At 67.4% G+C, this 114,349-nt stretch carries 101 protein-coding genes, 1 tRNA gene and 1 pseudogene (1 of these 103 cut by a window edge); 44 read left to right on the top strand and 59 right to left on the bottom strand.

Annotated features, from left to right (window positions below; translation table 11 throughout):
* The 4 genes in view from J7528_RS15510 to J7528_RS15495 are tightly spaced (at most 19 nt apart) and all read left to right on the top strand, a layout consistent with a single transcriptional unit that may run on beyond the window.
* Window positions 1–45, top strand: the end of a protein-coding gene (locus J7528_RS15510; RefSeq protein WP_291876109.1) for a peptidase domain-containing ABC transporter. 2,097 nt of this gene lie to the left of the window's left edge; 45 of the gene's 2,142 nt are visible here — the last part of the coding sequence; its start codon lies beyond the left edge, outside the window; the stop codon is at window positions 43–45.
* Window positions 42–857 (top strand): hypothetical protein, encoded by an 816-nt coding sequence (locus tag J7528_RS15505; RefSeq protein ID WP_291876107.1) that lies wholly within the window; start codon window positions 42–44, stop codon window positions 855–857. Before J7528_RS15510 ends, J7528_RS15505 begins: the two co-directional genes overlap by 4 nt.
* 19 nt (window positions 858–876) lie before the next feature.
* Window positions 877–1,434, top strand: a complete 558-nt coding sequence (locus J7528_RS15500; RefSeq protein ID WP_291876106.1) for a hypothetical protein — start codon at window positions 877–879, stop codon at window positions 1,432–1,434.
* Window positions 1,435–1,448: 14 nt separating this feature from the next.
* Entirely contained in the window at window positions 1,449–2,453 is a 1,005-nt protein-coding gene (locus J7528_RS15495) for an aminoglycoside phosphotransferase family protein (RefSeq protein WP_291876102.1), read from the top strand.
* 54 nt (window positions 2,454–2,507) lie between these two features.
* Here the strand turns inward: J7528_RS15495 and J7528_RS15490 are convergent.
* Window positions 2,508–2,584: transfer RNA gene (locus tag J7528_RS15490), tRNA-Arg, on the bottom strand.
* A gap of 99 nt (window positions 2,585–2,683) precedes the next feature.
* Between J7528_RS15490 and J7528_RS15485 the strand changes: the two genes are divergently transcribed.
* From J7528_RS15485 to J7528_RS15475, 3 genes are all read left to right on the top strand, one after another.
* Window positions 2,684–3,952: a dicarboxylate/amino acid:cation symporter gene (locus J7528_RS15485; RefSeq protein ID WP_291876390.1), complete on the top strand. Its 1,269-nt coding sequence runs from the start codon at window positions 2,684–2,686 to the stop codon at window positions 3,950–3,952.
* Window positions 3,953–4,173: 221 nt separating this feature from the next.
* Window positions 4,174–5,319 carry an HWE histidine kinase domain-containing protein gene (locus J7528_RS15480; RefSeq protein ID WP_291876100.1) on the top strand — a complete coding sequence of 382 codons (1,146 nt, stop codon included), beginning with the start codon at window positions 4,174–4,176 and terminating at the stop codon, window positions 5,317–5,319.
* On the top strand, window positions 5,316–5,672 hold the full coding sequence (locus J7528_RS15475) for a response regulator (protein WP_291876097.1): 357 nt from the start codon (window positions 5,316–5,318) through the stop codon (window positions 5,670–5,672). Before J7528_RS15480 ends, J7528_RS15475 begins: the two co-directional genes overlap by 4 nt.
* Window positions 5,673–5,677: 5 nt before the next feature.
* On the opposite strand, the gene J7528_RS15470 is transcribed toward J7528_RS15475, so the two are convergent.
* A complete protein-coding gene (locus J7528_RS15470; RefSeq protein ID WP_291876094.1) occupies window positions 5,678–6,568 on the bottom strand; it encodes a LysR family transcriptional regulator in 891 nt (296 codons plus the stop codon).
* A 121-nt stretch (window positions 6,569–6,689) separates the two neighbouring features.
* Between J7528_RS15470 and J7528_RS15465 the strand changes: the two genes are divergently transcribed.
* Window positions 6,690–7,535 (top strand): oxidoreductase, encoded by an 846-nt coding sequence (locus tag J7528_RS15465; RefSeq protein WP_291876092.1) that lies wholly within the window; start codon window positions 6,690–6,692, stop codon window positions 7,533–7,535.
* On the opposite strand, the gene J7528_RS15460 is transcribed toward J7528_RS15465, so the two are convergent.
* The 14 genes from J7528_RS15460 to J7528_RS15395 form a co-directional block, all read right to left on the bottom strand.
* On the bottom strand, window positions 7,532–8,614 hold the full coding sequence (locus J7528_RS15460; RefSeq protein WP_291876091.1) for an esterase-like activity of phytase family protein: 1,083 nt from the start codon (window positions 8,612–8,614) through the stop codon (window positions 7,532–7,534). The two genes, J7528_RS15465 and J7528_RS15460, sit on opposite strands and share 4 nt — an antisense overlap.
* Window positions 8,611–9,780, bottom strand: a complete 1,170-nt coding sequence (locus tag J7528_RS15455) for a glycosyltransferase 61 family protein (RefSeq protein WP_291876088.1) — start codon at window positions 9,778–9,780, stop codon at window positions 8,611–8,613. The genes J7528_RS15460 and J7528_RS15455 overlap by 4 nt, the downstream gene beginning before the upstream one ends.
* Window positions 9,780–10,805, bottom strand: coding sequence for a glycosyltransferase 61 family protein (locus J7528_RS15450; protein ID WP_291876086.1), 1,026 nt, complete (start codon window positions 10,803–10,805; stop codon window positions 9,780–9,782). Before J7528_RS15450 ends, J7528_RS15455 begins: the two co-directional genes overlap by 1 nt.
* A gap of 8 nt (window positions 10,806–10,813) precedes the next feature.
* Window positions 10,814–13,258 (bottom strand): glycoside hydrolase family 99-like domain-containing protein, encoded by a 2,445-nt coding sequence (locus tag J7528_RS15445; RefSeq protein WP_291876083.1) that lies wholly within the window; start codon window positions 13,256–13,258, stop codon window positions 10,814–10,816.
* A complete protein-coding gene (locus J7528_RS15440) occupies window positions 13,255–14,175 on the bottom strand; it encodes a class I SAM-dependent methyltransferase (RefSeq protein WP_291876082.1) in 921 nt (306 codons plus the stop codon). Before J7528_RS15440 ends, J7528_RS15445 begins: the two co-directional genes overlap by 4 nt.
* A complete protein-coding gene (locus J7528_RS15435; protein ID WP_291876079.1) occupies window positions 14,172–14,924 on the bottom strand; it encodes an ABC transporter ATP-binding protein in 753 nt (250 codons plus the stop codon). Before J7528_RS15435 ends, J7528_RS15440 begins: the two co-directional genes overlap by 4 nt.
* Before the next feature lie 9 nt (window positions 14,925–14,933).
* The gene (locus tag J7528_RS15430) at window positions 14,934–15,725 is read right to left on the bottom strand and encodes an ABC transporter permease (RefSeq protein ID WP_291876078.1); all 792 of its coding nucleotides are present in this window, start codon (window positions 15,723–15,725) and stop codon (window positions 14,934–14,936) included.
* Window positions 15,726–15,854: 129 nt separating this feature from the next.
* Window positions 15,855–17,873, bottom strand: coding sequence for a glycoside hydrolase family 97 protein (locus J7528_RS15425; protein WP_291876075.1), 2,019 nt, complete (start codon window positions 17,871–17,873; stop codon window positions 15,855–15,857).
* Window positions 17,874–18,038: 165 nt separating this feature from the next.
* A complete protein-coding gene (locus tag J7528_RS15420) occupies window positions 18,039–18,755 on the bottom strand; it encodes a DUF6445 family protein (protein ID WP_291876072.1) in 717 nt (238 codons plus the stop codon).
* Entirely contained in the window at window positions 18,752–19,792 is a 1,041-nt protein-coding gene (locus tag J7528_RS15415; protein ID WP_291876070.1) for a cupin-like domain-containing protein, read from the bottom strand. Before J7528_RS15415 ends, J7528_RS15420 begins: the two co-directional genes overlap by 4 nt.
* A complete protein-coding gene (locus tag J7528_RS15410) occupies window positions 19,785–21,260 on the bottom strand; it encodes a tryptophan 7-halogenase (protein WP_291876068.1) in 1,476 nt (491 codons plus the stop codon). Before J7528_RS15410 ends, J7528_RS15415 begins: the two co-directional genes overlap by 8 nt.
* On the bottom strand, window positions 21,257–22,798 hold the full coding sequence (locus J7528_RS15405; protein WP_291876066.1) for a tryptophan halogenase family protein: 1,542 nt from the start codon (window positions 22,796–22,798) through the stop codon (window positions 21,257–21,259). The genes J7528_RS15410 and J7528_RS15405 overlap by 4 nt, the downstream gene beginning before the upstream one ends.
* Before the next feature lie 58 nt (window positions 22,799–22,856).
* Window positions 22,857–26,222 carry a TonB-dependent receptor gene (locus J7528_RS15400; RefSeq protein ID WP_291876064.1) on the bottom strand — a complete coding sequence of 1,122 codons (3,366 nt, stop codon included), beginning with the start codon at window positions 26,220–26,222 and terminating at the stop codon, window positions 22,857–22,859.
* A 449-nt stretch (window positions 26,223–26,671) separates the two neighbouring features.
* On the bottom strand, window positions 26,672–28,180 hold the full coding sequence (locus tag J7528_RS15395; protein ID WP_363269958.1) for an MFS transporter: 1,509 nt from the start codon (window positions 28,178–28,180) through the stop codon (window positions 26,672–26,674).
* An 81-nt stretch (window positions 28,181–28,261) separates the two neighbouring features.
* Here J7528_RS15395 and J7528_RS15390 point away from each other — a divergent pair, with 81 nt between their 5' ends.
* Window positions 28,262–29,275, top strand: coding sequence for a substrate-binding domain-containing protein (locus J7528_RS15390; RefSeq protein WP_291876062.1), 1,014 nt, complete (start codon window positions 28,262–28,264; stop codon window positions 29,273–29,275).
* Here J7528_RS15390 and J7528_RS15385 read toward each other — a convergent pair.
* Window positions 29,272–30,030 carry a LytTR family DNA-binding domain-containing protein gene (locus tag J7528_RS15385; protein ID WP_291876060.1) on the bottom strand — a complete coding sequence of 253 codons (759 nt, stop codon included), beginning with the start codon at window positions 30,028–30,030 and terminating at the stop codon, window positions 29,272–29,274. The genes J7528_RS15390 and J7528_RS15385 overlap by 4 nt on opposite strands.
* A gap of 105 nt (window positions 30,031–30,135) precedes the next feature.
* Between J7528_RS15385 and J7528_RS15380 the strand changes: the two genes are divergently transcribed.
* Entirely contained in the window at window positions 30,136–30,741 is a 606-nt protein-coding gene (locus J7528_RS15380) for a DUF2306 domain-containing protein (protein ID WP_291876058.1), read from the top strand.
* Here J7528_RS15380 and J7528_RS15375 read toward each other — a convergent pair.
* A complete protein-coding gene (locus J7528_RS15375) occupies window positions 30,723–32,057 on the bottom strand; it encodes a glycoside hydrolase family 27 protein (RefSeq protein ID WP_291876057.1) in 1,335 nt (444 codons plus the stop codon). The genes J7528_RS15380 and J7528_RS15375 overlap by 19 nt on opposite strands.
* On the bottom strand, window positions 32,057–32,359 hold the full coding sequence (locus J7528_RS15370; protein ID WP_291876055.1) for a DUF1244 domain-containing protein: 303 nt from the start codon (window positions 32,357–32,359) through the stop codon (window positions 32,057–32,059). Before J7528_RS15370 ends, J7528_RS15375 begins: the two co-directional genes overlap by 1 nt.
* A gap of 119 nt (window positions 32,360–32,478) precedes the next feature.
* Between J7528_RS15370 and J7528_RS15365 the strand changes: the two genes are divergently transcribed.
* Complete coding sequence (locus J7528_RS15365; protein ID WP_291876052.1) at window positions 32,479–34,416, top strand: ATP-binding protein; 1,938 nt, start codon at window positions 32,479–32,481, stop codon at window positions 34,414–34,416.
* A 94-nt stretch (window positions 34,417–34,510) separates the two neighbouring features.
* Window positions 34,511–36,271 carry a hypothetical protein gene (locus J7528_RS15360; protein WP_291876050.1) on the top strand — a complete coding sequence of 587 codons (1,761 nt, stop codon included), beginning with the start codon at window positions 34,511–34,513 and terminating at the stop codon, window positions 36,269–36,271.
* Between the two features lie 186 nt (window positions 36,272–36,457).
* On the opposite strand, the gene J7528_RS15355 is transcribed toward J7528_RS15360, so the two are convergent.
* The 10 genes from J7528_RS15355 to J7528_RS15310 form a co-directional block, all read right to left on the bottom strand.
* Window positions 36,458–37,558, bottom strand: coding sequence for a chemotaxis response regulator protein-glutamate methylesterase (locus tag J7528_RS15355; RefSeq protein WP_291876049.1), 1,101 nt, complete (start codon window positions 37,556–37,558; stop codon window positions 36,458–36,460).
* An 8-nt stretch (window positions 37,559–37,566) separates the two neighbouring features.
* Window positions 37,567–38,427, bottom strand: coding sequence for a CheR family methyltransferase (locus tag J7528_RS15350; protein ID WP_291876047.1), 861 nt, complete (start codon window positions 38,425–38,427; stop codon window positions 37,567–37,569).
* A 71-nt stretch (window positions 38,428–38,498) separates the two neighbouring features.
* Window positions 38,499–38,972, bottom strand: a complete 474-nt coding sequence (locus J7528_RS15345) for a chemotaxis protein CheW (protein ID WP_291876045.1) — start codon at window positions 38,970–38,972, stop codon at window positions 38,499–38,501.
* On the bottom strand, window positions 38,972–40,660 hold the full coding sequence (locus J7528_RS15340) for a methyl-accepting chemotaxis protein (protein ID WP_291876042.1): 1,689 nt from the start codon (window positions 40,658–40,660) through the stop codon (window positions 38,972–38,974). The genes J7528_RS15345 and J7528_RS15340 overlap by 1 nt, the downstream gene beginning before the upstream one ends.
* A gap of 49 nt (window positions 40,661–40,709) precedes the next feature.
* The gene (locus J7528_RS15335; RefSeq protein WP_291876039.1) at window positions 40,710–42,524 is read right to left on the bottom strand and encodes a methyl-accepting chemotaxis protein; all 1,815 of its coding nucleotides are present in this window, start codon (window positions 42,522–42,524) and stop codon (window positions 40,710–40,712) included.
* Between the two features lie 14 nt (window positions 42,525–42,538).
* Window positions 42,539–43,036 (bottom strand): chemotaxis protein CheW, encoded by a 498-nt coding sequence (locus tag J7528_RS15330; protein WP_291876036.1) that lies wholly within the window; start codon window positions 43,034–43,036, stop codon window positions 42,539–42,541.
* 14 nt (window positions 43,037–43,050) lie between these two features.
* Window positions 43,051–45,054, bottom strand: a complete 2,004-nt coding sequence (locus J7528_RS15325; protein WP_291876033.1) for a chemotaxis protein CheA — start codon at window positions 45,052–45,054, stop codon at window positions 43,051–43,053.
* A complete protein-coding gene (locus J7528_RS15320; RefSeq protein WP_291876031.1) occupies window positions 45,051–45,416 on the bottom strand; it encodes a response regulator in 366 nt (121 codons plus the stop codon). Before J7528_RS15320 ends, J7528_RS15325 begins: the two co-directional genes overlap by 4 nt.
* Window positions 45,413–45,733 (bottom strand): STAS domain-containing protein, encoded by a 321-nt coding sequence (locus J7528_RS15315; RefSeq protein ID WP_291876028.1) that lies wholly within the window; start codon window positions 45,731–45,733, stop codon window positions 45,413–45,415. The genes J7528_RS15320 and J7528_RS15315 overlap by 4 nt, the downstream gene beginning before the upstream one ends.
* Before the next feature lie 306 nt (window positions 45,734–46,039).
* Window positions 46,040–53,614: a cadherin domain-containing protein gene (locus J7528_RS15310; RefSeq protein ID WP_291876026.1), complete on the bottom strand. Its 7,575-nt coding sequence runs from the start codon at window positions 53,612–53,614 to the stop codon at window positions 46,040–46,042.
* Between the two features lie 220 nt (window positions 53,615–53,834).
* Here J7528_RS15310 and J7528_RS15305 point away from each other — a divergent pair, with 220 nt between their 5' ends.
* The gene (locus J7528_RS15305; RefSeq protein WP_291876023.1) at window positions 53,835–54,443 is read left to right on the top strand and encodes a hypothetical protein; all 609 of its coding nucleotides are present in this window, start codon (window positions 53,835–53,837) and stop codon (window positions 54,441–54,443) included.
* Between the two features lie 177 nt (window positions 54,444–54,620).
* On the opposite strand, the gene J7528_RS15300 is transcribed toward J7528_RS15305, so the two are convergent.
* On the bottom strand, window positions 54,621–55,307 hold the full coding sequence (locus tag J7528_RS15300; RefSeq protein WP_291876021.1) for a toll/interleukin-1 receptor domain-containing protein: 687 nt from the start codon (window positions 55,305–55,307) through the stop codon (window positions 54,621–54,623).
* A gap of 156 nt (window positions 55,308–55,463) precedes the next feature.
* Here J7528_RS15300 and J7528_RS15295 point away from each other — a divergent pair, with 156 nt between their 5' ends.
* Window positions 55,464–55,976: a DUF5961 family protein gene (locus tag J7528_RS15295; RefSeq protein WP_291876019.1), complete on the top strand. Its 513-nt coding sequence runs from the start codon at window positions 55,464–55,466 to the stop codon at window positions 55,974–55,976.
* A 61-nt stretch (window positions 55,977–56,037) separates the two neighbouring features.
* Window positions 56,038–56,940, top strand: a complete 903-nt coding sequence (locus tag J7528_RS15290) for a Ku protein (protein ID WP_291876018.1) — start codon at window positions 56,038–56,040, stop codon at window positions 56,938–56,940.
* Here J7528_RS15290 and J7528_RS15285 read toward each other — a convergent pair.
* The 3 genes and pseudogenes from J7528_RS15285 to J7528_RS15275 form a co-directional block, all read right to left on the bottom strand.
* Window positions 56,937–57,488 (bottom strand): hypothetical protein, encoded by a 552-nt coding sequence (locus tag J7528_RS15285; protein ID WP_291876016.1) that lies wholly within the window; start codon window positions 57,486–57,488, stop codon window positions 56,937–56,939. The genes J7528_RS15290 and J7528_RS15285 overlap by 4 nt on opposite strands.
* Before the next feature lie 3 nt (window positions 57,489–57,491).
* Window positions 57,492–60,116 carry a DNA ligase D gene (gene ligD, locus J7528_RS15280; protein WP_291876013.1) on the bottom strand — a complete coding sequence of 875 codons (2,625 nt, stop codon included), beginning with the start codon at window positions 60,114–60,116 and terminating at the stop codon, window positions 57,492–57,494.
* A 133-nt stretch (window positions 60,117–60,249) separates the two neighbouring features.
* A pseudogene (locus J7528_RS15275) lies at window positions 60,250–60,549 on the bottom strand (DUF3597 family protein); the annotation flags it as partial.
* A gap of 102 nt (window positions 60,550–60,651) precedes the next feature.
* On the opposite strand from J7528_RS15275, the gene J7528_RS15270 reads away from it, so the two are divergent.
* The 4 genes from J7528_RS15270 to J7528_RS15255 all read left to right on the top strand — a co-directional run bounded on the left by J7528_RS15270 (window position 60,652) and on the right by J7528_RS15255 (window position 64,934).
* Window positions 60,652–61,593, top strand: a complete 942-nt coding sequence (locus J7528_RS15270) for an NAD(P)/FAD-dependent oxidoreductase (RefSeq protein WP_291876012.1) — start codon at window positions 60,652–60,654, stop codon at window positions 61,591–61,593.
* 788 nt (window positions 61,594–62,381) lie between these two features.
* Window positions 62,382–62,660: a hypothetical protein gene (locus tag J7528_RS15265; RefSeq protein ID WP_291876010.1), complete on the top strand. Its 279-nt coding sequence runs from the start codon at window positions 62,382–62,384 to the stop codon at window positions 62,658–62,660.
* Between the two features lie 14 nt (window positions 62,661–62,674).
* Window positions 62,675–63,949 (top strand): DUF6880 family protein, encoded by a 1,275-nt coding sequence (locus J7528_RS15260; protein WP_291876008.1) that lies wholly within the window; start codon window positions 62,675–62,677, stop codon window positions 63,947–63,949.
* A 226-nt stretch (window positions 63,950–64,175) separates the two neighbouring features.
* Entirely contained in the window at window positions 64,176–64,934 is a 759-nt protein-coding gene (locus J7528_RS15255; protein WP_291876006.1) for a Crp/Fnr family transcriptional regulator, read from the top strand.
* An 88-nt stretch (window positions 64,935–65,022) separates the two neighbouring features.
* Here J7528_RS15255 and J7528_RS15250 read toward each other — a convergent pair whose 3' ends face one another.
* The 8 genes from J7528_RS15250 to glgA form a co-directional block, all read right to left on the bottom strand.
* Entirely contained in the window at window positions 65,023–65,250 is a 228-nt protein-coding gene (locus J7528_RS15250; protein ID WP_291876004.1) for a hypothetical protein, read from the bottom strand.
* A gap of 119 nt (window positions 65,251–65,369) precedes the next feature.
* Complete coding sequence (locus J7528_RS15245) at window positions 65,370–65,525, bottom strand: hypothetical protein (protein ID WP_291876003.1); 156 nt, start codon at window positions 65,523–65,525, stop codon at window positions 65,370–65,372.
* Complete coding sequence (locus tag J7528_RS15240; protein WP_291876001.1) at window positions 65,526–65,711, bottom strand: DUF3606 domain-containing protein; 186 nt, start codon at window positions 65,709–65,711, stop codon at window positions 65,526–65,528.
* Window positions 65,712–65,764: 53 nt separating this feature from the next.
* Window positions 65,765–66,136, bottom strand: a complete 372-nt coding sequence (locus tag J7528_RS15235; RefSeq protein ID WP_291875999.1) for a hypothetical protein — start codon at window positions 66,134–66,136, stop codon at window positions 65,765–65,767.
* Window positions 66,137–66,361: 225 nt separating this feature from the next.
* Entirely contained in the window at window positions 66,362–66,613 is a 252-nt protein-coding gene (locus J7528_RS15230) for a hypothetical protein (RefSeq protein WP_291875997.1), read from the bottom strand.
* 212 nt (window positions 66,614–66,825) lie between these two features.
* Window positions 66,826–67,065 carry a hypothetical protein gene (locus J7528_RS15225; RefSeq protein ID WP_291875995.1) on the bottom strand — a complete coding sequence of 80 codons (240 nt, stop codon included), beginning with the start codon at window positions 67,063–67,065 and terminating at the stop codon, window positions 66,826–66,828.
* Window positions 67,066–67,621: 556 nt separating this feature from the next.
* Complete coding sequence (locus J7528_RS15220) at window positions 67,622–67,855, bottom strand: hypothetical protein (RefSeq protein WP_291875993.1); 234 nt, start codon at window positions 67,853–67,855, stop codon at window positions 67,622–67,624.
* Window positions 67,852–69,519, bottom strand: a complete 1,668-nt coding sequence (gene glgA, locus J7528_RS15215) for a glycogen synthase GlgA (RefSeq protein ID WP_291875991.1) — start codon at window positions 69,517–69,519, stop codon at window positions 67,852–67,854. The genes J7528_RS15220 and glgA overlap by 4 nt, the downstream gene beginning before the upstream one ends.
* Window positions 69,520–69,726: 207 nt before the next feature.
* Between glgA and glgB the strand changes: the two genes are divergently transcribed.
* The 8 genes from glgB (at window position 69,727) to J7528_RS15175 (ending at window position 82,960) form a co-directional block, all read left to right on the top strand.
* Window positions 69,727–71,871, top strand: a complete 2,145-nt coding sequence (gene glgB, locus J7528_RS15210; RefSeq protein ID WP_291875989.1) for a 1,4-alpha-glucan branching protein GlgB — start codon at window positions 69,727–69,729, stop codon at window positions 71,869–71,871.
* Complete coding sequence (gene glgX / locus J7528_RS15205) at window positions 71,868–73,970, top strand: glycogen debranching protein GlgX (protein WP_291875987.1); 2,103 nt, start codon at window positions 71,868–71,870, stop codon at window positions 73,968–73,970. The genes glgB and glgX overlap by 4 nt, the downstream gene beginning before the upstream one ends.
* The gene (treZ, locus tag J7528_RS15200) at window positions 73,967–75,700 is read left to right on the top strand and encodes a malto-oligosyltrehalose trehalohydrolase (protein WP_291875986.1); all 1,734 of its coding nucleotides are present in this window, start codon (window positions 73,967–73,969) and stop codon (window positions 75,698–75,700) included. The genes glgX and treZ overlap by 4 nt, the downstream gene beginning before the upstream one ends.
* Window positions 75,697–77,655 carry a 4-alpha-glucanotransferase gene (locus J7528_RS15195; RefSeq protein ID WP_291875984.1) on the top strand — a complete coding sequence of 653 codons (1,959 nt, stop codon included), beginning with the start codon at window positions 75,697–75,699 and terminating at the stop codon, window positions 77,653–77,655. Before treZ ends, J7528_RS15195 begins: the two co-directional genes overlap by 4 nt.
* Entirely contained in the window at window positions 77,652–80,141 is a 2,490-nt protein-coding gene (gene treY, locus J7528_RS15190; RefSeq protein WP_291875982.1) for a malto-oligosyltrehalose synthase, read from the top strand. Before J7528_RS15195 ends, treY begins: the two co-directional genes overlap by 4 nt.
* Window positions 80,142–80,220: 79 nt before the next feature.
* On the top strand, window positions 80,221–80,574 hold the full coding sequence (locus J7528_RS15185; RefSeq protein ID WP_291875980.1) for a hypothetical protein: 354 nt from the start codon (window positions 80,221–80,223) through the stop codon (window positions 80,572–80,574).
* 1,267 nt (window positions 80,575–81,841) lie between these two features.
* Entirely contained in the window at window positions 81,842–82,741 is a 900-nt protein-coding gene (locus J7528_RS15180; RefSeq protein WP_291875978.1) for an SDR family oxidoreductase, read from the top strand.
* A gap of 75 nt (window positions 82,742–82,816) precedes the next feature.
* A complete protein-coding gene (locus J7528_RS15175) occupies window positions 82,817–82,960 on the top strand; it encodes a hypothetical protein (protein ID WP_291875976.1) in 144 nt (47 codons plus the stop codon).
* Window positions 82,961–83,343: 383 nt separating this feature from the next.
* On the opposite strand, the gene J7528_RS15170 is transcribed toward J7528_RS15175, so the two are convergent.
* Window positions 83,344–83,535 carry a hypothetical protein gene (locus tag J7528_RS15170; RefSeq protein WP_291875975.1) on the bottom strand — a complete coding sequence of 64 codons (192 nt, stop codon included), beginning with the start codon at window positions 83,533–83,535 and terminating at the stop codon, window positions 83,344–83,346.
* A gap of 190 nt (window positions 83,536–83,725) precedes the next feature.
* The gene (locus tag J7528_RS15165) at window positions 83,726–84,091 is read right to left on the bottom strand and encodes a GFA family protein (RefSeq protein ID WP_291875973.1); all 366 of its coding nucleotides are present in this window, start codon (window positions 84,089–84,091) and stop codon (window positions 83,726–83,728) included.
* Between the two features lie 136 nt (window positions 84,092–84,227).
* Here J7528_RS15165 and J7528_RS15160 point away from each other — a divergent pair, with 136 nt between their 5' ends.
* Window positions 84,228–84,413, top strand: coding sequence for a helix-hairpin-helix domain-containing protein (locus tag J7528_RS15160; protein WP_291875971.1), 186 nt, complete (start codon window positions 84,228–84,230; stop codon window positions 84,411–84,413).
* A 396-nt stretch (window positions 84,414–84,809) separates the two neighbouring features.
* On the opposite strand, the gene J7528_RS15155 is transcribed toward J7528_RS15160, so the two are convergent.
* Window positions 84,810–85,127: a plasmid stabilization protein gene (locus J7528_RS15155; RefSeq protein WP_291875969.1), complete on the bottom strand. Its 318-nt coding sequence runs from the start codon at window positions 85,125–85,127 to the stop codon at window positions 84,810–84,812.
* Between the two features lie 191 nt (window positions 85,128–85,318).
* Here J7528_RS15155 and J7528_RS15150 point away from each other — a divergent pair, with 191 nt between their 5' ends.
* Together J7528_RS15150 and J7528_RS15145 are read left to right on the top strand one after the other, a co-directional pair.
* On the top strand, window positions 85,319–85,612 hold the full coding sequence (locus J7528_RS15150) for a hypothetical protein (RefSeq protein WP_291875967.1): 294 nt from the start codon (window positions 85,319–85,321) through the stop codon (window positions 85,610–85,612).
* Window positions 85,613–85,662: 50 nt separating this feature from the next.
* On the top strand, window positions 85,663–86,646 hold the full coding sequence (locus J7528_RS15145) for an SDR family oxidoreductase (RefSeq protein ID WP_291875965.1): 984 nt from the start codon (window positions 85,663–85,665) through the stop codon (window positions 86,644–86,646).
* 40 nt (window positions 86,647–86,686) lie between these two features.
* Here the strand turns inward: J7528_RS15145 and J7528_RS15140 are convergent, their stop codons facing one another.
* A complete protein-coding gene (locus tag J7528_RS15140) occupies window positions 86,687–86,905 on the bottom strand; it encodes a hypothetical protein (protein WP_291875962.1) in 219 nt (72 codons plus the stop codon).
* A gap of 53 nt (window positions 86,906–86,958) precedes the next feature.
* Entirely contained in the window at window positions 86,959–87,840 is an 882-nt protein-coding gene (locus J7528_RS15135) for a LysR family transcriptional regulator (protein WP_291875959.1), read from the bottom strand.
* A gap of 104 nt (window positions 87,841–87,944) precedes the next feature.
* Here J7528_RS15135 and J7528_RS15130 point away from each other — a divergent pair, with 104 nt between their 5' ends.
* The 3 genes from J7528_RS15130 to J7528_RS15120 all read left to right on the top strand — a co-directional run bounded on the left by J7528_RS15130 (window position 87,945) and on the right by J7528_RS15120 (window position 91,781).
* Window positions 87,945–88,823, top strand: a complete 879-nt coding sequence (locus tag J7528_RS15130) for an NmrA family NAD(P)-binding protein (RefSeq protein WP_291875957.1) — start codon at window positions 87,945–87,947, stop codon at window positions 88,821–88,823.
* Window positions 88,824–89,438: 615 nt separating this feature from the next.
* Window positions 89,439–91,568: an FG-GAP-like repeat-containing protein gene (locus J7528_RS15125; RefSeq protein ID WP_291875955.1), complete on the top strand. Its 2,130-nt coding sequence runs from the start codon at window positions 89,439–89,441 to the stop codon at window positions 91,566–91,568.
* A 60-nt stretch (window positions 91,569–91,628) separates the two neighbouring features.
* Entirely contained in the window at window positions 91,629–91,781 is a 153-nt protein-coding gene (locus J7528_RS15120; RefSeq protein ID WP_291875953.1) for a hypothetical protein, read from the top strand.
* Window positions 91,782–91,862: 81 nt separating this feature from the next.
* Here J7528_RS15120 and J7528_RS15115 read toward each other — a convergent pair whose 3' ends face one another.
* Window positions 91,863–92,201, bottom strand: coding sequence for a metalloregulator ArsR/SmtB family transcription factor (locus J7528_RS15115; RefSeq protein WP_291875950.1), 339 nt, complete (start codon window positions 92,199–92,201; stop codon window positions 91,863–91,865).
* Between the two features lie 2 nt (window positions 92,202–92,203).
* Window positions 92,204–92,677 (bottom strand): SRPBCC domain-containing protein, encoded by a 474-nt coding sequence (locus tag J7528_RS15110; protein WP_291875947.1) that lies wholly within the window; start codon window positions 92,675–92,677, stop codon window positions 92,204–92,206.
* Between the two features lie 176 nt (window positions 92,678–92,853).
* Here J7528_RS15110 and J7528_RS15105 point away from each other — a divergent pair, with 176 nt between their 5' ends.
* Window positions 92,854–93,063 carry a KGG domain-containing protein gene (locus tag J7528_RS15105; protein ID WP_291875944.1) on the top strand — a complete coding sequence of 70 codons (210 nt, stop codon included), beginning with the start codon at window positions 92,854–92,856 and terminating at the stop codon, window positions 93,061–93,063.
* Window positions 93,064–93,650: 587 nt separating this feature from the next.
* Here J7528_RS15105 and J7528_RS15100 read toward each other — a convergent pair.
* On the bottom strand, window positions 93,651–94,226 hold the full coding sequence (locus tag J7528_RS15100) for an isochorismatase family protein (RefSeq protein WP_291875942.1): 576 nt from the start codon (window positions 94,224–94,226) through the stop codon (window positions 93,651–93,653).
* A gap of 139 nt (window positions 94,227–94,365) precedes the next feature.
* Between J7528_RS15100 and J7528_RS15095 the strand changes: the two genes are divergently transcribed.
* Window positions 94,366–95,277: a LysR family transcriptional regulator gene (locus tag J7528_RS15095; RefSeq protein ID WP_291875939.1), complete on the top strand. Its 912-nt coding sequence runs from the start codon at window positions 94,366–94,368 to the stop codon at window positions 95,275–95,277.
* A gap of 220 nt (window positions 95,278–95,497) precedes the next feature.
* Window positions 95,498–95,860 carry a CZB domain-containing protein gene (locus J7528_RS15090; RefSeq protein ID WP_291875937.1) on the top strand — a complete coding sequence of 121 codons (363 nt, stop codon included), beginning with the start codon at window positions 95,498–95,500 and terminating at the stop codon, window positions 95,858–95,860.
* Between the two features lie 320 nt (window positions 95,861–96,180).
* Here J7528_RS15090 and J7528_RS15085 read toward each other — a convergent pair whose 3' ends face one another.
* The 8 genes from J7528_RS15085 to J7528_RS15050 all read right to left on the bottom strand — a co-directional run bounded on the left by J7528_RS15085 (window position 96,181) and on the right by J7528_RS15050 (window position 104,301).
* Window positions 96,181–96,444 carry a hypothetical protein gene (locus tag J7528_RS15085; protein WP_291875934.1) on the bottom strand — a complete coding sequence of 88 codons (264 nt, stop codon included), beginning with the start codon at window positions 96,442–96,444 and terminating at the stop codon, window positions 96,181–96,183.
* An 11-nt stretch (window positions 96,445–96,455) separates the two neighbouring features.
* Window positions 96,456–96,938, bottom strand: coding sequence for an Hsp20 family protein (locus J7528_RS15080; protein WP_291875932.1), 483 nt, complete (start codon window positions 96,936–96,938; stop codon window positions 96,456–96,458).
* A gap of 244 nt (window positions 96,939–97,182) precedes the next feature.
* Window positions 97,183–98,295 carry a pectinesterase family protein gene (locus tag J7528_RS15075; protein ID WP_291875927.1) on the bottom strand — a complete coding sequence of 371 codons (1,113 nt, stop codon included), beginning with the start codon at window positions 98,293–98,295 and terminating at the stop codon, window positions 97,183–97,185.
* An 84-nt stretch (window positions 98,296–98,379) separates the two neighbouring features.
* Complete coding sequence (locus tag J7528_RS15070; protein ID WP_291875924.1) at window positions 98,380–101,448, bottom strand: TonB-dependent receptor; 3,069 nt, start codon at window positions 101,446–101,448, stop codon at window positions 98,380–98,382.
* Window positions 101,449–101,561: 113 nt separating this feature from the next.
* Window positions 101,562–102,497, bottom strand: coding sequence for a FecR domain-containing protein (locus J7528_RS15065; protein ID WP_291875921.1), 936 nt, complete (start codon window positions 102,495–102,497; stop codon window positions 101,562–101,564).
* Entirely contained in the window at window positions 102,472–103,050 is a 579-nt protein-coding gene (locus J7528_RS15060; protein ID WP_291875919.1) for an RNA polymerase sigma factor, read from the bottom strand. Before J7528_RS15060 ends, J7528_RS15065 begins: the two co-directional genes overlap by 26 nt.
* Window positions 103,051–103,136: 86 nt before the next feature.
* Window positions 103,137–103,361, bottom strand: coding sequence for a hypothetical protein (locus J7528_RS15055; RefSeq protein WP_291875917.1), 225 nt, complete (start codon window positions 103,359–103,361; stop codon window positions 103,137–103,139).
* Window positions 103,362–103,413: 52 nt separating this feature from the next.
* Complete coding sequence (locus J7528_RS15050) at window positions 103,414–104,301, bottom strand: LysR family transcriptional regulator (protein WP_291875914.1); 888 nt, start codon at window positions 104,299–104,301, stop codon at window positions 103,414–103,416.
* Between the two features lie 99 nt (window positions 104,302–104,400).
* Here J7528_RS15050 and J7528_RS15045 point away from each other — a divergent pair, with 99 nt between their 5' ends.
* The 8 genes from J7528_RS15045 (at window position 104,401) to J7528_RS15010 (ending at window position 112,200) form a co-directional block, all read left to right on the top strand.
* Window positions 104,401–105,816 (top strand): aldehyde dehydrogenase family protein, encoded by a 1,416-nt coding sequence (locus J7528_RS15045; RefSeq protein WP_291875912.1) that lies wholly within the window; start codon window positions 104,401–104,403, stop codon window positions 105,814–105,816.
* Window positions 105,817–106,316: 500 nt separating this feature from the next.
* Window positions 106,317–107,417 carry a hypothetical protein gene (locus tag J7528_RS15040; RefSeq protein ID WP_291875909.1) on the top strand — a complete coding sequence of 367 codons (1,101 nt, stop codon included), beginning with the start codon at window positions 106,317–106,319 and terminating at the stop codon, window positions 107,415–107,417.
* 53 nt (window positions 107,418–107,470) lie between these two features.
* The gene (locus J7528_RS15035) at window positions 107,471–107,899 is read left to right on the top strand and encodes a hypothetical protein (RefSeq protein WP_291875906.1); all 429 of its coding nucleotides are present in this window, start codon (window positions 107,471–107,473) and stop codon (window positions 107,897–107,899) included.
* A 575-nt stretch (window positions 107,900–108,474) separates the two neighbouring features.
* Window positions 108,475–108,906: an antitoxin Xre/MbcA/ParS toxin-binding domain-containing protein gene (locus J7528_RS15030; RefSeq protein ID WP_291875904.1), complete on the top strand. Its 432-nt coding sequence runs from the start codon at window positions 108,475–108,477 to the stop codon at window positions 108,904–108,906.
* Complete coding sequence (locus J7528_RS15025; protein WP_291875901.1) at window positions 108,903–109,346, top strand: RES family NAD+ phosphorylase; 444 nt, start codon at window positions 108,903–108,905, stop codon at window positions 109,344–109,346. Before J7528_RS15030 ends, J7528_RS15025 begins: the two co-directional genes overlap by 4 nt.
* Window positions 109,347–109,748: 402 nt before the next feature.
* Complete coding sequence (locus J7528_RS15020) at window positions 109,749–110,096, top strand: transposase (protein WP_291875899.1); 348 nt, start codon at window positions 109,749–109,751, stop codon at window positions 110,094–110,096.
* A complete protein-coding gene (gene tnpB, locus J7528_RS15015; RefSeq protein WP_252630377.1) occupies window positions 110,093–110,440 on the top strand; it encodes an IS66 family insertion sequence element accessory protein TnpB in 348 nt (115 codons plus the stop codon). Before J7528_RS15020 ends, tnpB begins: the two co-directional genes overlap by 4 nt.
* Window positions 110,441–110,521: 81 nt before the next feature.
* A protein-coding gene (locus J7528_RS15010; RefSeq protein WP_291876386.1) for an IS66 family transposase occupies window positions 110,522–112,200 on the top strand; the annotation gives its coding sequence in 2 pieces (ribosomal slippage) (window positions 110,522–111,140 and window positions 111,140–112,200; 1,680 coding nt in all).
* 13 nt (window positions 112,201–112,213) lie between these two features.
* On the opposite strand, the gene J7528_RS15005 is transcribed toward J7528_RS15010, so the two are convergent.
* Both J7528_RS15005 and J7528_RS15000 read right to left on the bottom strand, forming a co-directional pair.
* Window positions 112,214–112,537: a hypothetical protein gene (locus J7528_RS15005; RefSeq protein ID WP_291875892.1), complete on the bottom strand. Its 324-nt coding sequence runs from the start codon at window positions 112,535–112,537 to the stop codon at window positions 112,214–112,216.
* Between the two features lie 736 nt (window positions 112,538–113,273).
* Window positions 113,274–114,089 (bottom strand): RHS repeat-associated core domain-containing protein, encoded by an 816-nt coding sequence (locus tag J7528_RS15000; protein ID WP_291875889.1) that lies wholly within the window; start codon window positions 114,087–114,089, stop codon window positions 113,274–113,276.
* Window positions 114,090–114,349: the final 260 nt, after the last annotated feature.

Here is a 114,349-nt window from a genome sequence, read left to right as displayed (position 1 = left end):
GCAGACGACCATGACCTTATCGAACAGCAAAAAGGCGCGGCATGAACGGTTTCGACATCCAGGTCGCCTCGCCTCATCTCGATCCGGCCGCCTTGCGTGCGCGCGTCATGGTATCGCGCCTGGTGACGGCCCCGCGCGAGGTCGACGACGACGGGGCCGCCTACGAGGACGAGGCGATGACGCCGTCGCCCGCGTGGCGCGCGCTCGAGGACGAGGAGGCCCAGGCGCTGCTGACACCGGCCGCCGCCGAGCCCCGCTTTTTTGGACAGGTTGGCCTGGTGAACGCGCCGGGCGCGGCGGTCGAGGCCTTGACGAGGCTCGCCGACGAGCAGGCCTCGCGTCTCCAGGAGCGGTCGCTACGCAGCTCGGTGTCCGATATCCGCGATCGCCTGCATGCCGTGGTGGCGGCGATTCCTGGCGTTCGGCCGGTGGGTCCGATGCTCAGCGTTTCCCATGGCCGGGGGACGGGAGGCCTGCTGACCGTGACCCGCGGCAAGGATGGCCGCCGGATCGGGCTGCATGTCGACAGCTGGGATGGCGTCGATCTCAAGGGGCGCCGGCGGGCCAGCAATCGCCTGGCGGTCAATACCGGCCAGGCCCCGCGCTACTTCCTGTTCCTGCCCAGGCAGGTGGCCAACATGCCGGACAAAACCGGCGCGGACTCCAAGGAGGCCCTGGATCTCGTGCGGGCCTATGTGAGACTGTTCGAGGATGATCGCGTCTTCCGATTGGAGGTTCGCCCCGGGGAAGCCTACGTCGCGCCGACGGAGAACATCATCCACGACGGGTCGTCGGACGGCGCCGTGGGCCAGGACCGGACGGCGATGGTGCGGGGCTATATCCATCTGGATCGTTGAGAGCGTGGAAGGAGCAAACATGCGGTTCTTCGTGCTTGCGGGATTGGTGGCCGTCACGGCGGCGGCCGCGTCGACGCCGGCCCTGGCCCAGGCCCGGGACGATTGGAGCCTGGGACTGAGCGGCGGCTACGCCTCGGTCGGCGACCTCAAGGTTCGGCCCAGTGGCTCACGGCCCCTCGTGGCGCGCGGCCTGCGCGGCGCCTCGGTGAGCCTCGGCCTGGATCGCGTCCTTCTGGAGGGCCAGTCCTGGCGCGTGTCCGGCGGCGGCGAACTTGGCTATCTCCACGCGGACAGCGACAGCGTGTCGGACGCCTCGGGCAGCGCCGAGCTTTCCCGAACCTCGGGGTTCGCGGTGGTTTCGGTCCAAAGGACGGCGGCGTTCACCCAGCCGTTCGCCGGTGTCGGCCTGGGCGTGATCCATGATCGCCTGCATCTCCGGACCGAGGGCCAGGATATCGTCATTGGTCGCACGATCCCCGCGGCGAAGGCGTTCGCCGGCGTCGAATGGGACACCAAGCCCGTGGCGATCGGTTTCAGCGTCGGGGCGACCGGCGCCTTTGGAAAGGGTCCCCGATAGGCGCGACGGCCTCGATGTCATCGGCGCCCGGCGACGCCTTCGGCGAAAGCTTGGCGCGGGCCGGCGCGGTGCTGGGCCATCCACCGGGCGCCTTGCGCGTCCTGCGCGCGGGCGGGGGCGGCGGCGCCGATGTCGCGAAGATCGAGGTCGCGGGGCTGCCGGGCGCCTATGCCTTCCGGCGACGCAAGCCGATCACGGCCGACGAGCCGGAGCGGTGGATACCCAAGGACGCCGTGTGCGCGTTCCTGACGCACCGGTTCTCGCACGCCCCTGTCGACGCCGCGGCCCTGGCGGGCTTTCTCGCCGCTCCCACTGGGCGCGACCTTCCATTCCGGCTCGGCGCGGATCTCCTCGGCTATGGACTAGGATCGGCGCTGACCGGGCGGTCGCCCTGGTCGATCGCGACATGGTTGGACGCGCCGCGTCTGCTCGATCGCCCGGATGTCGCCGCCTATGCTGATCTAGGACGATGTCTGAAGGCCGTCCACGATGTCCGCTTCGAAGGCCTTTGGCCCGAACTCGACCGCCCTGGGGAAGGTGTTTGTTGGGACCAGTGGATCGGCTTCATGTTCCGTCATTTCGCGACGCCGAGCCTCGCGGCCCAGATCGGCCAGGACGCCGTCGAGACGATCCTGCGTTTGAGGCCGTCGCCGCCGAGCGCGCTGGTGCTCGTGCACGGCGACGTCCATCCCGCCAACGCCCTGGTGTGCGAACAGGGTATTCGCATGATTGACTGGGACGAGGCCGGGGTCGGAGCTCCGGAACGCGATTTCGCGGTCCTGCGCTATCGCACGCGACAGTTCGAAAGCGGGCTGATCGGACCTGATCGGCCGCTGTTCGACGCGGCGATCGATGGCTATCGACGCGCCGGCGGCCAGCTCGACGAACGACAAATGCGCGTTCACCAACTGCTGTTCTTGCTAAAGCAACTGGCCCTTCCGCGACAGCCGCGCCACGTGACCATGACCGCCGCGGATCTCGCGGCCGAAGCGCTTCGCCTCGTTCGCCAACTGGGCTGAAGCCTCGCCGCTCAGCGATCGTGAAGCGCTCTCTTCGTCGCGCCTCAAACAGCCTGGCGGCCCAGGAGGGACTCGAACCCCCGACCTTCGCTTTAGGAAAGCGCTGCTCTATCCTGCTGAGCTACTGGGCCTCGCTTCGCGCGGGCCAGGGTCAATAGCGCAAGATGGCGGGCGTGCGAACCCCGCTGCAAAGGCTTTAGGGGCAGGTGGGGGCGAACGCGGTGCGGCATCTGAAATCGATCTATGTCCAGGTCCTGATCGCCATCGCGCTGGGGATTCTGGTCGGGGCGCTGTGGCCCAAGATCGGGGTTGCGGTTAAGCCCCTGGGCGACGCCTTCATCAAGCTGATCAAGCTAGTCATCGCGCCGGTGATCTTCTGCACCGTGGCCGGCGGCATCGCCCGGATGGGCGACATCAAGGCGTTCGGCCGGGTGGGGGTCAAGGCCCTGCTCTATTTCGAGGTGGTCTCGACCCTGGCCCTGATCCTGGGCTTGGTGGTGGGCCGCACGCTGCGGCCCGGCGACGGCTTCAACATCGATCCGGCCACGCTGGATCCGTCGATCGCCGCCGGCTATGTCGAGAAGGCCAAGCACGGCGAGGGGCTGATCCCCTACCTGCTGCACCTGATCCCCGACACCTTCTTCAGCGCCTTCGCCGAGGGCAACCTGCTGCAGGTGCTGGTCATCGCCATCCTGACGGGCTTTGCCTGCACGCGGCTGGGCGACTTTGGCGACAAGGTCGCCAATGTGCTGGAGGACGCGGCCAAGCTGTTCTTCGGCGTCATCCACATCGTGGTCCGCCTAGCGCCGCTGGGCGCGTTCGGGGCCATGGGCTTCACGATCGGCAAGTACGGGATCGGGGCGCTGATGCAGCTGGGGGCGCTGGTGGCGACCTTCTACATCACCTCACTGCTGTTCGTGCTGGTGGTGCTGGGCGCGATCGCCTGGGCCAGCGGCTTCTCGATCCTCCGGTTCCTGGCCTATATCCGCGAGGAGCTCTTGATCGTGCTGGGCACCAGCTCGTCCGAAAGCGTGCTGCCCCAGATGATGGAGAAGCTGGAGAACGCCGGCGCCCGGCGCTCGGTCGTCGGCCTGGTCATTCCCACCGGCTACAGCTTCAACCTGGACGGCACCAACATCTACATGACCCTGGCCACGCTTTTCCTGGCCCAGGCGACCAACACCCACATCACGCTCGGCCAAGAGCTGGCCCTGCTGGGCGTGGCCATGCTGACCTCGAAGGGCGCCTCGGGCGTCACCGGCGCGGGCTTCATCACCCTGGCCGCGACCCTGGCGGTCGTGCCCGACATCCCGATCGCGGCCCTGGCCGTGCTGGTCGGCGTCGACCGTTTCATGAGCGAATGCCGGGCCCTGACCAACCTGGTCGGCAACGGCGTGGCGACGCTGGTCGTGGCCCGGTGGGAAGGCGCCCTCGACCGCGACAGGTTGTCGCGCGTCCTGCGGGGTGAAAAGGGTCCCGTCGAGCCTGCCGCGGCGTGAGCACGGCCAGCGAGCGCATGCGCGAAACCTCGCCAGAACGTTGATCTATCAACGTTATTGCATGGATCGCGCCATATTCGTCGCCTACCCGACGGACAGGCATAACGAAACTCAACCCTGACGCATGTGCAAACGATCACACAGGCTGTTGGCGGCCCCGCTTGCCCGGCGCCGTCTGCATGTTAGGGTTTCAAACACAACCGCCGTGCGATCTTCAATTCATGCTGGATTTGGCCACGAGAGACGACGTCGCAACGCCCGAAACGGACCTGCTGACGCTCATCGAAACGATTGAGGCCCTGTCGGCGACCCGCACCATCAGCGAAGTGGCCGAGGTCGTCCGCAAGGCGGCCCGCCGCGTTTCCGGCGCCGACGGTGTCGCCTTCGTCCTGCGCGACAATGACAAGTGCTGGTACTTCGACGAGGACGCCATCGGCCCTCTGTGGAAGGGCAAGCGCTTCCCGCTGACGGCCTGCATCTCGGGCTGGGCGATGCTGAACCGCCAGACCGTGATCATCCCTGACATCTATCTGGACGATCGCATCCCGCACGACGCCTATCGTCCGACCTTCGTCAAAAGCTTGGTGATGACGCCGGTGCGCATGGAAGACCCGTTGGCGGCCATCGGCGCCTATTGGTCGCACGAGCACGTCCCAGCCCCCGAGATCGTCAAGAAGCTGCAGGTGATTGCCCGCGCCACGGCCTCGGCCCTGGAAAGCGGCCGGCTGCACGACAGCCTGGTCGACGCTCGCCACCACGGCACCTTCCTGCTGCAGGAGCTGGACCACCGGGTGAAGAACACCCTGGCCATCGTCCAGTCGATCTCGCGCCAGACCCTGCGCTCGACGCCGACGCCGGAGGCCTTCGCCGAGACCTTCGAGAACCGCATCCTGGCCCTGTCGCAAGCCCACGAGTTGCTGACCCGCCGCGCCTGGGGCCGCGCCGAGCTGCACGAGATCCTGGACAAGGCGCTCGCCCCCTTCAGCCCCGACCTGGCCGAACGCTTCGACATCATCGGCCCGGCCCTGACCTTCAGCGCCGAGACCTCGGTGTCGGTGCACATGACCCTGCACGAGCTGGCGGTGAACGCGGCCAAGCACGGCGCCCTGTCGACGCCCGAAGGCCGGGTCGTGATCCGCTGGAGCGTCGAGGAAACCGCCACGCCGCCGATGCTGACCCTAACCTGGCGCGAGGTCGGCGGCCCGGCTGTGACCAGCAAGCCCGAGCACAAGGGTTTCGGCGTCCAGATGATCGAGCGCGGCCTGGCCCGCGACCTGGGCGGCAAGGCCAGTCTCGACTTCACGACGCAGGGCGTGATCTACACCCTGCGCGCGCCGCTGTCGCAAAGGATGAGTCTCGCCGCATGAAGCCCAGCAAGGTGATGATCGTCGAGGACGAGGCCCTGGTGGCCATGATGGTCGAGGACATGCTGGGCGACCTGGGCTGCGAGATCGCCGGCTCGTTCGGCGCGGTGGGCGACGCCCTGGAATGGCTGGGCAGCGGGCAGCCGGCGCCCGACGGCGCGGTGCTGGACGTCAATATCGGCGGCGAGATGGTGTTCCCAGTCGCCGAGGAACTGCGGGAACGCGGCGTGCCGTTCGTGTTCGCCACCGGCTATGGCGACCTGCCCCGCAAGGGCTTCGAGAGCATCGAGGTGCTGGCCAAGCCGATCAATGCCGGCGCCCTGCGCAAGGCCGTCGACAAGTTCCAGCCGGAATAACCGCCTCAACCGCCCTCGCGGATGAAGTCGATGAAGGCCCGCAGCGGCGCGGGCGCGCGGCGACGGCTGGGATAGTAGAGATAGAAGCCGCCGTAGTACGGGCACCAGTCCTCCAGCACCCGCACCAGCTTGCCGGCCGCGATCAGGTCGGTGACCTGCTCCTCGAAAGCGAAGGTCGCGCCGATGCCGTCCAGGGCCGCCTGGATGGTCAGCTGCTGGTCGTTGAGAGCCAGCGGGCCATCGACCTCGATATTCAGCTCGACCCCGCCCCGCTCGAACTCCCAGGCGTAGAACCGGCCGCTGGCGAAGCGGTAGCGGATGCAAGGGATTTCCTTCAGCTGTTCGGGCGTGGTCGGCTTGGGGTATTTCTCGAAGAAGGCCGGTGAGGCGACAATGGCGGTGCGCTGGCGGCCGCCGATCGGCACGGCGACCATGTCCTGGGCGATGGTTTCGCCGAAACGGATGCCGGCGTCGCAGCCCTCGGCCACCATGTCGACCAGGGCGGAGTCAGCGATGATCTCGACCTTCACGCCGGGCTGCTGGGCCAGGAAGCGGGTCACCATCGGCAGCAGGACCATTTCGGCCGCCCCGCGCGCGGCGTTGAAACGCAAAGCGCCCATCGGCTGACCACGGAAGTTGTTGAGGTCATCCAGGGCGTCGTCGATGTCGCGGAAGGCCGGCGACACGAGCTCGAACAGCTGCTCGCCGGCCTCGGTCAGGGCGACGCTGCGGGTGGTGCGGTTGACCAGGCGCAGGTCCAGCCGCTCCTCGATGCTGCGCAGGGCATGGCTCAGCGCCGACGGCGTGCAGCCCAGTTCATCCGCCGCGCGGCGAAAGCTCTTGTGGCGGGCGATGGCCAGGAAGCTGGCCAGGTCGGCAGGTGCTACGGGACGCATTGATGAGGTTTACTCACTGACTTGTAGATAAATGCCATGATTATCTCATCTAAGCATGAGGTCTAGATGTTCCTCCGTCGCCGCGACGCTCCCGGACGCGGCCGAACGGAAGGAACGAGACATGCGCACCTGGTTCATCACCGGCGCCTCGCGCGGCTTCGGCGCGCTGATCGCCCAACACGCCCTGGCCGCCGGCGACGCCGTCGTCGCCACCGCCCGCAACCCCGCCTCGATCACGCAGCGCCTGGGCCAGCATCCCAATCTCCTGGCCGTGGCGCTGGACGTCACCGACGAGGCGCAAGCCCACGCCGCCGCCAAGGCCGCCGTCGAGCGCTTCGGCCGCATCGACGTGCTGATCAACAACGCCGGCTATGGCCTGCTGGGCGCGGTCGAGGAAGCCACGGGCGCCGAGATCGAAGCCCTGTACCGCACCAACGTCTTCGGCCTGCTGGCCGTGACCCGCGCGGTGCTGCCGCACATGCGCCGCCAGCGCTCGGGCCGGATCCTGAACCTGTCGTCGGTGGGCGGCATCCGTTCGGGCGCGGGTTTCGGGGTCTACTGCTCGACCAAGTTCGCGGTCGAGGGCCTGACCGAGGCCCTGGCCGCAGAGCTGGCCCCGCTGGGCGTCTTCGCCACCGCCGTCGAGCCGGGCTATTTCCGCACCGACTTCCTGGACTCGACCTCGCTGAGCATCAGCCCGGCCAGCATCGCCGACTATAACGAGACGGCCGGCGCCATGCGCGCTCACGCCGCCGTGGTCAGCCACAACCAGCCCGGCGATCCCAACCGCCTGGCCAAGGTGCTGGTCGAGTTCGTCAGCGCCCCCAACCCGCCCGTCCGCCTGCCCCTGGGCAGCGACACGGCCGCGGCGACCGAAGCCGTAGCGACCGCCCACCTGGCGGTACTCGAGGACTGGCGCGCGGTCGCGGTCTCGACCGACTTCCCGGCCGAGGAAGTCGCCGCCTAAGGCCCGACCCGCAGGACCAGGATCTGGTTGACCTGGTTGGCGTCGTAATTGTCGTCCGAAGCCAGAACCAGCGTGCGGGCCCCGTCTTCCAGGCGCGGGCCCCACGCCATGGCTTCCAGATTGTCGATCCGGACGCCCAGGCTGTCGAAGTTCAGCAGCAGGCGCTTGTCGGCGGCCCGCACCAGCGTCGCCGACAGGCTCTGAACCTTCGAGACATCCTGAGCCTTGGCCAGGTCGGCCACATACAGGCGGACGTGGTAGCTGTAGCGCCCGTCCGCGCCCTTGATCCCCGAGCGCTCCAGCACCAGCAGACGATGGGCGTCCAGGGCTAGGATCTCGCTGATGCCGTTGTCGCCGACGCCCACCGGCGAAGCCACTTGCACCGGATCGATGCGATAGGCGTACTGGGCTAGCACCTGGCCCGAACGGTCCAGCTTGGTCAGGCGCGTGAGGCCGCCCTCGGCGACCGAGGGGATCGGACCGTCCTGGGCTAGCGGCCATTCCATCGACAGCCACAGGGATCGTCCGTCGCCGGACCAGCTCATGCCTTCGGTGGTGGCGTTCTTGCGCGCGCCGGTCCGGCCGCCGCCGTGGAAGGTCAGGGCCTCGGGAACCACATGCCGGTCGACTGGCGTCCCGTCGGCCTTCATGCGCCGCACCGACGGCGGATAGCCGTGGTCGAAGTCGCCCTCGGTGGCCCAGACCAGGTCATAGTTCCGAGGATCGAAGCGGATGGACTCGCCGTCGGCGGCCTCGGTCCCGGCCTTGCGGTCGGGGAAGGTCGAGCCGTCCTCGCGGCGCAGCGGGATCATCGCCTCAAGGATCGGACCACAGGGCTTGCCCGGCCGCACATCCAGACGCCCCAGAAACGCATGCGACGGCCCGTGCTCGGACTTGTCGTCGCTGATGAAGGCCCACAGGCCCGTGCGCGGATCATGGTCGACGCCCGAGATCCCGCCATAGCCGCCGCCCTGGAATTCGATGCCCTTGGGCGTCTGGCAGGCCTTGAGCAGCGAGGCCCGCTCGGCCGAGATCGCCGGGGTCGCCAACAGCAGGGCGGTCAGAGCCAGCGCCTTCATAGAGTCAGCTCCGGTAGGGTCACGGGACCATCCTCCCAGCCGGCCAGCATGGCCTTCGCCTCGGCGCGCTCGACGGCGATCGCCAGCTTGGCGCGGAACTCAACGGGGTCGATCGTGAACGGCTGGCTCTGCTGCTCTTCGGCGTGCAAGCGCGCGCGGCCGTCGGCGGGCAGGATGTAGCCGACGTCCTGACGGCGGAAGTTGGCGATCCGCGACTGCACGTCGACCAGCCAGTTCAGCGACACCACCTGGCAGCCCGCTGGCGACAGCAAGGCGTTGTGCAGGCCCGAGCCGAACTCGCCGGCCACCACGCTGGCGCCGGAGAAGATCCTGGCCTGCTCGCTCCACGGCAAGGCTTCCGGCCGCACCAGGGTCAGGCCCAGTTCTTCGGCGACGCCCTCGATCTCGGCCTCGTTGGTCAGCTCGCGGAAGGTGGCGCCAACCCCGGCCCGGCTGACAAAGACCTTGTCCGGCTTTCCGCCGCGCGGCCAGGCCAGGGCCTCGTGCTCCAGGCTCCAGCGCAGGAAATCATGGAAATAGTAGTCCTGGCTCAGCATGTGCGGCAGCAGGACGGTCCCGATCTCCACCGCCTCGTCACGCGGGTAGTAGGTGACGATCTCGAGGCTAGGAACCAGCGCCTGGGCGATCCGGCTGACATAGGCCGGCGCGGTGACCGGCAGCAGCAACGGCGCGACGACGCCGGCCGCCAGCAACGCCCGGATCAGGAACAGCTTGGGATACATCTCGGTCAGCCAGTGACCCCAGACGTAGTTGTAGTGGGTGATCACGAACGCCCGGTCCAAACGCTTGCGGGCCGGGACATCGAAACGCCAGGCGTCGGCGGCGATATCGTGCGCGTAGCGGTAGCGGATGTAGCTGGGATAGGCCTCATCGGCATGGACATAGGCTTCGTCCAGCTTCAGCTGCGCGCCCGAGCCGCCCGCCACGGCGCGATGGACGACCACGAGGTCGATCTCCGGCGCGACCACGTCGGGCAGGTCGTGCATGCCGTTCAGCATCTCGCCGGCGCACGGCCACAACATCGGGCGCGGCGCGATCGGCCCGCTGGAGCCCATCAGCTTGACCCGCGCGACCCGCTGGGCGCCGTTCAGGGCCTTGCCCATCGAGAGCCGCTCGGCGCCGGAGATATCGACGAACGCGACCACTAGGGCACCTCGTCCAAGAAGGGCAGGAACGCGTCCAGGTCCAACCGCCAGGTGAACGCCGAGGCCGGGGGCGCCAGGCCTTCGATCAGGATCTCGGTCTCATCGGGCATAGCGGGCGCCACGAAGGTCCGCGCCTGGGCGCCAATCCGCCGGGCGAGGTCGCGCACCCAGTCTCCCGTGAGGCTGTCGGGCTGGATCTCGACTACCTTCGTTCCCGGCCGACAGAAGAGAACATTGGCCATGGCCACGCCGGTCGCGCCGACCACGAGCTCGGCGCGGTGGAACAGGATGATCTGGTCGCGGATAGACCACTCCTGGGGGCGCACGACCAGGAAGCCACGCGCCTCCAGGGCCATTTCCAGTTCGGCCTCGTTGAGCAGCTCGCCCTTCAGGGCGCCCCGGCGGCTGACATAGATGCGTTTGGGGGCGCTGGGGTCATCGGGGACCGCCACTCTGGCGAGGATATGTTCGCGCGCCGCGCCCAGGGATGGCTCCGGCGCAGGGAACATCGCCTCGCCCAGCCGGACGATCGGCGCCTCGACGACCACGGGCTTCATCGCCCCGCCCAGGGTCAGGTCCAGCAGCTGCGCCTGCCAGGGCAGCAGCGGCGGTGTGATCGGCGGGTGGGTGGCCAGCGCGCCCGCCTGCTCGGCCGCGACCAGGGCCGGCAGGTCGCCCAGCAGGAAGCTGGCATAGCTGTGCAGTCCGCCCCAGCTCATGAACACCGTCGCGCGCGGGATCTGGATCGCCTCGCCGGGCAGCTCGAACTGCGTCGTCTCGCCCTCGCGCCAGGCATTCGGCAGGGCCGCCAGGGTCGGCGTGTAGCTCAGCGCGGAGCGGATCGTGGGTTCGAGCACCCGCCCCTCGTCGTCGAACACCGCCCCGAAGGCCGGCGCATGCCAAGCGTCGCGCACCACGGGATCGGTCTGCGCGACGATCATCAGAGGCACGGATGGCGGGCGAGGAAGCGGAGCCTTGGGGATCAGGGTCTTCAGCCTGCGCGCCGTTCGCCGGGCCAGGCTCATCACCTGTTTCACAGTTCGAAGCTCGCGCGATAGCCGGCGCGGGCGACGATCGCGGCGGTCAGGCGCTCGATCGCATGGGCCGTCGTGCCGTCGACCCGACCCAGCTCCGGCTCGAAGCCGATCTCGGCGTCGGCCAGATCCGACAGCGGCGCGAAAGCTTCCGTCCGCCCCCAAAACATCGAGCCGGCCGCGAACGGCGTTTCGGGCGTCGGCTTCAGGCCCATGCGGGCCGACAGGCGGTTCACGGCCTCGCCGTTGTTGGCCATGACGTCCGGGTCGCCGATCCGCATGCGCGCCTCCGACGAGGCCAGCAGGCCCAGCTTCGGATCCTGGGCAAAAGCGCGCAGGGCCAGGCTGGCCGCCTCCCCGCCCAGCAGGCCGTCGAACAGCTCGGCCCGCCACTCGTCGCCCTTGGCCCGGTGCGGCGAACGCTTGGAGTGCAGCTTGCAGAACACCGAATAGCCCAGAGCGCGGGCGCGGCGCAGGGTCTCGACGAACGGCCGAATGTCGCGCCCCCGGTTCTCGGCGATGGCCAGATGGGCGCCCGGGAAGGCGGCGCGGACGCGGGCCAGGTCGGCCTCGTCCCAGCTCTCCGGTACGGTGATCATCATGTCCAGGCCGCCGGCCGTCGCGGCCAGGCGTTCCGCGAACCAGTCGATCAGTTCCGGGTAGAAGAGGTGCAGCAGAACCACGGCGTCGGCGCGCTTCTGGAACTGGCCTTGCGCCTGCGCCACCAGCGGATGGGCGTCGGTCAAGCGCGGCACATAGGCCCCCAGGGCCGTGCGAGTGGCATGCAGATAGCCGTGACCGAACCAGCGGTCGGGCTCCAGGTAAGCCCCCTCGCCCCACTCGTTCCAGGCGTTGACGAAGACCAGTCCCTGGCCGTTCGGGTGCTTGGCCTCGGCGTGCTTGAGCGCCCCCGACAGCCACGTCAGATAGCTTTCCGGATCGGCATTGTGGAAGGCATGGCCGGCCCACGGCTTGCGGGCCTGGTTGTCCCAGCCCGGCATGACGCCCGGCACGAAGGCGGCGGGCGCGCCCTCCAGCTCGTCCAGCTTGTGCCGCACGACGGTGGGATAGTCGTAGACCTTGCCGGTGAAGTTGGCATGCAGCGGTGTCACCGAGCGGGTGATCTCACCCTCGACGATGGCGTGCGGCGGGAAGTCGATGATCCCGTCGAAGCCGTGACTGGCATAGTCCTGGAAGCCGAAGGCCGTGGTGCAGAGCAGGTGCAGCTCACCCAGCCCCATCGCCCGCGCCTGCGCGCGCCAGCGGTCGGTGGTGGCCTTGGGCTCCGGCAGGATTTCGGGGCGATACAACACCAGCACCGGCTTGCCGCCGACCCTCAGGTAGCGCGGATCGCGGATGTAGCGGGCCATGTCCTCGAACACGGCGCGATCGTCTTCCGGCGAGTGATCCTGGCCCATCAGGACGTCGCTCTCGTCGCCGTCCCAGCGCCGCGTCCAGTTCTCGTTGGCCCAGCACAGGGCGAACGGGAAATCCAGCGTCGAGTCGGCCAAGACGAGCTCGATCGGCCGCTCCAGCAGCCGCTTTCCGGCGAACCAATAGTAGTGGAAGCAGAAGGCCGAAACGCCCGCGCCCTTGGCCAGCGCGATCTGCTGGGCGATCACCTCGCGCTGGCGCAGGTCGTAGAACCCTAGGTCCGCCGGCAAGCGCGGCTGGTAGTGGTTCAGGAACTGCGGCTGGGCCTTGGAGACGTTGGTCCACTCGGTAAAGCCCTTGCCCCACCACAGGTCGTTCTCCGGGAACGGATGGAACTGCGGCAGGTAGAAGGCCACCACCCTGGGCGCGTCGGCGGGCAGCACGATCGGCGCGGCGATCGGGGCGGCGAAGTGCGGGCTGCGCAGGTTCTTCGAGACCGCGATCGCGTGCTGGTAGGTCGCACGGACCGGACCGGCGTCTCCCGCCACCGCGCGGGTCCCGCGCGAGCGTTGCAGCATCGCCCGGCCGCGTCGCCACACCGCGCCCACGGGCTTGCCCAGCGGGCCCAGGGCCGGCTTCAGGGCCTGGATCACCGCGCCGCGCAGACCGCGCGGATCCGCGCCCAGATCGCCGACGCGCGTGACCTTGAAGTCACTGACCGTGAAGGCGCATTCGCCCTCGGACGGATCCAGGCGCACGGCGTTCAGCTGCCAGCTGCGGGCCGGCAGCGAGGCGAACCAGCCGTCGGGACCGGCCTTCAGCCGCGTGTAGGAGTCCTCGGAAAAGCCGTCGCCCCAGTCGGCATAGAGGGCCGGACCGACCAACTGGCCCTCGACGGCCTCCAGCTTCAGGTCGATGCGCACGGACTTGGCCGCTTTCAGTCCCGCCCGCTCGGCGCGGGTGGGGCTCCACAGCATCTGCGGGTCACCGCCGGCCGCGACCAGGACGGTTCGGCCCTGGGCGTCCTTGCCCTGGACCGTGACGTCGCGGCCGGGCTTCAGGCTGCTCATGCCTTGCCCGAAAGACGGGCCAGCAGCCGCGCGAAGAAGCCTTGCCGGCGGTTGGGATCACGCTTGCGGATGACCACCGCCGCCTGGAAGAAGCGGGCGGGATCGTCGATATAGCGCACCACCTCGCCGCCGTGCGGCGCGGCTTCCTTGGCCACGTACTTGGCGGTCACGGTCGTGTCGCCATAGACATCGGACTCGCGATAGGCGCCCCCGCCCGAGGGCAGGTAGGCGATGCCGTCCTGGGCCAGCTCGGCCCGCATGCGCGGCAGCTGGTCCTTGTAGGCCGACAGGGCCACGTGCCAGCCGTTCTCGGAATTGGGGTCGGCGGCCTCGATGAAGTCCAGGAAGCGCGGCGGCTCGACGGTGAAGACCAGCAGGCCGCCCGGGGCGAGCACGCGCATCAGCTCGGCCAGCCAAGCGCGAAACAGATGCGGTGGCAGGTGGGTGAAGACCGAATAGGCCGTCACCAGCCGGAAGTGGCCGTCGGCGAACGGCAGCGGCTGGCCATTGACGATGGTGTCGAACACGCCGGGCAGATTGGCCCCGGCGCAGAAGGCGACCATGTCCGGATCGATGTCGACCCCGACGATGTCGTCGGCCTGGAAGTCGCGCAGGAAGAACCGGCCGATGCGGCCCCAGCCGCAGCCGAAGTCCAGATAGCCCTTGCCGCTGGACTGCTTGTAGCCGCGATCGCCCATGCTCTCCTGGGCGAAACGATAGAAGCGGCCGGCCTCGTCCAGGGCGTCCTCATAGGCCGAGCCGACGAACTGGCGCTGGATCTCGGCCGACGGGAAGTCGGGATAGAGCACGCCACCCTGGACCCGCTCGGCGACCGAACGCTTCAGGCGCGCCAGCCACACGTCGGCGGCCACGCCCTTGAGGTCTTCGTGCGCGATACGGCGAACGGTGTCGGTCATGCGGCCTGGGATTCCTTGTAAGCCAACCATTCCTCGGTGGTGCCCAGGAAGGCGATACGGCCGCCCTGCAGTTCGCAGACGCGGTTACAGACCCGGCGCACCAGGTCGTGGTCGTGGGTGGCCAGGACCACGATCTTGGCGTCCTCGACCATCTGGTGCATGCGGTCGGCGGCCTTCTGCACGAAGGCGGCGTCGCCGGCGCTGAGCCACTCGTCCAGCACCAGGATGTCGGCCTCGAACTCGGTGGCCACGGCGAACATCAGGCGCGCCTGCATGCCGGCCGAATAGGTGCGCACCGGCAAATGGAGAAAGTCGCCCAGGCCCGAGAACTCGGCGATCGCCTCGACGCGGCTGTCGATCGTCTTGCGCGACAGCCGGCGCATCATGCCCAGCTTGTGGATGTTGCGAAGACCGGTGGCCTCCATGTCGAGGCCCGCATTGATGGCGATCATCGAGGTGATGTCGCCGTCGATCTTCAGGTCGCCGCGCGTGGGGTGATAGATGCCGGCGATGACCTTGAGCAGGGTCGTCTTGCCCGAGCCGTTGTGGCCCACCAAGGCGATGCGGTCGCCCTCGACGATGTCCAGGCTGATGTCGTGCAGCGCCTTGACCGCGGCGACGTCGCCGGCGGCCTTGTACATCTTGCCGCCCACCGCGAGATTGAACACGGCGCTGCGCAGCGACTGCGAGCGCAGGCTGTAGACGAAGTAGTCGAGGTCGACGTTGTTCAGCGTGATCCGGTGCGTCATCGCCTGCTCCTACAGCCAGAAGACCACGCGTTTGCGGAACAAGGCCAGCAGCGTGAAGGCGATGACGGCGAGAACACCGACGGCGCCCAGGGTCCAGTACCAGTCGATGAGGGCTGGCGCATGGCCGGTCAGCGGAGCGCGGAGCAGTTCCACCTGGTGGGTGAACGGGTTCAGCTCGACCACCCAGCGATGCTTGGCGCTGACATTGGTCGCCAGCCAGAACACAGGCGTCACGTAGAACAACAGCTGGACGACGTAGCTCATCATGTAGGCCACGTCGCGGAAGCGGGTCGACGGGATGGCGATGACGAAGCCCTGCAGGCCCACGATCAGCAACATCACTACGACCGCCGGGATCAGCGTCCAGTGCGGCATGACGAACCGCCCCATGATCAGCATCATCGCCCAGAAGGCGATGGCCTGGAAAAGGAAGTTCGTCGCGGCCTTCTGCACGTGCAGGAAGACGTAGAAGCTGAGCGGCAGGCGCTGGTTCTGCATCAGGCCGGCATTGTAGAGGAAGATCGCCTGGGACTCGGCCATGGCCGTGCCGACCAGCGACCAGGCCAGAAGGCCCGCCACCACCTGCGGATAGCTGCCCATGATGTCCGCGCCCATCATGGCGCTGACCAGGAAGGCCAGGGCGAAGGCGACGACCAGCAGGTTGCAGGCCATCCAGAACGGACCCAGGATCGAGCGCTGGAAGCGCGAGGCCGTCTGGTCCAGGCCGAGCCGCCACCACAGGGGCGCGAGACGGATCCCGTCTCCCACATCCTTGAGCGCCGCCATCACGGGACTCGGCATTCGAAACCTTCCAAAACGCCTCGTCGGGCGACCAACAAGGCGCCTGCTTACAGAGCCCCGAGCCGCCCGACAATTGCTTTGGAGGATCGATGAACGACGTGTTGCGTAAAAACTATAGTTCCAAGCCGGTCAGTCCAGGATTTTGAACCGGATCGCCGCGCCGCCGCCGGGGGCCATGTCCAGGTCCAGGCTGTCCTTTGCGGTGACAATCTTCTTTTCGACCGTCAGGGCGCCAGGATTGGTGCGGAAGTCGGCCCAGGGCCCGTCACGATAGATCTGGGCCTCATAGCGCTTGCCGGCGGTCAGGAAGTCCAGCTTCTGGCTCAGCCTGCGGGGCTGTTCGTCGGTCAGGGCGCCCAGGAACCAGTCCTTGGCTCCGCGCTGCTGGCGAGCAACCACGACATAGTCGCCGACCTGGCCCTGCAGGGTCTTCGACGTCTCCCAGTCGGTCGGCACGTCGCGGATGAACTGGAAGGCGTCCGGACGGGTCTCATAGTTCTCCGGCAGGTCGGCGGCCATGTGGATCGGGCTGTAGAGCACGACGTACAGGGCCAGCTGGGTGGCGATGGTCGACTGGCCGCGGCGGGTCAGCTCGGTCTTGCCGTGGACCACGTCAAAGACGCCCGGCGTGAAGTCCATCGGCCCGGCCAGCATGCGGGTGAACGGGATGATCACCGTGTGCTCGGGCGGGTTAGTCGGATCGCCCCAAGCGTTGAATTCCTGGCCGCGCGCGCCTTCGCGGCTTAGCATGTTGGGCCAGGTGCGGCGCAGACCGGTGTCCTTGACCGGCTCGTGGGCGTCGATCGAGATCTTGTGGCGAGCGGCCACCTCGGCGACGTGCAGGTTGTGGCGCACCATGTACTGGCCGGCGAACCACTGCTGCTGGCCGTCCTGGTCGACGATGGTGCCGCTGTGGCGGACATAGCCGGTCTTGACCTGGCTGACGCCGACGCTCTCGTAGAGCTTCATGGCGTCTTCCAGCTGGGCCTCGTAGTTGGGCACCGCGCCAGCGGTCTCGTTGTGACCGATCAGCTTGACGCCCTTGGAGCGGCTGTAGTCGGTGACCGCCTTGATGTCGAAGTCCGGATAGCTCTGGGTGAAGCTGAACTTCTCGCCGTTGCTGATCCAGTCACCGTCCCAGCCCTTGTTCCAGCCCTCGACCAGCACGCCGTCGAAGCCGTACTTGGCGGCGAAGTCGATATAGCGCTTGGTGTTGTCGGTGGTCGCGCCGTGGATCGGACCGCTGCCCCAGGTCGACCGCTGCAGGTGCATCTCCCACCAGATGCCGACATATTTGCCCGGCTTGATCCACGAGGTGTCGGCGAGCTTGCTGGGCTCGTTGAGGTTCAGTTCGATACGGCTGTCGGCAAGGGCGCCGGCGTTGTCGCCGATCAGCACGGTGCGCCAAGGCGTGGTGAAGGCGCCGGTCTTCCTGGCCAGGGTCCCGTCCTGCCACGGCATCAGCTTGGCCTTGTAGGTTCCGGCCCCATTGCCAGCCAACAGCATCGACGGGAAGTCGATCAGCGCCGCCTCGTGGATGGAGAGGTGCAAGCCACCCTTTTCGCGCATGGTCAGCGGCGTCTCCGCCAGGGTGACGCGGCGAGCGTCGGTCTGCTTGTAGAGGTACTCGTCGCGCTCCTGGCCCAAGGCCTCGTACCACCAAGCGTCATAGGCGCCGACCGGCTTGAACTCGGTGCGGTCGTCGGTGACCGCCACGGCTTGGCCGGCCGGGATGGCGGTGTAGGCGTAGCGGAAGCCCAGGCCGTCATCGAACAGGCGGAAGGTGACGTCGACGCTGCGGTTCAGCGGCGTGTCGCCGGCCAGCGAGACGGTCAGCTCGGAATGGTTGTCGCGGATGACCCGCTGTTCGCCCCAGGGCTGCTCCCAGGTCGTGTCGCTGGCCGAGCGCTTGGCGGCGGTGATCGCCGAAAAGCGCGCCTGCGCCTCGCCGGCGAAGGTCAGGCCCATCGCCGCCGGAGCCAGCACCACCTTGCCGCCCTTGCTCACCTCGTAGAAGGCCTGGCCGTCCCGGGTGAAGACGCACACCTCGATCACCTTGCCCGGCGACTGGGCGCACTCGCGTTCCGCGGCCTGAGCGATCGCCGGCGAGGCCAGGGCGGCCAGCAGGGCCAGGGTTCGGAAGCTCATCGAACGGTCTTTCTTCGAAAAGGGCGCCCCGGCTCCGCAGGATCGGAGCCGGAGGCGCAGGGGGAGGACTGGGGCTGGACGGATCCAGCCGAACGCAAGGTTGGCGCGCGCCGGATTGCCCGCGCCGGACGAAGATCGGATAGAGGTCGGGTGAGGAGGCGGGCGCTATCCGGTGTCGACCGCCTCGATGAAGCCGTTGGCCGTAAGCCGCCCCGTGGCGGGATCAGCCGCCCCGCCGCCCCGGCCCAAGAGGCCCGCGTGCAGGACATGGCCGCGATAGACGATCAGCCGGTTGAAGACGGGCTCGGCCTGGTCGATCAGGTCGTAGCCGGGGGTGTCGGCGCCGGCGAAGCTCGTCCGCTCTTGCGCCAACTCGGCCTCGAGCGCAGTGGCGTAGGCGTCGATGCGAGACCCATCGACGGACTCGAAGCCGGTGGCCGCATGGCGGAAGAAGCCCGTGCCGCCGAAGTCGCCCTGGCAGAAGTAGTGGACCATGGCTAGGCGGTTGGGATCGGGGCCGTCCAGGTGCGGGAGGGTCTGCACCGGCTTGGCGCGCTCGACCGGCGTGGTGGCCAGGGCGAAGAAGCCGAAGAACTTCAGCACCGCGCTGGCCTTCACCCCGAACGCCGCCTCGATGGGGCCGCGCAGGGCCGTGACCACGGTGCGGTAGTAGGCCTCGGGCAGGTTAGCGTTCAGGCCAGGGTAGTTCGTGTGCGACGGCCGATAGAAGTCGGCGGCGCGGGCGGCGTCGACCATCGCCCACGGATCGGCCAGCACATCGTCGACGATCAGCAACGGCTGCTGCTCCTGGCCAACCTTGCGCAGGCGGACGCTAATATTGGGCCCCAGCAGCAGGGGCCTAACAGCGGTGGCCAGGGTCATGTCGGCGACCTCAGCACGGCCATCTTCAGTTGCTGCTTCAGCGCCGTGCGCTGGGCGTGACTCAGGGCCCCGAGCGCCCCACGCAGGGCCTCGGGGATATGCGCCGTCGCCTCGCCCCGATCGCCGAAGACATAGGTCGCGAACATCTCGCGCCAGTAGGCCTTCTCGCCTTCGGGCAGATCCTTCAGAGCCAGCAAGGCGATCTGGAAGACGTCGACCGGCCGCTCCAGCCCCACGGCCGTATCGCCCCACCAGTAGTTGACCATGGCGTTGTAGGGCTCGAGCGAGGTGACGTGGTGCCACCAGTGCTTGGGCATGAAGAGCGCGTCGCCCGGCTCCAGCCACGCCACCCGGGCGGCGGCATAGGCGTCGCGATAGCGGGGGAAGCGGACCAGGTCCGGGACCTCCGGGTCGACCAGCGATAGCGGCGGCGGGTTCTCCAGCGGGCCGACATAGAGGTTCGACACCTGCTCGGGCGGATAGAGCACGAAGCGGCGGCGGCCGGCGAGCACGCAGGCCAGGTTGTGGTCGCGGTCGTTGTGGGTCTGGGTCCGCAGCGGCCCGCCGACCCACAGGCGCGGCATGACCTTGGGCGACACCAGTGGCATTGGGTTCTGGCGCACGAACTCGGGCATGTGCGTGGCCAGCGGCAGCATCTGGATGGCGACGAACGGCGCGTCCTTCTGACCCAGCAGCGCCTCGATGCGGTCAAGCGTCTGGCTGATGCCGGCGTTGCGTTTGGAGAAGCTGAACTCGCGCATGTCCGGGCCGTAGGCGTACCAGCCGTTGGTCGAGGCCGGGGCCTCCATGACCGGGCCGGGCAGGCCGCTGTCCATGGCCTTGAGATAGGCGTTCATCGTCCCCGGCGAGCGCCCGGCGGCCAGGGCCGGCCAGGCCTCGACCAGGCCCTTGATCACCACCGGAGCCTCGGCCGCGACGATGCGCTCGAAGCCTTCCGGCGTCGGCGCCGCGACAGCGGCCACGCGCGGCAGGGCTTCCGGGCTCAGCGCTGGGTCGATCGAGAGACCACTATCCATGGACGGGCTCCCGGCCGCAGAAGCTTTCGAGATAGAGGTCGTGGGTCGGCTGGCGTTCGACCTGGTCCTTGATGAAGGTCAGGATCCGCCGGAACTCGTGCTTCATCAGCTCGGGCGAGGTCGCGTCGATCATCGGGGCGTGGCTGTCAGGCGTCACGCCATGGCCAACAAATACCGCCCGCCAGCTGTCGTTGGAGAAGCTGTCGTGCTCGAACGGCGCGATCTCGCCACGCGCACGGAACAGGACGATGCGCTGGGCCAGTTCCGGCGAGACCGGCGCCTGGCGGGCGCGGGTCCAGAAGTCCGAGGCGCCGTAGCCGTTGACCGCATAGTGCAGTTGCTGGAAGTCGCGCACCCGCTCGAACTGCTCGGCCATGGCCTTGTTGTAGGCGCCCTGCTCCCAGGTCCAGTCGCCCGAGACCGGGAACAGGGCCAGGAGCTGCACCAGACCCATCTGCACCGCGTGCAGGTCGACCCCGTGCAGTGGATCAAATACGCAGGCCGCCTCGCCGATGGCGACGACGTTGCGGTCCCAGGCCGCGAGACGTCGGCCAGGCGCGAAGGCGCGCACCGAGATGTCCCGGACCGGCAGGCCCGAAGCGGCGCTGGCGGCCTGCAACGCCTCCTCATCGGTACACAGATCGGATGCATAGACTTGAACGATATGCGTCGCGGTCTGGGCCGGATGCAGGGCCGTCCAGCCGCGCGCCCACGCGCGGGTCTCGGCATAGGCCGGGATCGACGGGAAGGCCGGCGCCAGGGCGGTCAGGATCCGGTCGGCCGGGAAGCTCCAGGCCTCGCGCGGACTGTCGACCAGGCCTTCGAGGTCGACAAAGAGGTCCCCCGCGATGCGCCGGCCTTCGCCGATGCCAATGGCGGTGACGTCGCCAGCCGCAGTGCGCTCGACCGTGACCTCCAGCGCCTGGTGCGCCTCGACGCCGCGCCGGACAGCCAGGCTCTTCAGCGCGCCGGCATAGGCCAGGGCCGGCAGGTGGTAGCCGTAGTCGGCGCGGCCGAAGATTTCCGTCTCCTCGTCCGGCATCACGAACCGGCCGTGCTTGGCGGCGGCGGCCATCAGCGAGAAATCGGCGAACTCGGCATTGAGGCCCAGGCCTCGCGCCTTCAGCCAGAACGGGAAGAAGTCGCGGCCGTCGATCGGCGCGCCGTGTGCGCCGTGAGCGTGGAAGAAGGCCGGTGCCTGCCCCGTCAGATCGGTGAAATTGCCGCCCAGCGAGAAGGTCCCGCCGACGCTCCGCATCAACGCGGACTCGTCCAGGCCCAGCAGGTTGTGAAGGGCCTCCAGCGCCGGCAGAGTCGCGTGGACGCTGGCGGCGGTCAGGCGGCTTGGCAGCTCCACCGCCGTGACCGCCACGCCGCCCGGCTCCAGCGCCGCGCGCAGGACGGCGGCGGACAGCCACAGCGGGGCGTCGCGGCCCACAACCACGACCTTGTTCGGCGCGGCGCTCACTGGCCCACCGCCTTCAGCGGCGCCGGAACCGCGCCCGGCGCATACCGCGCGATGAAGTCGGCGTGCGAGCTCATTGCCCCCACGTTCGTGTCGATCCGCGTCTTCAGGTCCGCCAGCTTCGCGCCCAGCACGTCCAGCGGCATGGTTTCGGCCAGGCGGTCATAGGCGCGCGGCGTCAGCCCCTGCCCTTCCAGCACCGACAGCCAGCTGTCACGCGAGAACAGGCCGTACTTGTAGTCCGGAAGGCCGGCGCGGCCCTCCCACAGGGCCAGTTTCTCCTCCAGGCTGGCGGGGATCTCCATGGTCCGCACGTGATCCCACAGCGGCTGGCCGTGATGCTGGTTCAGCCGGTAGTGCAGGATCAGGAAATCGCGGATCCGGTCGTACTGGATCTCGAACAGCCGGTTGAACTCGGAGGCCAGGCGCGGATCCATGCCCGTCCGCCTGGTCGGCATCAGGTTGATCAGGTCGACCACCGCCGCCTGGATCAGGAAGATGCTGGTGCTCTCAAGCGGCTCCAGGAAGCCGCTCGCCAAGCCCATGGCCACGACGTTGCGGGTCCAGCCCGACTTGCGGCGACCGGCGGCGAACCGCAGCAGCTTGGGCTCGGCCTGGGCAGGCGCATCCAGCTGAGCCAACAGGGTCTCGCGCGCCTTCTCCTCGTCCATGAAGGCGCTGGAGAAGACATAGCCGTTGCCGGTGCGGTGCTGCAGTGGGATGCGCCAGATCCAGCCGCCCTCCTGGGCGGTGGAGCGGGTGTAGGGGGTGAACTCGCCGGCCCGGCCGCAGGGCACGGCCAGGGCGCGGTCGCACGGCAGCCACTGTGTCCAGTCCTCCCACGCGGCGCCCATCTTCCCGCCCAGCAGCAGCGAGCAGAAACCCGAGCAGTCGATGAAGAGATCGCCCTCGATCCGCTGGCCGGACTTCAAGGTGATGGCGGTGATGTCGCCGCGCTCGCCGTCCTGAGCGATGTCGGTGACCAGGCCCTCGATGCGATTGACGCCCCGCGCCGTCGACCACCGCCGCAGATAGGCAGCATAGAGCCCGGCGTCGAAATGGTAGGCGTAGGCATAGATCGAACGGATGGACTTCTGGTCCTCGTTCGGAAACTCGAAGGCGTTCGCCCGGCACGCGGCCACGGCGTACGAATAGTCCTGCAGCGGCGCCGCGTTCAGCCCCGCCAGCTTGGCGCGGGTCCAGTGGTGCTGGAAGTCGACGCCTGCCCACGGCTCGCCGAACGTGCCGAACGGGTGGACGTAGCGCGCACCTTTTGCGCCCCAGTTCCTGAACTCGATGCCGAGCTTGAACGACCCCTGGGTCTCACGCATGAACTCGACTTCGTCGATGCCCAGCATGCCGTTGAAGGTCTTGATGTGCGGCAGGGTGGCTTCGCCCACGCCCACCGTGGCGATCTCGTCGGACTCGACCAGAGTGATGGCGTAGTCGCGCGGGTCCAGAAGACGGGCCATGCCGGCCGCGCACATCCATCCCGCCGTGCCTCCGCCGACGATGACGACTTTGAAGCTGTCTGCCCGCATGGCCGGACCTCGAATGGGTCCGGCGCCGCGACGGTGATCGCGGCGCCGTTCCTCTAGACTAGTACTTCACGCGGACGCCGAACTGGATACGGCGGTCGTTGCGGATCCAGCCGGTGTCCTTGGTGACCGGCTTGGCGTTGGGCGTCAGGCCGCTGTCGCCGAACACCTGCTGCTGGAACACCGAGGTGGTGTTGAGCAGGTTCGACGCTTCCACCGACACCTCGACCTTGTCGTTGACCGACCAGCGGATCGAGCCGTCCAGATAGCCGGCGGCCTTCTGGTAGATCGGCATGCCGATGCAGCAGTCGAGGTTGTTGGTCAGGAACTTGGACCGCCAGTTGTAGGCCAGGCGCATCGCGATCGGACCTTTCTCGTACAGGCCCACGATGTTGTAGGCGTTGTCCGAGATGCCGGCGAGGCGGTGACTGTCCATGACCTGGCCGTTGACCTGCAGGCCGCCACCGAAGGCGATGGTGCCGCCGGCCGCATAGCCCGGCTGGTTGGCCAGGTTCGAGTTGCTGATCCCCGACTGCTTGGTGTGCGTCCAGTTGGCCTGCACGCCCAGGCCGCTCCACAGGCCCGGCAGGAAGTCGAAGAAGGTCTGGTACGAGACCTCGAAGCCCTTCAGCTCGCCGCCGCCATTGCCGTTGCGCGGACCGCGCACCAGCACGTTCTGGGTCGCGCCGTTGTTGGTGAACTCCCGCAGGAACTCGCCATAGGCGATGCTGCCGTTCAGCTTCTTGTAGAACGCCGCCACCGTGAACGAACTGGAGGGCGTGAAGTAGTTCTCGTACGTCACGTCGAACTGATCGGCGGTGATCGGCTTCAGCGCCGCGTAGCCGGAGTCCGCGTTGAACTGGAAGTTATAGCCTTTGACGTTGGCCGCGGTGTGCGGGGCGTTCGGGTCGTTCCAGATGATGTACGGCGAGTCCGGGCCGGTGTTGATGGCCGGGCTCTGCACACCGACATAGTTGCGCAGCAGGCCGAAGTCCGGGCGCGACAGGGCGCGCGAGGCGGCGAAGCGGACGAAATGCTTGTCGGTCAGGCCGAAGCGGACGTTGAAGCTGGGCAGCCAGTTGTCGTGCTTCTGGCCATAGTCGTTCAGCGCCGAGCCGCCGTTCGAGAAGGCCAGCAGGTCGGGCTTCAGCCAGCACGAGATGTTGGTGACGTTGTTGCCCGATAGCGGCGTGGCGCACGGGATCGCGGCCGCGGTCGTGTACCAGGTGTTGACCGGGAAGGCGACGCCGCCCGAGCTCTGGACGTCGGTGCGCACGAAGCGGACGCCGACGTTCCCCTGGACGGTGATGCCGTCGAAGATCGTCTTATCGTCGCCGCCGAAGCGCAGCATGACGTAGGCGGCCTTGGTCTTCTCCTGCACCTCCAGCATTTCGGGCGGGATGAAGCAGCCCTCGGTGTTGGTGGTGCGCTCGCACAGCGGGGTCCACTGCATGGGCGAGTTGGTGGTCTTGCCCGACAGCGCCTTGATCAGCCCGTCGTGGTCGGCCAGCGTGTCCTTGCTCAGGAACACCATGTCGCCGTTCGGGAAGACCTTGCCGTTGTAGAAGTCGCCCAGGCTGTCGACGCTCCAGATGCCCGCGCCGTAACCCTTGAAGGTGTCGGTGCGACCGCAGGCGGCCGGGTACGGGGTCGGCGCGGTGTTGTCGACGTTGAAGCCCGGGCCGTTGCAGTTCCACGGCGCGGCCACCGGTGACCAGTTGTAGGTCGAGTAGCGGACGTTCTGTTTGCGGTCGGCATAACGCACGCCGACCTTCAGCGAGTTCAGCCAGCCGCCGCCCCCGAAGCTGTATTCGGCGTCGGCGCGCAGGGCCAGTTCCTTGGCGTCGTTGTCCTCGTAGTGGTCCTGGATGAACGGGATCCAGTAGTTGTGCGGGTTGGCCAGGCCGCCCGGCGCGTAGTTGACGTTCGAGCCCGGCAGCAGGGTGATCTGCGGCGTGCCGTCCTTGTTCACCGCGTACTTGGCGTCGGCCATCGTGCGGTTGGCGACCAGGATGTCGTAGTTGTTGGTGTCGGCCTTGATGTACTGGCTGTCGAAGCTGGTCTTCAGGTTCTCGCTGACATCCCAGTCGAGATGCATCGAGAAGTCCTTGGTCCCCTCCGAGTGGTCGAAGTTGCGGGCCTGGTTCTCGATATAGAGACCCTGGCGCTGGGTGGCGCAGGTCGCGCCCGCGCCGCAGTAGTTGACGAACGGCAGGCCCGCGACGGCCGAGCCGCGCGCGATGTTGTCGGCCGTGCTGCCGCCCCAGTCGCCGGTCGGCTGGGTGATGGTGCCCGAGGTCAACATGCCGTCGGCGCCGAAGGTGAAGGCCGGCGTGCCTTGCGCCGGGGCCAGGAAGGCCGTGGTCTGCGGCGAGAAGGCCGGCGAGGCCCACAGACCAAAGCCCACCACGTTCACGCTGCGCTCGAGCCAGGCGTTCTTGTAGTAGCTGTCGTTGTACTGGGCGGTGAAACGGACGTTGCCTTCGTTGTTCTCGTACTGGAAGGCCAGCGCCGTGCCGTGGCGCTTACGGTCGTAGACGACCTGCGAGTAGTTGACCTGGTCGGGGATGAACACCCAGCTCGACCCGCCGTACGGGTTGGCCGTACAGGCGATCGTGCCATCCGACTTGACGATCGGCTTGCCCGAGGCGTCCTGGTAGCCGGCCGAGCAGAACGTGCCCAGGCGCTGCATGACCACGCCCTCGGTCTGGGTCAGGACGTGCGAATTGGCGTAGTTCGCCATCACGCCGACGCGACCGATGCTGGTGTCCCAGTTCTTGGTGATGATGCCGGAGTACTCGTAGGTGACCTTCTCGGACTTGTCGCCGTAGTTGGCCTTGCCGGTGACCGAGATCACCTGGTCCTTGGTGTCGAACGGCAGGCGGGTGCGCAGATTGACCGTGCCGGCGATGCCACCCTCGATCATCTCGGCCGTCTGGTTCTTGTAGCTGTCGACGCCGGCCATCAGTTCCGGCGAGATGTCGTTGAAGTTCAGGCCGCGATTGGCGTCGGCCGAGAAACTGTCACGGCCGTTGAACTCGGTGCGCACCTGGGTCAGGCCGCGGATCAGCACGCTGGCCGGCTCGGCCGAGAAGTGCGAGCTGTCGTCGCTGGACTGCAGGCGCGAGACGGTGATGCCGGGCACGCGCTGTAGCGCTTCGGCCACGGACTTGTCGGGGAAGGCCCCGATGTCGGTCGCGGTGATCGAGTCGACCACCGTGTCGGAATTCTTCTTGATGTTCTGCGCCGTCTCCAGCGACTTGCGCACGCCCACCACGACGACCTCGTCGACGGTGTCGGCCGGATCGCTCTTGGCGGTCGCCTGTGCGTAGGCCTGGCCGGCCATGCCGATGGTCGCCAGGGCCACCAGCGAAACAGTCCCCCGCAGGACCGACTTCCGGCCGGGGCCGAAATCGAACTTCCTCATCCCTCTGCTCCCTAAGGTCTTTGCGCCCGCGCCTGAACCGCGGGTCGTTTTGTGTTCGGTTCACGCCGATCCCACCGCGCGGGCCGACGTTGGTTGATCTTGTGATGTCGATGATCCGGCCGCGCTTCGTGCCCGCCAGCCGGACAGGCGCGCCCGCAGCGCCGTTCCCTCCTTCGTTCCCCCGCGAGAGATTTACGCAATTTTTGCGCAATTCTTGGCGATCGCCGTGGACCGCCGCGCTCTCGTGTTGCGTTGTTTTTGCGCCAATTTGCGCCGGTTGCAATAGCAGCGTTACGAAAATTTACGCAAAAAGGGGCGCAATGGCACGCAAGATCCTTATAAGATAAGACTTTGCGACCCGCGTTACGCAAAGTTGTTGCGCAATTTTTGCGTAGAGCTGATAGTGACGCTCCATGACGGGGCGTCTCGCAAAATCGGATGGGCTGAGGTCAGCCGCGCTCGGCGTGGTCGCGCACGGTCAGGGCCAGCACGGCGGCGATGGCGAAGGCCCCGGCGGCCAGGGCCAGGGCCAGGATCACCTGGCCGCCCAGCACGCGCGCGACCAGCGGGCCCAGGATGGTGGCGGCCACCATCTGGGGGATCACCAGGAACAGGTTATGGATCCCCATATAGACGCCCATCTTGCCGGGCGGCACGGCGCTGGAGAGCATGGCGTAGGGGGCCGACATGATCGACGCCCAGGCCAGGCCGATGCCGACGATGGGGATCCACAGCAGCACCGGATCGTCGATCAGCACGAAACCGGCGAACCCCGCCGCGCCCAGGGCCAGGCAGATGGCGTGACTGGCGGGCCGTCCTACCCGGCGGGCCAGCAGCGGCAAAGCCAGGGCAGCCAGTGCGGCCACGCCGTTATAGCCTGCAAACAGCACCCCCACCCAGTCGGCTCCGGCATTGTAGGCGGCCGAAGCGGTGTCGACCGTGTCGTAGTGACGGGCGGTCACGGCGGGCGTGGCGTAGATCCACAGGGCGAACAGCCCGAACCAGGTGAAGAACTGCACCACCGCCAGGCGCTTGAGCACCTGCGGCATGTGAACGATGTCCTCCACGACCTCCAGCAGCCCGACGGAGGTGCGGCCTCGACCGCGTTGCCAGCTGGTCGCCAGCTGGGCCGCGCCGAAGATCACCCCCATGATCGCCAGCACATAGATCTCGCGCCCCCAGTGGCCCAGGAAGGCGCACAGGCCGACGACGGCCGCGCCGGCGATCCACAACAGACCGCTGCTCCGCATCCAGACCACCGTCTCCGGCGACGGGGTGCGGGCGGGAATGGCCGGCGCGCCCGAGGCCAGGCGCTCGGGCGGCGTCTCGGTGGTGGTGAACACGGTCCACAGCACCGCGATCATCAGGCCGGCGGCGCCGACATAAAAGGCCGCGTGCACCGACGGCGGCAGGACACCCGGCGCGGCCTGGCTCGAGACGCCGAAGCCATGCGACAGCAGCCACGGCAAGGCCGAGGCGAACACCGCCCCCGCGCCGATGAAGAACACCTGCATGGCGAAGCCCGCCGTGCGCTGCTCGTCGGGCAGGCTGTCGGCGACGAAGGCCCGGAACGGCTCCATGGCGACATTGATCGAGGCGGTCAGCAGCCACAGCGCGAGACTCGCGGTGATCACCGTCGGGGCGTTGGGCATCAGCACCAGCGCCATGGCCGTCAGGATCGAGCCGTACAGCAGGTAGGGTCGGCGACGCCCCAGCCGCCCCCAGGTCCGGTCGCTCAGATGGCCGATGACCGGCTGCACCAGGAGACCCGTGATGGGCGCGGCGATCCACAGGATGGCCAGTTCGTTGACGTCCGCGCCCAGGGTCTGGAAGATCCGGCTGGTGTTGACGTTCTGCAGACCCCAGACGATCTGCACGCCGAACAGGCCACAGCACATGTTCCAGATCTGAAGGAAGCTCAGGCGGGCCTTGGCCGGCGGCGACGCGGCCGAGGCCACGCCCGCAAGGTCTTGCGGCTCTCCTGGCAAAGCTTCCTTATCCCCCGGCCTTACGGCCCTATTTTTGTTAGCTAGGGCTCAATGGCCGACGATAACAGCAACAACATCACGCTTGAAGACCTGGCGGCGATAGCCGGAGTTTCGGTCTCGACCGTCTCGCGGGCGCTGAACGACCACCACTCGATCAGCACCAAGACCAAGCAGAAGATCTGGGCCCTGGCCAAGGAGCGCGGCTACTCGTTCCGCCGCTACATGCCCGCAGCCCCGATTGGGGCCGAGGGGGCGATCGCCATCGTCCTGCCGCGCACCCACGGCCGGCCGCTGCCGCTGTCGCACCCGTTCTTCCTGGAGCTCTTGGCCAATATCGGCGAGGCCGCTCGCGATCGCGGCTGCGACTTCACCGTCAGTCACACGGCCCCGGCCAGCTATGACGACCTCTATCTGGCGGTCACCGCCAGCCGGGCCAATGGCACGATCTTCCTGGGCCAAGGCGACCTGCACGAGGCCTTCAACCAACTGGCCGCCACCGACGCCCGCTTCGTGGTCTGGGGCGCCCAGCTGCCGGGCCAGAAATACTGCTCGATCGGCTCGGACAACTTCCTGGGGGGCCGCCGCGCCACGCTCCACCTGGCCCGCCTGGGCCGCAAGAAGATCGTGTTTCTCGGCGAGACCCACCCCGAGGCCACCCAGCGCCGCGAAGGTTATCTGGACGCCCTGCGCGAAAGTGGCCTTGAGCCCGAGCCGTCCCTGGTGCTGCCCGTCGACTTCGAGATGGAGTCCGCCGAAGCCGCCGTCAGCCGCCTGCTACGCCGAGGCGCGACCTTCGACGCCATCTTCGCCTCGTCCGACCTGATCGCCCTGGGCGCCATCCGCGCCCTGCAGAAGGCCGGCCTGCGCGCGCCCGAAGACGTCTCGGTGGTCGGCTATGACGACATGCTGCTGAGCCGCCTCTCGACCCCCGCCCTCAGCACCATCAAGCAGGACACCTCCAAGGCCGGCCGCCTGTTGGTCTCCCGCATCCTGGACCAGACCGGTGACCACGGGCCCGAGACCCTGCCGACCGACCTGATCGTGCGGGAGTCGTGCGGCGGCTAGAACCAGCCCGCCTCTTTCAGCACCGGCGCATATGTCCGGCTGACCGGAACCTCCAGACCGCCGACGAGGCGCACCTCCCCTGCCCCGCGTCGCCAGCGCACGCCTTCGACCGCCTCGGCGGCGACCCACCAGGAGCGGTGGACGCGCCAGCCGTGGACCTTGGCCAGTTCGTCCAGGGCGTCGGCGAAGCGCAGGGTGATCAGCTCCTCGCCGGCGTCGGTGTGGACCTTGAGGTAATGGTCGTGAGCTTCGACGGCGATCAGCCGGGCGCCGCGCCGCTTGGCCGACAGGCGTTTGCGGAAGGCTGCTTCGGCCTCGGGCAGGGGCGGTTCGACGACGGTGCGGGTCTCGACGCGATGGGGCCGGGGTCGCCAGACCAGGGCGCGCACGGCCATCACCGCCAGGGCGATCGGCCATACCTGCGGCAGCAACCTCCAGAACCCGGCCCAGCTGTAGCGGTCGTGGAAGATGATCACCGCGCTGGTCATTACCAGCAAAGCGCACAGCGGGGTCATCAGCGCCGTAACCAGGACAACGCGCAGCCAAGTGTGGGTCAGACGCCCCGCCAGCAAATGATCCAGCACGATGCCGATCAGGCCGCTGCCGACCATGCACGCCATCCAATAGACGTAGCCGGGCACGGCCGGCATGTGCACGGTGCCATAGGGTCCGAGGAAGCCCATCAGCAGGCCAATGGCGACCAGCACCGCCAGGTCGACCGCCCATTGCCGCCTCGCGCTGGTGCTCTCCGCCATCCCCGATCCCGTTCGCGCAGCCCTGGCGCCGTTCGCGAAGCAAGGCCTAGCGAGCCGGGGCGATCGCCGCAACGACGTTCGGCGAGATCACGCCGAGGACCCGCCTTGACCACCGCCGCCCTGACCCCGCCCCGCTGGCCCGCCCGCGCCTTCTGGCTGCTGGCCGCCCTGCTCTGCCTGGGCGTCGCCGCCTATTCCGCGCGCTATCTGCTGCACCCGCCCACCACGCCGAAAGAGGCGCTGGGCAATCCGCTGGGCGTCCCCTGGCTGGTCGTCCACATCGTCGGCGCGGTCACCGCCCTGGTGCTGGGCTCGTTGCAGTTCCTGCCCGTACTGCGCCGAGCCGGCGCCCACCGTTGGATCGGCCGGACCTATGTGCTGGGCTGCCTGGTCGGCGGCGCCGCGGGCCTGATTCTGGCGCCCGGCTCCTCGGCCGGTCCGATCGCCTCGCTGGGTTTTGGAAGTCTCGCGATCCTCTGGATCGCGGTGAACCTGCTGGGCTGGCGCGCGGCGTTGCAGGGGCGCTTTGCCGAGCATCGCCGCTGGATGATCCGTTCCTGGGCCCTGACCCTGGCGGCGATGACTCTGCGGCTCTACCTGCCGACGGTCATGGTCCTCGACCTGCCGTTCCTGCCCTGGTACCGCGCCATCTCGTTCCTGTGCTGGGTCCCGAACCTGGCGATCGCTGAGGCCTATCTGCGCAGGCGGTAGAGCCCCGCGCCGTGCGGCGGCAGCGCGACGGCGAAGCGCACCGAGGCGCGGCCCGCCTCGCTTCGGCTCCAGAGGTCACGCACCGCGATCGAAGCCGGCAGGCCCAGGGCCTTCAGGTCGACACTCACTTCACGCGGTTTCCCGCCGGTGTTGAAGAGCGCCAGGTAGTCGTCGCCGTTCGCCGCCTTGGCGGTCCAGACCCGGACACCGTCCTCGACGAAGTGCGGGCGGTTCTGGCTCGAGGCCTGGTTGACCGCGATGACCTCGGGATTGGTCAGCAGGGCCTTGGTCGCGGCGTCCAGGTGGCGCAGATCCCCGCCCATGATCAACGGCGAGCGGGCGATCGACCACAGGCTCATCAGGGTGCGCTGTTCGTCCGGCGTGAACCTGGTGTCGCGCTCGCCCAGGGCCAGACGGCCCAGCGGCAGCATGTCGGCGTCGGGCCAGCCGCCGTCGCCGATGAAGGGCGACCAGTTCTCCAGCCGGGTAAACTGGGCCTCCAGCATCTTCCAGTCGTCCCAGAAGTCGTCCGAGATCCGCCACATCTGGGCGTGCTGCTTGGCGTGGGCGCCGCGGATCACCGGCGTCTCACCGGGCGACATCGACAGAATCATCGGCCGGCCCGCACGACCGATGGCGCGGTGGATCGCCTCGATCTCGGCCGCGTGGGCGTCGTAGGGCCGCGAGAGATCGTCGACCTTGACGAAGTCCACGCCCCAGGACGCCAGCAGCGCGAAGACGCTGTCGTAGTAGGCCTGGGCGCCGGGCTTGCTCATGTCGACCCCGTACATGTCGGGATTCCAGGAACAGACGCTGCGCTTGTCGACGATGTCGGCGATCGGGATGTTCGCACCGACCACCTTCAGTCCCCGCTCGACCGCCAGGCGCGGGGCGCCGCGCATCAGGTGGACGCCGAAGCGCAGGCCTTGCGCGCGGATCTTGTCGGCCAGCGGTTTGAAGCCCTGGCCTCCGGCGCTGGACGGAAAGCGGTTGGGAGCCGGCAGCAGGCGGCCGTGCTCGTCCATCGTCGGGACGGGCGTCTTGGCGTACGCGTAGCTGCTGGCGCCGGGCTCGTACCACTGGATATCGACGGTCAGGATGTCGTAGCCGGCCGGCCGCAGGTCGCGAGCCATGATCGCGGCCTGCTCCAGGGTCTGGGACTCGTTGATCGTGGTGGCGAAGCTGTTCCAGCTGTTCCAACCCATCGGCGGGGTCGGCGCCAGCGGAGATATCTTCCGAGGCGCGCCGGCCGCGCCGCTCGCCAAGGCCAGCGCGGCCGAGCTGCCGAGGATTCCGCGACGGCTCGGCCCGCTCATCATTCGCCCCGCAGTTTCTTGTTCAGCGCCACGCTCTCTTCCATACGCGCCAGCTGCTCGGGCGTCGCCGGCGTCTGGTGACTGGCCTTCCACTCGGCCAGGGTCATGCCATAGACGGCCTCGCGCCCGGCCTCCTTGCTGAGCGCGCCGTCCGAGGCCTCGTGCAGCCAGTCGCCCAGGCAGTTGCGGCAGAACCCGGCCAGGCCCATCAGGTCGACATTCTGGGCGTCGGTCCGCATGCGCAGGTGCTCGACCAGACGGCGGAAGGCCGCCGCGGCGATACGGTCGTCGATGTCGGTCATGCGAGGTCCTGCCGGATTCGAAAGACGGCGAGTGTGAACAGCTGTCCTGTCGGCTTCAACACTTAACGCTCTTTTCAGCCCGTTGTGCGCCTATGCTGGACCGGAGGTCGCGGGACTTCATGTCGCCACCAGATTCTGAATTCGAGCCCCAAGCCTCTTCAGACTCGACCTGCGCCTACGGTTATCTGAGCCTGCTCGAAGCCAACCAGGACAGCGCCTGGATCCTGCGGACCGACGGCGTCGTCGAACACGCCAACCAGAAAGCCCTCGCCTTGTTCGGAGCGCCCTCGGATGTCGCCGCCGACTGGCGCGCCCTGTGGCCCGAGGAAAGCCGTTTCTCGCTGGACCGCTCGTTCAATCTGGCCGCCGACGGCACGGTCGCCCGTTTCCGCGCCTTCCTGGGCGGGGTGTCCAAGGCCCGGGTCTATTGCGACACCACCATCGCGCCGATGCGCGACGCCCAGGGCCGCATCGTCCGCCTGCTGGCCACCGCCCGCGACGTGACCGAAGAGGTGGAAACCCAAGGCTTCCTGCGCACCGTCCTGCAGCTGCTGCCATTGCCGCTGACGGTCAAGAACGTCGAGGACCGCCGCTACGTCCTGATCAACCGCGCCGCCGAGGACGTCCTCGACCTGGTCGCCGACGAAGCGATCGGCAAGACCGTCGACGAGGTGCTGCCCGCCAAGCGCGCCGAACGCACCCACGCGATCGAAGCCGCCGTCCTGCGCAACGGCGAAATGCAGGTGGTCGAGGAGCCGATCGAGATCGGCGGCGAGACCCGTCACCTGATGATCAAGACCCTGGCGACCTACGACGATATCGGCGCGCGCCACATGATCACCCTGGGCGAGGACATTACCGCCCGCCGCGCCGCCGCCGTCGCCTTGCGCGCGGCGCTTGATCAGGCCGAGCAAGCCAGCCAGGCCAAAAGCGCCTTCCTGGCCAATATGAGCCACGAGATCCGCACGCCGCTGAACGGCATCATCGCCGGCGCGGACCTGCTGTCGAAGATGTCCACGGACCCGCGCGCTCGCGAGCTGGTCGACATCATCTCGGCCTCGGGCCGCAGCCTTGAGCGCCTGCTGTCGGACGTGCTGGACCTGGTCCGCATCGAGGCCGGCCAGATGCTGATCGAGACCGCGCCGTTCGAACTGGGCGACATGGCCCGCTCGGTCGCCTCGCTGTGCGCGCTGCGCGCCGACGAGAAGGGCGTGCGCATGAGCGTGGCCGTCGAGATCGACGCCGACCGGGCCGTCACCGGCGACAGCGCCCGCCTGCGCCAGGTGCTGACCAACCTGCTCAGCAACGCCGTCAAGTTCACCGATCGCGGCGAGGTCGCCCTGACCGTGACCCTGGACGCCGACGGCCGCACGCGCTTCACGGTCACCGACACCGGCATCGGCTTCGACGAAGACACCAAGGCCCGGATCTGCGAACGCTTCCAGCAGGCCGACGCCTCGTTCACCCGCCGCTTCGGCGGCACGGGCCTGGGCCTAGCCATCTCGCGCGAGCTGATCGAGCTGATGGGCGGCGCGCTTGATTGCGACAGCACGCCCAATGTCGGCTCGTCGTTCTGGTTCTCCCTGCCGTTGACGCCCTGCGCCGAGAGTGCGCCGCAGGTCGAGGAAATCGCCGAAGCCCCGTCTGGCGCGCCGCGCGTCTTGGTCGCCGACGACCATCCGACCAACCGCAAGGTCGTCGAACTGATGCTGGCCGAGGTCGCCGACATCGTCACGGTCGAGAACGGCCTCGAGGCGGTCGAGATGTACGGCCTGTCGCCGCCCGACCTCGTCCTGATGGACATGCAGATGCCGGTCATGGATGGCCTGGAAGCCGTCCGCCGGATCCGCGCCCTGGAAGCCTCGCGCGGGGCGCCGCGCGCGCCGATCATCATGCTGACGGCCAATGCCCGGCCCGAACATGTCCAGGCCAGCCGCGAGGCCGGGGCCGACGTCCACCTGCAAAAGCCGATCACCAGCGCCGCCCTGTTCGCCGCGATCGGCGAGGCCATGGAGGTGCGCGCGGACAATGATCAGGACACGGCGATACCGGCCTAAAGTCGCTGAAGCGCCTAAATTTTCCGCCGATCTTTACCCCGCCTTCGCACATCCCACGCGATAGTGTCGCTCGAGAAAAACAATCGGCGAATTCATGGGCTTGTCAGCAGAAGCGACGGTCTCGGAGACCACGGCGGCGTCCGGCGAAGGCGCACGGATCAGCCAGCGCCTGGAGTCCGCCCGTCAGGTGGTCGAAAGCCGTTTCCTGGAAGCCGGCGACGTCCTGTCCCGCGCGGTCGACGGCGTCAGCGCCCTGATCGCGGGCCTGGACAGCATGAGCGGCAATCTGGACGCCGCGACGGTGTCCAGCACCACCGCCGACCTGGCCCGCGCGGCCGAGTCCCTGAAGTCTCTGCCCGACAGCTTGGGGGCCCGTCGCGAGCGGGTCAGCGAACTGGTGAAGTTCGGCGACCGCCTGGGCGCCTGCATCGAGGAGATGCGCCAGCACCTGGCCTATCTCCGGGTCTTCGCCATCAACATCAAGATCACCTCGGGCGGCATCGCCGCCGCCGGGCCGGAGTTCGCGATCTTCGCCCAGGAGATCTACGACTGCATCGACATGGGCCGCACCCAGCTGGACGCCTTCGCCGGCGAACTGGCGGGCCTGGACCACACCCTGCGCGGCGCCCTGACGCACGAGCACGAGCTGGCCCGCGACTGTGTGGCTCTGCTGCCGGCCGTGCCTGACGCCCTGACCGCCAGCGCCGGCGCCATCGCCGAGCACCACACCAAGATCGCCCAGGTCGCCCAGAGCGTGGCCAGCCTGGCGCGCGACGTCCAGAAGAAGGTCGGCTCGGGTCTCGCGGCCCTGCAGATCGGCGACATCACCCGCCAGCGGATCGAACACGTCCAGGCGGGTCTGCAGTATCTGGACGAGTCCGCCGAGATCGCCGCCCTGGACGCCGAGCCCCGCGTTCGCGCCCACGCCTTCGTCCATCGCCTGCTGGGCGCCCAGCTGGTCGCGACGGCCGAGGACTTCCACCGCGACGTCACGCGCATTGGCCAGAACGTCATCGGCATGGCCGCCGACGCGACCGAACTGCTGCGCTTGCGCGACCTGGCCTCGGGCCAGACCGATGGCAAAGAGACCAACTTCCTGCGCAACCTGGAAGGCAATGTCGGCCAGGCCCTGGAGCTGGTCGGCGACATGACCGCCGGCGAGCAGGCCGCCGAGGACGTCAGCCGCTCGGCCGCCGTCTCGGCCCGCGACCTGTCCGAGCGCATCGCCGGCATCCAGAACATCCGCGCCGACGTGCAGATGATGGCGCTGAACACTACGCTGAAGTGCAGCCGCATCGGCGAGACCGGCAAGCCCCTGGGCGTCATCGCCATCGAGCTGCGCCAGCACGCCATCCACCTGGAAAAGTCCGCCGCCCACACGACCAGCGCCCTGGAAGGCCTGTTCAACGCCGCCGAGGCCCTGGGTCAGCGCGAAGCCGCGCAAGAGGGCGAGGATGGCAAGGCCGCCGCGGCCGCCAACGTCCTGACCGACGCCGTCACCCGCATCGGCAAGGCCGGCGACGGCGTCGAAACCGCCCTCACCGCCGTGGCTCGCCAGGGCGCCGAGGTCGTCGACATGCTGCGCCGCGCCTCGCAGCGCTTCGACTTCCACAAGCAGATCGGCTCGGTGCTGGACGCCGCCGCCAACCAGCTGCTGGACATGGCTGGCGACGACGCGATCGAGACCGGCGACATCGCCGGCGCTCTGCGTCCGCTAACGGACAAGCTGGCCAAGCAGTACACCATGGCCCAGGAGCGCGAGGTTCACCGCGCGCTGACCGAGGGTTTGGGGGAAGGGGCTGTCGAGGTCGAGGCCGAGGCGGCGGTCGTCGAGGACGACGACCTGTTGTTCTGAGGGCCTAGCCTCTAGCCCCTAAAACTTACCGTCATTCCCGCCCTTGTGGCGGGAACCCCTCTATCCGCCGCAGGTGAAAATGTGGGTGATCCACTGAGGGTCAGCCTGCCGCTCACGTGCGGGCTGAATTAGGGGTTCCCGCCACAAGGGCGGGAATGACGGATGTATTTTTGGTGTGTGTGGGAGTTACCGGTCCGCCGCCCGCAGCATCTCGGTCGCCAGATTCTGCAGCGGAACCACCCGGTCCACGCACCCCAGCGCGATCGCTTCCTTCGGCATGCCGAACACCACCGAGGTCGCCTCGTCCTGTGCGAGCGTGAAGGCGCCGGCCGCCTTCATCTCAGACATGCCCTTGGCGCCGTCATCGCCCATGCCGGTCATGATCACGCCGACGGCGTTGGAGCCGGCCGAGCGGGTGGCCGAGCGGAACAGCACGTCGACCGACGGCCGGTGGCGCGAGACCAGCGGGCCGTCCTTGACCGTGACGTAGTAGCGGGCGCCCGAGCGCTCCAGCAGGGTGTGCTTGTTGCCCGGCGCGATCAGCACCCGGCCGCGGCGGACGGTGTCGCCATCCTCGGCTTCCTTCACCTCGACCGCGCACAGGCTGTCCAGGCGCTTGGCGAACGAGGCGGTGAACTTCTCGGGCATGTGCTGGACGATGACCACGCCCGGCGAGTCCAGCGGCAGGCCTTCCAGCAGCACGCGCAGGGCCTCGGTGCCGCCGGTCGAGGCGCCGATGCAGATGATCGACTCGGTCGTGCGCGCCATGGCCCGCGTGGCCACCGGCGGCGGCAGCATGGCGTCGGCGGTCAGCTTCTTCTGCGGCTCGTGGTCCGGTCGCGGGATCTGTGGGATCACGCGCTTGGAGCCGGCGATCTTGGCCCCGGCCGCGGCCTTCACCGCGTCGCAGATGCGGATCTTCGACTCGAGCAGGTGGTCGGCCACGCCCATCTTGGGCTTGAGGATGATGTCGACCGCGCCGGCCTCCAGGGCCTGCAGCAGGGTCTCCGACCCCGCCTCGGTCAGGGACGAGCACATCACCACCGGGATCGGCCGCTGAGCCATCAGCTTGCGCAGGAAGGTGATGCCGTCCATGCGCGGCATCTCAACGTCCAGAGTGATGACGTCGGGGATTTCCTCGGCGATCCGGCGGGCGGCCACGAACGGGTCGGACGCCACGCCCAGCACCTCGATCTGCGGGTCCTCCGACAGGATCGAGGCCAGGGTCTGCCGCACGGTGGCGGAATCGTCGATGATCAGAACTCGGATCTTCCGGGCCACGACCATGGAGACTCCTACCGCTTCTGGAACACGGTGTTGGCGATCTGGACGACCGGCAGGTCGATGCCGACGATCGATTCAGAGTGCCCCAGGAACAAATACCCGCCAGGGGCCAGATGGTTGCACAGGCGCTTGAGCACCTTGGCCTGGGTGGGCTTGTCGAAATAGATCAGGATGTTGCGGCAGAAGATGATGTCGAGGTCGTTCTCGATTGGATAGGCGTCGTCCATCAGGTTCAGGCGGGCGAACGACAGCTTGCTGCGCAGGTCCGGGGTGATCCGCACCTCGTGCGAGGCAGCGTCGCGCGAGCGCATCACGTAGCGCTGGCGGCGGGCCATCGAGACCGGCTCGATCATCGCCTCGGCGAAGCGGCCGGCGATGGCCTGGTCCAGCACCTCGGTGCAGATGTCGGTGCACAGGATCGAATAGTCGACGCCGCGCTGCTTTTCGCAGAACTCGTCCATGACCATGGCGATCGTATAGGGCTCGGCGCCTGTCGAGCAGGCCGAGCTCCAGATCTTGATATCGCGCTTGCCCTTGGCGGCCAGGGCCGGCAAGCCCTTCGCAATCATGAAGTCAAAGTGAGCCGGCTCGCGGAAGAACTCGGTCTTGTTGGTCGTCACCGCGTCGATCAGGTGGATCGTCTCGGAGGCCAGGCCATCCTCGTCGAACAGGAAGCGGCAGTAGTCGTTGACGTCGCCGATCCGGGTGGCGCGCATGCGGCGGCGCAGGCGGCCTTCCAGCATGGTACGCTTGTTGGCCGGCATCTTGATGCCGCTGTAGTCCTGGATGAACGTCGCCAACCGCTGAAAATTGCGGGCGCTGAGCTGTTCGATTTCGTTCGCCTGGAGCGCGGCGGCGGCTTGTCTCGACACGGGGTTCTCCGTTCGCGGCGTCTACGCGCCGTTGATGGCGGGCGGTCCCTTCTGGACCACCGAAGGGATCGTCAGGCCGCCTGGCTGAGGGCGGCGGCGTCTTGGCTGGTCAGCAGGCGGGCGAGGTCGAAGATCACGACGAAGCCGCTCTCACGCCGCACCACGCCCTTGATGTACTCCGAGCGCCACGGCACGCCGATGTCCGGCGCGGCCTCGACCTGGCCTTCGGAGAAGGCCACGACCTCGATGACGCGGTCGGCGATCAGGCCCAGCGACAGCACGCGGTCCTCCAGCGGCACGTCCAGCACCAGGATGCGGGTCGCGCCGTTCGGCGGAACGGGCGGCAAGCCCAGCTTCAGGCGCAGGTCGATCGTCGGGGTGCCCCGGCCACGCACGTCGGTCAGGCCCATCAGATAGTTGGGCCCTTCCGGGATCGCGAACGGCGCCTGGTAGTCCAGGATTTCGCGCACGTGCGAGACGGGAACCGCGAAGACCTCGGCGCCGAGGCCCAGCGTGACGAACTGGAGATCAGCGGCGCCGGCCATCAGGCATACTCGCGGAAGTCGGCGTCGTCGGCGTCCGGGCCGCCATTGGTCAGGTCCAGGGCGAAGCCGTTGGCGCGGGCCTGCTGGGCGGCGACCGTGTTGCGGCTGGGCGCGGCGGCCGGCTTGCGGGTGGCCGTGGCGGCCGGACGCTTGATGGCGGGGCGAGCGGCCGGGCGACGCTGAACCGAGGCGCCGTTGGTGTTGGTGCGGAAGTAGGCGATCGAGGTCTGCAACTCCTCGGCCTGGGCGGCCAGTTCTTCCGAGGTCGCCGACATTTCCTCGGAGGCCGAGGCGTTCTGTTGGGTGACCTTGTCCAGCTGCTGAATAGCCTCGTTGATCTGCGAGGCGCCGATGTCCTGTTCGCGGCAGGCGGCGCTGATTTCCGAGACCAGCTCGGCGGTCTTGCGGATGTTCGGCACCAGGGTGGTCAGCATCTCGCCGGCTTGCTGGGCGGCCTTCACGGTGTCGGAAGACACGGCGCTGATCTCGGCGGCGGCGGTCTGCGAGCGCTCGGCCAGCTTGCGCACTTCCGAAGCGACGACGGCGAAGCCGCGGCCGTGTTCACCAGCCCGGGCAGCCTCGACGGCGGCGTTCAGGGCCAGCAGGTCGGTCTGGCGAGCGATCTCCTGCACGATCGTGATCTTCTCGGCGATCGTCTGCATGGCGTCGACGGCCTTGCTCACGGCCTGGCCCGAGATCTCGGCGTCCTGGGCCGACTGGCGGGCGATCTTTTCGGTCTGGGCGGCGTTGTCGGCGTTCTGCTTGATGTTGGCGGCCATCTCTTCCATTGAGGCCGAGGCCTCTTCGGCCGACGAGGCCTGCTCGGTGGCGCCCTGCGACACCTGCTCCGAGGCGGCCGAGAGTTCCTGGCTGCCCGCCGAGACGTTCTCCGAGGCCGAGATGGCGTCCGACACCACGCCGCGCAGACGCTCGATCATGATGTTCACATGGCCCAGCAGATCGGCGATCTCGTCCTTGGTGGTGACCTCGATGGTCTTGGTCAGGTCGCCCTCGGCCACGGCGCGGACGGCGTCCGAAGCGCGGTTCAGGCCCTTGCTGACCATGGTCGAAATGTAGACGGCGGCGGCGGCGGCGATCAGCAGCGAGACGACGGCCAGGACGATCAGGCTGGTGCGGACCTTCTCGAAGTCGGCATCGGCCTTGTCGGTGGCGGCGTTCAGCTGGGCTTGCGACAGCTCGACCAGTTCCTGCACCTGGGCGGCGGCCTCGGTGACCGACTTGCGGCCTTCGCCCATCGACACGGCGGTGGCGGCCACGTCGTTGTTGGTCAGGGCCAGGCCGTAGACCGTGTCGTGCGCGGCGATCAGGCGTTCGAAGGCGCTGCCCAGCGACTGCCACTTAGGCTTGCCCTCGATGGTCGCCAGGCCCTCGGCCTTGGCCAGCAGGGCTTCAAACGCCTTCTTTTCCTTCTCGACCGAAGCCTCGAGGGTCTTAACTTCCTCGGCGGTGTCGACCAGGACCATGTTCTTCTCGAACCGGACCACGTTCAGCAGGTGAATGTTCAGCTGCTGGGCGGCCTGAAGGCGCACGGCCGGGCCGTCGACCATCGCGTTCATGTCGCGATTGGTCGAAGACAGGCTGTTCACCCCGAACAGGGTGGCCGTCAGGAGCAGGGCGATGATCAGGCCGAAGGCCAGACCGAGCTGTAGCTTGATGGTGAAACGCATGGTCTGGGTCCTTCGGCGTGAGCGGGTCGAGGGTCAGTGAAACAGGGGTCTAGTATTCGGTGAATTCGCGGTCGTCGGCGTCCGGGCCGCCCTGGCTCAGGTCCAGGGCGAAACCCTGGGCGCGAGCCTGCTGAGCGGCGACGGCGCGCGGCGGCTTGCGGGCCGGAGCCTTCGAGACAGCGGGCTTCGCGGCGCGGGCCGGCAGACGGACCACCGGAGCGGTCGGCTTGCGGCTGGCCGAGCCGCCATTCGACAGACGGAAGTAGGCGATCGAGGTCTGCAGCTCTTCGGCCTGGGCGGCCAGTTCTTCCGAGGTCGCCGACATCTGCTCCGAAGCCGAAGCGTTCTGTTGGGTGACCTTGTCCAGCTGCTGGATGGCTTCGTTGATCTGCGAGGCGCCGATGTCCTGCTCGCGGCAGGCGGCGCTGATTTCCGAGACCAGCTCGGCGGTCTTGCGGATGTTCGGCACCAGGGTCGTCAGCATCTCGCCGGCCGACTGGGCGGCCTTGACGGTGTCCGAAGACACGGCGCTGATCTCGGTGGCGGCGGTCTGCGAGCGCTCGGCCAGCTTGCGCACTTCCGAGGCGACGACGGCGAAGCCGCGGCCGTGCTCACCGGCCCGGGCAGCCTCGACGGCGGCGTTCAGAGCCAAGAGGTCGGTCTGGCGGGCGATTTCCTGCACGATCGCGATCTTCTCGGCGATCGTCTGCATGGCGTCGACGGCGCGGTTGACGGCGTTGCCCGAGGCCTCGGCGTCCTGAGCCGACTGGCGAGCGATCTTTTCGGTCTGGGCGGCGTTGTCGGCGTTCTGCTTGATGTTGGCGGCCATCTCTTCCATCGAGGCCGAGGCCTCTTCGGCCGACGAGGCCTGCTCGGTGGCGCCCTGCGACACCTGCTCCGAGGCGGCCGAGAGTTCCTGGCTGCCCGCCGAGACGTTTTCCGAGGCCGAGATGGCGTCCGAGACCACGCCGCGCAGACGCTCAACCATGCGCTGGAGGGCGATACCCAGGGTGTCCTTGTCCGACAGCGGCTTGGTTTCGACGGTCAGATCGCCATCGGCCACCTTGTCGGCCACGGCGGCCGTGGCGCGCAGGTTGGACGCCATGACGTTGAAGTTGTCGATCAGGTCCTTGATCTCGTCGTTGTTCTTGACCTCCACCGACTGGTTGAGATCGCCGGTCGCGACGGCCTGGGCCATACCGATAGCGCTCTTCAGGCCACGAGCGACGGTGAGCGAGATCCACACCCCGGCGGCGGCCGACACGATCAGGATCAGCGCCGCGGTGGTCAGCAGCAGGGTGCGAGCATTCGCGTACTGCTTATCGGTGTCGCTGTTGACCTGCTTGATGGCGTTGTCGGCCAGCGCGCAGATGTCGTCCAGAATGGCGAACAGTCGCTTCCCAGCGGCGGCTTGCTGACCCCGGGTCATGTCACCGGCGCGCGCATTGCTTTCGGTGGTGTTGGCTCTCGCCAGTTCGCGGATCCGGTCCTGGGTCGTGGTGTATGAAGACAGCTCCGACCGGAAATCGGCCAGGCGCGACTTCATTTCAGGCGTCGCGACGGCTTCGAATTCCTCGAGATCTTTGACGACCGTTGCTCTCTGCGCGACGATCCGGTCGTCAATTTCCTGAATTTCCTTCGGATCTTGAGCAATGATGATGTTCTTTTCCGACCTCATGATCGCGTTGAAATCATTGTAAGCGGTGTTGGCCACACGAGCCTGGACAACCGGCCCGTTCATGAGATTGGTGATCGCGGTGTTCAGCGACGCCAGTTGAGCGATGCCGAGACCGGCCATCAACATGGCCAGCAAGGTGACCAGGCCGAAAGCCAGTCCGAGCTTGAGTTTGATCGTGAAGCGCATCTTGGAGTTCCGGCTCAGGCTTGCAGCGCGTTGATGGGGGTGACGGAGGCGGTCTGTCCGCGCGCCGCGAAGATCTGGTCGAGGTCGGGGATGACGATCACGTCGCCGTCCCGGCGCGCCAGCAGGCGAATGAAGTCCGCGCGCCACTTCAGGCCGACGCGAGGCGCCTCCTCGGTGATGTCGCGATGAATGGTGGTGACCTCGTGCACCTTGTCGGCGCGCAGGCCGATCAGGGTGGGCTCGCCGTCCAGGGCGTGCTCGATGACGACGATGCGGCTGTCGATCGTCGGCTCACGGGCGTCCATGTCGAAGGCCACGCGCAGGTCGATCAGCGGGATGACCCGGCCGCGGAAATTGATCACGGCGTTGACGAAGGCCGGAGCGCCCGGCACGCCGGTCTCCGGCAAGAGATCCAGCACTTCGCGCACCAGACCGGCCTCGAGAGCGAAGGTCTCGCCATACAGGTCGAAGGTCAGGGCTTCGATCGGGCCGTCGGCAAGTTCGGTGTTCATGTCCCGGTCCCTCCTCAGCCGGCGGCGCGCAGTTGCGCGTCCTGGCGTTGGCCGGCCGCCACCAGGCTGCCGATGTCGAGGATCAGCGCCACGCCCCCGTCGCCCAGGATCGTCGCGCCCGAGAAGGCGCCGACATCGGCGTGGAAGGGCGACAGCGGCTTGATGACGGTCTGGTGGTCGCCCAGGATCTGGTCGACGACCAGACCCACGCGCTCCTGGCCCGTGGAGACCACGACGATCTTCTGGTGCGGATCGGGCGCCAGGCCCGTCTTGAACATGTTCCGCAAGCGGATGAATGGCACCAGCTGGTCGCGCAGGGTGATCAGGCTGCGGCCCGCCGAACGGATGTCCTGCTCGACCGACAGCTCCACGCACTCCTCGACCGAGGACAGCGGGATGACGTAGCGGCTGGTCCCGACCCGCACGAGCAGGCCGTCGATGATCGCCAGGGTCAGCGGGATTCGCAGCGACACCACCGAGCCGTGGCCCGGCGTGCTGGTGATCTCGATCGAACCGCGCAGGCCCTCGATGGTCTTCTTGACGACGTCCATGCCGACGCCGCGACCCGACAGGTTGGTGATCGCCGCCGCGGTCGAGAAACCGGGGGCAAAGATCAGCTGCAGCAGCTCGTTGTCGCTCAGCACCTGGCCGGGCTGGATCAGGCCGTTCTCTTCGGCCTTGGCGCGCACGCGGGCGCGGTCGACGCCGCGGCCATCGTCGGTGATGGTGATCACCACCTCGGCGCCCGACTGGCGGGCGGCCAGCACGATGTGGCCGGCGGCGGGCTTGCCAGACGCCAGGCGCTGCTCCGGAGTCTCCAGGCCATGGTCGGCCGAGTTGCGGATCAGGTGGATCAGCGGATCGGCCAGGCGCTCGATGACCGTCTTGTCCAGCTCGGTGGCCTCGCCCTCGGTGGAGAGCTCGATGGTCTTGCCGGTGTCGCGGGCCAGGTCGTGGATCAGGCGGCGGAAGCGGCCGAACAGCTGGGCGATCGGCACCATGCGGACGACCATCATGGTGTCGCGCATTTCCGAGGCCAGGCGCTCGATTTCCTCGGCCACGGCGCGCAGGGCGATGTCGCTGCTGCTGGCGGCCAGCTGCTTGAGGCGCGACTGGGCGATCACCAGTTCGCCGACGCGGTCCATCATCTCGTCCAGGCGCTCGGCCGGGACACGGACGGTGTCACCGCCAGCCTTGGCGGCGCGGCCTTCGTTGGCGGCCTCGACGGGGGCGGCGGCTTGCGTGGCTTGGGCGACCGGCGCGACTTCGACGACGACCTCTGCGACGGTCTCGGCCGGCGCGGGGGTCATGTCCTGGATGTCCAGAGTCATGTCGTCGATCACGAAGATGAAGACGTCCTCGATCGCGTCGCGGCCGTGCTTGGTGACCAGGGTCACGTCCCAGGCCAGGTGGCACTCGGTCGGGACCAGCGTGTCGAAATCGGGAATGGCGTCGGTGACGGCGGCGACCGTGCACTCGCCCAACTCGCGCAGCTCGTCCAGCAGCGGCAGGGGGCGGGTGCCGTTGACCAGGGCGTCGGCCGGCAGGCTGAACTTCACGCGCCAGGTCTTCAGGCCGGGCGCGGCGGGCGTCGCGGTCGAAACGGCGGCGGCCGTGGCGGCGGGCGCATCGGCGGTGGAACCGCCGGCGCTGGCGACCACGCGGTGCAGCTCGGCCAGCAGGGCGTCGCCCTCGGCCTGCTCGGCGGGACGGCCCTCGGCCAGGGCGCGCATGTGGTCCTGACAGGCCAGGACGGCGCCGACCAGCTCGGACGTCGCGGCGACTTCGCCCTTGCGGACGCGGTCGAAGGCGGTTTCGCAGTGGTGGGTGAAGGCGGCCAAGGCGTCAAAGCCGAACATGGCGCCCGAGCCCTTCAGGGTGTGGAGCCCGCGGAACACCGCGTCGACCAGATCACGGTCGCCGGGGCGGTGCGCCAGGTCCAGCAGGCCCTGCTCGATGTCCTCGAACAGCTCCTGCGCTTCCTGGCGGAAAATCTCGACGGGATCCTGGCCGCTCACTTGGCGAGGACCTTCTTCACGACCCGGACCAGCTGTTCAGGGTCGAAGGGTTTGGTCAGCCAGCCGGTCGCGCCGGCCGCTTTCGCCTGCGCCTTGATCTCGGCGTCCGACTCGGTGGTCAGGAACAGGATCGGCACGCCGGCCCCGGCCGGGCGCTGGCGCAGCTCGCGGATCATGGCCAGGCCGTCCATGACGGGCATGTTCAGATCCGTGACGATCAGGTCGAAACCGCCGGCGCTGCCCTTGTCCAGGCCATCCTGGCCGTTCACGGCCTCGGTCACGGCATAGCCTTCGCCGCTCAGAGCGATCTTGATCGCCTGGCGAATGGAGGCGGAGTCATCGACGGTGAGGATGGCGGTCATTGAGCTGCCCCTTGAAGCCAGAACTTGGCGCGGTCCGAGGTTTCGTCGTCGAGGAACCCACCGCGCCGGAGGACTTCCAGTAGAGCGCCGGCGGCCGGCTTGTTGAGCGACAAGCCGACGCCGCTTTCGCCCGCCTTGCGACGAGCAGATTCCAAGAGTTGGACGAATGTCAGATCAGTTTCAGTGAGGTCCTCGACATCGATGAGCACGGCCTCCTGCTCGCGCAGCAAAGCGCCGAGCTGCTCGTGAGCCTCACCGATATTGGAAATCGTCACCTCACCGGCGAACGAAATCGTTCTCTCTCCGACCTCAGACAATACAGTCGCCCCCACAGCAAATATATATCGCCGTTATGCGGAATATTCGCTTGTGGAAACTTTGTGGGGATTAGCCTTAAGGTAAGGTAAACCGGACAACCTGAGGCGGAGCGGCAATTTGCCGCCAGACCCTGTGCAAGGCCAAGTTGGCGCCCCTCAACGGCCGCTGCGGCCTGGAGTCACCCTTTACGGTTGCGCTTTTGGGCGCACCTCTGCGGCCGAATGACGCATCCAGGGTTAATGACGAAAAAGGGCCGCGCTGGCGGCACGGCCCCTTCCGGAACGAAATAGCGCTCAGACCTCGGACTAGAGGTAAAAGTCGCTCGCGGTCAGGGTCGTGACGCCCAGCAGCGTAAGGCTGAAGTCGGCCACCCCGTCACCGGTTATGTCACCGGAAACGACAACGCCCTCGGCGGTGACCTCGTAACGCAGCTGGCCCGCGGACTTGGTGAAGCCTCCCGCCCCCATCCAGGTAAAGTTGTTGGTCTGCCAATAGTCCGGCGTGGCGTCGATCGTGGACAGGTCGATAATGTCCGTGCCGCGGACGAAGTCCGTGATCACGTCGCCATCAGCTTCCGCAACGGTGTTGAAGTCGAAAAAGTCGGTTCCGCCACCGCCCGCGATCGTGTCCGTACCCAGGCCGGCCATGATGAAGTCGCGACCGGACGACCCCTTGAAATTATCGTTGCCGCTCTGCAGGTCGATATAGCTGAGGCCGCTGACCGCGATGTTCGTGAAGTCGAACGTATCGTCGCCGTCCGTGAACCCCAGTCCGACGCTAGCGAAGCCCTGGACATTGATGGCCTCGACGCCGTTGAGCGCGCTGATGCCGATGCGCACACCGGGATTCCAGACAGAGATGGTGTCGTAGCCATCGCCGCCATCGACTGCGTCGGTGTCGCCAGAGGCCAAGAACATGATCCAGTCGTCGCCGCTCTCACCGTAGATCGTGTCGTTGCCACGATCGCCGGTGATCGTGTCATTGCCGTACGTACCGTGGATCGTGTCGTCGCCCAGTTCGCCGTTGGTCGTGCGAACGTAGCTTGTGATCAAGCCGCGCAGGTCGATGAAGTCGTCAGCGCCCGTACCATGGATCTCCACTGGCGAGGTCTGGAGGCCCGCGATCTCCTCAATGCCCTGCATATTGTAGGGCAGGTAGATCATTCCGCCGCCCATGGACACGACCTTGTCATAGCCCGCGCCGCCCTGGATCGTGTCCCAACCGTTGCCGTAGGACATCCGGATGATGTCGTCGCCATCGCCGGTGTCGATGAAGTCGGCGCCGCCGCCGCCGTCGACGATGTCGGCCCCGGCCGTGCCGTAGAAGACGTCGTCGCCGCCGTTCAGGTTGAAGGTGGTGATGGTCCCGGTAATGACCATGTCGCGAAGGTCGATCGTGTTGGCCCCGTTGGAACTGGCGAAGATCACGCCCTTGAAGCCACCCGAGGAGATCTCCTCGACACCCGTCATCGAATCTATCTGGATGGTCGCGTAGTCCGTCGTCGCGAGCAGCTTGTCCCAGCCCTCGCCGCCATTGACGATGTCGTAAAAACCAGCGCCGTCGGGAGCCGGACCGTAGCCAAACGTGTCATCCCCCTGCCCGCCGTTGAGAATGTCGGCGCCATTGTTACCAAAGAGCCCGTCGTTGCCCTTACTACCGGTGATGGTGTCGTTCTGCCCGCTTCCGGAAATCCACGCCACACCGTCCAGTTCATAGTTGGTGAAGTCCCAGTCGGCGGCGGTCGAGTACTTGATCAAGACGTTTGAGAAACCGCCCCCGCTGATCTTCTCGATGCCGCTCAGGCTGGTGAACAGGATCGAGGTGTTGTTCCCGTTGGCGCGGACCTCGTCGAAACCGTCGCCGCCTTCGAAGATGTCCAAGCCGCCGGCGGAGCCAATCAGGATGTCGTCCCCGGCCCCGCCACGGAGGGTGTCGATGTCGGAGCCCGTCCCGCCGTTGAGGATGTCGTTGCCGTCGCCGCCGTCCAGGACGTCGATCCCGGCGTCGCCGTACAGCATGTCATCGCCGCCGGCGCCCGAAATCCCGTCATTGCCGTCACCGCCGCGCAGGTCGTCCGCGCCGCTGCCGCCGGTGAGCGTGTCGTTGCCGCCCAGACCATTGACGACCACGCCGATCAGCGTCTTGCCGGCGAAGTTCCAATCGTCGGCGCCGCTGGTCCCGGCGACGGTCACGCCGGTGAAACCGCCGCTGGAGATGATCTCGATCTGGTCCGCGCCGGCCATGTAGATCGCGACATTGTTGGCCGTGGCCTGGATCGTGTCGATCCCGGCGCCGCCCTCGAAGTTGTCGCGTCCCAAGGTGGCGTCGACACCAACCAGGAAGATGTCGTCGCCATCGCCGCCGTACAGGTTTTCCGCGCCCGTGCCGCCGTCGATCAGGTCGTTGCCGGCCTCGCCGTAGATGGTGTCGTTGCCGGCGTCGCCCTTGAGGATGTCGACGTCGTTGGTGCCCCAGATCGTGTCGTTGCCGGCTCCGCCGCTGATGCCCATCCCGCCGGTGGTCAGAACGCCGCGGAGGTCCATCTCGTCATTGCCGGAGCTGCCCGCGATCGTGACGCCCGTGAAGCCACCGTTCGAGAAGGCCTCGATGCCCGTGATCGAGGTGAAGCTTAGCACGACATTGTTGGCCGAGGCCTTGATGGTGTCGTAGCCCGAGCCGCCGTCGAAGCTGTCCGCACCGGCGCTGGCGCCGATCAGGAAGACGTCGTCGCCCGCGCCGCCCGCCAGGACGTCGTTGGCCGCGCCGCCGATGATCGTGTCGTTGCCGTCGCCGCCGTCGATGGCGTCGGCGTCCGCCCCGCCATCGATGGTGTCATTGCCGGCATCGCCATGGATCTCGTCTAGACCGGCGCTGCCCAGCAGGCTGTCGTCGCCGGCCCCGCCATAGATCGTGTCGGCATCGGCGCCGCCGTCGATCTGGTCATTGCCGCCGCCGCCAGAGATCGAGTCGAGACCGGCGTCGCCCTTGAGGATGTCGACATCGTTGGAGCCGATCATGTTGTCATTGCCCGAGCCGCCACCGATGCTGATGCCGCCGGTGGTGACGAAGCCGCTGAAGTTCATGTCGTCGGCGCCGGTGGTGCCGGCGACCGTCACGCCCGTGAAGCCGCCATTGGACAGGGCCTCGATGCTCGCGAAGGACGTGTACGGCCCCATGGTGATGATGACATTGTTGGCCGTGGCCTTGATCGTGTCGTAGCCCGCCCCGCCTTCATAGTCGTCGATGCCCGCGCTGGCGCCGACCAGGAACACGTCGTCGCCGTCGCCCCCGACCAGCCAGTCGACCCCGACGCCGCCTTCGATGATGTCATTGCCGCCGTTGCCGAACAGCCAGTCGGCGCCGGCGTCGCCCCGCAAGACGTCAGCGCCCGCCGAGCCCCGGATGTAGTCGTCGCCGGCGGCGCCCACCAGGGCGGCGATCCCGGTCAGCACGGTGTTGGCGAAGTCCAGCGTGTCGGCGCCCGTCCCGCCGCTATTGCCGGTGATCGTCACGTTCGAATAGCCGCCGCCCGAGATGGCTTCGACACTGTTGAACGTCCAGCCGATGTTGATCACCGTGTTGTCGGCCGAGGCCTTGATGGTGTCGTAGCCCGTGCCGCCGTTGTACTCGTCGTTCCCCGCCCCGACGCCGACCAGGTAGGTGTCATCCCCGGCATTGCCGTTGACAGTGTCGTTGCCGAGCCCGGCGATGATCGTGTCGTTGCCTTCCGTCCCCCAGACAATGTCGTTGCCGGCGCCCATGTCGATGGTGATCCCAGCCGAGATCTTGGTCGCGCCGAAGTCCAGGGTCTCGCCATTGGCCGTACCGACGATGGTCACGCCGCCAAAGCCGTTGCTGGAGATCTCCTCGACGCCGACGATACCGGCCATGCCGATGACGGTGTTGGCGCCCGACACCTTGATGATGTCGTAGCCCGCCCCGCCGTCGAAGATCTCCGTCCCCTCGACCCCGCCGACCACGAAGGTGTCGTCGCCGGCGCCGCCGTTATAGGTGTCGTTGCCGAAATTGCCGTGCAGGGTGTCGTTGCCGTCGCCGCCGTTCAGAGCGTCGTTGCCATCGCCGCCCTGGATCAGATCGGCCCCCGCCCCGCCGTTCAGCGTGTCGTTGCCGGCGTCGCCATTGATCTTGTCGTCGCTGGCCGCGCCCGTGATCGTGTCATCGCCCGCCAGGCCGCTGAGCACGATGCCCGTGAGCGTGGTGACGCTGCCCAGGTTGATGACGTCGGCGCCGGAGGTGGCGGCGATGGTCACGTTGCCATAGCCGTTGGCGGAGACTTCCTCGACGTTCACGATCGAGGCGAGGCCAATGACGGTGTTGTGGTACGCCGCCTTTAGAATGTCGTAGCCGGCCCCGCCGTCGATGGTCTCCGCGCCCTCGGCCGTCCCGCCGACGATGAAGACGTCGTCGCCGGCCCCGCCGTTCATGGTGTCGTTGCCGGCGTTGCCGGACAGCGTGTCGTTGCCATCGCCGCCGCTCAGGATGTCGGCGCCGTCGCCGCCGACGATCACGTCGACACCCGCGCCGCCGTCGATGGTGTCGTTGTCGGCCCCGCCGTCCAGAGTGTCGTTGCCGGCCCCGCCGTTGATCGTGTCGGCCCCGGCCTCGCCGGTGATCTTGTCGTCGCCGACCGTACCGGTGATCGCATCGGCGCCCGCGCCGCCACTGATGAAGATGCTGCCGACCAGCGTGACGGCGCCCAGGTTGATCGTGTCATTGCCGGTGGTGCCGGCGATGGTCACGTTGGAGAAGCCGTTGCCGGAGATCTCTTCGACGTTCACGATCGAGGCGATGCCGATGACGGTGTTGATGCCCGCCGCCTTGATGATGTCGTAGCCAGCCCCGCCGTCGAAGTTTTCCGAACCCTCGGTCCCGCCGACCAGGAAGACGTCGTCGCCGGCGCCGCCGTTCCAGGTGTCGTTGCCGAGATTGCCGGACAACGTGTCGTTGCCGTCGCCGCCGTTCATGATGTCGGCGCCGTCACCGCCGATGATCACGTCGGCGCCCAGGCCGCCATCGATGGTGTCGTTGTCGGCGCCGCCGTCCAGAGTGTCGTTGCCGGCCCCGCCATTGATGGTGTCGGCCCCGGCCTCGCCCCGGATGGCGTCGTCACCGGCCGTGCCCGTGACCGTGTCGGCGCCCGCCCCCATGCCGATGATGATGCTGCCGGTGAGCGTGGCGCCGCTCAGGTTGAAGTTGTCGGCGCCGGTCGTGCCGACGACGGTCACATTGTAGAAGCCGTTGGCGGAAATCTCCTCGACGCCGGTAATGCCGGCCATGCCGATGACGGTGTTGTTGCCCGCCGCCCGGATGACGTCGTAGCCAGCCCCGCCGTCGAAGATCTCCGTGCCCTCGGTCCCACCGATCACGAAGACATCGTCACCGGCGCCGCCGCTGTAGGTGTCGTTGCCGAGATTGCCGTGCAGGATGTCATTGCCGTCGCCGCCGTTCAGGACATCGTTGCCGTCACCGCCCTGCAGCGTGTCGGCCCCGAGCCCGCCGTTCAGCGTGTCGTTGCCGGCCTCGCCCAGGATATTGTCGACGCCGGTCGTGCCCGTGATCGTGTCATCGCCCGCGCCGGCCAGGATCTGGGGCGTCCACGGGATCGAAATGTTCGTGAAATCCAGGGTGTCGTTGCCGGTGGTGGCCGCCAGGTTGGTGCCGCTGTAGCCGCCTTGCGAGAAAGCCTCGATGCCGCTTAACGACCTGATGGCGATCGTGACGCTGTGCCAATTGGCCTTGATCACGTCGTAGCCGGCGCCGCCATTGAACGAGTCGGTCCCATCGCCTTGACCGATGACGAAGGTGTCGTTGCCTCCGCCGCCAGCCAGGGTGTCGTCGCCGACCCCGCCGGCGATGACGTCGTCACCAGCGCCGCCGCTGAGGGTGTCGTTGCCGCTCCCCCCTTCCAGCTGCCAGTCCTGCACGTCGGACGCCGAGACGCTGTAGGTGTCGGCCGACGCCGTGCCCACCCAGAAGAAGTCGATCTGGTCGACCAGGTTGATGACGAAGTCGGTGGTGCTGGTCAGCAGGCCATCGCTGGCCTGGACGGTGATCGTGTGGCTGGCCTGGGTGTCGTGGTCCAGCAGGGCGGCGTTAGCGACCGTGACTACGCCGGTCGTGGTGTTGAGCGCGAAACGGCCGCCGGCGTTGTTGAGCAGCGTATAGGTCGTGGTCCCGCCGTTCGGATCGGGCGCGGCGATGGTCAGTCCGGCGACCACCGTGCCGTTGGTCGCCTTTTCCGACACCGTATTGGCCGCCCCGTTGGTGTCGGTCGCGACCGGCGCGGCGTTGGTCACGTTGATGGTGAAACTGGACGAAGCGCTTTCCGAGCCGCTGGCGGCCTGGACGACGATCTGGTGCGAGGTGGCTCCCTCGAAGTTCAGCTTGGTCGCGTCGGCCACGGTGACCGCGCCCGTCGTCGCATTGATCGTGAACCGGCCGCTAGCGTCATCCAGCAGGCTGTAGACCAGCGGGCCGCCATTGATGTCCGGCGCGATGATCGCCAGGCCCGTGACGACGTCGCCGTTCACCGCGCCTTCGGAAATGGCGTTGGCGGCGGGGTCGGTGTCCTGCGGCGCGTCGTTGGCGACGTTGGACACGGCGATGGTGAAGGTCTGGCTGCTCGACGCGCCCTGGGCGTCGGCCGCGCGCACTGTGATCTGGTGCGAGGCGGCGGCTTCGAAGTTCAGCTTGGTCCCGTCGGCCACGGTCACCACGCCGGTCACGGCGTCGATGGCGAAGCGGCCGCCGGCGTCGTCGGTCAGGCTGTAAGTCACCGCGCCGGTCTTGGCCTCGGTCGCCGAGGCGGTGATCCCGACGCCGGCGCCGTTGGCGGCGCCTTCCGAGACGGTGTTGGCGCCCGTGTCCGCGTCGACCGGCGCGCTGGGCGCGGCGTTGGTGACGTCGATGGTGAAGCTGCTGTCGCTGCTGGCCGTCCCGTCGCTGGCCCGCACGGTGATCTGGTGCGAAGTCGCTGCGTCATGGTCGAACAGGCTGGCGTCGGCCACCGTCACCACGCCCGTCGTCGCATTGATCGTGAACCGGCCGCCGGCGTCGTCGACCAGGCTGTAGGTGACGGTCCCGCCGTTCGGATCGGTCGCCCCGATCGCCAGGCCGGCCACCACCGCGCCATTGATCGCCGCTTCCGACACCGTATTGGCCGCCGCATTGGCGTCCGCCGGCGCGGTCGGCGCCGCATTGGCCAGATTGATCGTGAAATTGGCCGACGAGGTCGCCGTCCCGTCGCTGACCTGCACGGTGATCTGGTGCGAGGTCGCGGTCTCGAAGTTCAGCTTGGAAGCGTCGGCCACCGTGACCGCGCCCGTGGCGGGGTCGATGGCGAAGCGGCCGCCGGCGTCGTCCAGCAACGACCACGTCAGGGTCTGGCCGGCGTCGGGATCGATGGCGGCCAGCGTCAGGCCGGCGATGGCCGCGCCATTGAGGGCGTCTTCGGAAACGGTGTTGGCGGCGCTGTCGCCGTCGGTCGGCGCGCCGGGCGCGGTGTTCGGCGCCGAGAGGGTGATGATGGTCGAGCCGAACTTCAGGTGCTCGATGTTCAGCAGGGTGTCCGCGCCGTCGGGGCCGGTGATCGTGGCCGAGACGTTGTCGCCGCTCCAGACATAGTCGCCCGCCCCGCCCGAGAAGACCGCGGTGTCATCGCCCGCGCCGCCGTTCAGGATGTCGTCGCCGGCCCCGCCATCGAGCGTGTCGTTGTCGTCCTCGCCGTTCAGGGTGTCAGCGCCCTGCCCGCCGGCCAGCACATCGTCGCCCGCTCCGCCGTTCACCAGGCCGACCAGATCGGGCGCGCCTTCATCGCCGGCATAGGTGTCGTTGCCGGCGCCGAAATCCTTCACGTACATCGCCACTCTCCACCCGCTTGTGGGAACTCACCCCGAGATTGAGAAGCTGAGCAATGCATGGAGATTAGAGATTGCATAGGGCGGTTTTACTACCGTTCAGCAAACTCCTGTGGACAGCACGATGCAGCTCGCCGAGGCCAGCCTCGAGACGCCGAAAGGCGCGCAATGTCAGGAAGCCCGCATGCGCCAATGCTCGTGCTGACGCGCCGGACTACGGCTCATGGCCCTCATTTTCGAGGTGGTGGATGACCTTAGTTCAAGGTCAGGTCGGTGGGGCCGGAAGAGAAGTATCCAGACCTTTTGGTATGTTCTGCCATCGCTGCCGATGTTCCTGCCCATTCCCTTTTTGCTCGTCACGGGGTGGCGTTTTGGCTCGCTCTGGTGGCTGGATACGGTCTCACGGTTGCGCTTACCTGGCTATGATGTGGATCGCCCCAACGTTTTGGCGTCCAACTTTGAGATTTCCCTCGATGTCCATCTTCCACCCGTTGCGGAACTGCGTTGCGTCTGGTTGCGTGGTCCATCTTTAGGGATGGCGATGCGATCAGGTCGAATTCTAGCGCTCGGAATGGTGCTGACTTTAGGCGCTTGCCAGGGAGAGACTTCGCCCCCTGATGAAGGCGAACTGTCGGTGGCGGGCGCGTCAAGAAGTGCCGAAGCATTCGAGAGCGCGGCCAGGAAATGCGGCCTCAGTCGTTTCGCGCGAAGGCCTGCCGCTGTGGGGGAATGGCGTTCGGTGATCTTCTCAACGAAAGACCCCCGTCCGCTTCACTGTACCGTCCAATGGATGCTCGATCATCCGGAACTGCGGTTGCGTATGGATCGCTAGATCGCGGGCGGTCCTCATGACCGCTCACCACCCATAGCGGAGATTAGAGACGGACGATCTCTGGGGCCTCACCAGAAGCGCCGTCTCCAGACCATGCCTACGCACAAGTCGATAGTCATACGGCTCGGGGGATGAAATCGGCCGTAGCAGCCTCTTCGGCCCCGTATCCGCTTTTGCTCAGCAGGCTTTGTATCGGTCGCCGTTCTTATCCTGGATCAGATACTCAGTTGAACGAGCAATTCCACGCCTAGCAAGCACCGCCTGAAGCGCGCGCCAATCGTCGCCGAAATGCACCCTGCGGTCCTGACGAATGAAATTGATGGCTTGGCTTGCCTGCCGGTCTGTCATCTCAGGGAAGAAATCAACGATCTCAGAAACAACCCGCTCGCTGCAGCCAAAAACCTTACTGGCGAGCCTGAACGTCTCCCGGTCTATCCCTCGCTCCAATGAAAGATAGTGCGTGCCGCTAATAAAAGCGGGCGCTTTGACCTCTTCAATCATAAACGGGACGATGTTTTTGCCATCAATGAGGCGCTGTTGGAGCGCCTCCAGCAATTCGGTCTTGCACCACCTCGACTCGAGCGCCGCCTTAGAGAGAACCGCAACGAAAGTACCTGTTGAGGAAATACCCTCGCCGATCTTCTCGAACAGTGTATCGCCGGGACCAATTTCCCACTCGTCGATCCATGCCCGAACTCCGAGGGACTCCAGCTTTTCACCGATCGATTTGACCGTAGGCTTGTCGCAACTAGCATGGCAAAGAAATACTGATGGGTCTGTGGCGACAGCCCCCAGACGCGAGCGCGTCGCCAGTAAATTGGAAAGACGCTTCCTGAACTTCGCCGTCCCGAACTTCACGCTCATCGTAGAACGCTCCAAGCAACAGGGCTTTACTGAAGCTAGGGGCTTAAAAGCCTGGGAACAAGGGCATCGGCTCCTCGACAGTAGAAATTACAGGTTGAGGCTTGGGTTACTAGGCTTCCTAAACGCTTGGCCGTCCCAGAGGGCTCTCGGGCGGGAATGACGGTTGTTCGGTGTGAGTGGCGACGTCCGCTCGCCACCCTTTGCAGACATCCGCCGCGTGCGATTGCCGGCGCACTGCCGCAGCGCCAGCCGCAACTGAACCAGGAGGACGGCAAGCTTTTCGCGGTGGCGATCATCGTCCATGCCGAGGGCGGTCGATCGGCTGACTTAGAGACGCACCGGGTCAGACTCGCGCCACGCCGCTTTCCGGCGTTCAAGGAATCCTTCGGCCGGTTCGTGCGTTCAAGCCCTGAGGAGACCGCGATGACCAACGCCGCCAACGACGATCGGCGCTTCAGCGTCCACGCCCGCCACGCGGGCCCCCATCATGCGCGGGTCGTCCACGAGCCCTCCTTCGAGGCCGCGGCCGTGGCCTATGTCGAGGACCTGGCCGATGCCCCCGACGAGGACGGCGAGATTAGCGTCGTGGTCCGCGATCTCGACACCGGCGGCGAGCATTGCTTCCGCATCGACTTGGAAACGGGCGAAACCGCCCCTTGCGGCGCCTGAGAACGAATCACCTCGCCCGTCGTTGAGTCCCAGCGTCCCGGTGGGCGGCAAGGATCTCGACATGGCTTACCGCCCGACTTGGCAAGGACATCTTCGGCTCTCGCTCGTGACCTGCCCGGTGGCGCTCTACACCGCCACCAACAGCGGCGGCGAGGTGCATTTCAACCTGATCAATCCTGACACCCACAATCGGATCAAGATGGTCACCACCGACCCCGACACCGGCCCGATCGAGCGCAGCAAGCTGGTCAAGGGCTACGAGGTCTCCAAGGGCGAGTACGTCCTGCTGAGCCAGGACGAGATCAACGCCGTCAAGCTGGAGAGCACCAAGACCATCGACATCGAGCGGTTCGTGCCGGCCGAGGACATCGACCGGATCTACTGGGACAACCCCTACTACCTCGCCCCGGACGGCAAGCTGGCCCAGGAGGCCTTCGCGGTCATCCGCGAGTCGATGGCGCGTTCGGGCCAGATCGCGCTGGGGCGGGTGGTGATGTCGACGCGCGAGCGCCTCCTGGCCCTGGAACCGCGCGGCAAGGGCATCCTGGCCTATACGCTGCGCACCGACGCGGAGGTGCGCAAGGCCGACGAGGTGTTCGAGTCGATCAGCGACAAGAGCGCCGATCCTCAAATGATCGCCATCGCCCAGAAGATCATCGAACAGCAGGAAGGCCCCTTCGATCCCAGCCAGTTCGTCGACCGGTACGAAGAAGCGCTGAAGGATCTGATCAAGGCCAAGCAGAAGGGCCACAAGGTCGCCAAGGTCGAAGAGCCCGAGGACACCAATGTCGTCGACCTGATGGCGGCCCTGCGCGCCAGCCTCGGCGGCAAGGACAAGGCTCCAGCCAAGTCGCGCGCCAAGGCCAAGCCCGCGGAAAAGAGCAAGGCCACGTCCAAGGCCCCCGCCAAGGCCAAGCCCGCGGCCAAGACCGCCGCGGCGCACAAGGCCCGCAAGGCCGGCTAAGCGTCGCCCCCGGCGGCGCGATAGGCCCGGCGGGCCGCCTCCAGCGCCCCCTCGGCGGCCTTGCGGGCCTTGGCCCAGGCCTGGCGCGCGGCCAGGGCCTCGGCTTCCAACGCCTCGCGCCTACGTTCAAGGTCCTTCTCTTCCTCCAGCCGGCGGGCGTTGATCGCCGTGAGCGCCTTTTGCGCCGCATCCAGGGCCGAGCGATCGGGCGGCGGCGGCGCGGGGGCGGCGGGCGCGGTCTTGGCCACCACCTTCAAGGCCGGCTTGCCACGGCGCGCGGGCGCCGGAACCTGCGGCAGGCCCGGCTCGAGACTGAACGGATCCTTGGAGCCCACCGCCCTGCGCAACGGAACCTCGGGATGGGCCAGGGCCGCGGCCGTCGCGTCTGGATCGTCGCTGACCTTGGCCCGACCTTCGGCGAAAAGGTTCTGCCGCGTGCCCCAGGCGGCCAGGGCCGCGGCCTGGTTGGGCGCGGCCACCACGCTGTCATGAAAGCCAAACTGGGCCTGGTAGACCTTCAGCCGCCGCGGCGCAGGCGCCTTGCCCATCGCCTAGACCTTGCCCAGCCGGGCTATGGCCGCGGCCAAGGGCCGCTCGCCCTCGCAGTAGTCCTCCCAGGCGGTCAGCTTGCGCACCAGGGCCGGGACGGTGCGCACCGTGTACTTGGCCGGATCCAGGCCCTTCTTCACCTGGGTCCAGGTCAGCGGCATCGACACCGGGGCGCCGGGCCGCCCGCGCGGCGAGAGCGGCGCGACGGCCGTGGCCATGCGGTCGTTGCGCAGGTAGTCCAGGAAGATCTTCCCGCCGCGCTTAGCCTTGGCCATCTCGATCAGATAGTTGGCCGGATCATCCTGGGCCATGGCCTTGCAGACGTCGCGGGCGAAGGCCTTGGCGATGTTCCAGTCCAGGCCTTCGGCCGCCAGCGGCGTGACCACGTGCAGGCCCTTGCCGCCCGTGGTCTTGCAAAAGGACATAAGGCCCAGATCGGCCAGGCGGTCACGCACCTCACGCGCGCCGTCGATCACCCGTTCGAACGCCACGTCGGGGGCCGGGTCGAGATCGAAGACCAGACGGCCGGGTTGCTCGGGCAGGAAGGGTTCGCAGTTCCAGGGATGCAGCTCCAGGGCCCCGACCTGGGCGGCCGCGACCAGGGCCTCGACCTTGTCGAACTGCAGATAGGGTTTGCGGTCGCCCCAGACCGTGACCTCGGAGATCAGGGCCGATTGGCCCTTGCCGCTATGGCGCTGGAAGAACTTCTGCTCGCCCTCGACGCCATCGGGCATGCGGATCATCGAGCAGGGTCGCCCGCGTACATGCTCGATCATCCAGTCGCCGACCGCCTCGTAATATTGGGCAAGGTCTAGCTTGGTCACCGGCCGCTCGTCGCCTGCGTCCGGCCACAGGGGCTTGCCGGCGTTGGACAGCGTCTGGCCCATCACCACCGCCGAGCCTCGCGCGCTGACGCTGGCGGTCCTGACCGCGACCGCCCCGGCCTTCTGGGCCTTGGGCGCGGCGGCCTTGGTGGTGGGCGGCGCGGGCGTCTCGGCCTCCACCTCGGCGGCGGGCTTGTCCTCGCGCAGACCCTTGAAGGCGGCCTGTCGAAGGAGGCCATCGGCGGTGAAACCCTCATATTCGATCTCGGCCACCAGGTGGGGTTTCAGCCAATGGATTTCGCCGGCGCCGCGCGGCGAGCCCTTCCCGGCGAAGGGACTCTTGTCGGCTTCCAGGGCCTTTAGCCTGGGCAAAAGGGTCGAAAGCTTGTCGCGTCCAAAGCCGGCGCCGATGCGACCGACATGGACAAGCTGGCCGTCGGAGAACACCCCGGCGATCAAGGATCGAAAAGCGCCGCCTGTCGTCGTGTAGCCGCCGATCACCACCTCATGCCCGGCCCGGCACTTGGACTTTGTCCAGGTCTCGCCGCGGCCCGAGCGGTAGGGCGCGTCCAGCCGCTTGGAGACGATGCCCTCCAAGTCCATCCGGCAAGCCGACAACAGCACCGCATCGCCGGCGGTGATGAAGTGATCGACAAAGCGCAGGATCGGGTCGGCCCCCTCCAGATGGGCCGCCAGCCTCTCCTTGCGCGCCGACAGCGGCAACGCGCGCAGGTCCTCCAGGCCATCGAACAACTGGTCGAAGACGAAGAACACCAGATCGGCGGTGTTCTTCTGGGAGATCGCCGCCTGCAGGGCGGCGAAGTCGGGGGCGCCGGTGTGGTCCAGGGCCACGACCTCGCCATCGACGACACCATCGCTTAAGCCCGCCCCCGCCTGCGTGATCTCGGGGAACTTGGCCGACCAGTCCAGGCCCTTGCGGGTGCGCAGGACCGCCTTGCCGCCTTGCGTGCGCAGTTGCATGCGGTAGCCGTCGAACTTGATCTCGTGGGCCCAGCCCGGCCCCGACGGCGGCTTGTCGGCCGGCTTGGTCAGCTGCGGTTCGATGAAGTCGGGCAAGACCTTGACGCGCTTGGTCGCCACCCGGGCGGCCTTGGCCGGCTGGATCAGCCCGGCCGGCGCGCTGGCGTCGCGGTCGCTCCGCCAGATCGCCCCGGCCCGGACGCCCTCCCCGGTCATGAACGGCGTGGCGGCCTTGCCCTTGCCGCCCGCGATCTCGGCCATCGACCGTCCCGAGGCGATCGAGCGATCGGCGTCGGTGGGGCCGTTGGGATTGCCTGGCTGGGCGGCCTCGTCACGATGCTTGATCAGCATCCAGCTGGCCCGGCCGCGACCGTCGCGCTTGGTGCGCACAAGCACCCAAGAGCCATGCATCCGCCCGCCTTCCATGACGAACTTCAGCTCGCCCTTGGCCAGGGCCGCGCCGATCTTCTCAAAGCCCTTTTCCGGGGCCCAGTAGCCGCGATCCCACAGCATCACCGTGCCGCCGCCATACTGGCCCTTGAGGATCGTGCCTTCGAAATCGCCATAGTCGAGGGGATGGTCTTCCACCTCCATGGCCAGACGCCGGTCGGCCGGGTCGAGCGAGGGGCCCTTCGGCGCCGCCCAGGACCGGAAGACCCCGTCGTATTCCAGACGCAGGTCGAAATGCAGGTGGCTTGCGGCATGCTTCTGGATCACGAAGCGCAGCGCCTTGGCGGCGGCGACCTTGGCGCGGCCCGACGGCTCGGCCGTCTGGGTGAAATCGCGCATCGCCTGATACTGCTTGAGCTTGTTCTGCGCCATGACGGCTCCTCCGAGGAAGCCTAACGGGTAAGCCGGGCTGGTGATCCGTCGCCGACGGCTGGCGGCCTCTCCACCGACGAGACGGACGGCGTGGACGATGATCGCCACGCCGCCGCCCCGATAGCGACCAAGCCTAGGCGTAGAGACTGTCGGGGACCTGGCCGCCGTTCTCGGCCAGCTTTTTCATCACCGCCTTGTGCAGCGCGATGTTCTGCTCGGCGCTGCCGGCCTCGCCAGCGTGGACGCCAAGCTCGTCGGCCAGCTCTTTACGCGCCTCCAGGCTCGAGTCGAGCTTGAGGAGCTTGAGGAGGTCGACGATCGAGGTGCGCCAGTTGACGCCGCCGCCATCGATCTCGGCCATCGCGGTCAGGACGGCTTCGACATCAACCGAGGCGGGCGGCGCGGCGGCCGCCGGCGTTGGCGCCGGCGCGGGCGACGGCGCCGCCGGCCAAACGCCGCCGCGTGGAACGGTCGCCTCAAGTGCTCGTTAAGCGCCCGGCCGCCCCCCAAAACATGTCTGGATGACACGCCCGCGATGACGAAAGCCGCCGCTCCGCCCGACTACGACGTGATCATTGTCGGCGCGGGTCCGGCCGGGCTGACGGCGGCGACCTATCTGGGCCGGTTTCGCCGCAAGGTGCTGGTCTTGGACGGCGGCCGTCCTCGCGCCGACTGGATTCCCGAAAGTCACAACACGCCCGGCTTCGCCGGCGGCGTGGGCGGCCGTCAGCTGCTCGCCGACATGGGCCGTCAAGCCGGGCTCTACGGCGCTGAACGGCGCACGGCCAAGGCCGTCAGTCTGTCGCCCGGCGCCGAAGGTTTCGAGGTGGCGATCGAGGCGGCGGGTGACGTCCCCGACGACACCGACGCTGCCCTTCTGAGCGCGCGGTTCGTGCTGCTCGCCACCGGCCTCGTCGACCGCCTGCCGGCGCTGGACGGCGTCGAGGCGGCGATCCGGGCGTCCCGGGTGCGCATGTGCCCGATCTGCGACGCCTATGAGGCGATCGACCAAGCCATCGCCGTCCTCGGCGACGGCGACCTGGGCGCGCACGAAGCGGCGTTCCTGACCACCTATTCCGATCGGGTGACCCTGCTGCACCTGGGCGATATCGCCACGCTGAGCGATCGCCAAACCCTGGCCGATCACGGCGTTGCGGTGACGCCGACCACGCTTGGCGATCTTTCGGTGGGCGCGGACGCCGTCGTCGTGAGGCAGGCTGGCCAAGCCTCGCAGGCTTTCGACTGCCTCTATCTGGCGCTGGGCTGCGAGATGCAGAGCCGCTTGGCGCTGGCGGTCGGCGCGGCGCACGACGCCGACGGCAACTTGGTGGTCAACGGCCACCAGGAGACCTCGATCGACGGGCTCTACGCGGCGGGCGATGTCGTGCGCGGGCTAAACCAGATCGCGGTGGCGGCCGCCGAGGCGGCCATCGCGGCCACCGACATTCACAAGCGCCTGCGCGCCTCGGCGCCCTGAGATGCGCCCTCGCCGCGCGCCTTAGGGCTCGCCCTCCTGGGTTGTTGATCTTTCAGGCCGGGGTCAATTCCAGCGCGTAGCGTCGGCGGTGCTCGAGATAGGCCGCCTCGTGCACGGCCACCAGGTCGACGACGCTGGACGATAGCCAGGACGGCGCATCGAGCGCGCCCGAGCGGCCGCGCGAGAGATCGGCGATCCAGCCCTTGCGCGTGGCGCCATCCGTCTGCCGGCCATGGGCGTTGACCCACGACCCGCGCCATGGCGCGGGCGGCGTCCATCGCCTGGGCCGGCGCCAGGCCGACGATCTCCAGCTTTATGTCTTGCGGCATCAGCTCGCGCAGAAACACCGCCTTGTCCAAGAGCCGTCCGGCGGCCATGCGCTGGCCCAGATAGGGCGACAGCGCCAGGGCGTCGGCGAGGCGAGCCCAGGCGGCAGCCGGCCGCCGATGTTCCCCCACCGGGCGGCCGGCGCCGGCTGCGTCGCCTAGACGAGCGCCGCGGCTAGCGGCGTCGGAAACGCACCTGGCAAACCCGCGGTTCCTCAAAAACACGCGGGCAAGGACGCAGGCGCGACGGGCGTCGACGCCGCGACCACGAGCGCCGCGCCAAGGCCGGCCGCCCCCGGGCAAGCAGCGACCAGGACCTGGCCGTCGCCCCGACGGACCCTCGCGCGCGCGGCGATGATCACGCCCCTCACCGGAGGGTCGGGGGGATCGACCCTGGCCGCGCATCGTTGTCTTGAGACGCCCCGTGGCCCCAGCCGCCCAGCCCTCAGGATCGCCTAGCGCATGACCAGACCCGCCTTCGCCCCGTTCGAACGCGACATCGATCGCCTGGCAGAGCAGTTGGGCGGGCGGCGCGAGCATGCCCGGTTCCTGTTCGACGACCTGGCCAGCGAGGCGGCCGCGGTCGCGCATCTGCATGGCGTCCCCTTTTGTCAGGCCTTGCGCGCGGCGGTGACCGCCTTCCAGATCGACTTCGTCCACACGCGCGATGCGGCGGTCGCCCACACCGCCGCCTGCGCGCGCCTGGAAGTCTTCGCGTTGCTGTCTGGCGGCGCCGACTAGGGACGCGGGTCTCCATGGCCAAGCCCAGCCTCGCCAGCCAGAAGAAGGTGACGCCGGAGAACCTGGCCGGTCTTGGCGCCGAGCGTCTGGCGCAGATCCTGTTCGAGGTGGCGCAGAGCCGCACCGATCTCAAGCGTCGCCTGCGCATGGAGCTGGCCGCCGATCTGGGCCCGGGCCATCTGGTCGCCGAGATCGACAAGCGGCTAAGCGCCTTGGAAACCAGTCGCGGTCAGGTCGGCTGGCGCCAGAAGCCGGCGTTTCTGCGCGATCTCGAGGCTTTGCGGAGTCTCATCGCCGAGCGTCTCGGCGCGGCCGACTCGGACGCCGCCTTGGAGCGTCTGTGGCGTTTCCTGGGCGCCCACGGCCAGACCGCCAGGCGCCTGAAGGACCGAGACGAGGCGTTCGAGGCGGTCTACCAGGCCGCCGCTCGGGACCTGGGCGCCTTGCTGGCCCAGCACGATCCCCACCTGGCCGCCAACGCCTTGGTCGAGGCCGCCGCCGGCGCGCCGCAGGCGTGGGCGGCCTGGGCGCCGGCCGCACTGCCCCCCCTCACCGCGGCCGCGAGCCGCGTCGCGCTCGCGTTGGCTCAGGCCCGTCCCCGCGCCGCGCCCGGCTGGACCATCTTCATCCGCCATCTGGCCGATGCCGCCGCCGACACCTCCGCCTACGCCCAGACCTTCAGCGACAGCGCGCTGGCGACCCCGCCGGTGGCCGTGGAGGTCGCCCGGCGCTGGCTGGCGACCGGCCGGACCGATGAGGCCGGCGCGGCCCTACGCCTGGCCGCGCCCAAGCCCAAGGGTCTCCTGGGGCGGCTGGCGGCGCCCGATTTCGACTGGGAGAGCGCCTGGATCGATTATCTGGATGCGGCCGGCGAACGCGACGCGGCCCAGGCCGTGCGCTGGGCGTCCTTTCAGCGGACCCTGGAGGCCTCGCGGGCCAAGGCCTATGTTGCTCGGCTTGGCGATTTCGACGACGTCGAGGCCGAGGGTCGGATTTTTGCAATGGCCGCCGCGCAGGACGATTTCCAAAAGGGCCTGTCGGTGCTGATGGCCTGGCCCGCCCTGCCCGAGGCCAGCGCGATGATCCTGGCGCGCGGGCAGGACGCCCGCCTTGACCCCGAACTGGCCGAGACTTGGGCTGGCAAGCTGCGACGCCGGTTTCCCGCCGCCGCCGAGCGCCTGTTGAGGCGTGGCGCGGCCGCCGCCTTTCGGCGGGGAGCCTTGAGGCTGGCGGATCGACTGACCCAGGAGGCCGAAGCGCTTGCCGACGCCGCGCGAGTCGCGGGCTAGCCCGTCCGCCCTCGCGCGCCCGATCGCGCCGGGATGTCCTTGATTTGGGCGTCGGCGGCAAATCGCGCGCATCGAGGACCAACCTGGGTTCGGCCAGAGCGCGCCTGACGCTGTGCGAAGACGAACGCGTCACCGCCTGACGCCAATCTCGCCCCGCGCGCGCGTCATCGTCCCAAACCATAACCTAGGATAATGCGCCGTCCGGGCGCCTTGGCAAACGGGGACCATGGATGAGCAAGCAGTTGGGCGCGCCGTCGCGCCCGGGGCGCCGAAGGGACGCCATGATGAAGTCTTCGACCTGACCGAGAGCGAGCGCGCGGCGCTGGCGACCATACAGGGCCGGCCGCTGCAGCTGCCGCGCGACTACGTGCTCAAGCGCGACGGCGCCGAGCCGACCCATCTTTTCGTCCTCGTGGAGGGCTGGGTGGCCTCGTCGATCGCCGTGGTGTCGGGCCGCCAGCAGACGGTCAAGATCCATCTGCCTACCGACCTTCTGGGCGCCCCGAGCCTTTGCGTCACCCGCACGGCCGAGTGCCTGACGTCGATCACGCCCGTGACTGTCCGGCCGATGTCGCGCGCCGACTTCATGGGGGTGCTGGCGCGGTTTCCCCGCATCGCCGCCGCCCAGTTCCTGGGCGCCCAACGCGAGCGGGTGGTGCTGATGGAAGCGCTGGCCCTAATGGGACAGACCGATGGCGCGGTGCGCATCGCCGGCATGCTGATCGATCTTTTCGACCGCCTGGCCGCCTTGGGCTTGGCCGAGCACGGAACCCTGCCCTTGCCGCTGACCCAAGGCCAGATCGGCGACCTCGTCGGTCTCAGCCCCGTTCATGTCAGCCGCAAGTTGGGGGCGATGGAGCGCGCCGGCCTGATCCGGCGGGGCATGCGCACGATCACGCTTCTCGACATCGGAAGGCTGCGAGCGATGACAGGCCTGCCGCAACACGCGTTCGTGCGCGAGCCGGAGTGGGTCAACTTCGCCTGACACGAGCGGGAAAACCCGCGCGTCAGCCCAAAGCTCCCTGTCATGGCGCCCGATCCTGAAGCGACCCAGCCTGCGAGGCTGGTCTCGATCAGGCCGTATCGGGATCACCGAACAGGCGCACCATCGAGAGGGCCTTCGGATCATCGTCGTCGGCGAGCTGCAAGCGATTTGGACTCCGCGGCTGAGGCGAGAAGATGTCGAGCCCCGCCGCGTGGACGTCGGTCCAATCCTCGGTCTCGCCCGGCATGATCACTCGCAGGTCAGGATCAAAGCGCCGCAGATGAGCGATCAGCGCCCCGACCGTCAGCGGTCCCATCGCCGGCGCCCTCGGCGCGGGGCGGCCAGCGCGGGTCAAGCGCGCCATGACCCGCGCGAGCCGTTCAAGGGCGGGCCGGCCGGCTCGCGCGGCCCAAGTCGCGCCGACGGCGCGCGCGCTCATCGGCGCGAACAGAGCGGCAGGCCGCCGCCGGGCCGCGCGCCATCGCCGAGCGCGAAGACCGGCGCGGCGTCCAGGCCCACCAGGATCACCGCCATCAATGCCGCGCGCGGGCGCGCGGCCTTGGTGCGTCTGGCGCGGCGCGGGCTGGCCACTTAGTGGACGCCGCGCTGGAGGTAGGCGCGGACGGCCTTGGCGCCATTGCCCACCGCGACCACGGCCTTGGCCAATGCATCGCGATCGACCCCCAGCGTCTTGGTCCAGTATTCGACCTCATAGGCCTCGCTAAGACTGATGCGCGATGCGTCCTGCGGACCGCGCAGGTCCTTGTCGTCCGACATGGAAATTTCTCCGGCGTCCTGGCCTGAACAATCAAATGATGGCCGCTTGGCCCCTAGTGGTCGCGCAGATAGACCACCCGCGTGGTGGGCCCGCGCAGCAGCAGGCCCAAAAGGACGCCGACGCCGGCGGCGATGCCCAGAGCCCTGGCCGGCTTGAGCTGCACCCACGCCTCCAGATCACCGTACCGGTGTTGGATCTCGCCAGCCGCGCCCCCGGCGACCCCGCGCAGGCGCTCGCGCGCTTGGTCGATCGCCACGCCGGCGGCCTCTTTGACGCTGGCGGCGGCGGCCTTGGCCGAGGTCTTGGCGGCCTTGAAACTGGCGACGGCCTCGGCCTTCGCGCCGGCGCCGTTCAGCGGCCCGCCCAGGTCGCCGCCCAGTTCCCCGATGAAGGCCTCATCGTCGGCGCTGCGATAGTCGGTCATGATCTTGCCCTGATATGAGAAGGGCGCGGCACTGCGCGCGCCCGGCAACAAGAAACCATGGCCCGCGCGGATCGTTCCTGGCCGCTCGACGCCTCGTCGCGTCTGACATGGCCGCGCTAAGAGGCGCCGAGCCGAGCCCAAAGAGGCGCCGTCCATGAGCGTCGCCAACCTATACTGCGCGAAGCCGCACGGCCGCCCCGACCCCGCCCTCATGCGGGCGCGGCGCTAGTGGCGTGTCGGCTGGGGAAAGTGCTCGGCCAGGAACGCGTCGATCATGTCCGCGCCCTTGCGCCAGAGCGCATAGGCCGCGTCGATGTCGGCGGCCGCGTCCATGTCGGCGGTGATCCGCGCCACCCGGCGCCCAAGTTCCCGATAGCGCGCGACCTGGTCGGGCGCGAGACGTCCGGCGTTGAGATCATCCCGGATCATCATGATCCGCGCGAGCAACGCCTCGGCCTCGTCTTCCATATCGTCCATGCGCTGTCGCCATGGCCCTCTGCTGGTCGCCTCCTGGCAAAAGAAGCGGTCGGAAAGATCGTTCCAGCAGCGGCTTTGCGAATATGCGGATCGTCACCTTCGAGCGCTTGGATCGATGCGCCGACCCAAGGCTTGCGCGACGGCCATGTCTGCTCTGGATACGCGGGCGCTGCCGACGCGTACGGGTTCTTGGGCGGCGCGCTCAGCGCCTGCTAGCGAAACCAACGTCGGTCCGAGACGAGATAGGGCTGGCAGCGCTGGCTCATCGCTGTGGCGACCGCGTGCTCTTGCGCCTGAGTCCACGCCACTCGACGCGACTGGACCCGCGCGAGCCAGTCTTCGAAAGCCTGTTTCACCTCTTCGAACGCCCAGTCAAACGCCACGCCGTCGGCGTCGAGGTCGTCTTGGAATTGGTAAAAAGCTTTGCAGATGTCGGCGCGGCTGGCGATCATGAGGCGTCAATTCGCGCGCGCAGCGACAGTTCCAACGCGCGCCGACCCCGCAAACCTTGGGCCTTAGAGGGCAGGCGATCTTCATCGGATCCGTCGGCCCCAACGCGCCGTGATGAAGTCGCCGCGCCTTCCGACACAGGCCTTGGAACGGGCGGATCGCCGCCCCGATAGGCGACCTGCGGCGGTCCTCTCCAGCGTCAGGGTCACGGCCCGCCGGGACACGGCCGGATCGACTCGCTCCGGCGAGGCCAGGCAGAGATCAAGGTCGTGCTCGTCGACCTTGCAAAAGCGCTTGTTCGCGCCGACACGGATGCGCCGCGGTCGCGCTCACGTGAGGATTGTGGTCCGCGTGAAAGTCCCGAAAAAAGCGGTGAGGGCCGCGAACGCCGCGGGCTGGACGGTCAACCTGGCCAACAGATCAGCCGGTCTTTGAGCGTGCATGGCATTGGGGCCTTGGGCCGCCAAGCATGGCCATCCCAGCAGACTGGACGTCGCGCGCGCGCCGCCATCGCCGACAGCGGACCATGACCTTGAGGCGCAGCCCAAAGGCTCGCGCCTACCCTCTGCGTTCGACAGCCTCGAAGCCATTGACCAGGAGCGCGATCGGAAAACCCGACAGCCGCACCACCCCGCCCTTGGCGGCCGGGCCCTCGCTGAACTGGGCGGCGTCGATCTTGGCGACATCGGCCAGCGGCTCGCACGCCTGCCCCATCGACGGATCGGCCGGGATCAGGACCACCGCCTGGGGATGGCACCCCTGCAACAGCTTGATGAGGTCGGCGACGATCATCGCTCCTCGACCCGTCGCAGGGCGGGCGCGGCCGCCTTCGGCCTTGGCGGATTGCGCCGGGTCGGAGCGCGTCTTGGTCCGGGACCCGGCTGAGGGCTCTCCCCGCCGTCATAGGTCGCAAAGCTGCGCGGCTCCCCGGGCGTCTGGGGCGCGGTGATCGCTGCGACCTGGCCGATCGCGTCGTTGGCCGCGGCGCGAGCGGAGCGGGCCGCGAGCCGAGCGAAGAGCGCGGCGTACTCGGCCGCCGATACCCGCCAGGAGCTATCGGACGCCATGGCGTTGAGCTGCACCCGCCGCCAGCTGACCGGATCGCGGTAGAGCGCGCAGGTGCGACGGATCGCGTCCTCGAGCATGTCCTGGGTGGCCGGCGCGAACTGGACGCCTGTCGCGGCCGATCGCGCGATGCCGGCGGTGTTGGCGTCGATGATCGTGTCCGAGAGTCCGCCCGTGCGCGAAACCACGGGAATGGCCCCGTAGCGCATGGCGCAAAGCTGGGTTAGGCCGCAAGGCTCGAACCGCGACGGGGCCAGGATCGCATCGGCCCCGGCCTGGATCAGGTGGGCCAGATCCTCGCGATAGCCGAGGAAGCGGCCCATCGCGCCCGGATAGCGCTCGGCCGCCTCGGCGAACGCGGCCTCGTAGCGCGGTTCGCCCTGGCCGCAGACGATCAGTTGCGCCCCCTCGCCAAACAGCACCGGCAGCGCCCCCAGCAGCAGATCAACGCCCTTCTGGTCCGTAAGGCGGCTGAGGATCCCAAAGAGCGGCGCCTCGGCGTCGGCCCTCAGCCCGAACTTGGCCTGCAGCGCCAGCTTGTTGATCGCGCGCTGCTCGAGGGTTTCGGCGGTGTAGCGCGCGCTGATGTCCGGGTCGGTCTCGGGATTCCAGACGTCCGCGTCGATGCCGTTGAGGATGCCGACCAGCGACCTGGCGCGCGCCTTCAAGAGCCCGCCAAGACCCATGCCGCCCTCGTCGGTGGTGATCTCCGCCGCATAGCTGGGCGAGACGGTCGTCACCTGATCGGCGAACTGGATGCCGGCCTTCAGGAACCCGATGTCGCCCCAGTATTCGACCCCGTCGATGCCCATGGCCTCGGGCGGGAGGCCGAGCTTGCCGAGCATCGCGGCGGGGAAAAGGCCTTGGAAGGCGAGATTGTGGATCGACAGGACCACGGGCGGGACGTCGCGATGGCCACTCTTGATCTTGGCGTAGTGGAGATAGGCCGGGGTCAGGCCCGCATGCCAGTCGTGGGCCTGGATGACGCCTGGCCGGTAGCCGTCCAGCAGCCCCAGACCGATGTCCGCGGCCACCTTGGCCAGGGCCGCAAAACGCAGACCGTTGTCGGGCCAGGCCACGCCGGGCGCTTGCAGGTAGGGATTGCCGGGCCGCGCGTAGAGATGCGGCGCGTCGATGACCAGGAGATCCAAACCCCCGGCCCGGCCGCGCAGCAAGCGCGCCCGACCGCCCATCAAGCTGGTGAACCGGTGGACGACGACCGGCGCTTCGAGCGCGGCCATGACCGCCGGATAGCCCGGGACCAGGGTGACGACCGCGACGCCCTCGCGGGCCAGGGCCAGTGGCAGGGCCCCGACCACGTCGGCCAGGCCGCCGGTCTTCACCAGGGGGAAGATTTCGGCCGCGACCGACAGAACGCTGGGGCCGCTCATCGCCGTGCGCCAGCGCGCTGCATCACCCGCGGCGCTTCGCACCCGCACAATAAACCTTGCCACGCCCCGAACGCCATCGCCGCAACTCCGTGAGATGTCCCGGAAACAACGGACATGACCAAGGGTTCCGCCGATATTTTTTGATGGTGCGCGGCACAGATTGGCCGCCCGTCCGTTGTGCACTCGCAGCAATTTGGAGGCGTCGGGGTGGGGTCGGTCAGTGAGGTGTCGTGGGCGTCGGATCCGTTCGGCTACCTGGGGCGCCATGACGGCGTCGTGCGCGCCTTCCAGCCTGGCGCCCTCGGGATCGAGTTTGTTTCTCCAAAGACTGGTCGGCGCCTGGGCCAGCTGAGCGAGGTCTCGCCTGGCCTTTTTCGCGGCGAGATCAAACCCTCCACGCCCTACGCCCTGAAAATCCTGTGGCCCGGCCGCGCCCAGGTCACCGAGGACGTCTACGGCTTCGGGCCGGTTCTGTCCCAGGCCGATCTGGAGGCGATCCGCGGCGGCGAGCCCGTGGCCCTGGACGACCGCCTCGGCGCGCGCCCATGGGTCCTGGACGGCGTCGAGGGCGTGGCCTTCAGCGTCTGGGCGCCCAATGCCCGGCGCGTCAGCCTGGTCGGCGACTTCAACAGCTGGGATGGCGCGCGCCACCCCATGCGCCTGCGCCATGAGGCCGGGGTCTGGGAGATCTTCATTCCGCGCCTGGTCGCGGGCGAGCGCTACAAGTTCGACATCCACGGCGCCGATGGCGTCGTGCGGCGCAAGGCCGACCCGATGGCGCGGGCCAGCGAGACCCCGCCGGCCACCGCCTCGATTGTCGCCCCGCCGCTCGAGCATGCTTGGGCCGACCAGGACTGGATGGCCGGCCGCGCCGGGCGCCATCATGCCGGCGCGGCGATCTCGATCTACGAGATCCATGCTGGCTCCTGGCGACGCCCCTGGGACGGCCATGCCTTCCACGACTGGGACGCCCTGGCCGATCAGCTCATCCCCTACGTCACCGGCCTGGGCTTCACCCACGTCCAGCTGATGCCGATCATGGAGCATCCGTTCGGCGGCTCCTGGGGCTACCAGCCGCTGGGCCAGTTTTCGCCGTCGGCCCGCTATGGTTCGGCCAAGGCCCTGGCCCGCTTCGTCGATCGCTGTCACCAGGCGGGTCTTGGCGTCCTCCTCGACTGGGTGCCGGCCCACTTTCCCAGCGACGCCCACGGCCTGGAGCGTTTCGACGGCACGGCCCTCTACGAACATGCCGATCCCAAGGAAGGCTTCCACCCCGACTGGAACACGCTGATCTACAACCTCGGGCGCGATGAGGTGGCGACCTTCCTGATCGCCTCGGCGCTTTATTGGCTCGAACGCTTTCACATCGATGGCCTGCGCGTCGATGCGGTCGCCTCGATGCTCTATCGCGACTACAGTCGCAAGGCCGGCGAGTGGACGCCCAACATCCACGGCGGCCGCGAGAACCTGGAGTCGATCGCCTTCCTGCGCCGGCTCAACGCCGCGGTCGGCGAGCATGTCCCCGGCGCCATCACCATCGCCGAGGAATCGACCGCCTGGCCCGGGGTCACCACGCCCGTCGATCAAGGCGGCCTGGGCTTCTCGTTCAAATGGAACATGGGGTGGATGAACGACACCCTGCGCTACATGCGCCGCGATCCGGTTCATCGCGGCTGGCATGGCGGCGACCTGGGTTTTGGCCTGACCTACGCCTTCTCCGAGCGCTTCGTCCTGCCGCTCAGCCATGACGAGGTCGTGCACGGCAAGGGCTCGCTCCTATCCAAGATGCCGGGCGATCGCTGGCGCCAGTTCGCCAACCTGCGCGCGCTCCTGGCGCTGATGTGGGCCCATCCGGGCAAGAAGCTGCTGTTCATGGGCGGCGAGATCGGCCAGCGACGCGAGTGGAATCACGACGGCGAACTCGACTGGGCCCTGCTCGAGGAGGCCGAGCACGCGGGCCTGCAGCGCCTGGTCGGCGATCTCAACCGCATCTACCGCCAGGAAGGGGCCTTACATCACACCGACGCCGACCCGCGCGGCTTTTCGTGGATCGCCGAGAACCACGATCGCGACGGCGTTTTCGTCTTCGAGCGCTGCTCGTTCCACGGCGGCGCGCCGATCCTCGTGGCGGTCAACATGACCCCTGAGCCGCAACACCAGCGCCGCGTGCGCGTGGCCCACGCCGGCCGCTGGTCCGAGATCCTCAACACCGACGCGGCGCTTTATGGCGGCGGCGACATCGGCAACCAGGGCGCGGTGACCGCATTGTCCGAGCCTGACGGCGCGGCGCTCGACCTGACCCTGCCGCCGCTGGCGGCCGTCTTCCTCCGCTATCAAGGACCTAGCGCTTGACCCCTTCGCCCGAACGTCTCGAAGCCGGATCACCCTACCCGCTGGGCGCGACCTTCGATGGTCTTGGCGTCAACTTCGCCGTCTTCTCGGCCAATGCCGAGCGGATCGATCTTTGCCTCTTTGACCCGTCTGGCCGCAAGGAGCTGGCCCGCTATCCGTTGCCCGAATGCACCGACGAGGTCTGGCACGGCTACCTGCCGCACGCGCGCCCTGGCCAGCTCTACGGGTTTCGCGCCTATGGCCCCTACGCGCCCGAGCAAGGCCACCGCTTCAATCCCAACAAGCTGCTCTTGGACCCCTACGCCCGGCGCCTGGCCGGCCAACTGCGCTGGACCGACGCCTTGCATGGCTACCATGTTGGCTCTCCGCGCGCGGATCTCTCCTTCGACCGCCGCGACAGCGCCCCGGCCATGCCCAAGTCGGTGGTGACCGCCGACGCCTTCGACTGGGACGGCGACCGCCGTCCCAGCACGCCCTGGTCGGAAACCGTGATCTACGAGGCCCACGTCAAGGGCCTGACGGCGCTGCTGGAGGAGGTCGGCCCCAAGGATCGCGGCACCTTCGCCGCCCTCTCTCATCCCAAGGTCATCGACCATCTCAAGCGCCTTGGGGTGACGGCGCTGGAGCTCCTGCCCGTCCACGCCTTCACCCAAGATCGCTTCCTGCAGGAACGCGGACTCTCCAACTACTGGGGCTACAACACCCTGGCCTTCTTCGCGCCCGAGGCCCGATACCTGGCTAGCGGCAGCCACGACGAGTTTCGGCTGGCCGTGCGCCGGCTGCACGCCAGCGGCATCGAGGTGATCCTCGACGTCGTCTACAACCATACCGCCGAAGGCAGCGAGATGGGTCCCACCCTCTCCCTGCGGGGCCTGGACAACGCCACCTACTACCGCCTGGTCGCCGACAACCCGCGCCACTGCATCAACGACACCGGCACCGGCAATTCACTGAACATGGCCTCGGCCCGGGTCATCCAGATGGTGGCCGACTCCCTGCGCTATTGGGCCCAGTCGTTCCGTGTCGACGGCTTCCGCTTCGATCTGGGCGTGACCCTGGGCCGCGAGGGCGACGCCGGCTTCTCGCCGGGGGCGGCGTTCTTCGACGTGCTGCGCCAGGATCCGGTCCTGGGGCGCCTCAAGCTGATCTCCGAACCTTGGGACATCGGCCCGGGCGGCTACCAGCTGGGTCATCATCCGCCCAGCTTCGCCGAATGGAACGACAAGTTTCGCGACACCACCCGACGTTTTTGGCGCGGCGACGCGGGCCAGCGGCCGGACCTGGCCGCCCGTCTGTCGGGCTCGGGCGACCTCTTCGATCGCCGCGCTCGCCGCCCCTGGGCCAGCGTCAACATGCTGACCGCCCATGACGGCATGACGCTGCAGGACGTGGTCAGTTACGACGGCCGTCACAACGACGCCAATGGCGAGAACGGCCAGGACGGCCATAGCGAGAACTACTCGCGCAACTGGGGCGCCGAAGGCCCCACCGAGGACCACGCCATCCTGGACCAGCGCGGGCGGATCCAGCGCTCGATGCTCACCACCCTGATGACGTCGCTGGGCACGCCCATGCTGCTGGGCGGCGACGAGTTTGGCCGCAGCCAACAGGGCAACAACAACGCCTACTGCCAGGACAACGCCATCAGCTGGTTCGACTGGGCCTTGGCGGCGAGCCCGCAAGGCCGCGCGCTGAGCGCCTTCACCGCCCGGCTGATCGCCCTACGCAAAGCCCATCCGCTGCTGCGGGCTGGCGCCTTCCTTTATGGGCAGGATGAGGTCGCCCCCGGCGTGCTGGACATCGACTGGTTCGACGAGCGCGGCGAGCGTCTGTCGCAAAGCGACTGGCAAAACCCCGACGGCCGGGCGCTGGTCATGCGCCGCGCGCGCCGGCTGGACGATGGCGGCCTGGAACTGATCGCGCTGGTGCTGAACGGCGCGGCCGAGGCCCTGACCTTCCATCTGCCAAGCGAGGGGCTGGTGTTCGAACGTCTGATCGACAGCACCCAGCCGGACGCGGCCTGCGGCGAGGTCGGGGCGAGTCTTGAGGTCGCTGGCGGGGGCGCGGTGCTGCTGCGCGCGGCCGGAACCCTTTCATGAGCCCGCGCGCCGGTCCGTCATGGGTGCGCGCTGGCCGGGCGCGGTTCACGCTGTGGGCGCCGAGCCGTGACGCCGTCGGGCTTGAGCTCGATGGCGCGCCCGCCCAGCCCATGGATCGGCTCGACGAGGGCTGGTTTGCCCTGGAGGCCGACGCGGCCCCGGGCGCGCGCTATCGTTTTCGCCTGGAGGACGAACTGACCGTCCCCGATCCGGCCGGCCAAGCCCTGGCCAGCGACGTCCATGGCTGGAGCCTTCTGGTGTCGCACGACGCCTATGCCTGGCGCCACGCCGACTGGCCCGGACGGCCATGGCGCGAAGCGGTGCTCTATGAGGCCCACCCCGGCGTCCTGGGCGGCTTTGACGGCCTTGCCGAACGTCTGCCCGACCTTGCGCGGCTCGGCGTCACCGCCCTGCAGCTGATGCCCGTCAACGCGTTCTCTGGGACCCGCAACTGGGGCTATGACGGCGTCCTGCCCTATGCGGTCGCGCCGGCCTACGGCTCACCCGACGCGCTCAAGGGCCTCGTCGACACCGCCCACGGCCTGGGGATGATGGTGCTGCTGGACGTGGTCTACAACCACTTCGGCCCGGACGGAAACTATCTGCCACTTTATGCCGGCGCCTTCTTCGACGAGGGCCGCGACACGCCTTGGGGTCCGGCGATCGCCTTCCAAAAACCCGCGGTGGCGCGCTACTTCATCGACAACGCGCTCTATTGGCTGGAGACCTACAAGCTCGACGGTCTGCGCTTCGACGCGGTCCACGCCATCGGCGACAACGGCTTCCTCGACGCCATGGCCGCGGAGATCCGCGGCCGCATCGCCGAGCGCCCGATCCATCTGGTGCTCGAGAATGAAGCCAATGACGCCGCGCGCCTGACCGCGGGCTTTGACGCCCAATGGAACGACGACTTCCACAACGTCCTTCACGTCCTGCTGACGGGGGAGACCAGCAGCTACTACCAGGACTTCGCCGAGCGGCCCGCCGAGCGCTTGGCGCGCTGCCTGGCCGAGGGCTTCGTCTATCAGGGCCAGCCCTCGCCCCATCACGACGGGCGTCCGCGCGGCATGGCCAGCGGCCACCTGCCGCCAACCGCCTTCGTCAACTTCCTGCAAAACCACGACCAGGTCGGCAACCGGGCGCTGGGTGAGCGCCTGACGCGCCTCGTCGCGCCCGACCAGTTGCGCGCGGCCATGGGCCTGCTGCTGCTGGCTCCGCAGATCCCGATGCTGTTCATGGGCGAGGAGGACGGCGCGACCAGCCCCTTCCTGTTCTTCACCGACTTCCACGACGCGCTGGCCGACGCCGTGCGTGAGGGGCGCCGGCGCGAGTTCGCCAAGTTTCCAGCCTTTGCCGATCCGGCCGCGCGCGCGACCATCCCCGACCCCAACGCCCAAAGCACCTTCGAGGCCTCCCGGCCAAAGCCGGGCTCGGACGCGGCGGCCTGGCGCGCCTTGCTGGGCCACCTCCTTCGCCTGCGCCGAGAACATCTAGCGCCCCATCTCGACGCCGCTGTCAGTCTGGGCGCCGAGGCCATCGGCTCCAAGGCCGTGCAGGCCAAATGGCGCCTGGAGACAAAGACCTACACTCTGGCGGTCAATCTTGGCGACAAGCCTGTTCTCCTGTCGCGCGCGCCGCCAGGGCCGCCGCTGGCCCTGGTCGGACAAGAACCGGTGCGCGGGCTCTTGGCCGCGGCGAGCCTTGTCGCCTGGCTGGAGGCCACGCCATGACCCAAGACCGTCTTTTGTCGCTCGCGCACGCCGTCGGCGTGCAGGTCGACTGGACCGATTTTGGCGGCGTCGAACGCCGAGTGGGGCGCGACACCATCCGGGCCGTGCTGGCGGCCCTGGGTCATGATCCCCGAGCGCCGCAAGGGGCCCTCGCGCAGTGGCGGTCGCGCCCCGCCAGCGACCTGATGGTCGTCCAGGCCGGCAAGGCCTTCACCCTCCCCGCCACGTCGGACCATGCCCGACTGACCCTCGAGGATGGCCACGGCATCGATCTGCGGCCCAGCGACGGCGTGCTGAGCGCCAAGGTCGATGCGCCCGGCTACCACACGCTAGACCTCGACGAGCGCCGCCTGACCCTGGCGGCATGCCCTGCCCGCTGCCTGACCCCGCGCGATCTTCTTGGCCGACGCGGCTGGGGTCTTGGGGTCCAGCTCTATGCCCTGGCCGACTATGGGCCGTTCGGCGATTTCGCGTCGCTGGCTCCCTTGGCGACCGCCGCCGGACAAGCCGGCGCCGACGCCTTGGCCATCAGCCCCGCCAACGCCCTCTTCCCATCCGCGCCCGAGCGTTGCAGCCCCTATTCACCCTCCAGTCGCGATCATCTGAACATCCTCTTGGGCGATCCGAGCGTCATTGGCGCGGCCGCCCCAAGCCCATCGCTCGGGCCGCTGATCGATTGGACTTCCGGCGCGGCCGCCAAGCTCGCCCGGCTCAATGCCGCCTATCATGTGTTCGCTGGCGATCCGCGTCTGGACGCGTTCATCGCCGCCGGCGGCCAGGAACTGCGCCGGCATGCGCTCTTCGAAGCCCTCGAGGAGCGGTTCGCGCCGACGCTCGGGGCCGGCAACTGGCGGCGCTGGCCCGCCCCGTTCCAAAGCCCCGACACGGCCGAGCGCGAGGCCGACGCCCTGGGCCTGGGCGACCGCATCGGCTTTTTCCTGTTCGCCCACTGGCTGGCCGACCTTGGTCTCGCGAAGGGCCAGGCGGCCGCGAAAGCCGCCGGGATCGGGCTCGGCTTGATCGCCGACCTGGCCGTGGGCCTCGATCCCGGCGGCTCGCACGCTTGGCGCCGCCCTCAAGACCTGATGATGGGCCTGACCCTGGGCGCGCCGCCCGACGCCTTCCAGTCCGCCGGCCAGGGCTGGGGCATCACCAGCTTTTCACCCGACGCCCTCGTCCAGCAGGGCTATGGGCCCTTCCTGACGACCTTGCGCGCAACACTGCGCCATGCTGGCGGCGTGCGCATCGACCACGCCCTGGGCCTGGGCCGGCTCTGGGTTGTGCCTGATGGCGCCCGCGCCGACCAGGGCGCCTATCTGCGCTATCCGATCGACGATCTACTGGGCCTGATCGCGCTGGAGTCACATCGGGCCGGCGCTGTGGTCATCGGCGAGGATCTGGGCGTCGTGCCGCCGGGCCTGCGCGAGCGCTTGGCCGAGCGCGGCCTTCTGGGCATGCGGGTGCTGCCGTTCGAACGCCAGGCCGACGGCGCGTTCATCCCGCCGGGCGAATGGGACGCCCTGGCCGTGGCGATGACCAGTACGCACGATCTGGCGCCGGTCGCCGGCTGGTGGCGGGGGCGCGACATTGAGTGGCGCGGCCAGTTGGGCGCGGCCGGCGACCGCGACGCCGAAACCGCAGCGCGCGCCAAGGATCGCCAGGCCCTTTGGGCCGCGGCCCGGGACGCTGATCCGACCACAGGATCCCAGCCCGCGACAGTCGCGCCCGACGCTGCGGTCGATGCGGCCCTGACGATGGTGGCTCGGACGCCCTGCGACCTCGCGCTGATCCCGATCGAGGATCTGGCGGGACTGGACGAGGCTCCGAACCTGCCCGGCGTCGTCGATGGCCATCCCAACTGGCGCAGACGCCTTCCAGCGCCCAGCGCCGCCCTGCTTTCTTCGCCTTCCGTCGCCGCGCGTCTTAGGCGCCTGCGCGCCCAGAGACCGCAATGATCCCGACCGCCACCTACCGCGTCCAATTCCACGCTGGCTTCACCTTCGCCGACGCCGCGGCCCTGGCGCCCTATTGGGCGGCTTTGGGGATCAGCCATCTCTATGCCTCGCCGATCGCCACCGCCCGCCAGGGCTCGACGCACGGCTACGACGTCATCGACCCAACCACGATCAATCCGGCGCTCGGCGGCGAGACCGGCTTTCGGGCCCTGGTCGAGGCCCTGCGCGGCCAGGGGCTTGGCGTGGTGCTCGATATCGTCCCCAACCACGTCGCCGTCGGCGGCGCCGACAATCCCTGGTGGCTCGACGTCCTCGAAAAAGGCCCCGCCAGTCCCTACGCCCGCTATTTCGACATCGACTGGTCGCCCGCCGATCGCGAACTTCAGGGCAAGGTGCTCGCCCCCTTCCTGGGCGCGCCCTATGCCCAGGCTCTGGCGGCGGGCGATATCGCGCTCGACGTCGAGCCAGACCTTGGCCGCCTGTCGATCCTGGCGCACGGCGCGCATCGTTTCCCTCTGCGGCGCGAAAGCTATGAGCAGGTCCTGTCGGCTGTCCGGGTAGACGCGGTCGCCAAGATCGATCGCCAAAGCCTCGCAAAGGCCTACGACGCAAGCGCCCTGCACGCGCTGCTGGAGGAACAGCACTATCGGCTCGCCTGGTGGCGAACGGCGGGCGACGCCATCAACTGGCGACGGTTCTTCGACATCACCGAGCTGGCCGGCCTGCGCATCGAAGATCCCGCGGTTTTCGATGCCGTGCACGCCCTGCCCCTGCGGCTCTATCGCGAAGGCCTGATCGACGGTCTGCGTGTCGACCATGTCGACGGCCTGGCCCAGCCTGGCGCCTATGGCCGACGGCTACGCCAAGCCCTTCAAGCGGCCGCGCCCGATAAAGAGCCTTGGCTCGTCGTCGAGAAGATCCTGGGGCGCGGCGAGGCCTTGTCGGCCGACTGGGGCGTCGATGGAACCACCGGCTATGAGGTGATGAACGAGATCTCGGCCGTCCAGCACGACCCCGCCGGGGCCGAGCCGCTCGCCGCGCTCTGGGGCGCGATCAGCGGACGGTCGGAAAGCTTCGCCGACGAAGAGCGCGCCGCGCGCCGCGAAGTCCTGACCCGGGATTTCGCCGCGCAGCTGGACGCCGCCGCCGCGGCGTTCCATCGTCTGGCCCGAGCCGAGATCGCCACTCGCGATCTGCCCCTGCCGGCGCTGCGCCGAGCCCTGGTCGCCCTCGTCGTCGCCTTCACGCGCTATCGATCGTACGCGGCTGAGACAGGCCTGGCGCCGCAAGCGGCGTTGGATCGCGCCGCCGCCGACGAGCCCGCCTCCGCCGCGGCCCTGGCTCAGATCGGCCGCTGGTTGGCGGGCGATGGACAGTTCCCTCAGTCACTACGCACCGAAGCCATCCGCCGCTTCGAGCAGCTGAGCGCCCCCGTCGCCGCCAAGGCGGTGGAGGACACCGCCTTCTACCGCTATGGCCGCCTGCTCTCGCGCAACGACGTCGGCTTCGACCCTGGACGCTTTTCGACCTCGCCAGCCGATTTCCTGGCGCTCGCGGCCGCGCGCGGCGAGGCCTTTCCACACGGCCTGCTGACCACCGCCACCCACGACCACAAGCGCGGCGAGGATGTGCGCGCGCGTCTAGCGGTCCTGAGCCATATGCCAGACACCTGGGCGGCTCGCGCCCGGGCGTGGCTCAACCTGGCGCCGCTCGGCTTCATGGACCCGGCCGACGCCCATATCCTTCACCAGTCCATCCTCGGCGCCTGGCCCCTCGAGCTGTCGCCCGACGATCAGTCCGGCCTGACCGCTTTCGCGGACCGTTTGACCGGCTGGCAACGCAAGGCTCTGCGAGAGGCCAAGCTGCGCACATCCTGGACCGTTCCTGACGAAGCCTATGAACAAGCCTGTGAAGACTACCTGCGGGACCTCCTGACCGGTGCGAGCCCGACGTTCCGCCAAGAGTGCGCCGACTTGGTCGCCGCCATCGCACCGGCCGGCGTCGCCAACAGTCTGGTGCAGGCGGGGCTGCGGCTGACCCTGCCGGGTGTGCCAGACCTCTTCCAGGGCGCGGAGTTCTGGGACTTCAGTCTGGTGGATCCCGACAACCGCCGCCCCGTCGACTACGCGGCGCGACAAGCCGGGCTGATGCATGGTCGCAAAACCGTCGACTGGCGCGACGGCGCGACCAAGCAGACGCTCATCAAGGACCTCTTGGCGCTGCGCCGCGCGCATCCGTCGGTATTCAATGCGCCACTGCGGCCGGTCACGCTTCAGGGTCGTCGCGCCAGCCAGACGGTGGCGTTCGAGCGCCATTCCGGATCCGAGCGGCTGTTGGTCGTCGCCGCGGTGGGCTGTGCGCCGGCGTGCCTGGCCTCACGCACGCCTAAGATCGCGCCCGACTGGTGGGCCGACACCGCCCTCCCCGATGGCCGCCCGATCGCCGAGCTCACCGATGGCGCGCCCTTCTGGGCGGCCGTCACCTGAGACCGTTGGTCGCGGTCTGGCTTGGTTGACAGGACCCAAGATCGGCGCGTCCATGGTCTGGCTTCTGGGGAGGGGCGCGGTGACCAGGGTCATGATCGACTACGAAGAAAAGCTCTATCTGGCGTTGGCGGCCCTGCGCGGCGCGGGCTACGAGCCTGAGCGACTCGTGCTGGACCGGCCCAGCCGGCTTGGCCCCACCAGCATCGACTGGACGGCGACGCGCTCGGGCGGCCCACCCAAAGCGCTCGACCTGGCCGTCGATTTCCGCGAAGCCGAGACGCCGTCGATCGCCGTGGTCAAGGATGGTCGCACCTTCCAAGCCCCCATCAGCCTCAAGCCCCTCGCCCGCTGGTTGGCCTCGGCGGCCGGAGAGCGAGAACCCCTGGCTTTGATCCCGACGTATGAAGTGACGCGGCTTCGGGCGGTGCGATAGGTCCGCCGAAACAGCACTTCAAGTCGTGGAACGTCGCGAACTTAGCCCCTGTCGTCGGAGGGCGACGCCGCTCTCTTAGCCCCTCCGCTAGCACTGCGACGGATAGGTCCAGCGCAGGGGGTTTCAAATTCTGGACAGGGCGGAAGGCAGGCGTGGGCGCGGCTACCGTGGGCAGATGAAGCAGCGGACTCGCATCGCCTTGAGCATCGGCTTAGTCGCGTCGGCCGCCTTCCTCATACGGCGCGCCCCCGCGATTTATCAGCTCCATCAGGATCGGCAGTTGATCGCTGCTTGCGCCCGCGACAACAGCAACTGCCCTTGAGTGTCAGGCTTCGCCGCTACCCAGAAAGCACTCTCCCCGTAGGCCTGAGAAGGGTGGTCAGCAGAACTCCGGCCCGGCGATAGTCGCTACGGTGAGTTTGCGAACAGGTCGTGTGATCGTGGCGCCAAGCCCTTCGCGACGGCAGACCTTGGCCACTTCCGAAATGGCCGCCTCGTCATCGTTAAAGGTCAAGGTGCCAAGTCGGACCTTCCGGCCACCGATGTGCCATTCAAACTTATACTAGGGCATGTCTCCTACTCTGCACGTCGCGCCTGAAGCTCATAGAGCCGGCGGCGCCAAGTTCCGCAAAGGGTGGGGAGCTGAACTCTCTCTTCTCGACGGGACAAAGAAATACTGTGATTTGATGCGCGCCGGTGCCTGCAACGGGCTAGTCGCGTTCCGTCTTCGGGACGATCAACGACAGCGCAGGTTTGCCATGCCGCTCTACTTCTTTGACGTCCATGATGGCGTGATCCACGAGGATGACACAGGAACTGAGTGCCCAAACCTCAGAGCAGCTCAATCGGCAGCGGTTCAACTCTCCGGTGAGCTGCTGCGTGAGTCTCCAGAGGAATACCGATCCACAGCCAGTTGGATTGTCCGTGTACGCGACGCCGCAGGATGCATCGTATTTTCGCTCCGCCTTCAGGCGGATGGGGTGCTGAAAGCGAAGGCCAGTCTCCACTGATGTCGCCCACTCCGTGCTGCCGCCGATCAAAGGCGGACTTGCGAGACCAGGTCCATAGCCGAGCTCACGTTGGTCCGACTAGGGTCGTTAGCGGTCGTCCGGGTCGCCGCCGACGTCTGACCTGGCGCGTCGTGCACGCAGTGGTCCAAGTTAGCCATGAGCGGCAATCGCTCTCCAAGAGATGGCTTTGATCATCGACGGGAACACGCGCCCGAGCGCCTCGTTGGATCGGAGCCCCTCTCAACAGGAGACGATCCATGAGCCCGGACGACCGACTACGCATCCAGGATCCGCGCGCGCAGTATCCCAAACCGCCCTTCCCGGCTCAGCCGCAACCTGCCCCGGGTCTCGCCGCGAAGATGCACCCCCAACCAGACCATGGCGAGGAAAGCTACCGGGGGTCTGGGAAGCTCGTCGGTCGAAAGGCCCTGATCACGGGGGCGGACTCCGGCATCGGTCGGGCCGCCGCCATAGCATTCGCGCGGGAAGGCGCGGACGTGGCCATCGGTTATCTTCCCAGCGAGGAGAGCGATGCGCGTGAGGTGATCGCCCTCATCGAAGCGGAAGGTCGCAAGGCCATCGCCCTGCCCGGCGATATCAAGGATGAGGCTTTTTGCCAGGAACTGGTGGCCAAGGCGGTCGAGGGCCTGGGGGGTCTAGACATCTTGGTCAACAACGCCGGCAAACAGGTCAGCCGGCCTGACATCGGCGCCATCGACAGTGACCAGTTCGACCAGACCCTGAAGACCAATCTCTACGCCATGTTCTGGATCACCCAGGCCGCCAAGCCCCACCTCAAGCCTGGCGCGGCGGTCATCAACACCGCATCGGTTCAGGCTTATGAGCCCTCGGAGAACCTCCTGGACTACGCCACCACCAAGGCTGGGATCGTGGCCTTCACCAAGGCGTTGGCCAAGCAGCTGATCAAGAACGGCGTGCGGGCCAACGTTGTCGCGCCGGGCCCGTTCTGGACGGCGCTGCAGCCCAGCGGCGGCCAGACCCAGGAGAAGGTGCAGCACTTCGGCGAGCACAGCCAATTTGGCCGCCCTGGCCAGCCGGTCGAGATCGCTCCCGTCTATGTGCTGTTGGCTTCGCAGGAGGCCAGCTTCATTACCGGAGAGGTCTATGGCGTGACGGGCGGAGCCGGTATCGCCTAGGGCTAGCGATCCTTCCATCCGCCTCGTCACCTCCACGCCGGACAATGGCGAGCTTTGGGACAGCCCGGAAAGGCCGTGGCGCTGGTCAAGATGGTGATGGCGGCGGTGACGGGCGCGGCCCCGCAGATGGGCGACAACGCCAAGGTCGACCTCCGAGGCGAGATAGCCGTCCGGCCGCGAGGATCACTTTGCGGGAACGGCCGCGCGCTCAAAGCGTAGATTGAGTGTGCGGCGCCCCCGGCGGCTAATGGCGGCCAGGGGCAAGCGCTCTTCGAAGTCACGCAGCGGGAGGTTCGACCATGTCCCCTCAAGTCTCGACCAGGACTGATCAGGCCCAATGGGCCGACGGCCTTTCCGGGAGCCGCCGCGATCGGACATCACCGCGCCGCCGCCCCGTTTCGCGCCTGCAACCGTGATCGCCTGACGCCCAACCCGCGTCAGGCCGCGCCCCCGATCTCGACCACGAGGCCTATGGCCTTAAGCGCTCGCCCACCGGCTTGAGCGACACCAGCGCCCCGGATCTTCCGGGGCGCGATCACTTGGCCGCCGCGAAAGGAGGCGGCCATCGACCTTTGATAACCATTGATCGGTTCGAGCGGAAACTAGCCGGCGCGGCGCTGGTCGCGACGTACGAGCTGGGCCAAAAGCGAGTGGGCCAAGGTCTCCGGATCGCGTCCGTCGAGATAGGCATAGGTCGTCCCAAAGTCGCTCCGCACGCTGAGGCGGTCGTAGGCGCCAGCCTCCCACAGCCCGGTGTAGCGGCATCCGTCGAGGTCGATTTCAAAGGCGTGCATGTTGGCGATTCCAATAACCGGAGCCATGAGCGCGCAAGCCGTCGTTCGGTTGCACGTCGCGCCCGCCGCCAATGGCTTTGGACGATCTCTCGCCTCCCTTGCCCGCCACGCTGACGAGCGGGTCGCCGAGGCGGCTTTCAAAACCCCAACGCCTTCTCCCCGCCTCTCGGCGGCGCTAGGCCAGACGCGCCTAACGCGTCCGCTCTCGCGCGAACTGCGGGGCGCAAAGCGGTTGAAGCCAAGGCTCTCGTCGCACCGTCCAGCTTTCATAGTCCGGACGAAACCAACCGGCCTCGTCGAAACTGCCCAAGGACAGCTCGATCTCGCGGCCGCCCTCTCCATGATCGTTCACTGCCACGACGCGTGAGCCACAGACCGGGCAGAACGCTCGGACGTAACCCGGCGAGCTTTCCCAGCCCGCGGTGAGACCCGAAATCTCGACGGCCGCCGGCTCGAAGACCACGAACGGATTGAAGGCGCTGGCGTGGGCCTTGCGGCAGGTCATGCAATGGCAAAGCCCGCCGCGCTTGGGCTCACCGCGGGTCTTGAACCGCACGGCGCCGCAAGCGCATCCACCGGTCCGATCTGAAACTTGGCTCATGGCCTCGAAACGCGCGGCGCCCCCATTCGGACCAGAACCACCTGAGCGATCAGGCGTTCTACGGGCCCGTCAAGCTTGGAGCATCCGCCCGATGTTGAACTTGAACACCGCCACGGCCGAAGAGCTCGACACGCTTTCGATCCTGCGCGGTCACGGCTTCGAGGTGGTGCGCTATCGCGAGGAACGGGGCCGGTTCACGAGCCTTCGCCAGCTCGACGAGGTTCCCGGGCTGGCCGGCAAGACCGACGGCGTCGAGGCGCACCTCACGCTCGCCTGAGCCTCCAACGGCCGTTGGCTGACGGCCTGGAAGCTTTGCAGGGCTCGAGCGGCCCCGGCCGTTAAGGCGCGCAGGCCGATGACACTCGCGGCCCTGGCTCAAGCGCGCGCGGATTGGTTCAGGCGTTGCGCGGGGCGATCGCTCGTGAATCTGCCCGCCCCGCGCACGGCGGGGCTTTGCGGGCGGGCGCAGCTCTGCGTTTGCTTGCGCCGATCGGCGTTTGAAAACGCACTAAGCCTGCCGCCGCCCCCGCCAACACATAACGTCGAGACTCGCCCCTTCGATCGGCGCGATGGGCGCAGCGCTCGCGCCTGGCCGGAAACCACGCCGCCGTCGCCATGGCCATGAGGCTTGGAATGTCCGCCGGCGCGGAGGCAGCGACGATCGATGCCCGGCTCAGTGGTGCGCGTGATGCTCGGCGTTGCGCTTGCGGGTGGCGGCGGCTTTCTTGGCCGAGGCCGATCGCTCGGCGGCGCTACGGTTGGCCGAGGCCTTGCCGCCTTCCTTGCCGCCCTTGTGAGCGGCGGGATGGCCGGTGTGCTTGCCGCGGCCCGAGCCAGATTTCTTGCCGCCGCCGTCATCCTTGTTGACGGTGGCCCAGGCGCGCCGCTCGGCCTCCTTGGTCGACACCCCCTTGTCCTCGTAGGACTCGGCGATGTGGTCGGCTTTGCGCTCCTGCTTGTCGGTATAGGCGCTCTTGTCACCTCGGGGCATGACATTCTCCTGCGGACGCGGACAGCGCGTCCGCTCCCCGATAGCTCCCCGGCCAAACAAGGGTTCCTATAGTAAAGTCAAAGGCTTAGCTTGGATAACCTCTTGACGCCGGCAGGAACGTAAGCCCTCGCCGCCCCGTTGCGGTCCTACCTTGCCGCGCCTTGGCCAGGGCCAGGGACGGAAACACGATCATGAACGAGAGCCGCGACAACAACGGCCTGCAACAGCAGCAAAGCGACGCCCAGCGTCAGCAAGCCGGTCAGCAAAACCAGCAGGCCGAAACCCGATCGCCGCCACAGCAATCGAACGAGCGCCAGCAGCCTCAGCCGGACCAGCAGAACCAGCAGGCCGATCGCGACCGGCGCGCCGACGAGGGCGTTGAAGGGACCGGCCAAGACGACCTCGACAACGGCGCGGTCGGTGGCGTCGACATCGGCGGCGACCTGCGGCCGGGCCGCACCGGCGACGGCGGCGCCGAACGCTAGATCGGATGATGGGCCGCTCGCTTCGAGCGGCCCTTTTCCTTGGAGCCCCGATGACCCATCCCGACCGCCGCCTCGTTCTCGCCGCCGCCGCCACCGGCGGCCTGGCCATGGCCGGATCCTCCGCCGCCCAGACCCCGAAAGGTCGTCCCGTGGGCGCGCCGCCCGATCCGACCACGGCTTACGCCAAGCCGCCCTTCCCCAAGCAGCAGCAACCCTGGCCGGGCCTCACCAGCCAGATGGATCCCCGCCCCGACCATGGCGAGACCAGCTACAAGGGTTCGGGCCGACTTCAGGGCCGCAAGGCGCTTCTGACGGGCGGCGACAGCGGCATCGGCCGCGCCGCGGCCATCGCCTTCGCCCGTGAAGGCGCCGATGTCGCCATCAACTACCTGCCCGCCGAGGAGCCCGACGCCCAGGAGGTCGCCAAGCTGATCCGCGACGCCGGGCGCAAGGCGGTGCTGATCCCCGGCGACATCAAGGACGAGGCCTTCTGCCAGCACCTGGTTGAGCGCGCCGCCCGTGACCTGGGCGGTCTGGACATCCTGGTCAACAACGCCGCGCGGCAGTTCTCGCGGGACTCGATCCTGGACATCACGACAGCCGAGTTCGACGAGACCTACAAGACCAATGTCTACGCCATGTTCTGGATCACCAAGGCGGCGGTCCCGCATCTGAAGCCCGGCTCGGCGATCATCAATACCGCCTCGGTCAATGCGTATGAGCCCAGCGAGAATCTCTTGGACTACGCGTCGACCAAGGGCGCGATCATGATCTTCAGCAAGGGCCTGGCCAAGCAGCTGGCTCCCAAGGGCGTGCGCGTCAATGCCGTGGCGCCTGGCCCGTTCTGGACGCCGCTGCAGGTCACCGGCGGCCAGCCCGTCGACAAGCTGCCGCAGTTCGGCGCCGACAGCCCCATGGGGCGTCCAGGTCAGCCGGCCGAGCTGGCGGGGATCTACGTGCTGCTGGCCTCCGGCGAGGCCAGCTACTCGACCGGCCAGGTCTTCGCCGCCGTCGGCGGCCGTGGCGGGCCGTAGGTCGACCTAACCGTTCTAGAACCAGGAAGAGCAAATTATATCAGGTGAGCAGAAAGTCGATCGCTGAGGCGGCCCCGGCGCCAGCCATGAGGACCGCGACAAGCCGCGCCCCGATCGCGCCGTGGAGGATCGCGACGATCCCGATCACGCCGGGCAGCATGCCCGCGTCTCGGGCGGCGGCGGTGAGCGCGACGTCCATCACCGCCACGATCCTCAAGACAAGCGCGCGTTCCAAGCCAGCGACGACGAAAAGCGCCACGACTGACCTTTGTGTCGGGAGCGCGCGTGACGGACGAGCGCTGTTCATAAGCTTCAGCGCTTTTCGACGTACCGTGCGAGCTCTTCGGGCGCGCCCGTCGGAAACGCGGCTTTCAGGTGGTCCAGAAACGCCGCGACGCGCGCGCTTAGTAGGCGTCGCGACGGGTAAAGAGCCCAGAGCGCGATCGCGGAGTCGGTGATCTCGCCCCAAGAAGCCAGCCGGCCGGCCTCAAGGTCGTGGCTAACCAGCGAGATCGGCAGGCGCGCGATCCCGACGCCCGCCCGGACCGCGTCGCGGACCATGATCAGCGATGAAAGCCGCAGGACCGGCTCGACCGCAATCTTGGAAGACCCCACGTCCCAGGTCTCGGCGTCGCCGCCGGCGCCGCGCACCACGGCCCGAACCGGCGCACCATCGCTGGGGCGCGCCAGATCCGGAGCAGCGACGACCACCAGCCGGTCGCGCAGGAAGGTGCGGCCAATCAGGCCTGCATCCGGGTTCGGGTTCACCCGGATCACCAAGTCGTAGCCTTCCTCGACCATGTCGACCTGGCGATCGTCGGTGGTCACTTCCAGCCGCACCTGCGGATATTGGCGCGCGAAGTCGGCGGCGAGGCGCCCCATGGCGGTTTGGGAGAACAGCAGCGGCGCGCTAATCCGCAGGCGACCGCGCGGGGTCTCGCCGCCGGAGGCGATGGCGGCGGCGGCCTCGTCCAGTTCGGCCAGCAGGGCGCCGGTGCGCGCGTAGAGCGCCCGGCCCTCCTCCGTCAGCTTCAGCACGCGCCCGCGCTCGAACAGGCGCAGGTCGAGGCTGGCCTCCAGCTCGGCCACCCGGCGCGAGAGCGTGGCCTTGGGCCGGCCCGCCTCGCGGGCAGCGCGGCCGAAGCCGCCATGGCGGGCGACGAGATTGAAGTCGGCGAGGGCCAGAAGATCCATATGTTCCATCGATGAGACGGATTGTCCAAAATCGGCGTCTATTGGCCCGCAGTTGGATCGATCATTTCTCTGGGCGTCAACCACCCCAACCCGGAGATTTTCCGATGACCATCCTCGTTACCGGCGCCACGGGCCGTGTCGGCCGCCATGTCGTCCAGCAGCTGATCGATCGCGGCGCCAAGGTCCGCGTCCTGGTCCGCGATCCGGCCAAGGCCGACTTCCCGACCCGCGTCGAGATCGCCAAGGGCGACCTGCTCGATCTCGACGCACTGCGCAGCGCCTTCAAGGGCGTGAAGACGCTGTTCCTGCTGAACGCTGTGGCGGGCGACGAATTCACCCAGGCGCTGGTCACACTGAACATCGCCCGCGAGTGCGGCGTCGACCGTGTCGTCTACCTGTCGGTGCTGCATGCCGACCGCTTCGTGAACGTGCCGCACTTCGCGGTGAAGTCCGGGGCCGAGCGGATGATCCGGCAGATGGGCTTTTCCGCCACGATTCTGCGTCCGGCCTACTTCATCGACAACGAACTGATGATCAAGGACGTGGTCCTGCAGCACGGCGTCTATCCGATGCCGATCGGCGGGAAGGGCGTCGCCATGGTCGATGCTCGCGACATCGCCGAGGTCGCCGCCCTCGAGCTGATCCGCCGCGACCAGGCGCCGGGCCTGCTGCCGGTCGAGACCCTGAACCTGGTCGGCCCCGACACCCTGACGGGCGCGGACGTCGCCGCGATCTGGTCCGACGTGCTGGGCCGTCCGATCGTCTATGGCGGCGACGATCCCAGCGGCTTCGAGCAGAGTGTCTCGGCCTTCATGCCCAAATGGATGGCCTATGAGATGCGCCTGATGGCCGAGCGCTATGTCAGCGACGGCATGGTCCCGGAGGCCGGCGACGTCGCGCGTCTGACCACGATCCTGGGACGGCCGCTGCGCAGCTATCGTGCGTTTGCGAACGCTGTCGTCGCCAGCACGTCGCGGGCTTAGCCGCCGCAAGGAACCGAGGGCGGTCGGAATTGACCGCCCGCGTGTCGTTCGTTCGATACTCAGGTCCAGCCGAGCGATGTTGGGGCGGTCATGATCGAAGACGATGGCGCGTCGCCGCCCCCCTCTGCCGATCCCGGCCGATGTCGGTGTCGCGCGCCGTGGTGGCCACGGCGATCTCAGGCGCGATCGCCGCGTCCGGCAGACGCGTCACGGCAAAGCGGGCGATCAGCGGCAGGTCGACTTCCAGCTGCGAGACCGGAAGCTCCAGGAAGAAGAAGGCCCCGCCGTTGGCGCCGCGCCGATTGCCGCCGGTGGGGGCCGACCAGGGTCGCTAGGCCCTTGTCTGGCAGGTCTGGTCGACGCCGAAGGCGGCCCGCGCCGCTGGCCGCCGCTCGCCCCTTCCAGAACCCGACATGCAGCGCGGCAGGTCTGGGGGCGCAGGAACGCCCCTAAGCCGTCCGTCGCGGCGACGGTGCTTCCGGGGCTGTCACGCCAGTTTCCGCCATTGGCGCGCCTTCGAGACCCGCGACACCCTACAATCGGCGATGCGCGCACTGGCCTGGGCTGAGATCAAGCGGTGCGGAGGCCCTCCTCCGGTCCACCGTGGAGATCGCCTTGCCCGTCACCCTCAGCGCTCAGAAGCCGCCGGTTTCGACCGCCTATTACAAGATCGGCCAATTTGGCGTTGAGACAGTGTCGATCCGCGAGGACTACGGCGCCTATTACTATCCGACGGCGGCGGACCGCCACGAGCCGGGCATATTCACGGTCAACATGACCTACAGCGCCGTGGGCGATTTCAACGGCGACGGCTTCCAGGACGCCATCGTCAGCTGGACTGTCTATCCGCACACGGTGCCGCATCAAACCGCGATCCGGCCCGCCGTCTACCTCAATGACCAGCAGGGCGGCCTTCGCCTGGCCACCGTCGCCGAGGTCGAAACGATCCCGATAGTCACGAAGGGCCAGAGGTTTGCCGTCGGCGACCTCAACGGGGACGGGATCGACGACATCGTCCAGGCCAGCGAGGGGCTCAACCAGCGCAACGCTGACGGCACATACACGACCAAGTACGACCCGATCATCATGCTGCTCTCGGCGCCGGGCGGAAAGCTGGTCAACGGCACGGCGAAAATCCAGGGCCAGGAGAGCGGCGGCCCGGCCGCTGGCTATGGCGTCGGTCACGAAATCTCGCTCGGCGACGTCGACGGCGATGGCGATCTGGATCTCTTCAGCGGCCGGATCCTGTTCCTTAACGACGGCAAGGCCAACTTCACCAACGCGGCCAACGCCCTGCCAAGCCAAGTTCGTCCAACGAGCACGATCCTGACCGCCTCGGCATTGGGCGACTTCGACGGCGACGGCAAGGCCGACATCTTCGCCGCCTATCTCGACGGCGCCCAGTATGTGGCGCTGTCGCGGTGGAACGGGGCCGAGACAGGCTGGCAGGTCGCCGCAGCCCCAACCGCCCTCTTCGGCGCCAACACCAAACCCAACGACGCCGCCGTCGCCGACATCAATGGCGATGGCCTTCTCGACATCATCGTCAGCGTGACGCGCGCTGAGCCCTATTATCAGGGCGCGGCGCTGCAGGTCCTGGTCAACAAGGGGCAGGGCAAGTTCGCCGACGAGACCGCGGCGCGCATCGACAACATGCCGCGCGACAAGTGGCACGGCGAAGGCCAGCTGGACATGGTCGATATCGACGGCGACGGCGACATCGACCTGGTCCACGGCGCCGACTGGACCTATGACAGCGCCGGCAAGATCGTTGGCGGCGGCGTCGCCGTAGCGGTCAACGATGGAACAGGCGTCTTTACCTGGCTCCCACAAGCTGTGTTCGCCGACGTCAAGAGCTATCAATTGACCGGTTCTGAGAGCGCGGAGCCCTTCCAGCAAAGGGACTTCCTGGCGCGGTTGTTCCCCATCGATATCGACAAATCCGGCGCGATCGACTTCATCGGCACGGTTCAGACACCGTTCACGCGCTGGCCAACGACCGAGCCGGCGGAGTTCACCGCCTACACGGTTATCAACACCGCCGCCGCGCCGGGCATGTCCCTGCCCGCGTTAAGCCAGGCGACGCGTTCGCTCCTGCGCATGGTCGATCCGGTCCTGACCTCGACGCTATCCTCAAAAGTCAGCGCCGGCGTTCTGACCAGCGCCGCCGCGACGACCGAGATCATCAAGGTCGCGGGCGCCTCGACCTCAGTGGCGGTCCTGGCCTATGAGTTCTTCACGGGAAAGATTCCGGGGCAAGCAGGGGTGGATTACCTGGTCTCGCCCACGGGCCCCAACACCAATAACCTCAACAGCCCATACTATCAGTCGTTCAACCTGGAAAATCGCTACATCAACTTCGCGGTCAATCTGGGTAAGGTCGGCGAGGGCAAGGTGCAGTTCGAGGCCAAGTACGGGTCGCTCTCGCTCTTCGACGCCACCCGCGAGGCCTACAAGACCATCTTCGGCGCGGCCCCCACCGACGCTAAGATCCACGCCCTGATCGACACCCGGACCGATTATTTCGCCAGCTACGGCGGCGACGGGGCGAACGGGATCGGCACCAAGGCGGCCATGGTCGGCTGGCTGCTGGCCGAAGCCGTCAAGGCCGATGTCGGCGTCATGGCCAAATCCAACGACGCCTGGCTGACCGACCTCTCGGACGGCTCGGCCCCGTTCGCCATTGACATCCTCGACCCGGCGAGAGGCTACTACAAGGCCGATTTCATCTTTGGAGGAAGTTGAGCTTAGCGCTGTGGCGGCGACGACATCCCCGCGCTTGCGGCTGCTCTCTTCGGCCGCCCCGTGCGCGACGCCATCGAGAGCAAGCCGGCGCTGAGCAGCGCCCTGCCCTCATGCGGCATGGCCATGCGCGCGCCCTTCGACACCTTCATCAGGCTGCCGGGGGAGAGACTGGACGTCATCAGCGCCAATTCGCCCGAGAGCGGCAGCGCTTAGCGACGCCTCTTGGGGCTGTCGCCGATCTTAGGGGCGGGCAAACGCCCGCGCGCTACAGCCCACTAACGTAAAGAGGTTCTCTTACGGCCCCTCGACGATGTGGCGCAGCGCGTCAAAGCGCGAACGCCAAAGCGACCGCTGGAGCCGCGCGAAGGCCTCAAGGCGTTCCAGTCCCGCCGGATCGACCGCGCATCGCCGCTCGCGCCCGACCTTGCGGCTGCTGACAAGCTGCGCGGCCTCGAGCACTCGGATGTGCTGGCCCAGACCCGTCAGGGTGATCCCCAGGGGCGAAGCCAGTTCCTTGATCGACTGCTCGCGCTCCATCAACGAGAAGAAGATGCTTCTCCGGGTGCTGTCGCCGAGCGCGACGAAGAGGGGCTCGACGGCGCTCGGCGCCAGGCCTTCGATTGCGGGCGACATGCTCAGCCGCCCAGGTACTGCCGAAGACCCGCGAGCAACTGCTCGTGTCCCCGTCGGCGCAGCTCCGGCCCATCCGAGCCGTCCAGGTAGACGCCCTGCTGGGTCAAGCGTAGCCGCGAGCCCTCGCCGCGGGCGGAGAACTCGAAGGTCTCGTTGGTGATCGAGACGATAGCGCCGCGCGCGATCATCCGCGAGGCATAGACGAGCAGCGCCTCGTCGACGCGCGCCACGCACTCGCCCACCATTTGGATCTCCAGGCCCGCAGCCGGGGTCTTGCTGTTCAGGACAAGCCGGAAGACCTCCTTGCCGCCGACCGTCGGATCGAGCGTGTACGCCAGCGTCTCGTGCGTGTCGGCATGGGCGCCGTCGACATACCAGGCGCGCTTTGTCATGGGGTCGGTGAAGGCGGAGAAGAGCTTGTGCACCGAGCAGGCAAACGCCTCCTCCATCGCGAAGCTGTCGAACTTGACGGACATAGCCGGCCCCCGAAAGATGAAGTGTGGACTTCACTAACAAGGCGTCTCGATGATAGTCAAGTGCAGACTTCACTTTCTAGTGCGCCGGGTCCCAGCTTCTCAAGCCGCGGCTGGCCATTCCAGGCGCCGGAACCATGCCGGACCTGGATCCTTGTTAAAGAGACTCGGAGGTCACGATGGCTCGGCAAGGCGACACCACCAGTAACAAGCCAAAGCGCGGCTTTGCCGCGATGTCCCCGGAACGGCGGCGGGAAATCGCCGCCAAGGGCGGGGCGGCGGTCCCCGCCGAAAAACGCAGCTTTTCCAGAAGCCGCGATCTCGCCGCCCAGGCGGGGCGCGCGGGCGGATCCGCCCCGACCAAGGGCCGCGGGAAGGAAAAGGCCTAACGGCGCACACGCGCGTCAAGCAGGCCACGGCGTCGCCAGCGGCAGGATCACGCGGTGGGCGGGCGCGGGGGCCTTTACCGTCTGGCGCGACATCGGTGGGCGTGGACCGCATCTAGGGCCTCGCGGCAAAACCGATGGCACGCCGCGGCGCGCGGCGCAGAGACCAAGCGCGTCGTCAGCAACGCTTTCCCACAGGCCCGATCGCGGCTGCCCTCTTCGGCCGCCCATGCCGCAGGCCTGGCTGGTCCATGGCGCGCGATAACCTCTTGGCGGCGCATAGGTCCAACGCGCGCCGGCCTTCACGCACGAACAGATGGCCGCCACCGGCGATGGGGTCGGGTTGGCTTGGCCGCCATAGGGCCCAAGCACCAAGGCCGCGGGGCCGATGCGCGGCAGGATTTCAGCCAAAGCCGCGCGTTCGGGCGACCACATGGGGGCCGCCGCCGCGCCAAGCCCGGGCCGGCCTGGATCCACTCGACGCCGCCGGCGCACGGCGAGGGTGCGCGCCGGCGCGGGGCTCTGGACAGTCATGGCGAATTTCAAGATTGCGGGGCGGGCGCGCTGGGCGCGCCCGTCCACGAGATGGATCAGTGGTAGTTCAGGATGCCCGACAGCTTCTGGCCGAGCGGGGTGCGCCAATCGACGGCGAGCTCGGAGATCAGCTGGTCGTGGGTGATGATCGTGGCGCCGGCCTGCTGCATGCGGCGCAGGGCGATCTCGTCACCATACTTGGTGTAGGAGGCCGAGGCGTCCGCGGCGACCTGCACCTCATAGCCCTCGTCGAGCATCTGTAGGACGGGGAACAGCACGCAGATCTCGGTGGTGATGCCGGCGACGATCAGCTTCTTGCGGCCCAGCGCCTTCACGGCGGCGTTGAACGCGTCGTGGTGCATGGCGTTGACGATGCCCGGGCGCTGGATGCGCTTTTCGTAGGCCTCGGGGAGGATCTCGGCCAGTTCCGGGATCAGCGGGCCCTGGACGTGGTCTTCCATGCTGGTGGTCAGGAGCACCGGGATCTGGGAGCCGGCGGCGATCTTGGCCAGCTTCACGGCGTTGGCCTTGACCAGGTTGATGTCGTGCGAGTGGGTCCAGGACATGGTGCCGATTTGGTGGTCGATCAGCAGCATGGCCGCGTTGTCGGGGGTGAAGGCTTTCTTGTGCATGACGAAGGTCCTTTCGAGGACCGGCGGGGACCCGCCGAAGGGCGCGAGCACCATTTGCTCGACGGATTGAATTTCCGCCCGTGACGTCGTTCGCAATAGCCGTAAACTACCGGTCAAATTGTTCGAATGGATTGAACGCATGGCGACGGTCGGGACCCCCTCGCTGGACCAGCTGCAGGTGCTGATCGCCGTCGTCGACGAGGGCAGTTTCGCGGCGGCGGGGCGGCGGTTGAACCGGGCGACCTCGGCGATCAGCTACACGATCTCGGCGTTGGAGGCGCAGCTGGGGCTGGCGCTGTTCGACCGCGGCAATCCCCGCCGGCCCAGCCTGACCCAAGCTGGCCAGACCGTGCTGGCCAAGGCGCGCGGCGTGACCAGCGACATCGACGACCTGAAGGCGCGCGTCGCGGGCATGCGCGCGGGCCTGGAGGCCGAGCTGACCCTGGTGGTCGACGTCATGCTGCCGTCCCAGCGGCTGGTCGATGCGGTGCAAGCCTTCGAGGCGCAGTTTCCCACCGTGACCCTGCGGCTGAACATGGAGGCCTTGAGCGCCGTCTCGCAACTGGTCCAGCGCGGCATGGCCACCCTGGGGATCGGCGGCGCGTTGCACACCGCCGAGGTCGGGCTGGAGACCGTGGCCGTCGGCGACGTGCTGATGATCCCGGTGGCGAGACCCGACCACCCGCTCGCCGGCTCCGAGGCTGGCGTCGTCGGGGCCGCGCGCCGTCACCGCCAATTGATCCTGACCGTGCGCACCGCTTTTCAGCAGGGCGGCGACGTCAACGTCTTCGCGCCGCAGACCTGGCCCTTGGCCGACCTGGGCGCCAAGCACACCCTGCTGCTGGCCGGCATGGGCTGGGGCTACATGCCCCAGCCGGTCGTGCGCGACGACATCGCCGCCGGCCGTCTCATCCATCTGGACCTGCCGGAGATGCCCAGCGGCGCCTATCCGCTGCAGGCCATGTACCGAACCGACGCGCCACCTGGCCCCGCGGGCGCTTGGTTCATTCAGCGTTTGGTGGCGCAAGCCGCGCCAAGCTTGCCCCTGTAGATCGCCCGCCGGATCGAAACGCCACAAGTCGCCGTTGGCGCACCTCCAGGAACGGGACGTTCCGCGCGAAAGGAGCAGCCCAACCGACACCGGAGCAGGCTCGATGACAGAGCTATCAACGCCGGATCTCCAAAACTGTGGATAGGGCTCCAGAGGAAAACCAACCCGAAACCATCCTGCGCGAAAACGCGGCCATGGGATTAAGCCGAGAGGTTTGGCCATGGATTTTCAGGAACACGCAAACCAACATCATCACATCCGCGAAGCGCTCGTCGCGGCCCTCCACGAGCGCCGCCCCGTCGATCCCGCCGCCATGCGATCGGATCGCTCTTGCCCGACCGGCTGCTGGATCCACGGCGAAGGCGCAAGGCGCTGGGCCGGCAACCATGCCTTCCTAGGCCTGCTTGAGGCCCATCGCGCCTTCCACCAGCAAGCCGGGCTGATCGCCGACCAAATCCATCGCGGGCAATGGGCCGAAGCTCAGAGATCGCTCCGCCAGGGCTCGCCTTTCGCCATGGCGTTTTCAGACTTGAGCGCCGCCCTAAGGCGGATGCGGGCGACAGCCGAAACGCTCGCGGCCTAGCTAGGCGCGTAGCGCTAAGGCCGCTGCCTCCACCGCATGAGGTGGAAACAGGAACCGGCCGGCGCGCGCGCCATTGCGCAGGCGAATCTCCAAGACCACAGGATCGCCGGCGTCCGCCAGGCGATGGGCCAAGTTCCGCGCGGCCTGCTCGGCCCGGGCGCCGGTGGGGTACGTCAGGGGACTGTCATGGAAGTCGCCGCGAACGATCCAGCCGTCACCCGACGGCTCGACAAAAATCAAACAGGGCATGGTCAGAACGTAAATTAGCAAACAGGGCCGAATGGCGGCCGGTCCTGCGCAGACCGGCCGCCCGCCCCAACTCAAGAGAACAGGTCGCGATCCAGGCGGCGCAGCGCGGAAAGGACCTCGCTGAGCGGCACCGGCGCGGGCGTTCCCAAGAGCCATCTCTGACTGGGTCGATGCTCGACCGCGCTCGCATCGGAAGCCCAGGCCGCCAGGATTTCGCGCTTTTCGGCCAGATCGAGTTCCCTGTCCTTGACCACCTCCAACGGATGCAGAAAGCCGACCGCCGGTCGAACGAGCCATCGACGCGCCCGGTCGGTCGCATGGGTGTCCGTGCGCACGGCGCCCTCCCTTAGGCCGCCTTGCGCGTCTTGGCGGGCTTGAGCGCCAGCACCTGCTGGCGCGCGCCGACGCCGATCGGGATTTGCTTTGGCTTCAAGGCCTCTGGCACTTCACGGGCCAGATCGATCGACAAGACGCCGTGCGCATGGACGGCGTCCTTAACGACGACATAGTCGGCCAGCTCGAACCGGCGCTCGAAAGCGCGCTGGGCCAGGCCCTGGTGCAGGAAGGTTCGCGCGCCCTGGCCTTCGTTCGCCGCCCTTCGGCCCTTGATCACCAAGAGGTTCGGCTCGGCCACGACCTCGAGATCCTTCGGCGCAAAGCCCGCGACCGCGAGCGAAATGCGGTAGGCGGCCTCACCAGTCTTTTCGATGTCGTACGGCGGATAGCTGGCGCTCGCTTCAGTGCGCAGCGCTGTCTCGACGAGATCGACCATGCGATCGACACCAATCATCGAGCTGTAGAGGGGGGCGAAATCAAACGCGGTGCTCATTTCCATCTCCTCGAAAGCAAGTTGGACATGAGGGGCGCTGAGCCAAACGCCGTGCGCCCCAGAGGCCAGGCCCTGTCGACGCCCGGCAAGCACGCGATGAATTAGGGCGCCGCCAAGAGGCGTCAAGACGCCCGCACACAAAAATGCGCGTCCTCCGATACGCCCTAGGGCTCAGCCCAAGCGGAAGACTGGGGCCGGCGCACCCTTGCGGCATAGGGCGCCTGGGCCAACCGCCCGGCGGACGCTAAGGCGTCGTCACGGCCGCAAGCACCTTGGCCTTTGTCATGGCCTTAGCCTGACTGCGCGAAAGCCATCGCCCACGGGACAACGCGCCAGCTCCGGGCCCCGCGGGGCGGTACTGCCAGAAGCGAGCGTCCTCGGGCTGCAGCATGGTGCGCGGATTGCCGTCTTTGCCGGTGTACCACATCTCCGTCCAACCGGCGGGCGCGATGTGGTCGTCCATCCAGCAATCGAGGAAGGCGCTCATGCCCACATATCTGGGATCGCCATAGCGACCGTCGGGGAACGGGCTGGACGGCCGCCAGGGCCGCCCCAAATAGACCGACGCCTTTCGGGTTCCGGCCTCCTTGGTCAGGCGGCAGCTCTGAAACACAAAGCCAAAGGGCTGGTCGATCGGCGTGCTGGGCGCAACGATGTAGCCATCGACCGGATCGACGGGCCGCGGTCGGGATCGAATTTCGCAGCCCTCGAAATAGGCGCGGCCGGCCCCGAAGATGAAGTCGTAGCTGCCCGTGATTAGGCAGCGCTGAAACAGGGCGCGGCCGGCATCGGGAAACAGCGTGTCCTGGTAGCCCAGGATATCCACCTCGGTGAACCTGGCGCGGTCCGAGCCCTTGTCCAGCATCAAGGCCACCGCCTGGGGCCCGCCGCCGTCATGCGAGTGCAGGCCGCCAGGTTTGGTCATCTCGGCCAAGCCGTCAAAGGCGTTCTGGATGGTCAGGTTGTGGGCCGCAAAGTCGGGCGCGCGGACGAACAGGGTTGGCGTGCGGAACGTGCCCCAGCGCTTGCCGTCCGGCGCGGTCAGGCCCGAAGCGGCCAGGTGGCTGATCACCGAGGCCGTGCGGCTTTCACCGACCAGATGGACGAACGGCTTGTCGATGACGACCTGCTCGTCCCAGACGCCGCGCGTCACCAGGATACGAAACGGCTTGGTTCCGCTCGCCGGCGCGGCCGCGACGGCCGCCGACAGGCTGACATAGGCGGGCGCGGCGACTGGAGGCCGCCCCGCGCCGCGCCAGAGCACCGCGTCAAAGCCGGGCGCGGCCAGCGCCACGCCCGGGACGATGAGCGCCGCCCCGGCGACGACGCCCCGGCGTGAGGGAGAAATCTGCGACATGAGGCCTCTTTCGAAAGAGGGCGGGCGCCGGCCGGGAGGACAGCCGACGCCCTGATAGATCCTCGGGGAGGAGGAATGAAAGGCCTAGAAGCTGTACCTCAGACCGAAATTGAACTGTCGGCCGGTATGCGAATAGACGTAGACGCTGTCGCGGTTGCTGTCGGTGTACTGATTGTTGAAGGCGTCGGTCAGGTTCAGCCCCTCGAACGTCAGCTTCAGCTGCTTGTTGATCGCGTAGGACGCCGAGGCGTCGATCGTGGTGATCGAGCGCACGCCATCGATGTCGTTGGTGCTGGTGCCGCTGGGCACGGCGGTCAGGTACTTGTCGCGATAGGCCGCCGACACGCGGGCGCTGAACGCCTCGTCCTCGTAGTAGAGGGTGACGTTGAAGGCGTTCTTCGACAGGCCGACCAGGTCGTTCTGCACGAAGCCGGTCGGCGAGCGGGCCGAGATGTAGTCGATCTTGGAGTCGACGATCGTGGCGTTGAGGATCGCGCCGGTGTGCTTGAGCACGCCCGGCAGGAAGCTGAACGGCTGCTGGTAGCTGACCTCGATCCCCTTCAGCGGGCCGCCCTTGGTATTGACCGGCTGACTGAACAGGAAGGTGTCGCTGGCCGAGACGCCCAGGCCGTCCAGAAGGCTGACCGGCAGGCCCGAGGCGCTGAACGGCTGTGAGATCCGCGAGGTCTGGATGTAGCTGTCGATGTCCTTGTAGAACAGGCCGACCGACAGCAAGCCATCCTTGGCGAAGTACCATTCGGCCGACAGGTCGTAGGTCGTGGCGCGGATCGGTTTCAGGTTCGGATTGCCCGAGCTGACGCTGAACACGCCCACGGTCGACAGGCTGCCGCCGGGGGTCAAGCTGCCCAGGTTCGGGCGGGTCATGACCTTGGCCGCGCCAAAGCGCAGCAGGAAGTCCGGCGTCACTTCCGCCGTCAGGTTCAGCGCCGGCAGGATATCGTCGTAGTCGCGCTTGACCGTCGTCTGCTGCGCCGCCCCGGCCACCAGTTGATAGCCCGTCGAGCTCTGCTCGGTCTTGACGTAGCGCACGCCGATATCGCCGCGGATTGGCCAGGCGAAGGTCTCGGTCTGGAAGTCCAGCTGCGCGTAGGCGGCGCTGTCCTTCTCTTCCACGCTGCGGATGTTGCCGCGGGCGTTGGCGTTGGTGGCGCCGCTGAGTTCGAAGAGGCCCGCGCCGCTATAGATGTTGTAAAGCTTGGCGAAGGCGTTCAGGTCCGGGGCGGCCCAGCTCGTCGGGATGCCCGTAGCCCCCAGGCCCTTGCCAAAACCCGAGACGAGCTTGGTCAGGCTGGTCAGGCTGACGCCGGCCGGCAGGGTCGGCACGACCGACTCGTTGACCCGGGCCAGGGCCCACGAGTCGAAGTCGTACGTCTTGAAGTTGACGCCGACCTTCAGGTTCAGACCGTCGGCCAGGCGATAGTCGCCGTCCAGCTGGGCGGTGGCGATCTTGTTGGTCACGCCCTGCGGCCGCAGGCGGATCTCCGACCGCGCGGCGCCGAAATTGTAGGCCAGCGGGTCGGTGACATCGAAGCCGAAGGTCATCGACGGCAGGTTGGCGTTTTTGCGGTAGTCGTACGAGAAGCCGTCGGCGTTCTCGCGGTTCAGGATCACGGTGGTCTGGATCGGGTTGTTGAAGTCCGACTTCGAGAAACCGGCCAGGCCGCTCAGCTTGAAGCGGTCGCCGAACTGGTGCTCGGCGGTGAAGGTGGCTTGGGTATATTCGGTGTCGAGCTTGTCGAACCGGGTCTCGCTCTCGACATCGACGTCGTCGAACAGGCCGTAGACCATGTCGCCTTTCGCATTGACCACGCCGTCACGGACGATGATCTCCGGACGCCCGCCCTGCGAGGCGTTGCGGGCGAAGGACAGGGCCTCTAGCCAGTTCTCCTCGCGGGTGGCCTTGAAGTCCGAATAAAGGACGTCCAGGCCGATCAGGGTGCGCTCGTCCGGACGCATCTGGAACGAGCCGGTGATCCCCAGGCGCTTTTGCTCGTGGGTCAGACGGCCATAGCGCGGGAAGCGCGGGGTGAACACCGAGGCCGAACTGGCCTGGGTGAAGGTGGAGGCCGGGCTGAAGCCGCCCACTTCCGCGCCGTTCAACCAGCCGCCCGAGCCGTGGCCTTCCTCGAGCAGGCCGCGCTCGGTGTAGGCCACCGAGACCAGCGCCCCCAGCTTGCCGTCGAACCAGGTGTTGGAGGCCAGCACCGCCAAGCGCGGATCCCACGACTTGGAGAGATCGTTGTAGCCCTCCTGAGCCGAGACCACGAGGGTGGCGCCCTTGTAGTCGAACGGCCGGCCGGTCTGCAGGTCGACCGTCGCGCCCAGCGAGCCCTCCTCGGTCTGGGCCGAGGCTGTCTTGCGCACGGTGATGCTGTTGAAGAGCTCCGAGGCGAAGACGTTGAAGTCGAAGGCGCGGTTGCGGTTGGCCCCGCCCGAACTGTCGGTGCCGCTGGCCGTGCTCTGACCTTCGACGCCGTTGATGCGCACGCGCGTGAACTGCGGCCCCAGACCCCGAACCGTGATCTGGCGGCCCTCGCCGGCGTCGCGGGCGATCGAGACGCCCGGGACGCGTTGGATCGATTCCGCCAGGTTGGCGTCCGGGAAGTCGGCGATGTCCTCGGCCTTGATGACGTCGACCACGCCGCTGGACCGGCGCTTGATGTTCATGGCGCTCTGCAGGCTCGCGCGAAAGCCGGTGACCACGATGGCGTCGACCTCGGACGCGGTGTCGTCTTCCTGCGTCGCGGCGATAGGAGCCGCGGCCTGGGCGGCGATCATCGGCACGGCGGCGTTGGACGCCAGCTGCAGCGAGGCCGTCTGGCCCAGCACCGCGGTGCGGCCGTTATTGGAAACGACGGTCAGGTCGCCGCCGCGCAGCAGGCGCGCCAGGCCTTCCTCGACGGTATAGGCCCCGCGAACGGCATTGACGCGCTTGCCATGGACCACGCCCTGCGGGGCCAGGATCTGCAGCTCGGCTTGCTTGCCAAATTGGGGAATGCCGGTGGCGGCGGGCTGTTCGGAAATGTCGAACTTGCGCACTTGCGCATGCGCGCCGGACGCGACCAGCAGCGTCGTCGCGCTAGCCGCGAGCATCAGATAGAACTTGTCTTGGATACGCAGCGACGTTCGCATGCGGGCCCTCCCTCTCGGTTTCGTTTCAAGCGGCGCTTCTGGGAGCGCCTGTCTTGAGCGATGACGCGGAAACCGGTTTCCGTCAGACATCGGCGAATTTTTTATGAAACGCCTCAACCGCCCCGCAGCACGATGGCGTCGCCACGCAGACTGACCTTGCCGTTGAAGGTGGTGGCGGCGGCTTCGGCGAAGCCTTCAGGATCGTTGGTCCGGAACCAGCCGACGAAGCGCTCGTCGGCCAGGCGCGCGTCGGCGACCTCGATCTTGCGATCATTGTAGCGGTTGAACTCGGCGGCGGCCTCGGTCAGCGTCTGGCCGTCGAGCACGATCTGACCATCGCGCCAAGCCAGCTGCCGGCTCAGATCGGCGTCGGCCTTGGGCGGCGACAGGACGCCGGAGCCGTTGTCGGCGAAGACCCGCTCACCGGCGGCCACGCGACGCGGCGGCGTCTTGCCATCCTCGGTCCATACCTCGACCACACCCTCGGTCACCAAGATGTCGCTGCCACCCTCGCGCTTGCGCACCGAGAAGGCGGTGCCGACCGCCCGCACCCGAACCGGACCACTTTCGACCACGAACGGGCGGCCTGGATCCTTGGCCACGGCGAACCAGGCTTCGCCGCGCTCCAGCCTCACGGCGCGCAGGCGCGGCTGCATGCTCACTTCCAGCTCGGAGCTGGTGTTGATCGCCGCCACCGAGCCGTCGGCCATCGGCACGCGGCGGATCTCTCCCAAGGCCGTCTCGTAACGCCGGGCCAACAGACGCGGCGCGACGAGGCTGGCGGCCAGGCCGGCCGCCACGGCCCCAAGGCCGCCGATGACCCCGCGACGGCGCAGGAGCGGCCTTGCCCGCGGCGCCTCGGCCGCCAACACGCTCGCGCGATCCAAATGCGTCCAGCCGGCCTCGGCCCGAGCGTAGGCGCCCACGCGGCGGCGATCGCCAGCAAGCCAGGTCTCCAGTTCGGCGCGCAGTTTGGGGTCGCGATCGACGCGGACCACCCACCGGGCGGCGTCCGCCTCGATGTCAGCGGCGCTTTCGCGTTCGACCATCTGTCGTCTTTCTCGGTTCCTGAGCGCCGGCGGGCGCGTCCTGTTCGGTCATGGCCGCGAGGATGGCGCGAAGCCCCCTTACCGCCTCGTTCTCGACGACATGCTCGGTCACCCCTAGCCGCTGAGCGATCTCACGCTGGGACACACCCTCGATCTTGCGCATTTCGAAGATCCGGCGGCAACGGTCCGGCAAGGCCGCGATCAGTCGGCGCACCCGCTCCAGCTCTCGCCGGCCCGAAACGATCCGCTCGGCCGAGGGGTCCTCCACCGCCAGGTCCAGCGCCTCGATCTCGCTGACGGTGTCGATCCGCACGACCCGCGCGCGGCGAATCTGCTCCAAGGCCACGCTACGCGCGGCCTGGAAGAAGTAGGCGCGGGGCTCGGCGATGTGATCGGTGGTGCTAAGGGCGGCCAAGCGGCAATAGGTCTCCTGAAGGATATCATCGACCTCGCCCGCGGCGGCGAATGAGCGCCGCAACCACACGCGCACGCTCGCTTCATGGGGCAGGATTTCCCGTCCCAGCCACGCCACTACGCGCGCGCGCCCGTCCAAACACCTTCCTCCTGCGTCAAACGCTTCTTTGTCTTACAGGGAGCGATGCAGGCCCGCGCGGTTTCCGTCATCGAAATGGTATTATTTCACGAAAGCGGGTTTGGGCCGTATTCGTCCTTCCCGTTCTTTCGGCTGCGCGCCATCACCTTAGGTTGGCGTCGCTCCAGAACGGCGACGTTTAGGGCGGCGCTTAAGGTGCTCAGCACCGACCTGTTGCAGCTGACGCCCGCTTCTTCCTCAATAAGCGTCTGAGCGTTTCCCGTATCGCCGCCTGCGGCGTGGTCGCAATTGGCGGCCTCTGCGTCGGTCACCAGCGGTGATCAAGCTCGCCAGCGGTGCTCGGCCGCAACCGCCAACCGAAGATCAGCTTCCCTTTCGGATAAAGTCGATGAACGTCCTCAACCGCGCCGGAATGTTGCGCCCGCTGGGATAATATAGACAAAGGCCTGGATAGGCCGGCGACCAGTCCTCCAGCACCGCCACCAGTCGCCCGGCAGCGATGTGCTGTGCGGTGGACGGCTCCGAAAGATAGGCCAGCCCCTGACCGGCCAGGGCGGCCGTGAGCATCAGATCGCTCTCGTCCAATGTCAGGTCGCCAGGCACGTCCAGCTGGAGACTTCGACCGCGCCTTTCGAACTCCCAGCGGTAGATCGCCCCGCTGGCCATGCGCGCGCGGATGCAGCGGTGCGCGAGCAGGTCCTGTGGGGTCTTCGGCCGTGGCCTCCCTTCGAAATAGGCCGGGGAGCCGACGACGATCGAGCGCATCGTGCGCGAGATCGGCACGGGGATCATGTCCGGCGGAACGAACTCGGCCAGCCGCACGCCGGCGTCGAAGCCCTGGCCCACGATGTCGACCAAGGCGCCTTCGGTGACGATCTCGACGTCGACCTGCGGGTATTGCCGCATATATTCGAAGATGATGGACGTCAGGATCATGCGCGCCGCGCCCGGCGCCATATTCAGCCGCAACTGACCCGAGGGCTCGGCGCGATGCGCTTCGATCCGCGCGATCGCCGCGCTGATCGCCGCCAGCGCTGGCGCGACCTCAGCGACAAACTGCTCGCCCTCCACCGACAGGGCGACGCTGCGGGTTGTGCGATTGAACAGGCGCACGCCTAGCCGCGTCTCTAGAGCCCGCACCGCGTGACTGAGCGCCGATGACGCCATCCCCAGTTCGCGCGCCGCAGCCCGAAAGCCCCCCCGCCGCGCTACGGCCACCACGACTTCGAGCTCAATCTGGCTGGCTCTCATTGCGCGATTTTCTGCATCAGTCTGTGGCGATTTGATCGGCTTATCAGATCAGCGGCGCGAGGTCACCTTTCTAGCCGTCCCCAGAGGAAGGAACCCGCCATGCGCACCCTCGACAAAATCTACATCGACGGTCAGTTCGTCACGCCGCGCGGCGATGAGCTGTTCGACCTCTTCAACCCCGCCACCGAGGAGAAGATCGGCCAGGTCCGTCTGGGCGATGTGGAAGACGCCCGCGCCGCGGTCGCCGCGGCCAAGCGCGCCTTCCCCGCCTTCTCGCGCACCAGCAAGACCGAGCGGATCGCGATGCTGCGTGGCCTGCACGACGCGGTCGCTCCGCACGCCGACGCCCTGGCCGCCGCCATGGTCGAGGAATACGGCGCGCCGGCCTATTTCGTGGACTTCTCGGCGCGGCGTTCCGCGAGCGTCTTCCTCGACATGGCCAAGACCCTCGAGGACTTCGACTTCAGCCAGACCATTGGCCGGGCCGCGGTCACCCTGCAGCCGCTGGGCGTGGCGGCCGCGATCACGCCTTGGAACAGCAATTACGGCTTCATCTGCGGCAAGCTCGCGACCGCCATCGCCGCCGGCTGCACCATGGTCGTCAAGCCCAGCGAGATGAGCGCCAGCCAGACCGACGTCCTGATGCGCGCCTTGCACGAGGCGGGCCTGCCACCAGGCGCCTTCAACATCGTCAACGGCCGCGGCGAGGTTGTCGGCGCCGAGTTGAGCGCGCACCCCGATATCGCCAAGGTCAGCTTCACCGGCTCGACGGCTGTGGGCCGCGCAATCCTGCGCGCCGCCTCCGAGACCATGAAACGGGTGACCTTGGAGCTGGGCGGCAAGGGCCCCAACCTCATCCTGGAGGACGCCGACCTGGACGCCGCGATCCCGACGGCGGCGATGATGGGGCTTGGCAACAGCGGCCAGGCCTGCGTAGCAGGGACCCGAATCCTGGCGCCGAAGTCGCGCCTGCCGGAAATCCTCGAGCGGCTCAGAGCGGTTGTCGGGAGCATCAAGGTTGGCGAGACCACCGATCCGACGGTCATGATCGGCCCCATGGTCAGCCAGAGCCAATGGGACCGCGTACAGGGCTACATCCGCCTGGGCCAGAGAGAAGGCGCGCAGCTGCTGATCGGCGGCGAAGGCCGCCCGGAAGGTTTGGACCGGGGCTGGTTCGTGCGGCCGACGGTCTTCGTCGGCGTCACTAACGTTATGCGAATCGCTCGCGAGGAGATCTTCGGGCCGGTGCTCTGCGTCATCCCGTACGAGGATGAAGAAGAGGCCATCGCCATCGCCAACGACACGACCTACGGCCTGCAGGCCTATGTGGCGAGCTCCGACCTGGATCATGCGCGCGCCGTGGCCGATCGGCTGGAAAGCGGGCGGGTGGTCATCAATGGCGCGCCGCACGAACCGCTGGCGCCTTTCGGCGGCTTCAAGCAGTCCGGCATCGGCCGTGAATACGGCCGGTTTGGATTAGAGGCCTACCTGGAACCTCGCGCTGTGCTTGCCTGAGCTCCAATCCATGGCAAGAGATCGGAGCTGCTCGCCCGCCGTGCACCGGCCGGGCCGCGCCAGTTGCTGACGTTGGCTCCCTTCCAAGAACCTGACATTCAGCGCGCCATGTACACGGGCGTGATCGACCGTCCCCGGCCGTCTGGATCGTCCGCAATGCCGCTCCTGCAGTTCCCTGGCCGATCTGGCCTTGGCGGATGATCCCGTCGAGACCATCTACGAGCAGCTGCTGGCGACGGCGCGCCGGAGCAGGGATCACCTCTCCCCTCGCTTGCAACTCGATCCACTATGGCTAGTGCCCGAGGATCGCGACCGAGAACCTCGCCCTCCCCGTTCTGCGCTTTCCGGTAGTTGCCCAACGGAGTTTGGCCTCGCTATGGTAGCGTTTCGCCATCTAAGGCTGAGCAATTGACCTGCCCAACTGTCGGCGCAGGGGTTTGGGGCCGCGTAGCGGTCGAGGGGAACGAGTGCCAAGGAATCCTTTTTGGACCACGTCGAACGTGGCGACGGTGGTTGGGTCTTCGTCTTGGCAGTTTCCAGACGCCGCCCTGACGTTCTCGCCGGATCCGACCGCGACAACTTTTGACGGCATTGGAAGCCTGGGCGGCCAATTCACCTCCGGCGAGGTCATCGACTACATCACGGTGAATCTTACGGCCGGCTCGAGCTACACCTTCGTGGCGACGGGAACCTACCAAGTATCGTTATCGATCTACGATGCCGATGGCTATCTTCTACTGTTCACAGATGGTGACGACATCGGACTTTATGACAAATATCCGACCGACTCCATCATCAACTTCAAGCCGGATTATTCCGGCACCTACAAACTCTCAATCTTCTATAGCAATCTAACAACTACAGGCGTTTACGGACTGTCTGGTGTTGTTGACTATTACGCAAATAACAAAAATGATGGCACATCAACGTCAATCGAAGCAGCTGGCCTTGCGATCCTTCGCGCCAACAGCAGCTTCACCGCCGGCGTTCTGGCGGACTACACCGGTGGCAAGATCACGGCCAGCGCGGCCATCACCTCCATAATCAACGCCGCCGATGCGACGACTTCGGTGGCGACCATGGCCTATGAGTTCTTCACCGGTAAAATCCCTGGCCAGACGGGTGTCGACTATCTGGTCTCGCCGACGGGCCCGAACGCCAACAACCTCAACAGCGCCTACTACCAGTCGTTCAATCTGGAAAACCGTTACATCAACTTCGCAGTGAACCTCGGCAAGGTCGGCGAAGGCGCCACCAAGTTCACGGCCGATTACGGTAGCCTCTCGCTTCTCGACGCCACCAAGAAGGCCTACGCGACCATCTTCGGCGCCACTCCGACCGACGCCAAGGTCCACGCCCTGATCGACACACGCGTCGATTACTTTGCGAGCTACGGCGGCGATGGCGTCAACGGCCAGGGGACCAAAGCGGCAATGGTCGGCTGGCTGCTGGCAGAGGCGGTGAAAGCCAACGTCGGTGTCATGGCGAAGTCGAATGACGCCTGGCTGCTGGATCTTGCCGACGGCTCAGCCCCGTTCGCGATCGATATCCTCGATCCCGCCAAGGGTTACTACAAAACCGACTTCATCTTCGGCGGCTAGGCCCGGGAGGGGGCGGCGGCTATCTAGCTGCCCTTATCCTTGTTGGAGGGGAAATGGCGATCGACTGGAAGACCGGCGCTCTTGCCGTGGGCGCGGTTGCGATCTGGGGCGTGTTCTTCGCCTTGACGCACGACGATCGACCCGCCGAGGCGAAGAAGCTCGTTGCAGCAAGCCTACGCGATCCCGCCTCGGCGCAGTTTCGAGACGTGAAGAAGTCGGACCAGGCCGTATGCGGCGAGGTCGACGGCAAGAACGCGTTTGGGGCTTACGTCGGCTTCCGTCACTTCATCGTCGAGGGCGGCAGCGCGGACTTGGAGCCAGAGACGCCGCGGGAGCCGCTACAACCCGGCGTTAGCATGGGCGTGATCGAGCAATGGAACGCGACCACGGCATTCCGGGCCAACTGGACGTCGAAGTGCCCGAGCCCTCTGCCCGAGCTGCCGGCGGGACTTGATCCAATAATTCCCGGCATCACGCCCTAGCCGCCCTTATCCTTCCTGGAGGCTGAATGTCGGGAAACTACCGTAGGCCAGCTTGGAAGGGGTCCGCGCTCGCGCGATAGCTCTGGTCTTGGCCTCGTGCGGGCGGGGCGCAATCCGTCAATTTGCTCGACGCCTCCGCCGTGAGCTTCTTAGAAGGCTAGCCCTGTTCGAGCGATCGGTCGGAAGCCGGAAGGCCTCCTAGCCACCCTTCGCAGCCGATCCGAAGGTCCGCATCACCGACTGCGCTGCGCCAGGCGCCGACATTGATGCGCTCCAGGAGCCCGACATTCATGAGCGCGCGCAGCAAAAGAGCCTCTGCCGCTACGCGGGTGGAATTCGCGAGCTAGAGGTCGATCTGAGACTTCATGGGCGTCATCAACCTCGATGCCTGACTTTCAGACCGTGCTCTCAAGCTTCCTGGTCCCGAGTCGAAGGCGGCATGCGCGCAGATTGCTAGACGTCTCAAAGACCAGCGCCACATCCGTTTGGCAAAGGCTACGCGTGCCTTGCCGCTATAGACATAACCGACTATGTTCAAAATGCCGCCGATATGGCGGCGTTTGGCATGCAGAAAAATGGCGCCCGTCGCGAAAATCCAGGAGCTGCTTGGCGGAGAGGCCGTCATCGGTCGCCTGGTCACGGAGTTCGACATCGTGCGCCTGGTGCGTCGCGGCCTGCCTGCGGCGGCCGTGGACGAATTTCTCGCCGCAACACATCAACCGTTCTCGGCGATCGAACCCTATGTGATGGCGCGCCGCACGTTCGTGCGCCGGCGAGACGCCAATCAACCGCTCGACACCTCCGAGTCCGACCGGATGGTTCGGATCGCTCGGATGGTCGCCGCCGCCGAGGAGACTATCGGCGACCGCGAACGAGCCATGACTTGGCTCGAGCGCCCAAATCGCGCCCTTGAGGGTCAGGCGCCCATGTCGATGGCCGACACGGATTTTGGCGCGCAAAGTGTCGAACGACTGCTTGGCCAGATCGCTCACGGCTTGGCGGCTTGATAGTCCATCGCATCGCGAAGGCGGCTTTCGTCGGCCTGGACGGCGAAGGCGCTCGCCTTTTTGGCGGGCGGTGGAACTCGCCAGGGCGGCCGATGCTCTACACCGCCGCCAATCCGAGCCTAGCGGTGCTGGAGGTCTTGGTCCACTTGGACCTGCCACCGGAATTGATCCCCAACGATTACCGATTGCTCTCCATCGAGACGCCGGACGATGCGCCGACTCAGTTGCTGGAGGCTCTGCCGGACAACACTGTTGCTACCGGCGATGCTTTCCTCGAGTTCGGACAGGCTCTGACCCTACGCGTGCCTAGCCTCGTGGTGCCTCAAGAGATCAACACGCTGATCAACCCGCGCCATGCAGCGTTCGCCGAGGTGCGCCTGATAAAGAACGAGGCCTTCCAATTTGACCCACGCTTGCTGGGCGACACGCGCAAGCCCTAGCTCGACGGGTAGGCGACGAGTAGTTGCGCGCGCGTTGCGCCATCACCGGACGTTTGGCGCATCTCCAGGAAGACGACGTTCAGCCCACCAGGCGCGGGGGCGAGATCGATCCTTAGCGGGCAGTACGTTCGATCGGTTAGGAAAGGCCGCTAACGCGTTGATCGCAAGGCCAAGCATGATCAAGTTGGACGCGCCAACGGCGGCGGCTTCGGCAGAGCGTAGCCCGGCCCGGCCTCAGCGGCACGCCCAAGCTACAGCGCCACCACTCTATCGACCTCGCACCGTGACGGTGCGGGGCGCTTGAGTATCGTAACCCTGCGGTGAGGGCCGCCTTGTCGTGGGGGCGGGTTTGCTGATGCTGCGCTCGTAAGGACGTCCTTACGAGTACGCAAAGCAGCAGGCATGAGCCATTCGACATTGATCATGGGCCCGGAGCGGCGTCGGCGATGGTCTGCCGAGGCCAAGCGGGCGGTCCTGGAGGCTGCCTTTGCGCCTGGCGCCATCGTCGTTGAGGTGGCGCGCGAGTACGAGATTTCGACGAGCTTGATCTACAAGTGGCGCCAGGAGGCCATTGGGATGAGCGCTGCCCCGGCCTTCGCGCCGGCGCTCTTGGTGGAGGAAGGCCGGCGGCCGCAGGTATGTGCTGAGCAAGGTTCAATCGTTGTCGAGCTGGCCGGCGGCACGAGGGTCAGCATCAGTGCTGAGGCGCCTGCTAGCTTGGTGACAGCGACGCTGCGAGCCCTGCGATGATCGCCATCCCCAGCGGGGTGCGGATCTGGATCGCCACAGGCCACACGGACATGAGGAAGGGCATGCAAGGCTTGGCCCTGCTGGTCCAGGAGCAGCTCAAGCGCGATCCGCACGCCGGCGATCTCTTCGTGTTTCGTGGCCGCGGCGGCAGCCTGGTGAAAGTCCTGTGGCACGACGGCCTGGGCATGTCGCTCTATGCCAAGCGCCTGGATCGCGGACGCTTCGTTTGGCCCGTCGCCAAGGGCGGCGCCGTGGCGCTGACGGGTGCCCAGTTGGGCTACATGCTGGAAGGCATCGACTGGCGTAACCCCCAGCACACCTGGCGTCCGGTCAGCGCGGGATAGGCCCTGATCTTTCTTCGCCGGGCCTGCATTTAGGGGCGCCACAAGCGATCGGATTTATGATTCCATCGAGCTATGGACGCCATGCCAGAGGCCCTGCCGGATGATGTCGAAGCGCTGAAGGCGGCGCTGGCGGCCATGCGGGCCAGAGCTGATCTGGCGGAGGCTGCGCTCGCCGTTGCCAGGGACAAGCTCGATATCATTCAGGCCGAAGCCGCCGAGGCCAAGGCGCAGGTCTCGGATTCTCAGGCGCTCATCGCCCATCTGAAGCTGCAGATCGCCAAGCTGCGACGCGAGCGCTTTGGCGCGTCCTCGGAGCGCACCGATCGGCTGCTCGATCAGTTGGAGCTGCAGCTGGAGGAGCTGGAAGCCTCAGCCAGCGAGGACGAGCTGGCGGCAGAGATCGCCGCGGCCAAGACGACGAAGGTCGCTCCGTTCGAGCGCAAGCGGCCATCCAGAAAGCCCTTCCCCGAGCACCTGCCGCGCGAGCGCGTCGTCATCGAGGGGCCGTGCGCCTGCGTCGCCTGTGGCGGCACGCGTCTGTCCAAACTGGGCGAGGACATCACCGAGACGCTGGAGGTCGTGCCGCGCCAGTGGAAGGTCATCCAGCACGTGCGCGAGAAGTTCACGTGCCGGGACTGCGAGGCGATCAGCCAGGCGCCCGCGCCCTTCCATGTCATCGCTCGCGGCTGGGCCGGCCCAGCCTCCTGGCCATGATCCTGTTTGAGAAGTTCGGCCAGCATCAGCCGCTCAATCGCCAGGCCGAGCGCTACGCCAAGGAGGGTGTGCCGCTTAGCCTCTCTACCCTGGCCGATCAGGTCGGGGCCTGCGCCGCGGTTCTGATGCCGCTCTTCCAGCGCATCGAGGCCCACGTCTTGGCCGCCGAGCGACTGCATGGCGACGACACCACGGTCCCGGTCCTGGCCAAGGGCAAGACCGACACCGGTCGATTGTGGGTCTATGTCCGCGACGACAAGCCCTTCGCGGGGCCAGCGCCGCCAGCAGCGATCTTCTACTATTCGCGCGATCGGCGCGGCGCTCATCCCATCGGCCATCTGGCGACATGGTCGGGCGTCCTGCAGGCCGACGCCTACGGCGGCTATGGCGAGCTCTACGCACCAGGCCGCCAGCCCGCGCCCGTGCTCGAGGCTGGCCGCTGGGCCCACGCCCGGCGCAAGTTCTTCGAGCTGGCCGATGTCGAGGCCGCCGCGCACAGCAAGGCGCGCGGGCAGAAGCCGAAGTCGGTTTACCCGTTGGCCCTCGAAGCCGTGGTGCGCATCGACGCCATCTTCGCCATCGAGCGCGAGATCTTGGGCCTTTCGCCTGTGGAGCGAAAAGAGGTCCGGCAAGCCCGCAGCAAGCCCTTGGTCGCCGAATTGGAGGCCTGGCTGCACGAAACGCGCGACAAGCTCACCCGCGCTCACGACCTGGCCAAGGCCATCCACTACATGCTGCGGCGCTGGCCCTCGTTCGTTCGCTTCCTCGACGATGGCCGCGTCTGTCTCAGCAACAACGCCGCCGAGCGCGCGCTGCGCGGCATCGCTCTCGGCCGCAAGTCTTGGCTGTTCTGCGGCTCGGATCGCGGCGGCCAGCGCGCGGCGACCCTCTACAGCCTGATCGTCACAGCCAAGATGAATGACGTCGATCCGCAGGTTTGGCTCGCCGACGTCCTGGCCCGCATCGCCGAGCATCACGCTCAGCAGATCGACGAGCTCCTGCCGTGGAATTGGCGATCCAGTGCCGCATCAGCGCGGGCGGCCTGACGGATAGACCGCCTTAGAGCGGGCCGGCAGCTGCAACCTCGAATTCACTCGCCTCGAAGGTCATAGCGCCTGCGGCCAAGCTGATCAGATTGAAGCCCTTGCGCGGTGTCCAATGCGCTATATTGCCAAAGGCCGTATGTTCGCGGAGCGTCGCCAAATCAGCAGTTGCAGAGAAGTTCCGCACATTCTGGAACTCGACCTTGATCGGTGTGCGACTGCGCGGCGTCTGTGCTGATAGATAGACCTCTAGACGACAAGTCAGAACACCTCGTGCCAGATCGAGATCGATCGCAAGCATGTTTCCGTCGTGAAAGTCGTCACTCTGAGCCAAATCCATCATCGACTTTCGGCCTGCGTTTGGGGTTCCCAAACCTCACATGAACAGCATCCAGCATCTACCCCGGGGTACACATTCGCTGGTCGACCCTAGGTGCCGCGGTGCTCACCGGATGCGTACAAACAGCGCAAAAGCCGGCTTAGTTCTCTATGATCGATTCGATCCGGGCCGCCAGCTCATCCATCGGGAACGGCTTGCTGAGAACGTGCATCCCCGGCTTGAGGTGGCCGTTGGCAATCGCCGCGTTCTCAGCCGATCAAGGTTACAGTTCGCGTGTCGACCATCCCCGAGGCCCGGATCAGAAGCGCTTCCAGCTGAGCAACCAGTTCGCTGGCTCTCCGGACCGACCGATCCAGCGTCGCTATCGTCTGAAGATTGTCTCGAAACCAGACGAACGCGCGCTGAGGGCTCCACACATGGTGCAGAGCCCCCTCGATCACGACGCTTCGAAGTGAGTGCCTCAGGTGTGGTAAGCACCTTCAGCCCGTCATCCTCTTCCCAGGATGCAGAAACGCACCGTCGGTAGCGAACCTTTATACCCGACTAAAGACGTTTCCGAACATTAAGCGCACGAAACGAAAAGAAGCTAATCCAGAATATTGCGATGCCGCCGATTAGCCATAGATCATTTTCTACCCACTTTTGCGGCGCGAAGAAGTTGGAATAGATGACGTACCCGACCATGACGAGCCAAGTTTGCCATGGGACAGCCTTGAGAAAGGTTTTCATCGTGTTCCTAACGGCATACCTTTGGGTCTGGGCAGACCGCTTGCTTAGCTGCTTCTGCAGCCTGCGCAATAAACCCTGTTACTTTGTTCTTTAAGTCTGACACGGTTTCTCTGACGGATACAGCCTGTGTCGTCACGGGTCCCTTCGCATAACCGACACCGATCCGCTCTGAGGTGTTGGCGCGGCCTCTGACGTCAAAGCTTTTGGGGATGCCGGGCCCCTTGCCTATTGTTGCGTCCGTAGAAACGCCGGATGTTCTTTTCTCAGTATCCGCAGGCGTGGATCGCGTGATCGTGGCTCCAAGGGCATAGCTTCTAGTATTATTGACCCCTCGCAGTTCGTTCACCCCACCGCGAGCGGCCCCAAACGATGGTCCAGCAGAGAGCATCGCCCCGCGCAATTGGTCGCTTCCTGATCGGTAGAGGCCAGCGTCCACCTGCCCCTTATCAAGGCTGACCCAAACGCCCACTTCTTCGGAGTCACCGGAGAAAGGGGTAACGAAAGCGGCGCCAAAGCCCACGTTTAAGGTCGTCTCTCCCGTTGGATCACTCTTGTTCATTGGGTCGTTGCCGACATAGGCGTACCAGTTGAGGCCGTCGTCATAGCCGGTGGGGTCGGTCTGTAGGAAGCGGCCATAGAAGGGCGAATAGGCGCGGGCCTTGTAGTGATAGAGCGACAGGTCAGCGAGATAGATCTGGCCGGTGTATTGGAAGAGGCCGACATTGCTGGCTCCGGGCGCGCCGTATTCGTCATAGGCGTAGGTCAGCCGTACGGTGGTGCTGTTGACGGTGGTGGTGGCGATCGCGCCGCTGGTGTTGGTCACGGCCACGATCGAGCCTTGATGGTCGGGCAGCAGCCACTCGGCGGTGGTTCCGTCACCGGTGTAACGCGCCAGCGGCTCGTCCGTGCCTGGGCCGTGCACGTAACGGCGCAGCAGAGTGTTGGAGGCGTCGTATTCGCCGATGATGTTGGTGTTGTCGTAGAGATAGCGGGTTACCGTGCCGCCTGCGGTGGTCGTCTGGTAGAGACGGCCGGGACGTCGACGTGGAAGGCGTTCACCGACACCACGTCACGGGTCCAGGG

It is taken from the genome of Caulobacter sp., assembly GCF_017744445.1.
GTDB lineage: Bacteria > Pseudomonadota > Alphaproteobacteria > Caulobacterales > Caulobacteraceae > Caulobacter.
The sequence above is the reverse complement of the archived record's forward strand: the minus strand, read 5'-3'. Positions and strand labels throughout refer to the sequence as shown.

Bases quoted from the DNA above. Each gene is read 5' to 3' on its own strand.
- J7528_RS15505 (WP_291876107.1), top strand. From the start codon at position 42: ATGAACGGTTTCGACATCCAGGTCGCCTCGCCTCATCTCGATCCGGCC.
- J7528_RS15500 (WP_291876106.1), top strand. From the start codon at position 877: ATGCGGTTCTTCGTGCTTGCGGGATTGGTGGCCGTCACGGCGGCGGCC.
- J7528_RS15495 (WP_291876102.1), top strand. From the start codon at position 1,449: ATGTCATCGGCGCCCGGCGACGCCTTCGGCGAAAGCTTGGCGCGGGCC.
- J7528_RS15480 (WP_291876100.1), top strand. From the start codon at position 4,174: ATGCTGGATTTGGCCACGAGAGACGACGTCGCAACGCCCGAAACGGAC.
- J7528_RS15475 (WP_291876097.1), top strand. From the start codon at position 5,316: ATGAAGCCCAGCAAGGTGATGATCGTCGAGGACGAGGCCCTGGTGGCC.
- J7528_RS15470 (WP_291876094.1), bottom strand. From the start codon at position 6,568: ATGCGTCCCGTAGCACCTGCCGACCTGGCCAGCTTCCTGGCCATCGCC.
- J7528_RS15465 (WP_291876092.1), top strand. From the start codon at position 6,690: ATGCGCACCTGGTTCATCACCGGCGCCTCGCGCGGCTTCGGCGCGCTG.
- J7528_RS15460 (WP_291876091.1), bottom strand. From the start codon at position 8,614: ATGAAGGCGCTGGCTCTGACCGCCCTGCTGTTGGCGACCCCGGCGATC.
- J7528_RS15450 (WP_291876086.1), bottom strand. From the start codon at position 10,805: ATGAGCCTGGCCCGGCGAACGGCGCGCAGGCTGAAGACCCTGATCCCC.
- J7528_RS15445 (WP_291876083.1), bottom strand. From the start codon at position 13,258: ATGAGCAGCCTGAAGCCCGGCCGCGACGTCACGGTCCAGGGCAAGGAC.
- J7528_RS15440 (WP_291876082.1), bottom strand. From the start codon at position 14,175: ATGACCGACACCGTTCGCCGTATCGCGCACGAAGACCTCAAGGGCGTG.
- J7528_RS15435 (WP_291876079.1), bottom strand. From the start codon at position 14,924: ATGACGCACCGGATCACGCTGAACAACGTCGACCTCGACTACTTCGTC.
- J7528_RS15430 (WP_291876078.1), bottom strand. From the start codon at position 15,725: ATGCCGAGTCCCGTGATGGCGGCGCTCAAGGATGTGGGAGACGGGATC.
- J7528_RS15425 (WP_291876075.1), bottom strand. From the start codon at position 17,873: ATGAGCTTCCGAACCCTGGCCCTGCTGGCCGCCCTGGCCTCGCCGGCG.
- J7528_RS15420 (WP_291876072.1), bottom strand. From the start codon at position 18,755: ATGACCCTGGCCACCGCTGTTAGGCCCCTGCTGCTGGGGCCCAATATT.
- J7528_RS15415 (WP_291876070.1), bottom strand. From the start codon at position 19,792: ATGGATAGTGGTCTCTCGATCGACCCAGCGCTGAGCCCGGAAGCCCTG.
- J7528_RS15405 (WP_291876066.1), bottom strand. From the start codon at position 22,798: ATGCGGGCAGACAGCTTCAAAGTCGTCATCGTCGGCGGAGGCACGGCG.
- J7528_RS15400 (WP_291876064.1), bottom strand. From the start codon at position 26,222: ATGAGGAAGTTCGATTTCGGCCCCGGCCGGAAGTCGGTCCTGCGGGGG.
- J7528_RS15390 (WP_291876062.1), top strand. From the start codon at position 28,262: ATGGCCGACGATAACAGCAACAACATCACGCTTGAAGACCTGGCGGCG.
- J7528_RS15385 (WP_291876060.1), bottom strand. From the start codon at position 30,030: ATGGCGGAGAGCACCAGCGCGAGGCGGCAATGGGCGGTCGACCTGGCG.
- J7528_RS15375 (WP_291876057.1), bottom strand. From the start codon at position 32,057: ATGAGCGGGCCGAGCCGTCGCGGAATCCTCGGCAGCTCGGCCGCGCTG.
- J7528_RS15370 (WP_291876055.1), bottom strand. From the start codon at position 32,359: ATGACCGACATCGACGACCGTATCGCCGCGGCGGCCTTCCGCCGTCTG.
- J7528_RS15365 (WP_291876052.1), top strand. From the start codon at position 32,479: ATGTCGCCACCAGATTCTGAATTCGAGCCCCAAGCCTCTTCAGACTCG.
- J7528_RS15360 (WP_291876050.1), top strand. From the start codon at position 34,511: ATGGGCTTGTCAGCAGAAGCGACGGTCTCGGAGACCACGGCGGCGTCC.
- J7528_RS15355 (WP_291876049.1), bottom strand. From the start codon at position 37,558: ATGGTCGTGGCCCGGAAGATCCGAGTTCTGATCATCGACGATTCCGCC.
- J7528_RS15345 (WP_291876045.1), bottom strand. From the start codon at position 38,972: ATGGCCGGCGCCGCTGATCTCCAGTTCGTCACGCTGGGCCTCGGCGCC.
- J7528_RS15340 (WP_291876042.1), bottom strand. From the start codon at position 40,660: ATGCGTTTCACCATCAAGCTACAGCTCGGTCTGGCCTTCGGCCTGATC.
- J7528_RS15335 (WP_291876039.1), bottom strand. From the start codon at position 42,524: ATGCGCTTCACGATCAAACTCAAGCTCGGACTGGCTTTCGGCCTGGTC.
- J7528_RS15330 (WP_291876036.1), bottom strand. From the start codon at position 43,036: ATGAACACCGAACTTGCCGACGGCCCGATCGAAGCCCTGACCTTCGAC.
- J7528_RS15320 (WP_291876031.1), bottom strand. From the start codon at position 45,416: ATGACCGCCATCCTCACCGTCGATGACTCCGCCTCCATTCGCCAGGCG.
- J7528_RS15310 (WP_291876026.1), bottom strand. From the start codon at position 53,614: ATGTACGTGAAGGATTTCGGCGCCGGCAACGACACCTATGCCGGCGAT.
- J7528_RS15305 (WP_291876023.1), top strand. From the start codon at position 53,835: ATGGCCCTCATTTTCGAGGTGGTGGATGACCTTAGTTCAAGGTCAGGT.
- J7528_RS15300 (WP_291876021.1), bottom strand. From the start codon at position 55,307: ATGAGCGTGAAGTTCGGGACGGCGAAGTTCAGGAAGCGTCTTTCCAAT.
- J7528_RS15295 (WP_291876019.1), top strand. From the start codon at position 55,464: ATGACGGTTGTTCGGTGTGAGTGGCGACGTCCGCTCGCCACCCTTTGC.
- J7528_RS15290 (WP_291876018.1), top strand. From the start codon at position 56,038: ATGGCTTACCGCCCGACTTGGCAAGGACATCTTCGGCTCTCGCTCGTG.
- J7528_RS15285 (WP_291876016.1), bottom strand. From the start codon at position 57,488: ATGGGCAAGGCGCCTGCGCCGCGGCGGCTGAAGGTCTACCAGGCCCAG.
- ligD (WP_291876013.1), bottom strand. From the start codon at position 60,116: ATGGCGCAGAACAAGCTCAAGCAGTATCAGGCGATGCGCGATTTCACC.
- J7528_RS15270 (WP_291876012.1), top strand. From the start codon at position 60,652: ATGACGAAAGCCGCCGCTCCGCCCGACTACGACGTGATCATTGTCGGC.
- J7528_RS15265 (WP_291876010.1), top strand. From the start codon at position 62,382: ATGACCAGACCCGCCTTCGCCCCGTTCGAACGCGACATCGATCGCCTG.
- J7528_RS15260 (WP_291876008.1), top strand. From the start codon at position 62,675: ATGGCCAAGCCCAGCCTCGCCAGCCAGAAGAAGGTGACGCCGGAGAAC.
- J7528_RS15255 (WP_291876006.1), top strand. From the start codon at position 64,176: ATGGATGAGCAAGCAGTTGGGCGCGCCGTCGCGCCCGGGGCGCCGAAG.
- J7528_RS15250 (WP_291876004.1), bottom strand. From the start codon at position 65,250: ATGGGACCGCTGACGGTCGGGGCGCTGATCGCTCATCTGCGGCGCTTT.
- J7528_RS15240 (WP_291876001.1), bottom strand. From the start codon at position 65,711: ATGTCGGACGACAAGGACCTGCGCGGTCCGCAGGACGCATCGCGCATC.
- J7528_RS15235 (WP_291875999.1), bottom strand. From the start codon at position 66,136: ATGACCGACTATCGCAGCGCCGACGATGAGGCCTTCATCGGGGAACTG.
- J7528_RS15230 (WP_291875997.1), bottom strand. From the start codon at position 66,613: ATGGACGATATGGAAGACGAGGCCGAGGCGTTGCTCGCGCGGATCATG.
- J7528_RS15225 (WP_291875995.1), bottom strand. From the start codon at position 67,065: ATGATCGCCAGCCGCGCCGACATCTGCAAAGCTTTTTACCAATTCCAA.
- J7528_RS15220 (WP_291875993.1), bottom strand. From the start codon at position 67,855: ATGATCGTCGCCGACCTCATCAAGCTGTTGCAGGGGTGCCATCCCCAG.
- glgA (WP_291875991.1), bottom strand. From the start codon at position 69,519: ATGAGCGGCCCCAGCGTTCTGTCGGTCGCGGCCGAAATCTTCCCCCTG.
- treZ (WP_291875986.1), top strand. From the start codon at position 73,967: ATGAGCCCGCGCGCCGGTCCGTCATGGGTGCGCGCTGGCCGGGCGCGG.
- J7528_RS15195 (WP_291875984.1), top strand. From the start codon at position 75,697: ATGACCCAAGACCGTCTTTTGTCGCTCGCGCACGCCGTCGGCGTGCAG.
- treY (WP_291875982.1), top strand. From the start codon at position 77,652: ATGATCCCGACCGCCACCTACCGCGTCCAATTCCACGCTGGCTTCACC.
- J7528_RS15180 (WP_291875978.1), top strand. From the start codon at position 81,842: ATGAGCCCGGACGACCGACTACGCATCCAGGATCCGCGCGCGCAGTAT.
- J7528_RS15170 (WP_291875975.1), bottom strand. From the start codon at position 83,535: ATGCACGCCTTTGAAATCGACCTCGACGGATGCCGCTACACCGGGCTG.
- J7528_RS15160 (WP_291875971.1), top strand. From the start codon at position 84,228: ATGTTGAACTTGAACACCGCCACGGCCGAAGAGCTCGACACGCTTTCG.
- J7528_RS15155 (WP_291875969.1), bottom strand. From the start codon at position 85,127: ATGCCCCGAGGTGACAAGAGCGCCTATACCGACAAGCAGGAGCGCAAA.
- J7528_RS15150 (WP_291875967.1), top strand. From the start codon at position 85,319: ATGAACGAGAGCCGCGACAACAACGGCCTGCAACAGCAGCAAAGCGAC.
- J7528_RS15145 (WP_291875965.1), top strand. From the start codon at position 85,663: ATGACCCATCCCGACCGCCGCCTCGTTCTCGCCGCCGCCGCCACCGGC.
- J7528_RS15135 (WP_291875959.1), bottom strand. From the start codon at position 87,840: ATGGATCTTCTGGCCCTCGCCGACTTCAATCTCGTCGCCCGCCATGGC.
- J7528_RS15130 (WP_291875957.1), top strand. From the start codon at position 87,945: ATGACCATCCTCGTTACCGGCGCCACGGGCCGTGTCGGCCGCCATGTC.
- J7528_RS15115 (WP_291875950.1), bottom strand. From the start codon at position 92,201: ATGTCGCCCGCAATCGAAGGCCTGGCGCCGAGCGCCGTCGAGCCCCTC.
- J7528_RS15110 (WP_291875947.1), bottom strand. From the start codon at position 92,677: ATGTCCGTCAAGTTCGACAGCTTCGCGATGGAGGAGGCGTTTGCCTGC.
- J7528_RS15105 (WP_291875944.1), top strand. From the start codon at position 92,854: ATGGCTCGGCAAGGCGACACCACCAGTAACAAGCCAAAGCGCGGCTTT.
- J7528_RS15100 (WP_291875942.1), bottom strand. From the start codon at position 94,226: ATGCACAAGAAAGCCTTCACCCCCGACAACGCGGCCATGCTGCTGATC.
- J7528_RS15095 (WP_291875939.1), top strand. From the start codon at position 94,366: ATGGCGACGGTCGGGACCCCCTCGCTGGACCAGCTGCAGGTGCTGATC.
- J7528_RS15090 (WP_291875937.1), top strand. From the start codon at position 95,498: ATGGATTTTCAGGAACACGCAAACCAACATCATCACATCCGCGAAGCG.
- J7528_RS15080 (WP_291875932.1), bottom strand. From the start codon at position 96,938: ATGAGCACCGCGTTTGATTTCGCCCCCCTCTACAGCTCGATGATTGGT.
- J7528_RS15075 (WP_291875927.1), bottom strand. From the start codon at position 98,295: ATGTCGCAGATTTCTCCCTCACGCCGGGGCGTCGTCGCCGGGGCGGCG.
- J7528_RS15070 (WP_291875924.1), bottom strand. From the start codon at position 101,448: ATGCGAACGTCGCTGCGTATCCAAGACAAGTTCTATCTGATGCTCGCG.
- J7528_RS15065 (WP_291875921.1), bottom strand. From the start codon at position 102,497: ATGGTCGAACGCGAAAGCGCCGCTGACATCGAGGCGGACGCCGCCCGG.
- J7528_RS15050 (WP_291875914.1), bottom strand. From the start codon at position 104,301: ATGAGAGCCAGCCAGATTGAGCTCGAAGTCGTGGTGGCCGTAGCGCGG.
- J7528_RS15045 (WP_291875912.1), top strand. From the start codon at position 104,401: ATGCGCACCCTCGACAAAATCTACATCGACGGTCAGTTCGTCACGCCG.
- J7528_RS15035 (WP_291875906.1), top strand. From the start codon at position 107,471: ATGGCGATCGACTGGAAGACCGGCGCTCTTGCCGTGGGCGCGGTTGCG.
- J7528_RS15030 (WP_291875904.1), top strand. From the start codon at position 108,475: ATGGCGCCCGTCGCGAAAATCCAGGAGCTGCTTGGCGGAGAGGCCGTC.
- J7528_RS15020 (WP_291875899.1), top strand. From the start codon at position 109,749: ATGAGCCATTCGACATTGATCATGGGCCCGGAGCGGCGTCGGCGATGG.
- tnpB (WP_252630377.1), top strand. From the start codon at position 110,093: ATGATCGCCATCCCCAGCGGGGTGCGGATCTGGATCGCCACAGGCCAC.
- J7528_RS15005 (WP_291875892.1), bottom strand. From the start codon at position 112,537: ATGGATTTGGCTCAGAGTGACGACTTTCACGACGGAAACATGCTTGCG.